Source organism: Cupriavidus sp. 10L43_2 (assembly GCF_056395265.1).
In genome coordinates this window covers 170,908-283,800 of the sequence record NZ_JBFTJE010000001.1, presented here as the reverse complement: position 1 = coordinate 283,800, position 112,893 = coordinate 170,908, and the positions used below count along the sequence as shown (strand labels likewise).

103 protein-coding genes (2 of these 103 cut by a window edge) are annotated in these 112,893 nt (G+C 66.2%); 60 read left to right on the top strand and 43 right to left on the bottom strand.

What is annotated here, in order from left to right:
• Positions 1-1,091: the 5' portion of a mannose-1-phosphate guanylyltransferase/mannose-6-phosphate isomerase gene (locus AC1DEL_RS01225; RefSeq protein ID WP_477125084.1), read on the bottom strand. The gene continues 439 nt to the left of window position 1, outside the view; only the first 1,091 of its 1,530 coding nucleotides appear in the window; its start codon is at positions 1,089-1,091; the stop codon falls past the left edge of the window.
• A gap of 533 nt (positions 1,092-1,624) precedes the next feature.
• Here AC1DEL_RS01225 and AC1DEL_RS01220 point away from each other — a divergent pair.
• The 8 genes from AC1DEL_RS01220 to AC1DEL_RS01185 all read left to right on the top strand — a co-directional run bounded on the left by AC1DEL_RS01220 (position 1,625) and on the right by AC1DEL_RS01185 (position 7,634).
• Positions 1,625-2,680, top strand: a complete 1,056-nt coding sequence (locus tag AC1DEL_RS01220) for a GlxA family transcriptional regulator (RefSeq protein WP_477125085.1) — start codon at positions 1,625-1,627, stop codon at positions 2,678-2,680.
• Positions 2,681-2,701: 21 nt separating this feature from the next.
• Positions 2,702-3,502 (top strand): 2OG-Fe(II) oxygenase, encoded by an 801-nt coding sequence (locus AC1DEL_RS01215; protein WP_092293862.1) that lies wholly within the window; start codon positions 2,702-2,704, stop codon positions 3,500-3,502.
• A 17-nt stretch (positions 3,503-3,519) separates the two neighbouring features.
• Complete coding sequence (gene rfbB / locus AC1DEL_RS01210; RefSeq protein ID WP_477125086.1) at positions 3,520-4,593, top strand: dTDP-glucose 4,6-dehydratase; 1,074 nt, start codon at positions 3,520-3,522, stop codon at positions 4,591-4,593.
• On the top strand, positions 4,583-5,518 hold the full coding sequence (rfbD, locus tag AC1DEL_RS01205; RefSeq protein WP_477110502.1) for a dTDP-4-dehydrorhamnose reductase: 936 nt from the start codon (positions 4,583-4,585) through the stop codon (positions 5,516-5,518). The genes rfbB and rfbD overlap by 11 nt, the downstream gene beginning before the upstream one ends.
• A gap of 46 nt (positions 5,519-5,564) precedes the next feature.
• Entirely contained in the window at positions 5,565-6,116 is a 552-nt protein-coding gene (gene rfbC, locus AC1DEL_RS01200; protein WP_092293868.1) for a dTDP-4-dehydrorhamnose 3,5-epimerase, read from the top strand.
• 90 nt (positions 6,117-6,206) lie between these two features.
• Positions 6,207-6,695, top strand: coding sequence for a VOC family protein (locus AC1DEL_RS01195; protein ID WP_092293882.1), 489 nt, complete (start codon positions 6,207-6,209; stop codon positions 6,693-6,695).
• 42 nt (positions 6,696-6,737) lie between these two features.
• On the top strand, positions 6,738-7,187 hold the full coding sequence (locus AC1DEL_RS01190) for a helix-turn-helix transcriptional regulator (protein ID WP_092293884.1): 450 nt from the start codon (positions 6,738-6,740) through the stop codon (positions 7,185-7,187).
• A gap of 36 nt (positions 7,188-7,223) precedes the next feature.
• Entirely contained in the window at positions 7,224-7,634 is a 411-nt protein-coding gene (locus AC1DEL_RS01185) for a VOC family protein (RefSeq protein WP_092293886.1), read from the top strand.
• Positions 7,635-7,656: 22 nt separating this feature from the next.
• Here the strand turns inward: AC1DEL_RS01185 and AC1DEL_RS01180 are convergent, their stop codons facing one another.
• Together AC1DEL_RS01180 and AC1DEL_RS01175 are read right to left on the bottom strand one after the other, a co-directional pair.
• Complete coding sequence (locus tag AC1DEL_RS01180; RefSeq protein WP_454758092.1) at positions 7,657-8,109, bottom strand: DUF2501 domain-containing protein; 453 nt, start codon at positions 8,107-8,109, stop codon at positions 7,657-7,659.
• 96 nt (positions 8,110-8,205) lie between these two features.
• Positions 8,206-9,135 (bottom strand): LysR family transcriptional regulator, encoded by a 930-nt coding sequence (locus AC1DEL_RS01175; protein ID WP_092293890.1) that lies wholly within the window; start codon positions 9,133-9,135, stop codon positions 8,206-8,208.
• Between the two features lie 141 nt (positions 9,136-9,276).
• On the opposite strand from AC1DEL_RS01175, the gene AC1DEL_RS01170 reads away from it, so the two are divergent.
• Entirely contained in the window at positions 9,277-10,566 is a 1,290-nt protein-coding gene (locus AC1DEL_RS01170) for an MFS transporter (protein ID WP_092293893.1), read from the top strand.
• A gap of 20 nt (positions 10,567-10,586) precedes the next feature.
• Positions 10,587-11,336, top strand: coding sequence for a creatininase family protein (locus tag AC1DEL_RS01165; RefSeq protein WP_092293895.1), 750 nt, complete (start codon positions 10,587-10,589; stop codon positions 11,334-11,336).
• A gap of 47 nt (positions 11,337-11,383) precedes the next feature.
• On the opposite strand, the gene AC1DEL_RS01160 is transcribed toward AC1DEL_RS01165, so the two are convergent.
• From AC1DEL_RS01160 to AC1DEL_RS01135, 6 genes are all read right to left on the bottom strand, one after another.
• On the bottom strand, positions 11,384-13,843 hold the full coding sequence (locus AC1DEL_RS01160) for a penicillin acylase family protein (protein WP_092293897.1): 2,460 nt from the start codon (positions 13,841-13,843) through the stop codon (positions 11,384-11,386).
• A 111-nt stretch (positions 13,844-13,954) separates the two neighbouring features.
• Positions 13,955-15,550, bottom strand: a complete 1,596-nt coding sequence (locus AC1DEL_RS01155; protein WP_477105169.1) for a sulfite reductase subunit alpha — start codon at positions 15,548-15,550, stop codon at positions 13,955-13,957.
• Positions 15,547-16,569: an FAD:protein FMN transferase gene (locus AC1DEL_RS01150; RefSeq protein ID WP_477125087.1), complete on the bottom strand. Its 1,023-nt coding sequence runs from the start codon at positions 16,567-16,569 to the stop codon at positions 15,547-15,549. Before AC1DEL_RS01150 ends, AC1DEL_RS01155 begins: the two co-directional genes overlap by 4 nt.
• A 9-nt stretch (positions 16,570-16,578) precedes the next feature.
• Positions 16,579-17,412, bottom strand: a complete 834-nt coding sequence (locus AC1DEL_RS01145; RefSeq protein WP_092293905.1) for a DUF4198 domain-containing protein — start codon at positions 17,410-17,412, stop codon at positions 16,579-16,581.
• A 53-nt stretch (positions 17,413-17,465) separates the two neighbouring features.
• Positions 17,466-17,987 (bottom strand): DUF2271 domain-containing protein, encoded by a 522-nt coding sequence (locus AC1DEL_RS01140; protein ID WP_092293907.1) that lies wholly within the window; start codon positions 17,985-17,987, stop codon positions 17,466-17,468.
• A 34-nt stretch (positions 17,988-18,021) separates the two neighbouring features.
• The gene (locus tag AC1DEL_RS01135) at positions 18,022-18,675 is read right to left on the bottom strand and encodes a PepSY-associated TM helix domain-containing protein (RefSeq protein WP_092293909.1); all 654 of its coding nucleotides are present in this window, start codon (positions 18,673-18,675) and stop codon (positions 18,022-18,024) included.
• 291 nt (positions 18,676-18,966) lie between these two features.
• Here AC1DEL_RS01135 and AC1DEL_RS01130 point away from each other — a divergent pair, with 291 nt between their 5' ends.
• Both AC1DEL_RS01130 and AC1DEL_RS01125 read left to right on the top strand, forming a co-directional pair.
• On the top strand, positions 18,967-20,526 hold the full coding sequence (locus AC1DEL_RS01130; protein WP_092293911.1) for a methyl-accepting chemotaxis protein: 1,560 nt from the start codon (positions 18,967-18,969) through the stop codon (positions 20,524-20,526).
• 125 nt (positions 20,527-20,651) lie between these two features.
• Positions 20,652-21,464 carry a helix-turn-helix transcriptional regulator gene (locus tag AC1DEL_RS01125; RefSeq protein WP_477125088.1) on the top strand — a complete coding sequence of 271 codons (813 nt, stop codon included), beginning with the start codon at positions 20,652-20,654 and terminating at the stop codon, positions 21,462-21,464.
• A 19-nt stretch (positions 21,465-21,483) separates the two neighbouring features.
• Here the strand turns inward: AC1DEL_RS01125 and AC1DEL_RS01120 are convergent, their stop codons facing one another.
• From AC1DEL_RS01120 to AC1DEL_RS01100, 5 genes are all read right to left on the bottom strand, one after another.
• Entirely contained in the window at positions 21,484-21,969 is a 486-nt protein-coding gene (locus AC1DEL_RS01120; protein ID WP_092293914.1) for a RidA family protein, read from the bottom strand.
• A complete protein-coding gene (locus AC1DEL_RS01115) occupies positions 21,966-22,832 on the bottom strand; it encodes a PhzF family phenazine biosynthesis protein (protein ID WP_441591263.1) in 867 nt (288 codons plus the stop codon). Before AC1DEL_RS01115 ends, AC1DEL_RS01120 begins: the two co-directional genes overlap by 4 nt.
• Positions 22,825-23,808, bottom strand: a complete 984-nt coding sequence (locus AC1DEL_RS01110; RefSeq protein ID WP_477105171.1) for a Bug family tripartite tricarboxylate transporter substrate binding protein — start codon at positions 23,806-23,808, stop codon at positions 22,825-22,827. Before AC1DEL_RS01110 ends, AC1DEL_RS01115 begins: the two co-directional genes overlap by 8 nt.
• Before the next feature lie 125 nt (positions 23,809-23,933).
• Positions 23,934-24,578, bottom strand: a complete 645-nt coding sequence (locus tag AC1DEL_RS01105; protein ID WP_441644542.1) for a response regulator transcription factor — start codon at positions 24,576-24,578, stop codon at positions 23,934-23,936.
• 22 nt (positions 24,579-24,600) lie between these two features.
• Positions 24,601-27,948, bottom strand: coding sequence for a hybrid sensor histidine kinase/response regulator (locus AC1DEL_RS01100; protein WP_477125089.1), 3,348 nt, complete (start codon positions 27,946-27,948; stop codon positions 24,601-24,603).
• A 167-nt stretch (positions 27,949-28,115) separates the two neighbouring features.
• On the opposite strand from AC1DEL_RS01100, the gene urtA reads away from it, so the two are divergent.
• From urtA to AC1DEL_RS01065, 7 genes are read left to right on the top strand one after another with little or no spacing between them, the layout of a single operon-like run.
• Complete coding sequence (gene urtA, locus AC1DEL_RS01095) at positions 28,116-29,396, top strand: urea ABC transporter substrate-binding protein (RefSeq protein WP_441591260.1); 1,281 nt, start codon at positions 28,116-28,118, stop codon at positions 29,394-29,396.
• A 34-nt stretch (positions 29,397-29,430) separates the two neighbouring features.
• Entirely contained in the window at positions 29,431-30,345 is a 915-nt protein-coding gene (urtB, locus tag AC1DEL_RS01090) for an urea ABC transporter permease subunit UrtB (RefSeq protein ID WP_477125090.1), read from the top strand.
• Between the two features lie 19 nt (positions 30,346-30,364).
• Positions 30,365-31,492: an urea ABC transporter permease subunit UrtC gene (gene urtC, locus AC1DEL_RS01085; RefSeq protein ID WP_441591258.1), complete on the top strand. Its 1,128-nt coding sequence runs from the start codon at positions 30,365-30,367 to the stop codon at positions 31,490-31,492.
• A 12-nt stretch (positions 31,493-31,504) separates the two neighbouring features.
• A complete protein-coding gene (urtD, locus tag AC1DEL_RS01080) occupies positions 31,505-32,248 on the top strand; it encodes an urea ABC transporter ATP-binding protein UrtD (RefSeq protein ID WP_092293928.1) in 744 nt (247 codons plus the stop codon).
• A 30-nt stretch (positions 32,249-32,278) separates the two neighbouring features.
• Positions 32,279-32,968, top strand: a complete 690-nt coding sequence (gene urtE / locus AC1DEL_RS01075; protein WP_092293930.1) for an urea ABC transporter ATP-binding subunit UrtE — start codon at positions 32,279-32,281, stop codon at positions 32,966-32,968.
• A gap of 52 nt (positions 32,969-33,020) precedes the next feature.
• A complete protein-coding gene (fmdA, locus tag AC1DEL_RS01070) occupies positions 33,021-34,253 on the top strand; it encodes a formamidase (protein ID WP_092293932.1) in 1,233 nt (410 codons plus the stop codon).
• Between the two features lie 37 nt (positions 34,254-34,290).
• The gene (locus tag AC1DEL_RS01065) at positions 34,291-34,605 is read left to right on the top strand and encodes a zinc ribbon domain-containing protein (protein ID WP_092293934.1); all 315 of its coding nucleotides are present in this window, start codon (positions 34,291-34,293) and stop codon (positions 34,603-34,605) included.
• 81 nt (positions 34,606-34,686) lie between these two features.
• On the opposite strand, the gene AC1DEL_RS01060 is transcribed toward AC1DEL_RS01065, so the two are convergent.
• On the bottom strand, positions 34,687-35,283 hold the full coding sequence (locus AC1DEL_RS01060; RefSeq protein WP_092293936.1) for a helix-turn-helix domain-containing protein: 597 nt from the start codon (positions 35,281-35,283) through the stop codon (positions 34,687-34,689).
• A 146-nt stretch (positions 35,284-35,429) separates the two neighbouring features.
• On the opposite strand from AC1DEL_RS01060, the gene AC1DEL_RS01055 reads away from it, so the two are divergent.
• The 4 genes from AC1DEL_RS01055 to AC1DEL_RS01040 all read left to right on the top strand — a co-directional run bounded on the left by AC1DEL_RS01055 (position 35,430) and on the right by AC1DEL_RS01040 (position 38,429).
• Positions 35,430-36,428, top strand: coding sequence for a Bug family tripartite tricarboxylate transporter substrate binding protein (locus tag AC1DEL_RS01055; RefSeq protein WP_092293938.1), 999 nt, complete (start codon positions 35,430-35,432; stop codon positions 36,426-36,428).
• Positions 36,429-36,480: 52 nt separating this feature from the next.
• Complete coding sequence (locus AC1DEL_RS01050) at positions 36,481-37,257, top strand: aldolase (protein WP_092293940.1); 777 nt, start codon at positions 36,481-36,483, stop codon at positions 37,255-37,257.
• A gap of 216 nt (positions 37,258-37,473) precedes the next feature.
• On the top strand, positions 37,474-37,815 hold the full coding sequence (locus AC1DEL_RS01045) for a YciI family protein (protein WP_092293942.1): 342 nt from the start codon (positions 37,474-37,476) through the stop codon (positions 37,813-37,815).
• A 77-nt stretch (positions 37,816-37,892) separates the two neighbouring features.
• Positions 37,893-38,429 (top strand): dihydrofolate reductase family protein, encoded by a 537-nt coding sequence (locus tag AC1DEL_RS01040; protein ID WP_477125091.1) that lies wholly within the window; start codon positions 37,893-37,895, stop codon positions 38,427-38,429.
• A gap of 21 nt (positions 38,430-38,450) precedes the next feature.
• Here the strand turns inward: AC1DEL_RS01040 and AC1DEL_RS01035 are convergent, their stop codons facing one another.
• The 4 genes from AC1DEL_RS01035 to AC1DEL_RS01020 all read right to left on the bottom strand — a co-directional run bounded on the left by AC1DEL_RS01035 (position 38,451) and on the right by AC1DEL_RS01020 (position 42,890).
• Positions 38,451-39,257: a fatty acid hydroxylase family protein gene (locus tag AC1DEL_RS01035; RefSeq protein WP_477125092.1), complete on the bottom strand. Its 807-nt coding sequence runs from the start codon at positions 39,255-39,257 to the stop codon at positions 38,451-38,453.
• A gap of 129 nt (positions 39,258-39,386) precedes the next feature.
• Positions 39,387-40,766 (bottom strand): MFS transporter, encoded by a 1,380-nt coding sequence (locus AC1DEL_RS01030; protein WP_092293948.1) that lies wholly within the window; start codon positions 40,764-40,766, stop codon positions 39,387-39,389.
• Between the two features lie 139 nt (positions 40,767-40,905).
• Positions 40,906-42,177, bottom strand: a complete 1,272-nt coding sequence (locus AC1DEL_RS01025) for an iron-containing alcohol dehydrogenase (RefSeq protein WP_477125093.1) — start codon at positions 42,175-42,177, stop codon at positions 40,906-40,908.
• Positions 42,174-42,890 (bottom strand): alpha/beta fold hydrolase, encoded by a 717-nt coding sequence (locus AC1DEL_RS01020; protein WP_255370785.1) that lies wholly within the window; start codon positions 42,888-42,890, stop codon positions 42,174-42,176. Before AC1DEL_RS01020 ends, AC1DEL_RS01025 begins: the two co-directional genes overlap by 4 nt.
• 181 nt (positions 42,891-43,071) lie before the next feature.
• Here AC1DEL_RS01020 and AC1DEL_RS01015 point away from each other — a divergent pair, with 181 nt between their 5' ends.
• The gene (locus AC1DEL_RS01015) at positions 43,072-43,785 is read left to right on the top strand and encodes a GntR family transcriptional regulator (protein WP_092294381.1); all 714 of its coding nucleotides are present in this window, start codon (positions 43,072-43,074) and stop codon (positions 43,783-43,785) included.
• Between the two features lie 24 nt (positions 43,786-43,809).
• Here the strand turns inward: AC1DEL_RS01015 and AC1DEL_RS01010 are convergent, their stop codons facing one another.
• Both AC1DEL_RS01010 and AC1DEL_RS01005 read right to left on the bottom strand, forming a co-directional pair.
• Positions 43,810-45,369, bottom strand: a complete 1,560-nt coding sequence (locus tag AC1DEL_RS01010; RefSeq protein ID WP_477107409.1) for a M20/M25/M40 family metallo-hydrolase — start codon at positions 45,367-45,369, stop codon at positions 43,810-43,812.
• A gap of 68 nt (positions 45,370-45,437) precedes the next feature.
• Complete coding sequence (locus AC1DEL_RS01005; RefSeq protein WP_477125094.1) at positions 45,438-46,460, bottom strand: 2-oxoadipate dioxygenase/decarboxylase family protein; 1,023 nt, start codon at positions 46,458-46,460, stop codon at positions 45,438-45,440.
• A gap of 150 nt (positions 46,461-46,610) precedes the next feature.
• Between AC1DEL_RS01005 and AC1DEL_RS01000 the strand changes: the two genes are divergently transcribed.
• Positions 46,611-47,519, top strand: a complete 909-nt coding sequence (locus AC1DEL_RS01000; RefSeq protein WP_477125095.1) for a LysR substrate-binding domain-containing protein — start codon at positions 46,611-46,613, stop codon at positions 47,517-47,519.
• Between the two features lie 30 nt (positions 47,520-47,549).
• Here the strand turns inward: AC1DEL_RS01000 and AC1DEL_RS00995 are convergent, their stop codons facing one another.
• Genes AC1DEL_RS00995 through AC1DEL_RS00980 form a run of 4 tightly spaced genes read right to left on the bottom strand, consistent with a single transcriptional unit; the run spans position 47,550 to position 52,218 of the window.
• A complete protein-coding gene (locus AC1DEL_RS00995; RefSeq protein WP_441644922.1) occupies positions 47,550-48,425 on the bottom strand; it encodes a YkgJ family cysteine cluster protein in 876 nt (291 codons plus the stop codon).
• Positions 48,419-49,201 carry a MetQ/NlpA family ABC transporter substrate-binding protein gene (locus AC1DEL_RS00990; RefSeq protein ID WP_092293961.1) on the bottom strand — a complete coding sequence of 261 codons (783 nt, stop codon included), beginning with the start codon at positions 49,199-49,201 and terminating at the stop codon, positions 48,419-48,421. The genes AC1DEL_RS00995 and AC1DEL_RS00990 overlap by 7 nt, the downstream gene beginning before the upstream one ends.
• Complete coding sequence (locus AC1DEL_RS00985) at positions 49,194-50,219, bottom strand: formylglycine-generating enzyme family protein (protein ID WP_441591246.1); 1,026 nt, start codon at positions 50,217-50,219, stop codon at positions 49,194-49,196. Before AC1DEL_RS00985 ends, AC1DEL_RS00990 begins: the two co-directional genes overlap by 8 nt.
• 13 nt (positions 50,220-50,232) lie before the next feature.
• Positions 50,233-52,218, bottom strand: coding sequence for an arylsulfatase (locus tag AC1DEL_RS00980; RefSeq protein WP_477107405.1), 1,986 nt, complete (start codon positions 52,216-52,218; stop codon positions 50,233-50,235).
• Between the two features lie 362 nt (positions 52,219-52,580).
• Between AC1DEL_RS00980 and AC1DEL_RS00975 the strand changes: the two genes are divergently transcribed.
• The 4 genes from AC1DEL_RS00975 to AC1DEL_RS00960 all read left to right on the top strand — a co-directional run bounded on the left by AC1DEL_RS00975 (position 52,581) and on the right by AC1DEL_RS00960 (position 57,596).
• Positions 52,581-53,483, top strand: a complete 903-nt coding sequence (locus tag AC1DEL_RS00975; RefSeq protein WP_092293967.1) for an amidohydrolase family protein — start codon at positions 52,581-52,583, stop codon at positions 53,481-53,483.
• A 20-nt stretch (positions 53,484-53,503) separates the two neighbouring features.
• The gene (locus tag AC1DEL_RS00970) at positions 53,504-54,418 is read left to right on the top strand and encodes an amidohydrolase family protein (RefSeq protein WP_092293969.1); all 915 of its coding nucleotides are present in this window, start codon (positions 53,504-53,506) and stop codon (positions 54,416-54,418) included.
• A gap of 129 nt (positions 54,419-54,547) precedes the next feature.
• Positions 54,548-55,969, top strand: coding sequence for a UbiD family decarboxylase (locus tag AC1DEL_RS00965; protein WP_477125096.1), 1,422 nt, complete (start codon positions 54,548-54,550; stop codon positions 55,967-55,969).
• 235 nt (positions 55,970-56,204) lie between these two features.
• The gene (locus tag AC1DEL_RS00960) at positions 56,205-57,596 is read left to right on the top strand and encodes a nucleobase:cation symporter-2 family protein (protein WP_092293972.1); all 1,392 of its coding nucleotides are present in this window, start codon (positions 56,205-56,207) and stop codon (positions 57,594-57,596) included.
• Between the two features lie 15 nt (positions 57,597-57,611).
• On the opposite strand, the gene AC1DEL_RS00955 is transcribed toward AC1DEL_RS00960, so the two are convergent.
• The gene (locus AC1DEL_RS00955) at positions 57,612-58,529 is read right to left on the bottom strand and encodes a LysR family transcriptional regulator (RefSeq protein WP_092293974.1); all 918 of its coding nucleotides are present in this window, start codon (positions 58,527-58,529) and stop codon (positions 57,612-57,614) included.
• Positions 58,530-58,673: 144 nt separating this feature from the next.
• On the opposite strand from AC1DEL_RS00955, the gene AC1DEL_RS00950 reads away from it, so the two are divergent.
• The 6 genes from AC1DEL_RS00950 (at position 58,674) to AC1DEL_RS00925 (ending at position 65,569) form a co-directional block, all read left to right on the top strand.
• On the top strand, positions 58,674-59,543 hold the full coding sequence (locus tag AC1DEL_RS00950) for an FAD binding domain-containing protein (protein WP_477107402.1): 870 nt from the start codon (positions 58,674-58,676) through the stop codon (positions 59,541-59,543).
• Positions 59,543-60,034: a (2Fe-2S)-binding protein gene (locus AC1DEL_RS00945; protein WP_092293978.1), complete on the top strand. Its 492-nt coding sequence runs from the start codon at positions 59,543-59,545 to the stop codon at positions 60,032-60,034. The genes AC1DEL_RS00950 and AC1DEL_RS00945 overlap by 1 nt, the downstream gene beginning before the upstream one ends.
• A complete protein-coding gene (locus AC1DEL_RS00940) occupies positions 60,031-62,313 on the top strand; it encodes a xanthine dehydrogenase family protein molybdopterin-binding subunit (RefSeq protein ID WP_477105177.1) in 2,283 nt (760 codons plus the stop codon). Before AC1DEL_RS00945 ends, AC1DEL_RS00940 begins: the two co-directional genes overlap by 4 nt.
• A complete protein-coding gene (locus AC1DEL_RS00935; protein WP_092293982.1) occupies positions 62,310-62,936 on the top strand; it encodes a UbiX family flavin prenyltransferase in 627 nt (208 codons plus the stop codon). Before AC1DEL_RS00940 ends, AC1DEL_RS00935 begins: the two co-directional genes overlap by 4 nt.
• The gene (locus tag AC1DEL_RS00930; RefSeq protein ID WP_477125097.1) at positions 62,933-64,012 is read left to right on the top strand and encodes a CobW family GTP-binding protein; all 1,080 of its coding nucleotides are present in this window, start codon (positions 62,933-62,935) and stop codon (positions 64,010-64,012) included. The genes AC1DEL_RS00935 and AC1DEL_RS00930 overlap by 4 nt, the downstream gene beginning before the upstream one ends.
• 312 nt (positions 64,013-64,324) lie before the next feature.
• Positions 64,325-65,569 carry a glucosidase family protein gene (locus AC1DEL_RS00925; RefSeq protein ID WP_143093878.1) on the top strand — a complete coding sequence of 415 codons (1,245 nt, stop codon included), beginning with the start codon at positions 64,325-64,327 and terminating at the stop codon, positions 65,567-65,569.
• A gap of 73 nt (positions 65,570-65,642) precedes the next feature.
• Here AC1DEL_RS00925 and AC1DEL_RS00920 read toward each other — a convergent pair whose 3' ends face one another.
• The 8 genes from AC1DEL_RS00920 to wecB form a co-directional block, all read right to left on the bottom strand.
• Positions 65,643-66,443: a hypothetical protein gene (locus AC1DEL_RS00920; RefSeq protein WP_092293988.1), complete on the bottom strand. Its 801-nt coding sequence runs from the start codon at positions 66,441-66,443 to the stop codon at positions 65,643-65,645.
• Positions 66,444-66,445: 2 nt separating this feature from the next.
• Entirely contained in the window at positions 66,446-67,285 is an 840-nt protein-coding gene (locus tag AC1DEL_RS00915; RefSeq protein ID WP_092293990.1) for a YaiO family outer membrane beta-barrel protein, read from the bottom strand.
• Positions 67,286-67,436: 151 nt separating this feature from the next.
• Positions 67,437-68,441 carry a hypothetical protein gene (locus tag AC1DEL_RS00910; protein ID WP_477159052.1) on the bottom strand — a complete coding sequence of 335 codons (1,005 nt, stop codon included), beginning with the start codon at positions 68,439-68,441 and terminating at the stop codon, positions 67,437-67,439.
• Entirely contained in the window at positions 68,438-69,535 is a 1,098-nt protein-coding gene (locus AC1DEL_RS00905) for a bactofilin family protein (protein WP_441591240.1), read from the bottom strand. The genes AC1DEL_RS00910 and AC1DEL_RS00905 overlap by 4 nt, the downstream gene beginning before the upstream one ends.
• 2 nt (positions 69,536-69,537) lie before the next feature.
• Positions 69,538-71,115, bottom strand: coding sequence for a glycosyltransferase family 2 protein (locus tag AC1DEL_RS00900; RefSeq protein WP_477125098.1), 1,578 nt, complete (start codon positions 71,113-71,115; stop codon positions 69,538-69,540).
• 64 nt (positions 71,116-71,179) lie between these two features.
• Complete coding sequence (locus AC1DEL_RS00895) at positions 71,180-72,958, bottom strand: polysaccharide deacetylase family protein (protein ID WP_477125099.1); 1,779 nt, start codon at positions 72,956-72,958, stop codon at positions 71,180-71,182.
• Between the two features lie 145 nt (positions 72,959-73,103).
• Positions 73,104-73,439, bottom strand: a complete 336-nt coding sequence (locus AC1DEL_RS00890) for a hypothetical protein (protein ID WP_092293998.1) — start codon at positions 73,437-73,439, stop codon at positions 73,104-73,106.
• A gap of 79 nt (positions 73,440-73,518) precedes the next feature.
• A complete protein-coding gene (gene wecB, locus AC1DEL_RS00885) occupies positions 73,519-74,703 on the bottom strand; it encodes a non-hydrolyzing UDP-N-acetylglucosamine 2-epimerase (RefSeq protein ID WP_092294000.1) in 1,185 nt (394 codons plus the stop codon).
• Between the two features lie 811 nt (positions 74,704-75,514).
• Between wecB and AC1DEL_RS00880 the strand changes: the two genes are divergently transcribed.
• The 10 genes from AC1DEL_RS00880 (at position 75,515) to metC (ending at position 84,521) form a co-directional block, all read left to right on the top strand.
• On the top strand, positions 75,515-76,504 hold the full coding sequence (locus tag AC1DEL_RS00880) for a Bug family tripartite tricarboxylate transporter substrate binding protein (RefSeq protein WP_477105180.1): 990 nt from the start codon (positions 75,515-75,517) through the stop codon (positions 76,502-76,504).
• Between the two features lie 12 nt (positions 76,505-76,516).
• Positions 76,517-77,797 carry an LLM class flavin-dependent oxidoreductase gene (locus tag AC1DEL_RS00875; RefSeq protein WP_441591237.1) on the top strand — a complete coding sequence of 427 codons (1,281 nt, stop codon included), beginning with the start codon at positions 76,517-76,519 and terminating at the stop codon, positions 77,795-77,797.
• A 159-nt stretch (positions 77,798-77,956) separates the two neighbouring features.
• Positions 77,957-78,952, top strand: a complete 996-nt coding sequence (locus AC1DEL_RS00870) for a tripartite tricarboxylate transporter substrate binding protein (RefSeq protein ID WP_477125100.1) — start codon at positions 77,957-77,959, stop codon at positions 78,950-78,952.
• A 101-nt stretch (positions 78,953-79,053) separates the two neighbouring features.
• Positions 79,054-79,878, top strand: a complete 825-nt coding sequence (locus tag AC1DEL_RS00865; protein ID WP_092294008.1) for a transporter substrate-binding domain-containing protein — start codon at positions 79,054-79,056, stop codon at positions 79,876-79,878.
• A gap of 11 nt (positions 79,879-79,889) precedes the next feature.
• Positions 79,890-80,768 (top strand): transporter substrate-binding domain-containing protein, encoded by an 879-nt coding sequence (locus AC1DEL_RS00860; RefSeq protein ID WP_477125101.1) that lies wholly within the window; start codon positions 79,890-79,892, stop codon positions 80,766-80,768.
• Positions 80,765-80,923: a hypothetical protein gene (locus AC1DEL_RS00855; RefSeq protein ID WP_477125102.1), complete on the top strand. Its 159-nt coding sequence runs from the start codon at positions 80,765-80,767 to the stop codon at positions 80,921-80,923. Before AC1DEL_RS00860 ends, AC1DEL_RS00855 begins: the two co-directional genes overlap by 4 nt.
• Positions 80,920-81,666 carry an amino acid ABC transporter permease gene (locus AC1DEL_RS00850; protein WP_477125103.1) on the top strand — a complete coding sequence of 249 codons (747 nt, stop codon included), beginning with the start codon at positions 80,920-80,922 and terminating at the stop codon, positions 81,664-81,666. Before AC1DEL_RS00855 ends, AC1DEL_RS00850 begins: the two co-directional genes overlap by 4 nt.
• Entirely contained in the window at positions 81,656-82,468 is an 813-nt protein-coding gene (locus tag AC1DEL_RS00845; protein WP_441591235.1) for an amino acid ABC transporter permease, read from the top strand. Before AC1DEL_RS00850 ends, AC1DEL_RS00845 begins: the two co-directional genes overlap by 11 nt.
• Entirely contained in the window at positions 82,455-83,309 is an 855-nt protein-coding gene (locus AC1DEL_RS00840; protein WP_441591234.1) for an amino acid ABC transporter ATP-binding protein, read from the top strand. Before AC1DEL_RS00845 ends, AC1DEL_RS00840 begins: the two co-directional genes overlap by 14 nt.
• A 12-nt stretch (positions 83,310-83,321) precedes the next feature.
• Positions 83,322-84,521, top strand: a complete 1,200-nt coding sequence (gene metC, locus AC1DEL_RS00835; RefSeq protein WP_454758114.1) for a cystathionine beta-lyase — start codon at positions 83,322-83,324, stop codon at positions 84,519-84,521.
• Positions 84,522-84,623: 102 nt separating this feature from the next.
• Here the strand turns inward: metC and AC1DEL_RS00830 are convergent, their stop codons facing one another.
• On the bottom strand, positions 84,624-86,861 hold the full coding sequence (locus AC1DEL_RS00830) for a rhodanese-like domain-containing protein (protein ID WP_477105182.1): 2,238 nt from the start codon (positions 86,859-86,861) through the stop codon (positions 84,624-84,626).
• Positions 86,862-87,185: 324 nt separating this feature from the next.
• On the opposite strand from AC1DEL_RS00830, the gene AC1DEL_RS00825 reads away from it, so the two are divergent.
• The 11 genes from AC1DEL_RS00825 (at position 87,186) to AC1DEL_RS00775 (ending at position 97,588) form a co-directional block, all read left to right on the top strand.
• A complete protein-coding gene (locus AC1DEL_RS00825; RefSeq protein WP_092294021.1) occupies positions 87,186-87,911 on the top strand; it encodes a GntR family transcriptional regulator in 726 nt (241 codons plus the stop codon).
• Positions 87,908-88,648, top strand: coding sequence for an ABC transporter ATP-binding protein (locus tag AC1DEL_RS00820; protein WP_092294023.1), 741 nt, complete (start codon positions 87,908-87,910; stop codon positions 88,646-88,648). The genes AC1DEL_RS00825 and AC1DEL_RS00820 overlap by 4 nt, the downstream gene beginning before the upstream one ends.
• An 11-nt stretch (positions 88,649-88,659) precedes the next feature.
• Positions 88,660-89,469: an ABC transporter permease gene (locus AC1DEL_RS00815; RefSeq protein WP_255370787.1), complete on the top strand. Its 810-nt coding sequence runs from the start codon at positions 88,660-88,662 to the stop codon at positions 89,467-89,469.
• A 9-nt stretch (positions 89,470-89,478) separates the two neighbouring features.
• Entirely contained in the window at positions 89,479-90,504 is a 1,026-nt protein-coding gene (locus AC1DEL_RS00810; protein ID WP_092294027.1) for an ABC transporter substrate-binding protein, read from the top strand.
• Positions 90,505-90,576: 72 nt separating this feature from the next.
• Positions 90,577-91,584, top strand: coding sequence for a zinc-binding dehydrogenase (locus tag AC1DEL_RS00805; RefSeq protein ID WP_177219907.1), 1,008 nt, complete (start codon positions 90,577-90,579; stop codon positions 91,582-91,584).
• A gap of 56 nt (positions 91,585-91,640) precedes the next feature.
• The gene (locus AC1DEL_RS00800; protein WP_092294031.1) at positions 91,641-92,063 is read left to right on the top strand and encodes a PaaI family thioesterase; all 423 of its coding nucleotides are present in this window, start codon (positions 91,641-91,643) and stop codon (positions 92,061-92,063) included.
• A 6-nt stretch (positions 92,064-92,069) separates the two neighbouring features.
• Positions 92,070-93,596 (top strand): class I adenylate-forming enzyme family protein, encoded by a 1,527-nt coding sequence (locus AC1DEL_RS00795; protein ID WP_092294033.1) that lies wholly within the window; start codon positions 92,070-92,072, stop codon positions 93,594-93,596.
• Positions 93,597-93,626: 30 nt separating this feature from the next.
• On the top strand, positions 93,627-94,718 hold the full coding sequence (locus tag AC1DEL_RS00790; protein ID WP_255370788.1) for an ABC transporter substrate-binding protein: 1,092 nt from the start codon (positions 93,627-93,629) through the stop codon (positions 94,716-94,718).
• Positions 94,715-96,058, top strand: a complete 1,344-nt coding sequence (locus AC1DEL_RS00785) for an acyl-CoA thioester hydrolase/BAAT C-terminal domain-containing protein (RefSeq protein ID WP_477125104.1) — start codon at positions 94,715-94,717, stop codon at positions 96,056-96,058. Before AC1DEL_RS00790 ends, AC1DEL_RS00785 begins: the two co-directional genes overlap by 4 nt.
• Positions 96,055-96,813, top strand: a complete 759-nt coding sequence (locus AC1DEL_RS00780) for an ABC transporter ATP-binding protein (RefSeq protein ID WP_441644904.1) — start codon at positions 96,055-96,057, stop codon at positions 96,811-96,813. The genes AC1DEL_RS00785 and AC1DEL_RS00780 overlap by 4 nt, the downstream gene beginning before the upstream one ends.
• The gene (locus AC1DEL_RS00775; RefSeq protein WP_441591230.1) at positions 96,803-97,588 is read left to right on the top strand and encodes an ABC transporter permease; all 786 of its coding nucleotides are present in this window, start codon (positions 96,803-96,805) and stop codon (positions 97,586-97,588) included. The genes AC1DEL_RS00780 and AC1DEL_RS00775 overlap by 11 nt, the downstream gene beginning before the upstream one ends.
• A 189-nt stretch (positions 97,589-97,777) precedes the next feature.
• Here the strand turns inward: AC1DEL_RS00775 and AC1DEL_RS00770 are convergent, their stop codons facing one another.
• Positions 97,778-101,653, bottom strand: a complete 3,876-nt coding sequence (locus AC1DEL_RS00770; RefSeq protein WP_477125105.1) for an autotransporter domain-containing protein — start codon at positions 101,651-101,653, stop codon at positions 97,778-97,780.
• Positions 101,654-102,144: 491 nt separating this feature from the next.
• Between AC1DEL_RS00770 and AC1DEL_RS00765 the strand changes: the two genes are divergently transcribed.
• Entirely contained in the window at positions 102,145-102,804 is a 660-nt protein-coding gene (locus AC1DEL_RS00765) for a carbonic anhydrase (RefSeq protein WP_092294045.1), read from the top strand.
• A gap of 625 nt (positions 102,805-103,429) precedes the next feature.
• Here AC1DEL_RS00765 and AC1DEL_RS00760 read toward each other — a convergent pair.
• Entirely contained in the window at positions 103,430-103,774 is a 345-nt protein-coding gene (locus AC1DEL_RS00760) for a hypothetical protein (protein WP_477125106.1), read from the bottom strand.
• Between the two features lie 132 nt (positions 103,775-103,906).
• Positions 103,907-104,473 carry a TetR/AcrR family transcriptional regulator gene (locus AC1DEL_RS00755; protein WP_477125107.1) on the bottom strand — a complete coding sequence of 189 codons (567 nt, stop codon included), beginning with the start codon at positions 104,471-104,473 and terminating at the stop codon, positions 103,907-103,909.
• 118 nt (positions 104,474-104,591) lie between these two features.
• Here AC1DEL_RS00755 and AC1DEL_RS00750 point away from each other — a divergent pair, with 118 nt between their 5' ends.
• The gene (locus tag AC1DEL_RS00750) at positions 104,592-105,236 is read left to right on the top strand and encodes a glutathione S-transferase (RefSeq protein ID WP_477113126.1); all 645 of its coding nucleotides are present in this window, start codon (positions 104,592-104,594) and stop codon (positions 105,234-105,236) included.
• A gap of 191 nt (positions 105,237-105,427) precedes the next feature.
• On the opposite strand, the gene AC1DEL_RS00745 is transcribed toward AC1DEL_RS00750, so the two are convergent.
• Positions 105,428-106,372, bottom strand: a complete 945-nt coding sequence (locus AC1DEL_RS00745) for a LysR family transcriptional regulator (protein WP_441644899.1) — start codon at positions 106,370-106,372, stop codon at positions 105,428-105,430.
• 119 nt (positions 106,373-106,491) lie between these two features.
• On the opposite strand from AC1DEL_RS00745, the gene AC1DEL_RS00740 reads away from it, so the two are divergent.
• Both AC1DEL_RS00740 and ggt read left to right on the top strand, forming a co-directional pair.
• Positions 106,492-107,475 carry a tripartite tricarboxylate transporter substrate binding protein gene (locus AC1DEL_RS00740; RefSeq protein ID WP_477125108.1) on the top strand — a complete coding sequence of 328 codons (984 nt, stop codon included), beginning with the start codon at positions 106,492-106,494 and terminating at the stop codon, positions 107,473-107,475.
• A gap of 2 nt (positions 107,476-107,477) precedes the next feature.
• Positions 107,478-109,103, top strand: a complete 1,626-nt coding sequence (ggt, locus tag AC1DEL_RS00735) for a gamma-glutamyltransferase (protein ID WP_441591225.1) — start codon at positions 107,478-107,480, stop codon at positions 109,101-109,103.
• Positions 109,104-109,118: 15 nt separating this feature from the next.
• On the opposite strand, the gene AC1DEL_RS00730 is transcribed toward ggt, so the two are convergent.
• The 4 genes from AC1DEL_RS00730 to AC1DEL_RS00715 all read right to left on the bottom strand — a co-directional run.
• On the bottom strand, positions 109,119-110,309 hold the full coding sequence (locus tag AC1DEL_RS00730; protein ID WP_477125109.1) for a M24 family metallopeptidase: 1,191 nt from the start codon (positions 110,307-110,309) through the stop codon (positions 109,119-109,121).
• An 8-nt stretch (positions 110,310-110,317) separates the two neighbouring features.
• Positions 110,318-111,286 carry a Bug family tripartite tricarboxylate transporter substrate binding protein gene (locus tag AC1DEL_RS00725; protein ID WP_092294058.1) on the bottom strand — a complete coding sequence of 323 codons (969 nt, stop codon included), beginning with the start codon at positions 111,284-111,286 and terminating at the stop codon, positions 110,318-110,320.
• Between the two features lie 146 nt (positions 111,287-111,432).
• Entirely contained in the window at positions 111,433-112,044 is a 612-nt protein-coding gene (locus AC1DEL_RS00720; RefSeq protein ID WP_092294060.1) for a TetR/AcrR family transcriptional regulator, read from the bottom strand.
• A gap of 109 nt (positions 112,045-112,153) precedes the next feature.
• On the bottom strand, positions 112,154-112,893 hold the 3' portion of the coding sequence (locus AC1DEL_RS00715) for a tripartite tricarboxylate transporter substrate-binding protein (protein ID WP_092294062.1). It continues 259 nt past the right edge of the window; only the last 740 of its 999 coding nucleotides appear in the window; the start codon falls outside the window, past its right edge; the stop codon is at positions 112,154-112,156.

The window sequence follows — 112,893 nt, the reverse complement described above, 5'->3', positions numbered from 1 at the left end:
GCGGTCTCCACCACGATCACGTTGGTGGTGCCCACGCACGCGACCAAGCGGCCCTCGGAATGGGCGTAGCAGGAGGTGGCGCCCTCGAACAGCACGCGGCCCCGGGCGGCGTTGCCTTCGCCATCCTTGTCGATGGCGTCCCACACGGCGTCCCAGGAGCCGAGGTCGGACCAGCCGGCGTCCAGCGGCACGACCACGCCCGGCACGCCATCGGCGCGCGCGAGTTGCTCCATCACCGCGTAGTCGATGGAGTCCGACGGCACCGCCGCGAACGCCGCTGCATGGGGATGGAACACCGCGCCGTCGCTGCGGCCGGTGGCGAAGGCGTCCGCGCAGGCCGCGTGCATGGCCGGCTGGAGCTGTTGCAGCGTGCGCAGCCAGGTGCTGGCGCGCACCACGAAGATGCCGCTGTTCCACCAGTACTCGCCCGAGGCCACGTACTGCGCCGCCAGTTCGGCGGCGGGCTTTTCCACGAAGGCGTCGATCCGGCGCGCGGCATCGTCGAGCGACGCGCCCAGTCGGATGTAGCCAAACCCGGTATCGGCGCGCGTCGGCGGCACGCCGAGCGTGACCATCGCGCCCTGCTCGGCAAACCCCGCTGCGCGCAGCACGGCCTGCTGGAAGGCGGCGTTGTCCGCGATCACATGGTCGGCCGGCATGGCCACGAGAATGCAGTCGTCGCCCTCCGCGCAGGCAAGCAGCGCGGCCAGGGTCAGGGCCGGAGCGGTGTTGCGCCCGGTCGGCTCCACCACGATGCGCGCCACCACGCCGGCTTCGGTCAGCTGCTGGGCGGTCATGAAGCGGTGCGCTTCGCCACAGACGATGATCGGCGCCATCTCACCCATCGCACCGCCCCCCTCCACCAGCCCGGCCAGCCGGCGCGCAGTGGTCTGGAGCAGCGTGTCACCGCCAAGGACGTCGATCAGTTGCTTGGGAAAGTGCTTGCGCGAGAGGGGCCAGAGCCGGGTGCCCGAGCCGCCGGCGAGCACCACTGCGGCGAGCCGCGTGCGTACGGCGGGCGCCGCTATCGCGATATCCGCGGTGTCCGTGATGAGGTCCGTGGATTCGATCGTGGTGTCCGTAGTACGCATGTCTGCTCCTGTCCGGGGGGCTGCAACTGGCGAAAGGCCGTTTGTTGCAGCGAAGCATAGATGCCCGAAAAAGCAGATTTGACCGCGCGGCGGAAAATGCAGAATCTTTGTCCGAATAATGAAGGCGTAACACTTTTGAAAGTAATTAAGCCTCCACTTTGATCAGACAAAACACTGGCCGAATATCAAAATGATGAATCGGCACGGCATATTTACAATATCCCGCACCAATATGCGGCGATGCATGTATTTAGTTCATCGCAATGCCCTAAGCCCGTGCACACAAGGGATTGCGGCTATTCGGCGACAGCGCTTCGTGCGTTTCCGCGCATTCAAATGAAAATAGTGATTCACCTTGGAAACATCGGATGGCGGCGGCGCCGCTTATTCTCCTTTATGCGACGGCGTACACGTCATGTTCCGCCAACATCGCGCAGTTATCGGCCAGCCGGATTTTCCCGCCAGGTTATATTCGTTATGATGCAACGCAGCAGATGCGGTTTTCTTATTCGACATCAGGGGAGCAAGTGGCTATGGAATACCTTGTCGAGTCGCCAACGCCGATGCGCACCATCGGCCCGATCCCGATGACCGGCCAGCGCGAGATCCTGCGCATCGGCCTGATGCTGTTCGATGGCTGCTCCCTGCTGACCGCCGGCATCATTGCCGAGGCGTTCCGCATGGCGAACGAAATCGCCCTGCAGCGCACCGGCCGACCCGCCTACCAGTTGTCCCTGCTGTCCCACCGGGGCGGCATCGTCGCCTGCTCATCCTCGGTGCGGGTCTGGACGCAGGGGCTGGACGTGCTGGGCCAGCGTGGCTTCAACGCCATCTTCATCGGCTGCAGCGAGCGCGAGCCGTCCGGCGAGCGCGATGCCCGCCTGATGAACGCCATGATCGAGGTGAGCGCCTCCGTACTGGAGCGCAGCCCACGGAGCGGCCAGCGCACCCAGCCCGCCCAGCCCCGCGTATCGCGCGCCATTCCCCAGAAGATTGTCGAGGTGGACGAGGTAGCCGGGATCAGCCACGTCACGTCGTCCGTGTTCTGGTGCCGCGATGGCGCCGTCTCCGCGCCGGACGTGATGCCCTCGGCCGCCGACATGGCGCTGGCACAGATCGAGTTCGACCTCGGTTTCGTGATGGCGACCGAAGTGGCCCGCCGCCTGGCCCCGCAGCGCGACACCCCCCTGGCCCGCCAGGAAACCCCCGAACCCGACGACGTCCCCGACATCGCCGCCTCCTCCGAAGCGCTGGAGAAAGTGCGCGCCTCGGCCCGCTGGATCACCGCGCACTACGCGGAAGAGATCTCCGTGGCCGACGCCGCCCGCATCGCCGCCATGAGCGAGCGCAACTACCTGCGCCGCTTCAAGTGCGCGCTGGGCATGACCCCCTCCGAATACCTGATCCGCGCCCGGCTGGAGATGATCTGCCGGCTGCTCAAGGAAACCGACCTGCCGGTGGACAAGATCGCCCGCCGCTGCGGCATGGGCAACGGCGACCGCCTGGCCAAGATCTTCCGAAAGCGCTTCGAGCTGTCCCCCACCGCGTACCGCAATCTCGACAAGACCGCGCTGCCAGACGCAGCCTAGCCACAGGAGGAGGCAAGAGTCATGCACCAAGATCTGCTGGATGTTGCAAAGCTGGACTGGATCTCGCGCGAGCTTTCTGAGTCGTACAGTGCCGCCGCGCCGTTTCCGCATGTCTGTATCGATAACTTCCTGGACGACGGCATCTACCGCGAGGCCAGCGCCGCCTTCCCCAGCGCCGACGAGAAGGTGTGGTTCACCTTCCGCTCCGCCGCCGAGAACCTGAAGCTCCAGATCCAGGACTTCTACGCGATTCCGCCCGCGCTGCGGTCCCTGATCGTCGAGTTCAACAGTCCCGGCTTCATCCGCTTCCTGGAGCAGCTTTCGGGCATCCAGGGGCTGGTGCCGGACCCCCACCTGCACGGCGGCGGGCTGCACCAGACGCTGCCGGGCGGCCGCCTCGGGCTCCATATCGACTACAACTACCACCTCGAATGGAAGCTGGACCGGCGCCTCAACGTGCTGCTGTACCTGAATGACGAGTGGGACGACAACTGGGCCGGCCATCTCCAGCTATGGGACGAGGAAGTCCAGCACTGCGTGCAGAACATCTCGCCCATCGGCAACCGGCTGGTGGTCTTCAGCACCAACGAGTGCTCGTGGCACGGCCACCCGGTGCCGCTGGCCTGCCCGCCCGGGGTCACGCGGCGCTCGATCGCGCTCTATTACTACACCAACGGCCGCCCGGACCAGGCCTCCGAGGAACACACCACGCGCTTCCACGCCCGGCCGGGCGAGCGCTTCACCATCACCGCGCGAGACATCCTGCATGGCATGACGCCCCCGTACGCCAAGGCGCTGGCCAAGCGGATCGTCGGGCGATAGCAGACAGGCGAACTACGATGGCAACCCTCCTCGTTACCGGCGGCGCCGGCTTCATCGGCAGCAACTTCGTGCTCGACTGGCTGCGCCGGCATGGCGCCGACCGCATCGTCAACGTCGACAAGCTGACCTACGCGGGCAACCGGCGCAGCCTGGCCGCCGTTGACGTCGAGGGGGGCCAGTCCCGCCACGTCTTCTCCCAGACCGATATCTGCGACCGGGCCGCGCTGGACGCGCTGCTGGCCACCCACCGGCCCCAGGCCGTGGTGCACTTCGCGGCGGAGAGCCACGTGGACCGCTCCATCGCCGACCCGGGCGCCTTCATCCAGACCAATGTGGTCGGCACCTTCACGCTGCTGGAAGCCGCCCGGGCCTATTGGGGACGGATGAATGCGGCCGATGCCGACCACTTCCGCTTCCTGCACGTCTCCACCGACGAGGTATTCGGCTCGCTGGGCGCCGACGACCCGCCGTTCTCGGAGACCACGGCCTACCAGCCCAATAGCCCCTACTCGGCCTCCAAGGCGGCGTCGGACCACCTCGTCCGGTCCTACCACCACACCTACGGGCTGCCGGTGCTGACCACGAACTGCTCGAACAACTACGGCCCCTACCACTTCCCCGAGAAGCTGATCCCGCTGATGATCACCAACGCGCTGTCCGGCAAGGCGCTGCCGGTCTACGGCGACGGCCTCAACGTGCGCGACTGGCTCTACGTGGGTGACCACTGCACCGCCATCCGCACGGTGCTGGCGCGCGGCAAGGTCGGCGAGACCTACAACATCGGCGGCTGGAACGAGAAGACCAACCTGGACGTGGTGCACACGCTCTGCGACCTGCTCGACGCGCTGCGCCCGAAGGCGAGCGGCTCCTACCGCCAGCAGATCAGCTTTATCGGCGACCGCCCCGGCCACGACCGCCGCTACGCCATCGACGCCCGCAAGCTGGAGCGCGAACTGGGCTGGCGGCCCGCCGAGACCTTCGAAACCGGCCTGCGCAAGACCGTGCAGTGGTATCTGGACAACCCCGGCTGGGTCAAGGACGTGACCTCGGGCGAGTACCGCAACTGGATGGCGAGGCAATATGCCGCCTGACGCCCCCAATGATCGGGAGATCCCCACCCTGCTGGTCACCGGCAGCAACGGCCAGGTCGGCTTCGAGCTGCGCCGCAGCCTGGCGCCGCTGGGCCGCGTGGTGGCGCTGGACCGCGCCGGCTGCGACCTGTCGGACCTCGACCAACTCCGGCGCGTGGTGCGCGAAGTCCGCCCCGACGTGATCGTCAACGCTGCCGCCTACACCGCCGTGGACCGGGCGGAGGCGGAGACCGAGCGCGACACCGCCTTCCTGATCAACGGCAAGGCCGTCGGCGTGCTGGCGGAAGCGGCCCGCGCGCACGGCAGCCTGCTGGTGCACTACTCGACCGACTATGTGTTCGATGGGGCAAAAGCCGGTGCTTACTATATAGAGAGCGACCCGACCGGCCCGCTGTCGGTCTACGGCCGGAGCAAGCTCGCCGGGGAGCAGGCCATCGCTGCCGTGGACGCGCCGGCGCTGATCCTGCGGACCTGCTGGGTGGCCGGTGCGCATGGCGCCAATTTCGCCCGCACCATGCTGCGGCTCGGCGCCGAGCGCGACAGCCTGCGCGTGGTGGCGGACCAGTTCGGCGCCCCGACCACCGCCGCGCTCGTCGCCGATGTCACCGCGCAGGTCGTGGCCCGCCACTGGCTGGCCGGCAACCGTGCGGCGTTCCCGGCCGGCATCTACCATCTGGCCGCCGCCGGGGAAACCAGCTGGCACGGCTACGCCACGGAAGTGATCCGCTACGCCGCCGCGCATGGCTTCCCGCTGAAGGCGGACCCGGCACGCATCGCCCCCATTCCCGCCACCGACTATCCGCTGCCGGCGCCGCGCCCGGCAAATTCGCGCCTCGATACCAGCAAGCTGCGCCGCACGTTCGGCATCCACCTGCCCGACTGGCAGGAGGGGCTGCACCTGCTGCTGGACCAACTGCGCCCGTAAGCCTTTCCGCCTGTGAGCCTTTCCGCCTGTCAGCCTGGAGCCCCCCATGACCATGAACGTGACCCGAACCGATATTCCCGACGTGCTGGTCATCGAACCAAAAGTGTTCGGCGACGATCGCGGTTTCTTCTACGAGAGCTTCAACGGCCCCGAGTTCGAGGCCCTGACCGGGGTGAAGACCAACTTCGTCCAGGACAACCATTCGCGCTCGGCACGCAACGTCCTGCGGGGGCTGCACTACCAGGTGCGCCATCCGCAGGGCAAGCTGGTACGCGTGGTGATGGGGGAGGTATTCGATGTGGCGGTGGACCTGCGCCGCAGCTCGCCCACCTTCGGCAAGTGGGTGGGCGTGACGCTCTCGGCCACCAACAAGCGCCAGCTCTGGGTGCCCGAAGGCTTCGCGCACGGCTTCGTGGTCACCTCGGACTATGCCGAGTTCCTCTACAAGACCACGGACACCTGGTACCCCGAGCACGAGCGCTCCCTGCTCTGGCGCGACAGCACGCTCCACATCGACTGGCCGCTCCAGGGCGAGCCACTGCTCGCGGCGAAGGACGCGGGCGGCAAGGCGCTGCGGGAGGCGGAGGTTTTTGCCTGAGGGGGATGCGGTCATACAATGGAGCGAGGCCAACGGCGCCCGTGCTGCGGCGCGCACCGAGGTGTTGGTCGAACCCCAAAGGAGACCCGCATGAGCAGTAAGAACACCATTTGCCTGTGGTACAACCGCGACGCGCTCGATGCCGCCAATTTCTATGCCAAGACCTTCCCCGACAGCGCGGTGGGCGCCGTCCACCGCTCGCCGGGCGACTATCCGGACGGCAAGGAGGGCGATGTGCTCACCGTCGAGTTCACCGTCGCCGGCATTCCCTGCGTCGGCCTGAACGGCGGCCCGCACTTCCAGCACAACGAGTCCTTCTCCTTCCAGATCGCCACGGACGACCAGGCCGAAACCGACCGCCTGTGGAACGCCATCGTCGGCAATGGCGGGCAGGAGAGCGCCTGTGGCTGGTGCAAGGACAAATGGGGCCTGTCGTGGCAGATCTCGCCGCGCGTGCTGGTCGAGGCCGTCACCAGCCCGGACAAGGCGCTGGCCAAACGGGCGTTTAACGCGATGATGACGATGAAGAAGATCGACATCGCCAAGATCGAGGCGGCCATCCGCGGGGACGGCAAGTGATGCCGGGTTGAATCCCCCCGGCGGGCATGGCAGCATGGCCCGATGCCCGTCGCCGCCAATATTCCCTCCGATACCACTCTCCGGGACCTCGCCCGCCTGCGCCGCGTACGCGACCGCATCGACCGCGAGTATGCCCAGCCGCTGGACGTCGAGGCGCTCGCGCAGGGTGTCCACATGTCGGCGGGCCACCTCAGCCGCCAGTTCCGGCTGGCCTATGGCGAATCCGTCTATGCCTACCTGATGACGCGGCGCATCGAACGCGCGATGGCGCTGCTGCGCCGGGGCGACCTCAGCGTCACCGAGGTCTGCTTCGAGGTGGGATGTTCATCGCTGGGCACCTTCAGCACCCGGTTCACCGAACTGGTCGGGGTCTCGCCGAGCCGCTACCGGCGCGAGGCCGCCGGCGAGACCGAGGGCATGCCGCCCTGCGTCGCCCGGCAGGTCACGCGACCGATCAGGAATCGAGAAGCGCCGAAAAAGCAGCCGGCCTAGACTGCCTGGACCCCAACACGGAAACGGAAACCCCTCATGGACCTCAGCATTCACTCGGCCTTCCTGCCCCACACCGACCCGGAAACCTCGCTGGCCTTCTACCGGGACGCGCTCGACTTCGAAATCCGCAAGGACGTCGCCTTCGGCGGCAACCGCTGGATCACGGTCGGCCCGAAGGGCAAACCCGAGACCTCCATCGTCCTGTTTCCGCCCAACGCCACGCCGGGCGTCACCGACGACGAAAAGCGCACCATCGCCGAAATGATGGCCAAGGGCACCTACGCCATGCTGCTGCTTGGCGCGACGGACCTCGACGCCGCCTTCCAGCGCCTGCAGGACTGGGACGCCGAGATCGTCCAGGAGCCGACCGACCAGCCCTACGGCGTGCGCGACCTGGGCGTGCGCGACCCGGCCGGCAACATGATCCGCATCCAGCAACTGAAGTAAGACCGGGCGGGCCCGCTCCGCCTCACAGCATCGACTTGCCCTGCGCGAGGATCTTGTCGCAGACCTGCTTCTTGACCTCGGCCTTCATGGCGGCCGTGTTGCTGAGGTCGAGTTGCCGGCCGTTGCTGGTGGAAAGCACGCCGCGCGAGCCGTCGCTGTAGCCGGCGTCCTTGGTGCCGCCCGGCACGGAGCCCAGCAGCTTGTCCTTCACCGCCGAAGTTGCCGAGTCGGCGTTGAGGTAGTTGTTCTTCATGCAATATTCGATCACCCCGGCGGCGTTGCCGGCGCTGCCGGCGGTGAGCGATGACATCGACATCCCGCTGATGTCGCCGATCGCCCCGGTGGGGGCCGACTTCATCATGTCGCCGAGCTGCGCGTGGGCCACGCCCGAGAGGGCGGAGAGCGCGACGCAGCACGCGGGAAGGGTCAGCCACGCGGCGCGGCGCAGCGTAGCGGGGACGGAAAATTTGGCCATGCGAGACTCCTTGTCCGGTCATGCCGGGAGTGGCCTCACCACTATATGCCGCCGGCCGCCGGATCCGATCTGAACGTTTTTGAGATCCCGTGTGGCTTATGCGTCATGCGACGCATGTCCCCGGAACATCGACATCCCATCCGTGATCTGCGCCAGTAGCGCCAGCGCCGCGCCCGGCAGCGGCCGGCCGGCCTTGACCAGCACCCGGGCCTGCGTGCCCCGGAACAGCGGATGGTCGATGGGCACCACGGCCAGTTGCCCGGCCGCGATCTCCCGGTAGGCCGCGAACTCGCCGATCAGCGTCATGAAGTTCTCGTACGCCACGATCTGCTTGAGCGCCGGCAGCGAGTTGGTGGTCAGCGTGGCGTGGATCGAGATGTTCTCGGCGAACTCCAGCATCTTGGCCGCATGGCCGATGCCGAACGACGGCGGCATCAGCGCCAGCGGGTAGGCCTGCATGTCGGCGATGCTCGCCGGGCCGCCACGCAGCGCCAGCGGGTGATCGCGCCGCACCAGCAGCACCACCGGCTGGGCCACGCTGGCGCGGTATTCCACGCGCGGGTGCGGCGGTGGGTTGTAGGCCAGGCCGATATGGGCGCGGCTCTCGGCCACCTCGTTCAGCACGTCGTCCACGGGCAGGCTGACCATGTGGATCTCGAGCTTCGGATAGCGCGCGCAGAACGGCGCCAGCACCTCGTTGACCAGCGCATCGGCAAACCCCTCGCTGATGACCAGCCGCACCTCGCCCTGCTGGAGCCCCTGCAAGGCGTGGAGCTGATCCTCCAGCTTCTCCTGGTGCGAGCGATAGCCGCGCCAGAACTCGAGCAGATGCGCCGCCGCCTCCGTGGGCCGCAGCCCGCGCGGCTGGCGCTCGAACAGCGTCGACCCCAGTTCGTCCTCCAGCAGCCGGATCTGCCGGGTGATAACCGACGGTGACGTGTTGAGGTGCTCCGCCGCACCCCGGATCGTCCCGTGCGCCATCACCTCCCGGAAGTACCGCAACCGCTGCTGATTGATCTCGCGCATCTCGCCGTATCCCTTGCGTTGCCTGAGGGGCAACGATACGTGAACTTTGTTGCTGTTGGTAGGTGGGCGCGCCGCTGCCACTATCGAGAGACCCCACGCAGGGCACCCGTAGAGAGAACAGAGACAGACTGGAGACAAGCAATGCTAGCCATCCCCCAAGAAAGTGCAGTCGACGACACGTCCGCGCTGTACAGCAAGATCAACTGGCGATTGCTGCCCTTTCTGCTGATCTGCTACCTGTTCGCCTACCTGGACCGCGTCAATATCGGCTTCGCCAAGCTCCAGATGCAGAGCGACCTGGGCTTCTCGGACGCGGCCTACGGCGTGGGCGCGGGCATCTTCTTCATCGGCTACGTGCTGTTCGAGATCCCGAGCAACCTGATGCTGCCGCGCATTGGCGCGCGCAAGACCTTCAGCCGCATCCTGGTGCTGTGGGGCATTACCTCGGCCTGCATGCTGTTCGTGCGCGATGTGCCGATGTTCTACGCCATGCGCTTCCTGCTCGGCATCTTCGAAGCAGGCTTCGCACCGGGGATGATCTATTACCTGTCGTGCTGGTACGGGCCGCAGCGCATGGCGCGGGCCATCGCCATCGTCTTCCTGGCCGGGCCGATCGGCGGCATTCTCGGCGCGCCGGCCTCGGCGTGGCTGATGACCTCGCTCGCCGGCGCCGGCAACCTCGCCGGCTGGCAATGGATGTTCCTGGTGGAGGGCCTGCCCTGCGTGGTGCTGGGCCTGCTGGCGCTGAAGCTGGTGCCGAACAAGCCGTCCGAGGCCACCTGGCTGACCGATCAGGAGCGCCGCATGCTGGAGGCCGATCTCGGCCATGTCGGCGCCGCCCACAGCCACTCGTTCCGGGCCGTGGCGCGCGACAAGCGCATCTATGTGCTGGCCTTCGCCTACTTCTGCATCATCGCGGCGATCTACGCCATCAGCTTCTGGCTGCCCACCCTGATCAAGGCGCAGGGCGTGACGGACACCGTGCAGCTCGGCTGGTACGCGGCGGTGCCCTATATCGGCGCGGCCTTCGGGATGTATTACATGGGCCGGCGCTCGGACCGCAAGAACGAGCGGCGCTTCCACTGCGCGGTGCCCGCGCTGGCCGGCGGCGTGCTGCTGGCGGCCTCGACGCTGGCGGATGGCCACCTGTTCCTGACGCTGGCGCTGCTGACGCTGGGCACCACGGCGCTGTGGATGACCTACACGGTCTTCTGGGCGATTCCGCCCGCCTATCTCAAGGGGCCGGCGGCCGCGGGCGGCATCGCGCTGATCAACACCATCGGGCTGTCCGGCGGCTTTTGGGGTCCGGCCATCATCGGCTGGGCGAAGACCGCCACCGGCAACCTGCACCTCGGCGTGCTGGTCATGGCTTCGCTGCCTGTCCTTGCCGCCCTGATCGTCATCACCAACAAGCTGCCGGCCCACCGGTAGCCACCCATAAGAGGATTCCCATGCAACTGCACATGTCCACCTGGGCCGAAATCGAATCGTTCCTCCAGCGCAGCCGCACGATCGTCGTGCCGATCGGCTCCAACGAGCAGCACGGCCCGACCGGCCTGCTGGGCACCGACTGGCTGTGTCCCGAGATCATCGCGCGGGAGGCGGAGAAATCGGCCGACATCCTGATCGCCCCGACCTTCAATATCGGCATGGCCCAGCATCACCTGGCCTTTGCGGGCACGATCTCGCTGCGCCCGTCGACGTTCATCGCCGCGATTGGCGACTGGGTACGCTCCCTCGCCCTGCACGGTTTCGAGAAGATCCTGTTCCTGAACGGGCACGGCGGGAATGTGGCCTCGATCGAGGCGGCGTTCTCGGAGCTGTACGCGGAAGCCAGCTTCGCGCGGCGCCCGGCCGGCTTCGCGCTGAAACTCGCCAACTGGTGGGATCTGGAAGGCGTGGGCGAACTGGCGCGCGACCAGTTCCCGACCGGGCATGGCGCGCACGCCACGCCCTCCGAGATCGCCATCACGCAATGGGCCTTCCCGGAGTCGGTGAAGACGGCGGACTACGCGCCGCCCATCGCCCCGTCCGGCCCGATCCGCGATGCGCTGGACTTCCGCGCCCGCTTCCCTGACGGCCGGCTGGGCTCCAACCCGGGGCTGGCCACGCGCGAACGGGGCCGCGCGCTGGTCGAACTCGCAGCGCAGAGCCTGGCACGCGAGCTGGCGGCATTCAGCCAGGAACGGCCGCCGGCCTGAGGTTGTCGTCAGGTTGGCCCGAGGTTGCCCCTCGGGCAGCCCGCCGCTCAGCGCGGCACCAGTTCCACGCGCTCGGTGGTCGCCTTTTCCACCGCCTTGCGCGTGTAGACCAGCGGGAAGTATTCCCCCTTGGCCCACAGCGGCGCCAGATCGCGGTAGTGGGGGCTGGCCGGATTGCCCGACTGCCCCGGCGTGTTCACCGCGCGCGAGGCGTCCCAGTTGCCCACGTCCAGCACCATCCGGAACGAGGCCCCGGCGGTCAGCTGGAAGTCATTGTTGCGATAGCTGGTGTTCATCGGCGTGAACGACGATCCACCGATCGGCCCCGCGTTCACGTCGTACTGCTGGCGCTGGGCGGGGTCGAGAAGGGCGTTGAGCGGATGGTTGAACACGGCGGTGTGCAGCTTGCCCCACTGCCACGCCGCCGGGTCCGGCCCGAGCGCCTTCTCCACCTCGGCCATGGCCGATTTCAGTGTGGCGAACATGATCTCGTTGCGGCGCTCGACGGTCATCCAGGTGTCGGGCTGCTCCATCACCGCGATCACCCGGGTGGCATCGCCCGCGCCCACCAGCTTGGCCGCCTCCGGCGAGAGCGCCCCGCGCACGATGGCCGTGCGCAGGTGCTTGCTGAACCAGACCTCGAACAGCGCCGCCGCCGCGCTGTTGGCGCGTTCGTTGCCGTCCCAGTTGCGCAGCAGGTCCAGCCCGCGCTGGACCTGCGCGTCCGGGCTGTTGAGCGGCTTGAGCAGCGCCACCACGCGCTGGGCCGGCAGGGACACCGTGTCGTTCTGCCACGCCATCGAGTCCGCCACCGAACTGCGCGACTTGGCCCCCACCACCGCCTTGAGCCGCTGGGCGCGCGAACTGTCGCTCCACTCATAGCCCACACCGATCTTCGCGGCCGGATGGTTGGCCGGGATGTTGTTCTCGTTGGCGGTGACCACGTAGCCCGGCGTCGGGTTATACGCCCACGGCAGTTCGTCCATGTTGCGATAGCCGGCCCACTCGTAGCGGCCATCGCCGGGCACCGGCGTCAGGCCGTCCCAGTTGGGCCGGTTCACGGTCAACCCGCCCGGAATCCAGCCGATATTGCCCGAGGTGTCCGCGTAGACCTGATTCTCGCCCGGCGCACCCCAGCGGTTCATCGCCGCACGGAACTGGTCCCAGTTGCGCGCGCGCATGTAGTCCATCGACCCGAAATACGGCGCCATGCCGTAGTCCAGCCACGCGGCGCGCAGCACCCAGGCGCGCTGGGTCTTGGCGTCGGCGTAGAGCACCGGGCCGTGGCGCGTGTAGTCGATGGTCACCGTGCGCGGCGTGGCCTCCCCGCGCACCGCGATCTGCTCGGTGACGGTTTCCATCGGCTCCCAGCGGCCCTTGTAGCGATACTCGCGCGCCTGGCCCGGGTTGGTCTCGTAGACGTAGAGGTCTTCCTGGTCCATGTAGAACCGGGTCAGGCCGAAGGCGATGGTGCCGTTATGGCCGATCGAGATGCCCGGCAGGAACGGCTCGCCGGCGCCGATCACGGACAGGCCCGGCGCGTTCAGGTGGCTGATGTAGCGCAGGCTCGGGGCGCCGTGCGCGCGGTGCGGGTCATTGGCGAGGATCGGCCGGCCCGTGGTGGTGCGGCTGCCGGCGATGACCCAGTTGTTCGAGCCCAGGCTGCGCCCGGTGTCACTCGACGCATCGACCATCGCATAGAGCTGGTCGACCGGCACGTTCCCGGCCCCTGCGGCCGCAGCCTTGCTGGCGCCCGGTGTCCACCACTCCTTCGGAAAGCGCGGCGCGGCCGTGGCCAGCGCGTAGGCCTGTTTCAGCTCGGCCACCGGCAGCGCGCAGGGGTCCAGCCCCTCGGGCAGCTTCGGCTCGACCGGCGGATCGAGTTCGCGGCGCACCCAGTCGGCGCGCACCCCGTTGGCCTTGCCCTCGCAGAACACCGCCGCGCGGTCGATCTCGCCCGTGAAATTGAGCGTCAGGCCGTGGTGGCGAATCCGCACGATGTCTTCGGCACGCCACAGCGCCGGCTTGTAGTTCAGCACGCGGAACTCGGGCGGCAGCAGTGCCGGGTTGGCTTCCGTCTGCGCCACGTAGGCGTTCACGCCGGCCACGAAGGCCTCGGCCACGCGCTTGGCGTCGGAGCCGTAGGCCAGCCACTCCCGGTACATATCGCCCCGGAACAGCACCGCGCGCGCCATGCGGTCGCCTTCGACATAGGCCGGCCCGAAGTCCTTGGCCATCTCGCCCAGCCCGCGTTTGCGCCAGAGGTCGATCTGCCAGAGGCGGTCGCGCGCGGCCATGAAGCCCTGCGCGTAGAAGGCGTCGTAGAGCGTGCCGGCGTAGATATGGGGCACGCCCCATTTGTCGATCAGGATGCTGGCCGGCTTCTCCAGCCCCGGCACCGCGAAGCGGTCGGGGCCGGCGGCGAGGGCGGCGGTGGTCGTGGAGAGCGTGGCAAGACAAGCGAGCGCGACGGCAGCGCGCCGCAGCGGACGGGAATGGTGAAGCATTGTGTCTCCTCTTCGGGGCCTGTTAAATCAGGACCCATGAGGATAGACGAATGTGGCGCCGATGTGGCCGATACGGCGATCGTGCGCTGCCGCAATACAGGCGTTTCAGGGTCAGTAAACGTCCCGACGGTAGCGCCCGTCCTCGATCATCGCCTGCAGCGCGTCTTCGCCGACGATCTCGACGAGCGCCGCGTGCACGCCACCCGCCATGCCCTGCAGGCTGCCGCAGACATAGATCGCCGCGCCCTCGGCCAGCCACGCGCGGAGGGCGTCGGCCTGCGCCGTCACGGCGTCCTGCACGTAGTGCGGCACGCCGCCATCGCGCGACCACGCGCGGTCGATGCGCTGCAACACACCTTGTTCCTGCCACGCGCGCAGTTCTGCCCCGTGGAAGTCGTCATGGGCGGCGGAGCGCTCGCCAAACAGCAGCCAGTTGCGCCGATGCCCGGCCGCCGCGCGGGCCTTCAGCAGCGCGCGCAGGCCGGCGAGGCCCGTGCCGTTGCCGATCAGGATCAGCGGGCGGTCATCGGCAGGCGGATGGAACGTGCGATTGGCGCGCACGCGCAGCGCGATATGCGCGCCCTCGGGGGCATGGACGGTCAGCCAGCCGGACGCCAGCCCCAACCGGCCATCGTCATGACGGGTCTCGCGTACGAGCAGTTCGAGCCGGCCATCGGCGGGCAGCGAGGCAATCGAGTATTCGCGGTGCGGCAGGGCCGGCAGGGCGTCGATCAGCGCCTGCGGGGCCAGGCCGGCCATGGTGTCGAGATGGGCGTCGGGCAGCGGCAGGCGCGTGGCCAGCGCCTCGGTCAGCGTCATCGGGCGGCTGTCGCAGCGCACCGGGGTGGCGCCATCGAGGGAGAGACGGACCAGCAGCTTCGCCACGACGTCCGGTGGCTGGCAGGGGCCGACTTCGGCGATATCGCCGGCCGTCCACGCCAGGTCGCTCGGATCTTCCGGCACCAGCGCGAGGTGCCAGGCCGGCGCACCGTGACTGCCGGGGTTGAGCAGGCGGCGCTCCACCAGTTGCCAGCGGCCATAGCGCGGGCGCTCCCAGTCGGCAATCTCCGCGCCGCCGCCGAGCGCCGACAGATGGTTTTGCCAGTGGCGCAGCGCGCCGGGGTCACCGTTGTCGACCTCGACCATGTCGAATAGCGGCTGGGCGTGATGGCGCTGCAACCAGCCGGACAGCGTGTGCCCGAAGGCGCAGAAGCGCGCGTAGCTGCTATCGCCCAGCGCGAGAATGCCGAAGCGGAGCTGCCGCAGCGACTCCGGCGCGGCGCCGGACACCAGCTTGCGCGTGAAGCCGGAGGCGGTATCGGGCGCATCGCCCTCGCCCGTCGTGCTGACCAGGAACAGCGCCTGCCCGCACGCGGCCAGCCGCGCACCGTCCAGTTCGGCGAAGGACAGCAGTTGCACCGGCACGCCGGCGCCTCGCAGCGCGCGGGCGGTCTGCGTCGCCAGTTGCTCGGCGAAGCCGGTCTGGCTGGCGTAGGCGATCAGCGTGGGGCGCCCGGCGCCGTTGTCATCCGGCACAAGCGCTGCCCGCGCGGCGCGGCGGCGGCGATGCTGGGCGAGGATGGCGGCGCAGAAGCCCGCATAGGCCGCCACCACGCCGGCCGCCATCGTCATCCGGCTGGGAGACAGCACGGCCAGCGCAACGCCGGCGAGGCAAACAACCCAGGGCCACAGGCGAGCGACGGTCATGACAGCATGGCGGCGAATGCCGGCGAGGTGAGTTCATCGAAGCCGCGCGGCGTGCGAACGAGGAAGCGCGCCGCCAGCGCATGGCGCTGCGCGAAGTCCATGCCCGCCTGGGGCCCAAGCACGGTCAGCGCCGTGGACAAGGCATCGGCCAGCATGCAGTCCCGGTGGATCACCGTCACCGAAGCCAGCGCGTGTGCCGCCGGGTAGCCGGTGCGCGGGTCGATGGTGTGGGCAAAGCGTCGGCCGTCCTGCTCGAAGTAGCGGCGATAGTCGCCGGACGTGGCGATGGACAGCCCGAGCAGCGCCACCAGCGTGCGGGCGGCGCCGTGGGCGTTCGCCTCGGGCGATTCCAGTTCCACCCACCACGGCATGCCGTCGGGCTTGAGGCCCTGACCGCGCAGTTCGCCGCCGATCTCGACCAGATGATCGGTGACGCCGCGGGCGTCCAGATGGCGGGACACCGCATCGACAGCAAACCCCTTGGCGATGGCGCAAAAGTCCAGCGCGAGCCCGCCCGGCTGGCGCGCCCGGCGGTTCGGCACATCAACCTCGATGCGCTGCCAGCCGCAGGGCTGGCGCACGCGCGCCACGTCGGCCGGTGTGGGCGCGGTCTGGCGCGCATGCGCCAGACCTGCGGGGCCGAAGCCCCACAGGTCCACCAGCGGACCGGCGCTCGGATCGTAGGCGCCGCCGCTGTCGCGCGCCACCTGCAGCGCGGCCTGGAGCACCGCGAAGCAATCCTCGGGCAGCGTGACCCAGGCATCGGCGGCAGCGCGGTTGAAGCGGCTCAGGTCCGAGGTCTCGGACCAGTTGCTCATCTGGGCGATGACGTTGGCCAGGACCGCCTCGATCGCCGCCTCGATGCCATCCCCGATGCTTGCATCCTCCCCGCCCGCCTGCACCGCCGACACCGACCACGTGGTACCCATGGTCTGGCCGGCCCACTGCCGCACGCGCCCGCCCGCCGCCGGGGTGGGCGGCGGCGCGGAGAGCGAGGTGGGAATCAGCACGCGCGGCATCGATCGGTCTTACTGGGGCAGCACTTCCACGGTCACCGCGTAGGCCGCGCGGCGGGCCTTGGCCTGCTTGACCGAGGTCTTGTCGTCGCGGACATCGGCTTCCATCCAGTACATGCCCGGGGCCGGCCACTTGATGCTGAACTTGCCGTCCGCGTCGGTGGTGACGCTCAGGTCGTTGAGCTTGTCGCGATAGCGGATGCCGCCCGGCACGATCTCCACCTTCAGGTTGCTGGCGGGCTTGCCGTCCAGCAGCAGGCGGAAGCTGGCCGTATCGCCCGCCACGAGGTCGTTCGGGTGGGTGATCGGGGCCAGCTCCAGGCCGCGGCCCGTGGTCGACAGCGCCTGCTTGGACGGCTTGCCGGCGGTCACGAAGGCTTCCACGCGGCCGGCGTTCTCGGTCACCTGCAGGTCCTGCGCGTTGGCCGGCACGTTGCTGGCCAGCGCCTCGGCGGTGCCGCGCCAGCGCTTGGTCTGGCCGCCTTCCTTCCACGAGGCGAACACACCCTGGTTGATCACGGCCACGCGGTAGGTGCCCGGCTGCGTCAGGTGCAGGTCGAAGGTGCTGCGGTACTTGCCGGTGGAGGCGTTCTCGGCCTTCACGGCGGCGCCATCCGGGCCGGTGACGACGAGGTTATCGAGCCGCATCGGCACGTGTTCGAAGTAGAACAGGTCGTTGGAGACGGCGGCGTCCACAGTCACCCAGGCGTCGTTGCCGGACAGCACGGTGGCCGACGGCAGCAGCCACTGGCGGTGGGCGTGGGCGGCCAGCGGGGCCAGGGCGGCTAGCGCCAGCACGGCGGCGCGCATGGCAAGGCGTTGCGGGAAGCGGGCAGGCTTGTTCATCGTCAGGCTCCAGTCAATCCAGTGATTCGGGGTGAGAACGGATGGGGTGCGGGTCAGGGCTTCAGTTCGACGGTGACGCCGCCGAGTTCGTGTTCGCCCTTGGCACGGGCCGTCTGCGCGGATTGCGGCGGCCACGTGAACGGCACGCGCACCAGTTCGCGGCCCCCGACTTCGCGCGCGGCCTCCACCACCAGTTGGTAGTCGCCGGCGGGCAGCTTGCCGAGCGGCGACTTGCCGGCGGAGAACGACACCGCCTGCTCGCCCGGCGCACGCGTGGCGCCGGAGATGCCATCGGCCGGCATCTGCATGTCCCGGCCCGCCTTGCGCCACCACTGGCGCATGTCCTTGAGCCACTTGGTGCCTTCGCCGTCCTTGTTCTTGCCGTCGTACCAGACCGCCAGCGTGGAAACGGGGCTCTGATCGGCGCGCTCCACCCACATCGCCACGTAGGGGCGGTGGTACTCGGCCACGGTGAGGCGGGGAATATCCACCTTGACGTTCAGGTCGGCGGCCATGGCGGGCGCAAGCGGGGCGGCGGCCAGGCCGGTCATGGTCACGGTAAGGAGTCGGCGCATCGGAACTACCTTTTCTGGTTGGATGGAATGCAAATCAGTGAATGAACACGATGGCGAGCAGCAGCGGCACCACCAGCCCCGCCCCCACCAGCGGCCAGGTGGCCATGCGGCCACCGGCGTGCAGCTTCAGCAGGAACAGCCCGGTGAGGCTGAAGACGAGGCACGCGAAGGCGAACACATCGAGGAACAGGCTCCACGCATGGCCCGTGTTGCGGCCCTTGTGCAGATCGTTGAAATAGGAGATCCAGCCGCGCGAGGTGGCTTCGAACTGCACCTCGCCGCTGTCCAGCGCCACGCTGACCCAGGCGTCGCCGCCGGGGCGTGGCAGGGCCACGTAGAGTTCATCGGCGGACCATTCGGCCTCGCGGCCTTCGGCATCCACATGGAGGGATTCCGACAGCCATTGGGCCAGCACGGGCGGCACGGGCGCTTTTTCGTTCTTCTGGGCGGCGCCGGCCGGGGCCGCGCGTCGGAGGGCGGCCAGCACGTCACGCGGTGCGGTTTCGCTGCGGGTGACCACGCTGGGCCGGGCCTCGATCTGGCCGGCATGGTTCAGCGTGAAGCCGGTGATGGCGAACAGCATCATCCCGATCAGGCAGATCGCGGAACTGATCCAGTGCCATTGATGAAGATGCTTGAGCCAAAAGGCGCGGCGCTGCTGGCCGGAGGCCGGCGGGTTGTCTGTCATGCGGGTGAGAAAGGGGGCGCGCGGGGCGCGCGCGGGGGGCGCGGCGGCATGTCGATTAGCCGCAACACCTAGATGGTAATGGTTCTCATTTGTTGAGGCAATCTGACATGACGTAGTCGACACGCTGTCATGGTTACGGTGCGTTACACCCCGTGCGCCTCTTGCATCACCTTACCCTATCAGTGTTTCCCCCCGATCAAGATCCTTGATGACCGCGCCGTTATGGCACCCATAGAGGGCGACAAATCGATCGCCCCGAGCGGGTTCAGACAAGGAAAAGGAGGAAAACGAATGCTGCAAAATCTCAGCCTGAGAAAAAAGCTCATGCTGCCGCTGGTGCTGAGCTGGATCTGCCTGCTGGCCATCACCCTCTGGAATGCCTGGGAAATGCGCGCGCTGCGGTTCGAGGACCGCAAGCTGTCACTCGAACATGTCACCGATGTCGCCAACTCCATCGTCACCGAATACGAAGCGATGGCGCGGGCCGGCAAGCTGCCTGTGGAAGAAGCCCAGAAGCAGGCGCTGGACCGCGTGCGCGCGCTGCGCTTTGGCGCGGACGGCTATTTCACCGTGATGCGTTCGGATCACGTGGTGCTCATGCATGCCATCAAGAAGGAGCTGGATGGCAAGAACATGGGCGACATGAAGGACCCCAACGGGGTCTACCTGTTCCGCGAGATCGCCGCGCTGGGCAAGAACCCGGGCCACGGCTTCGTCGAATACCTCTGGCCCAAGCCGGGCGCCGAGGCCCCCCAGCCCAAGCTGAGCTACGTGCTGAACTTCAAGCCGTGGGACTGGGACTTCATCGCCGGGCTGTACCTCGATGACATCCACGCCGAATTCCGCCGGTCGCTCTGGGAAGCGCTGGGCTGGCTGCTGGGCGTGGGCGCGCTGATGAGCGTGGTGATGGTGCGGGTCTCCATCAGCCTGCAGAAGCAGCTGGGCGGTGAGCCCGCGCTGACGTCGCAGATCGCGGCGCGCATCGCTGAGGGCGACCTCGCCTCGCATGTGCAAACCAAGCCCAACGACCGCGAAAGCGTGCTCTACAACATGCAGCAGATGCAGGCGCGCCTGACCGGGGCCATCGGACAAATCCGAGGCTCGGCCGATTCGATCGCCGGCGCGGCACGCCAGATCGCGGCGGGCAACGTGGATCTGTCGCGCCGCAGCGAGGAGCAGGCCGCCTCGCTCGAGGAAACCGCCGCAAGCATGGAGGAGCTGACGAGCACGGTCCGCCAGAGCGCGGATAACGCGCGGCAGGCGTCGCGGCTGGCCGAAGGCGCCTCGGACATCGCCGTGCGCGGGGGCCAGATCGTGCACCAGGTGGTGGGCACGATGGGCGAGATCAAGGCGGCGTCCGGCAAGGTGGTGGACATCATCGGCGTGATCGAGGGCATCGCCTTCCAGACCAACATCCTGGCGCTGAACGCGGCAGTGGAAGCCGCCCGCGCGGGCGAACAGGGTCGCGGCTTCGCCGTGGTGGCCGGCGAGGTGCGCAGCCTGGCCCAGCGCTCGGCCACGGCGGCCAAGGAGATCAAGGCCCTGATCGACAACTCGGCCCAGCGCGTGGAAGACGGCTCGGTGCTGGTGGAAGGCGCCGGCCGCGCCATGGAAGAGATCGTCGAAGCGGTGAAGCGCGTGACCGACCTGATGGGCGAAATGCGCGCCGCCACCGAAGAACAGACGGGCGGCATCGAGCAGGTGAACCAGGCGGTGTCGCAAATGGACCAGATGGCGCAGCAGAACGCGGCGCTGGTGGAGGAAGCCACGGCCGCAGCGGCGTCGCTGGAAGATCAGGCAGACGCCCTGCACCGGGCCGTGGGGCAGTTCAGGTTGGCAGGGGCAATCTGAAGCAGGTGTTTCGACAAGGGTGTTGAAGCCCGCAGGCCGGTCTGGCTGCGGGCTTTTTTTGTGGGTTGTCGTGGAATCGCCGGAACGCCCGGTTCTGGTGAACGGGGAGAGACCGGGAACAGCGTATGATCGACGGCATGCTGCTGATGGCTGCCGAAGCGCCCCCGATGACCAACGATCCTCACCTGTCTCCCAAGCTGCATCTGACTGCGAAGCATGGATTCGCGCTGCATGACAGCCGCCAGCCCGTTTTTCACCGGGGATGGCATATCCACGACTGCGGCATGCTGCTGTGGCCGCGCATGGGGAGACTCAAGACGACATGGAACGATGTGTCCGGCGAGCCGGACTCGCCGCATGCCGTTTCGCTGGTGCGCGGCACCGCAGTGCTGCTGCCGGCGTCGATCTCGCATCTGACGGCATCCGAGCGCGGGCGCCAACAGCATGGGGAGCTATACCTGCCGCCCGACCGCCTGCCCGCCGGTCGACCGTTTGGCGCCATGCATCTGGACGCCGCGACCATCGCAATGCTCGAGGCGCTGCTGGCGCCGGGGATCTCGGCGACGAGCGCTTCCTGGCTAGTGCGCGCCATCGTGGAGCAACTGATGAGCAGCCGGCCGCTGGCGATACCCGAAGAGCCGGCATCCGTGGCACTGCGCATGGTCCGGCGCTTCCATCAGGCGCTCGAACGCGACCTGCCCTTGCCTTCGATCGATACCGTGGCCAGCGAACTGGGCGTCTCGATCCGGCATTTGCAGCGCGCTTGCCAGATCGAGTTCGGCGTGACGCCCGTGGCACTCAGGCGTCGCATCCTGGCTACGCATGCACGCGCCCTGATCGCGCAAGGTCAATCCGTCGCCAGCGTCAGCCTGGACCTCGGCTTTTCATCCAGCGGACATCTGCACCGCTTGCTGCGCGAGGCCGCCGATCCGTCATAGGCGCGGCGGACTGGCGACCTCATCCCGCCATCACGACAGCATCGATCTCGATCTCCGTCCACGCCCCATCCGGCAGGCTCGACACACCCAGCGCGCTGCGAGCGGGCAGGGGCTGATCGGGGAATGCCGTACGCAGGACGGCCGAGGCCGCATCGAGCACGGCCGGATGATGGGTGAAGTCTGACGCCGCGCGGATGAAGCCGCGCAGGCGGACGATCTGGATGACGCGTGACAACTCGCCGTCGCAAGCCACCCGAAGCGCCGCCAGCGCGTTCAGCATCGATACTTCGGCAGCACGGCGGGCGGGTTCCACATCGGCTTCGCTCTGGCATTGGCCTGCCATGGCCACGCCTTGCTGCCGGCATACCTGCCCGGCGATCGACACCCAACGCGATGGCCCCACCTCCACCGCGCGATACGGCGCATAGCTACCACGCGGACTGGACACCGCGGGCATGGCAAATCCTGCGGCAGCAAGCAAGGCTTCGGGAGAACTGACCGTCATGCGTGGCTCCATGCCACGCCGCCACTGAGCCAGCAGCCGTCGGGCTCGCCTGAGTCCCCATGGCGTGGAGCCACGAGGATTTCCGAAGGGCTGCCCATGGCATCGCCCTGCCGGACTGCGATGGACGACACCGTTCGACCCTGGCCACGCAGTGGGTCCGCCTGGTTCAGATACCCCCACAACGCCGCGGCAGCGATGCCGGTGGCGGCGTCTTCGGGATAGCCCGACGACTTCGGAAACTGCCGCGCATGGACGACGGGCTGCCCGTCCGCTTTAGGCGCCCCGAACGCATAGGGATAGAGGCCAGTCGAGCCGATCGACGCGCATAGCGGCTCCATGGTCGAGAAATCCGGCTGCAAGCCGTCGAGCATCGCCACGGATGGCAGGCAGACAAGCGTCTTCACGCGGCTGGTCGCGGCATTGATGGCCGCATAGCTGCCGGCAGGCAGGCCGAGCTGCATGGCCACGCGGTCCGACGCCCCGGCATCCAGCACCTCGGTACGCACTGCCGGCTGCGAAATCCAGACGCGCTGCGATGCGTCGTCCCAATACGCCAGCACGATGCCACTCAGCGTTTCGATGCGCGCCGTCGGCGTGGTCCAACGCCCCCACTGGCGCAGCGCCCACAGCGTGCCCACCGTGGCATGGCCACACATCTCCATCTCGTGCTGCGGCACGAAGAAGCGAAAGCGCCAATCGCAGCCGATCTCGCTCGGCAATACGAATGCCGACTCGTGTCCATGCGTTGCGGCAACGCTTTGCATTGCCGGCGCGCTCATGCCACGCGCGTCGGCGACCAACGGCACCGGATTGCCGCCTTGCCCATCGCGCACGAACACCCGGATCAGATTGACGTCACTCACCTATGGCTCCCACGGACTTGGCAATCTTGCCCCAGTATGGGATGTCCTGCTGGACGGCAGCCTGCAGCGCGGACGGCGTCCCGGGGCGCGCGGTCACGCCTTTGCCGGCAAGATCGTCGGCGACCGCCTTGTCGGCGAGCACCTTGTTCAACGCGGCATTGAAGCGATCGACGATCGCAGCGGGCGTCCCCTTCGGAAAGGCGATGCCGTACCACAGCTGCTGCTCGAAGCCGGGCACACCCTGGCTGGCGAACGTCGGCACGTCCGGCAACAGCGGCGTGGAGGCCGTCACAGCAATGGCGGCAACCTTCCCAGCCTTGATGTAGGGCGCCAATCCGACCGGGTTGTCGAACATGATCTGCACCTGACCGCCAATCAGATCGGTGTAGGCCGGTGCCGCGCCACGATACGGGACGTGGACCATCGGCACACCAACGAACTTCTGGAACTGTTCGCCCATCAGGTGCGACACGGTGCCAACGCCTACCGACGCAAAGCTGTGCTGCGACTTGTCCGCCTTCAACCGGGCGACGAGCGTCCGGGCATCGGCCACGCGCATGGCGTTGTGGACGGCCAGCACATAAGGCGATGTGCCGATGAAGCCCGCATAGGCGAAGTCCTTCGCCGGGTTGTAGGCCAGCTTCGGATAGAGCGCGACGCTTACCGCATGCGTGCTCGTCGTGACCACGCCCACCGTGTAGCCATCGGCGGCGGCCCGCGCCACGAAGCCCGAACCGATCGTGCCGCCAGCCCCGCTGCGATTGTCGATCACGACAGGCTGCCCGAGTTCGCGCTGCAGCAGCGGCTGGATCGAGCGAACCACGAGGTCGGTACCGCCACCAGCCGGGAATGGCACCACCATGGTGATGGGCTTCGCCGGCCAGGTTTCCGCATGGGCGGCGACGGAACACGCTGCGACAGCGCCCGCCAGCAGGGCGCACCGGGCCCTGCGCGTTGATATGGACAGGATGGACATGTGCACTCCCCTCGTTGGAATGCATGCAGTCTAGAAACGCGTCGACCCGCCCTCAAACCGGAATGCGACGTTCAGCGATCCGAAATGCGCTCGCGGCAGATCCAGCGTCCAAAGCGCCCGACAGATCAATCGGCCGGTGCCGGTACATGCCCCCTGGCGCGTGCTGCGCTGGCTGCCACGGCGGCAGTGCGCGTTTCCACGCCGAGCTTCTCGAAGATGTGCTCCAGGTGCTTGTTGACGGTTCGCGGGCTCATGCCGAGGATGTCGGCGATATCGCGGTTGGTCTTGCCACGGGCTACCCACGACATGACTTCGGCCTCACGCCGCGTGAGTGCCGCCGTGGACGCGAGCATGTCGGCGCCGCCTTCCGCTTCGCCATGGCTGCGCAGGATGGCCTCGCGCAGCGCGCGCGCCTGCCGCGCCTTGCCGACATGGGACCGCACGCGGGCCACCACCTCGGCGATGGCCACGGGCTTGGTGACGTAGTCGCACGCGCCTACCTCGAAGCCCCGTACGATGTGCACCGTATCGCCCAGGCCGGTCATGAAGATGACCGGGAGGTCGGCGTGGCGGTCCATCAACGCGGCACAGGTGGAAAAACCGTCCATCCCGGGCATATCCACGTCCAGCAGCACCGCATCCGGGGAAAAGTGGGCCAGCGCGCCGAGCGCAGCGTTGCCGCTGGCAGCGGTGTGCACCAGCATGGCTTCGCCGCCCAGCGCGCGGGTCAGGAAGCTGCGCGCGTCGGCGTTGTCGTCCACCACGAGCACACGTGTTTCGGATGCAGAAGATTCAGGTTCGGGATGCACGGAGCGCCTCGCCAAGTCGATCATTCAATGCAGCGCCATCGGTACGCGCCAGCGTCAGCATCTTGCGCGCCCACGCACCGATGCCGCCGCCGCTGGCGGCAAGTTCCGCCAGTTGCGCCTCCAGCGCGCGCAGCCGGCCGGTGGCGCCCAGTTGCAGCATCTCGCGCAGCAGCTCGGCGTGGGGCGGCGCCTCGGGCTCGGCGGGCTGGGCGGGCAGCGTCAGCGCGTGCCGGACCATGTCGATCAGCTCCGATTCGCGCACCGGCTTGCTGACGAAGCCGAGGTAGCCATGCTGAAGCCTGGCCTCCTCGGTGTTCTCGTGAGCGTTGGCGGAGACGATGACCACTTGCGGCGCGCCCCGCTCCGCGCGGATCTCACGGCACAGGTCCCAACCCGATGCATCCGGCAGGTTCAGGTCCAGCAGCACCAGATGCGGATGCCACGCCCGCAGTTGCGGGAGCACAGCGGCGCCCTCCCCCACTTCCTGCACCGCCAGCCCCAACGGTGACAGGAAGCCGCGCAGCACCGCCCGGTGCGACTGCCGGTCATCGACGATCAACACCCTTGCATTCGCCGGCAGCGGCGCCTCCGGGACCCTCCGTGGCCGTGTTACCGGTACGGACAGTGCGGGTAGATAGAGCCGCACCGAGAACTCGCTGCCCATGCCCGGTGCACTGCGCACCCTGACCTCGCCGCCCATCAGGTCCACCAGCAGCCGCACGATGGCGAGTCCCAGTCCGATGCCCTCTCGGTCGTCATGGGCCGTGGCGCGCTCGAACGGATCGAAGATGCGCACCTGGTCTTCCGGCGCGATGCCGGGGCCCGTGTCGCTGACCGTGATCGTCGCCAGTTCACGCTGATGGCGTACCGCCAGCGTGACCGCGCCGTGCTCCGTGAATTTGATGGCATTGCTGACCAGGTTGATGACAATCTGCCGCAATCGCTTGGAATCGCCATGCACATGGGCCGGCAAGGCGCCGGATACGCGATAGTGAAACGTCAGCCCGCGTGCCGCGGCCAGCGGGCGGAACATGCGTACCAGGTCGTCGAACACGCCCTCCAGCGCCACGGCGTCGTGCTCGAGCCGCAGTTTGCCGGCCTCGATCCGTGACAGCTCCAGCAGGCCATCGACCAGGCTGGACAGGTGTTCGCCGGCGCGGCCGATGGTCTGCACATCCTCGCGGCATGCCGCCGGCAACGCCGGTGCCCGCAGCAGCAGCTGCGAGTATCCCAGGATGGAGTTGAGCCCCGCGCGCATCTCATGGCTCATGCCGGTGATGAACCGGCTCTTGGCGGCATTGGCCTGCTCCGCGACTTCCTTGGCATGCTGAAGCGCCGCATCGGTACGGCGGTGCGCATCGATCTCCTTTTGCAGCAGCCCGTTCTGGCGTTCCGATTCTTCCTGGGCGACGGTCCGGCTTTCGTTGGCCAGCACCAGCCACCAGGAAGCGACCGCGGCAAACAGCACCAGCCCGGCACCAATCTTGAGAAACAGGTCGGTGCGCGGCGCGGCGCTGTGCACCAATGGGCCCGATAGCTGCTCCTGCGTATAGAGCAGCCACAGCAACGTGCCGAACGCGAACACCATCCCAGCCAACACAAGACTGAACTGACCGATGCGGCGTGCCATGACCAGCGGCGTGCCGGCGGGCAGCACGCGCGTGAGCGCGAAGGCGATCTGCTCCTGCGCGCTGGCCCCCGGCTTGCACCGGTCGCCGCAGCGCGCATCCAGCGTGCAGCACAGCGAGCAAATCGGGCCGCGATAGGCCGGGCACGCGGCCACGTCCTCCTGCTCGAACGGGTTACGGCAGATCGCGCAACGGATGACCGCGTGCCGCGCGCCGAAGTGGACCGGTGCCCGCGCGATGAAATAGCGGCTCTGCGTGAGGTAGGCAATCGCCGGCGGCAACAGGACCGCCAGCGCGAGACCCACCCCTACCGAGGCGGGACGCAGCGTGTCGCCGAACACGCCGAGATGCACCAGCATCGACAACGCCGAGGCCAGCACCATGGCGCCGAAGCCTGCCGGATTGATGTCGAACAGGTAGGCGCGGCGGAATTCGATATCGCGCGGCGACAGTCGAAGCGGCTTGCTGATGACAAGGTCGCCAAAGATGGCGCCGACCCACGCCACCGCCAGGTGGGCGTAGAGCGCCAGCACTTGCTCCAATGCCTCGAACACGCCCATCGCCATCAGCATGACCGCGATCAGCACGTTGAACGCGAGCCATACCACGCGGCCCGGATGGCTGTGCGTGAGCCGTGCGAACACGTTCGACCACGCCAGCGAGCCCGCGTAGGCATTGGTAATGTTGATCTTGGTCTGGGAGACCAGCACCAGCAGTCCTGTCAGGAGCACGGCCACCCAGCCGGGCCAACCGTTGCCGAGCCCGAGTGCGAAGCCTGCCAGGTACATCTGCGTCGGTTCCAGCGCGTGGGCGATCGGCAATTCCGCCTGCAGTACGACGAAGGCGAGAAACGCTCCGCCAACCATCTTGGCCGCACCAAGGATGATCCAGCCCGGTCCGGCCGCAATCAACGCCCCCCACCATCGCACGCGGTTGTCCCGCGTGAGCGGCGGCATGAAGCGCAGGAAGTCCACCTGTTCGCCGATCTGCGCGATCAGCGCGGCGGCCACCGTGGCGGCGGCGCCGAACGCTTCCCATGAGAAACCGTCGCCATCGGCCAGGCGCCCGTTGAGCGAGAGAAACTCGGTATAGCGCTGCGGCTCGCGCCACAGGATCAGCCCATAGGGCAGGATCAGCAGCACGAGCCACAGCGGCTGGGTCCAGAGCTGGATACGCGACAGCAGCGTCACGCCATGGGTGACCAGCGGGATGACCACGATGGCGGACAGCAGGTAGCCGATGGACCGCGGCAGACCGAACAGCAGCTCGAATGCCTGCGCCATGATGGCCGCCTCGAGCGCGAAAAAGATAAAGGTGAAGCTGGCGTAGATCAGCGAGGTGACGGTGGAGCCGAGGTAGCCGAACCCCGCACCCCGTGCCAGCAGGTCCATGTCCACGCCATGACGCGCGGCGTAGTAGGAGATCGGCAGGCCGGTCAGGAAGATGACAAGGCTGACCACGCCGATGGCCCACATCGCGTTGGTGAAGCCATAGCTGAGCGTGATGGCGGCACCGATGGCTTCCAGCGCGAGGAACGCGACTGCACCAAAAGCGGTATTTCCGACCCGAAACGCGCTCCATTTTCGGAACGACCTTGGTGCAAACCGCAGCGCGTAGTCCTCAAGGGTCTCGTCGGCCACCCAGCGGTTGTAGTCGCGCCGGATCTTGCTGATGCGCTGGACGGGCTGGGGGACGCTCGACATGGAGAGGGGTGCATGGTCGCACTGGCAATGGGTCGTGCGCTGCGGATGCAAGAGATGTGCCGTGCGCCGGTGGCCGGCCCGACTACGTTGAATGACGTATGGCTGGGCGTCCCCACCCGCAGCATGATCGCTCCGCAGCATTCCTCTTCCCCAACGGAGCGTCGATCATGCGTGACAACGAAAGCGATAACGAACAGAACGGGTCCCCGCCTTCCCAATCCCGCCGCCGGCTGATGCAGGGCCTTGCCGCCCTGCCCGCGCTGCCGCTGGCCGGCATGGCCGCGCAGGCCCACGGTGCCAATCTGCCTACCGGCACCGTGAATACCACCCGGCTCGCCGTCACCGATACCGAGGTCACCGTCGGCCAGCTGCATTCGGCCACCGGCACCATGGCGATCTCGGAAACCGGGTCGATCCAGGCCGAACAGCTCGCCATCGACCAGATCAACGCCGCTGGCGGCATCCTCGGCCGCAAGATCAAGGTCATCAAGGAAGACGGTGCCTCGGACTGGCCGACCTTCGCCGAGAAGTCCCGCAAGCTGCTGGTCAACGACCGTGTGGCGGCCGTGTTCGGCTGCTGGACCTCCGCCTCGCGGAAGGCCGTGCTGCCCGTCTTCGAGAAAGAGAATGGCCTGCTCTACTACCCGACGTTCTACGAGGGCCTCGAGCAGTCCAAGAACGTGATCTATACCGGACAGGAAGCGACCCAGCAGATCATCTGGGGCCTCGACTGGGCCGCCAAGCAGAAGAACGCCAAGAGCTTCTTCCTGATTGGCTCCGACTACATCTGGCCGCGGACATCCAACAAGATCGCGCGCAAACACATCGAAAACTTCCTCAAGCTCAAGGTCGTGGGCGAGGAGTACTACCCGCTCGGCCACACCAATTTCAACTCGCTGATCAACAAGATCAAGGTCGCCAAGCCCGACTGCATCTACGCGATCGTCGTGGGCGGCTCGAACGTTGCCTTCTACAAGCAGCTCAAGGCGGCCGGAATTACCGCCGACAAGCAGTTCCTGCTGACCATCTCGGTCACCGAGGACGAAGTGCTCGGCATCGGCGGCGAGAACATCGCCGGCTACTACGCGGCCATGAAGTACTTCCAGTCGCTCGACAACCCCAACAACAAGCAGTTTGTCGATGCATTCAAGAGCAAGTTCGGCAGCAAGGCCGTGATCGGCGATGTCACGCAGGCCGCCTACCTGGGCCCCTGGCTGTGGAAAGCCGCGGTGGAGAAGGCCGGCAGCTTCGATATCGACAAGGTCGTCGCGGCCTCGCCGGGCATCGAATTGAAGTCCGCCCCCGAGGGTTACGTCAAGGTGGATACGAATCATCACCTGTGGAGCAAGACGCGCGTCGGGCTGGCGCAACTCGATGGCCAGTTCAAGGTGGTGGCCGAGTCGCCGCAGCTGATTCCGCCCAATCCGTTCCCGAAGGGCTATCAGTAAGCCCGCCGCCCCATCGATCCACGGAGTAAGAGTCATGAACGTGTCGGACATGCTGAACATCGGCCTGATGCAGGGCTTTGCAGGGCTGAGCCTGTTCTCGGTGCTGCTCCTGATGGCGCTCGGGCTGGCCATCATCTTCGGCCAGATGGGCGTCATCAACATGGCGCACGGCGAGTTCATGACCATCGGCGCCTATGTCATCTTCCTGGCCTCCACCACGGTGGAGCGCCTGGTGCCGACGTGGATGCCCTACTACTTTCCCATCGCCATCTGCGCCGCGTTCGCCATCGCGTTCGGCGCGGGTTGGCTGGCCGAATGGGCGCTGATCCGGCATCTCTACAAGCGGCCCCTGGATACGCTGCTCGCCACCTGGGGCCTGTCGCTCGGCATGCAGCAGGCGTTCCGCTCCACCTTCGGCCCCAAGGAAGTCAGCCCCACGCTGCCCGACTGGCTGATGGGTTCATGGTCACCCGCACCCGGGCTCGACATCCCCCTCAACGGTCTGTTCGTGATGGCGCTCACGCTCTGTGTAGCGGGGCTTGTCTGGCTCGCGCTGTACCGGTCGCGCTGGGGGCTGCGCGTACGCGCCACCACGCTGAACCGGCCGATGGCGAATGCAGCCGGCATCAATACCCGGCGCACCGACCGCCTGACGTTTGCCATCGGCTGCGGCATCGCGGGCGTGGCCGGCGCGGCATTCACGACGATCGGCTCCACGGGCCCCACCAGCGGCGCGCTGTACATCGTCGATTCGTTCCTTGTGGTCACGTTCGGCGGGGCAGCGAGCCTCGCCGGCACGGTGGCGTCGGCGTTCGGCATCGCGCAGATGCAGTCCATCACCGAGTTCTTCATGACCGGGTCGATGGCACGGGTGCTGACCCTGCTGCTGATCGTGACCATCCTGATGATTCGTCCGCAGGGCCTGTTCGCCCCGGCGGTACGGCGCTGACATGCCAGGAGCACAAACGATGTCCAACTCTTCCCGACTGCAACGGCTGCGCGGCATAGGCGGCGCATGGGCCGGCTACGCGCTGCTGGCGCTCGTGCTGGTGGTGATCATGCCGCTTGCGCTGGATGTGTTCCGCCTGAACCTGATCGGCAAATACCTGAGCTACGCCTTCGTGGCCGTGGGGCTGGTGATGCTGTGGGGCTACGGCGGCGTCCTGAGCCTGGGCCAGGGCGTGTTTTTCGGCCTCGGCGGCTATGCCATGGCGATGTTCCTCAAGCTGGAGGCATCGGATGCCAAAAGTACCGCCATCCAGTCCACGCCGGGCATTCCCGACTTCATGGACTGGAACCAGCTCACGGCGCTGCCATGGTGGTGGGAGCCGTTCCGCCATCTGCCGGTCGCGCTGATCGGGGTGGTGGTGGTGCCGGCCCTGCTGGCATTCGTCATCAGCGTGGCGATGTTCCGGCGGCGCGTGGGTGGCGTCTACTTCGCCATCATCACGCAGGCGGTGGCGCTCATTCTGTCAGTGCTGATCATCGGGCAACAGGGCTATACCGGCGGCGTGAACGGCATCACCGACCTCAAGACGCTGCTCGGCTGGGATATCCGCACCGACAGCGCTCGGCTGATTCTCTACTTCGTCACCGTGGCGCTGCTGTTCGGGGCCATCGCACTGTGCCGTTGGATCCAGCGCAGCAAGCTCGGCGTGCTGCTGCTGGCGATGCGCGACAAGGAAGACCGCGTGCGGTTCTCGGGCTACGACGTGTCGATGTTCAAGGTGTTCGTGTTTTGCCTGGCGGCCGCGCTGGCGGCCATCGGCGGCGCCATGTTCACCTTGCAAGTCGGGTTCATGTCGCCGTCGTTCGTCGGCATCGTACCGTCCATCGAGATGGTGATCTTCGCCGCGGTGGGCGGCCGCATGAGCCTGGTGGGTGCGGTGTGGGGCACGCTGCTGGTGAATGCCGGCAAGACCTACTTCTCGGAGAGCTTTCCGGATCTGTGGCTGTTCCTGATGGCGGCGCTGTTCATCGGCGTGGTGGTGGCGTTTCCCGACGGGCTGGCAGGGCTCTACGCCAAGTACATCGGCCGTCGCCGCCGCACCACCGAGCCGCCCAAGCCGGAAACCCTGCCGGCCAAGACGGCCTGACCGGAAGACATCATGAGCAATACCGACTTCATGCTGGCGGTTGAGGACTTGACCGTGTCGTTCGACGGCTTCAAGGCCATCGACAACCTCACGCTATACGTGGACCGCGACGAGCTCCGCGTGATCATCGGCCCGAACGGCGCCGGCAAGACCACGCTGCTCGACTTGATCTGCGGCAAGACGCGCGCCGGCGGCGGCAGCGTCAAGTTTCGCAATCGCGAGATGACGGGCCTGCCCGAATACCAGATCGTACGCGCCGGGGTCGGGCGCAAGTTTCAGACGCCCTCGATCTACGAGAACCTCACGGTGTTCCAGAACCTGGCCGTCTCGTTCCCCCGCGGCCGCAGCGTGCTGGGCGCACTGACCTTTCGCACCACCGAGGCGGAACGCCAGCGCGTGGCCGAGGTGGCTGCGGAGATCGCGCTCGACGATGTCCTGGAGCGCGAGGCGGCCCAGCTCTCGCACGGCCAGAAACAATGGCTGGAGATCGGCATGTTGCTGATGCAGGACCCGAAGCTGCTGATGCTCGACGAACCGATCGCAGGCATGAGCGTACGCGAGCGCGAATTGACCGCCGACCTGCTCAAGCGCATCAGCAAGGGCCGCGCGGTGATCGTGATCGAGCACGACATGGACTTCGTGCAGCGTATTGCCGACAAGGTCACCGTGATGCACCAGGGCCGCATCCTGGCCGAAGGCTCGATGGCCCAGGTGCAGAACGACCCCCGCGTGATCGACGTCTACCTCGGCCACTGACGCGGCCAACTCGCCAAAGGAGAATCCCGCATGCTTTCCGTGGACAACGTGGTGGTGAACTATGGCCAGAGTGAGGCGCTGCATGGTGTGTCTTTCTCCGCAGCGCAAGGCGAAACCGTGGCCATCATGGGCCGCAACGGCATGGGCAAGACCACGCTGTTCAAGGCGATGATCGGCATGCTCCCGGTACGCTCGGGCCAGGTTACCGTGGATGGCCGCGACGTGGCGCACGATGAAAGCTATCGTCGCGTGCGCGCCGGCCTCGGCTATGTGCCGCAGGGCCGCATGATCTTCTCGCACCTGACCGTGGAGGAGAACATCCTCACCGGCATGGAGCAAAGCCGCGTGCGGCGGATTCCGGACGAGATCTTCGCGATGTTCCCGGTGCTGTTCGACATGCGGCGCCGCAAGGGCGGCAACCTGTCCGGTGGCCAGCAACAGCAGCTGGCCATCGCCCGCGCGCTGGTGAGCAACCCGAAGGTGCTGCTGCTGGATGAGCCCACCGAGGGCATTCAGCCTTCGATCATCAAGGACATCGCGCGCGCGCTGAACGAGATTCGGCGCACGCGCGACATCACTATCGTGTTCTCCGAACAGGTGCTGAGCTTCGCGATGGACGTGGCCGATCGGCTGCTGGTCATCGAAGGCGGCCGCTTCGTGCACGAGACCCAGCGCCACAGCACGGATGTGGCGCACATCCGGCAACTGCTGTCGGTCTGAACGCAATCCCGCATCTTCACCGCATCTTCCCCGCTACCAGGAGGCAAACGTCATGACGGATACCCTGATCAAGGTCGATCTGGCCGAATCGCCGTACGAGAACCCCAACGTCCACAACCGCTGGCATCCGGATATCCCGATGGCCTGCTGGGTCAAGCCCGGCGAGGATTTCATCCTGGAGACCTACGACTGGACCGGCGGCTTCATCAAGAACAACGACTCGGCCGACGATGTGCGTGACATCGATCTCTCCATCGTCCATTTCCTGACCGGCCCGGTGGGCGTGGAAGGCGCGGAGCCGGGCGACCTCCTCGTGGTGGATCTGCTCGACATCGGCGCGAAGCCTGACAGCCAGTGGGGCTTCAACGGATTCTTCTCGAAGCAGAACGGCGGCGGCTTCCTGACCGATCATTTCCCGCAGGCGCAGAAGTCGATCTGGGATTTCCACGGCCTGTACACCTCGTCGCGGCATATCCCCGGTGTGAACTTCGCCGGGCTGATCCATCCGGGGCTGATTGGCTGCCTGCCGGACCCGGCCATGCTCGAGACATGGAACAAGCGGGAGATGGACTTTATCGCCACGCAACCGGACCGCGTGCCACCGCTGGCGAATCCGCCCTTCGCGGCGACGGCGCACATGGGCAAGCTGCAGGGCGATGCGCGCGACCAGGCCGCCGCCACGGGGGCACGCACGGTGCCACCGCGTGAGCATGGCGGCAACTGCGACATCAAGGACCTCTCACGCGGCGCCAAGGTGTATTTCCCGGTGTATGTGGATGGCGCCGGGCTTTCCGTGGGCGACCTGCATTTCTCGCAGGGCGACGGCGAAATCACGTTCTGCGGCGCGATCGAGATGGCGGGCTGGGTACATATGCGCGTGTCGCTGATCAAGGGCGGCATGGCCAAGTACGGCATCCGCAATCCGATCTTCAAGCCGAGCCCCATCACGCCGAACTACAACGACTACCTGATCTTTGAAGGGATCTCTGTCGACGAAGCGGGCAAGCAGCACTATCTGGACGTACAGGTCGCCTACCGGCAGGCGTGCCTGAATGCGATCGAGTACATGACCAAGTTCGGATACTCGCGGGCGCAGGCGTACTCCATCCTCGGAACCGCCCCGGTGCAGGGGCATATCAGTGGCGTGGTGGACATTCCCAATGCCTGCGCCACACTGTGGTTGCCCACCCAGATCTTCGACTTCGACATCCGACCCAGCGCCAGCGGGCCGACGCGGATGATCGCGGGGGACGTGGATCTGCCACTGTCGCCAGACGTGGTCTAAGCCGGCACCATGTTGCAATCCACCCAGCGGAGCGGCGATGCCTACCTATGACTACCGGTGTAAGGACTGCGGCGAGTTTGCATTGATCCGGCCGATGGCCCGGCGCGATGCGCCTGCCATGTGCCCCGCCTGCGGCATGGGTGCGGAACGGGCACTCGTGGCCGCGCCGGCGCTCGCCAGCATGGCGGCGTCGGCGCGGGCCGCCCATGCGGTCAACGAACGCAGCGCGGCTGCGCCGAAGGAATCATCGCGGCATGGATCCGGTTGCGGGTGCTGCGCGCAGCCGAAGCTCGCCGGCCGGCCCGACGTGGCCAAGAGCACCAGCGGCAGGCCGTGGATGATCTCGCACTGAGCAGCACAGGGACTGACCCCAGCGCGGCCAACGTGCTGGGGCGTCCAGTGCCGTTGAGGCACGGTCTCCCCGTGCCCAATATCAAATCTTCCTGCGATCGCTGACCACGACTAGCGCTTGCGCCTGGACTTTGCCCACCGAGCGCGATCTGTGAGGAATCGAGGCATTGAAGTAGAGCGAGTCACCGGCACTCATGCGCACGGTGCGGCCATCGAACAACACCTCCATTTGCCCTGATACCACGAAGATCAGCTCCTCTCCAGCGTGGCTGGCCATCGGTTGATCCTCAGCCAATGTGAAGGGCGGCAGCATGATAAACGGCTGCATGGCCTTGTCCGGTCGCTCCGCCGCAATGGCTTCATAGGTATAGCCATGTCGCTCGGTAGACGGACTGAACGGAATGCGGTCGCCGGCCTTTACGTGAAGGATCTCGTTGGCGCGCGATGACCTGGAGATGAGCTGATCGACGGTCACTGACAACGCTTCAGCCAGCTTGAGCACGGTGCCGATGGTCGGCGACGACAACCCCCGTTCCAGCTTGGACAGGTAGCTCTTCGTCAGCGATGCGCGCTGCGCCAGTTCTTCAAGCGTCAAGCTATTCAGCTTGCGTAGCTCAGCCAGGCGCTCAGCAATGCCCGGCGTCGCGGGCTCTGCGCTCACTTCTTGCTTTTTCGTCATCCCGGGGATCGAAGTTCCAAAGCGCCTGCACAGGCGCTTCCACAGACCGCAATTGTAAGGGTCGAACGTTTTCACGACAACGCAGTTGCACACATGACACTTTAGTGTCATTCTAGACACGCTTGTTTCCGACATCCCCAAGGAGAATGCAAGTGAGTCCCAGCCGCCCCCGCTGTCGTGACCTGACGTTCGTGGTCACCCTTTCCGCTGCCGTACTGTTGAGTGCACCCCTTGCCGGTCACGCGGCAGAGTTTCCCGACAAGCCCATTACCCTGGTCGTCCCGTTTGGCGCGGGAGGCATTACAGACCTCGTGGCCCGCGCCACAGGTAAGGCCCTTTCCGAGCAACTCGGTCAATCCATCGTTGTGGAAAACCGTCCGGGCGCGGGCGGGAACATTGCGGCGGACTTTGTCCGGCGCGCACGGCCGGACGGCTACACCTTGATGTTCACCACGGTCGGCATCCTGGCCGTCAATCCTCACACGGACATCAAAGTCAACTTCGACAGCGCGAAGGACTTCACCTACATCTCCCTGGTGGGCTCAACACCGCATCTGGTCGTGGTGGGTGCCGATGTCCCGGCAAATACGCTCGCCGATCTCATCAAGCTTGCCCAGCGCAAACCAGATTCCGTGAGCGTTGGAACCGCTGGCGTCGGTAGCTCGCCTTATCAAGGGATGCGCGTGCTTCAGGACGCGGCAAGAATCGAGTTTCTCCATGTGCCATTCAAGAGCGGCGCCGAGTCCGTCACCAATGTCGTATCGGGACAGGTGAACATGACTTTTGAGGCGACACCTCAAGTCATGCCGTTCGTCACCTCGGGCAAGCTTCGCGCGCTCGCCGTAGCGAATCCGCGCCGGCTGTCCACTGCACCCCAGGTTCCTTCGACTACCGAACTGGGGTTCCCGACGCTGGTGTCAGGCTCGGTGGCTGGGCTGATCGGACCAGCGGGACTCGACCCCGCCATCGTGAAGAAGCTCAATGCGGCGGTAGGCACCGTCACGGCAAATCCGAAGTTCAAGGCCACGCTGGTCGCTCAAGGGACCGAGCCAATGGCCTCGACGCCTGAACAATTCCGAAAGCTGATCGAAGAAGAGAATCAGCGATGGTCGGCGCTGCTCGGCGCGGCCGACAAGACAAAGTAAAAGCCGCTTCTTACTCACCATACTCTCCAGCACATCCCAGAAAGGACACACCATGGCTGACACAATGCAAATGAGCAAAAGCGAGATCGTCGCCGCTTCGCTCAAGACGATGCAGACGGAACTCCGGGCTGACAAGATGCCCCTGCGCGAGGCCGTCGCGGAAACCTGCCGAGTCCTGTTCGCGTTCGGTCACGATTCCGGGCTCGCGGGCCAGATCACCGCGCGGGCCGAGGCGCCCGGCACGTACTACACGCAGCGCCTGGGTCTTGGCTTCGATGAAATCACCGCGGACAACCTGTTGCTCGTCAATGAGGATCTCGAAGTGCTTTCCGGAAACGGCATGCCGAACCCTGCCAACCGCTTCCATTCCTGGCTGTATCGCGCGCGTCCGGACCTGAACTGCATCGTTCATTCCCACGCGCCGCATGCCTCTGCGCTTGCCATGCTCGAGGTTCCCCTGACCATCTCCCATATGGACACCTGCGTCCTCTACGACCAGACGGCATTCCTCGGGAAATGGCCCGGCATCCCGGTTGGCAATGAAGAAGGCGAGATCATCTCCAGGGCACTCGGCGACAAGAAGGCGATCCTGTTGTCACACCACGGCCTTCTGGTTGCTGGTGCGTCGGTGGAAGAAGCTTGCGTGTTGGGCGTGATGTTCGAACGTGCTGCGCGCCTGCAGCTCCTGGCGATGGCGGCGGGGGAGATTCAGCCGATTCCGCCGGAACTGGGTCGTGAAGCGCAACGCTGGGTGAGTACCCAGAAGCGGTTCGAAGCGACGTTCGCCTACTATTCCCGCCGCGCCCGTCGCGAACTGCCGGCGGATTGAAGCGGAGGCGCGGCCGTTCAACGTTTCGTCGGATCGTCGGCGGTTTCCGGGGCGGCTGGAGAAACGCCACCGTCACGCCATCCGGACCCCGTGCGCAAACGGTGGCTGTGCTTTTGCATTCCATCGATCAAGGGCAAAGACAGTCGTATATCGTGAGTAACGGCGCAGGCAAGAGGTGCATACTCTGCCGTACATCGTCAAACGAGGGACCGAACAATGGCGAAATACCTGATCTCCTTTCCTGCAAGGGCGATGGCAGTCCCCGCCGAGGATTTGGCCGCCGTGGGCGAAGCTGCGCGCGAGGTCATACGCGAGGCGAAGGCCGCAGGCGTGTACGTGTTCGGTGGTGGTATCAACGATAATGTCGCACCACTCATGGTCGCTTCAGACGGCGCGGTCACAAACGAGACCTATCCCCAGACAGAGGAGTTCGACGGCGGCTTCTGTGTCCTGGAGCTTCCATCGCGCGAAGCCGCCATCCAGTGGGCCGCTAAGATCGCCAAAGCTTGCCGCTGCTCGCAGGAACTCCGCGAGTTTGGGTATGACCCGGAGAGCTGACGGGCAAGGCCCGTACCCACGGGGATCGCCAGGGCAGTCAACCTCCATCGATTCCTGATAAAACAATAGAGTGATTGATGATTACAGGACACGTCTTTATTGCCACCAGCCTTGATGGCTTTATCGCCCGTCCCGATGGCGATATCGGTTGGCTTCTGGAGCGGGACGACCCCACGGAAGACCATGGCTACGCGAGCTTCATCGCCGACAAGGATGCGATCGTGATGGGCCGGGGGAGCTATGAAAAGGTCCTCACCATGGGGGAATGGGCTTACGACAGACCGGTGCTGGTGCTATCCCGTCAGTTGGCCGGCACGCCGGTGCCGGAAGCGTTGCAGGGGAAGGTGCGCTTCTCGAACTGCACGCCCTCGGACGCGATGGCGCAACTCGCGAGCGAAGGCGTGCGCCGCGTCTATGTCGACGGCGGCCAGGTGGTCCAGTCGTTCCTGCGCGACAGTTTGATCGCTGACATGGTGGTGACTACGGTCCCGGTGCTGATCGGGACCGGCATACCGTTGTTCGGCGCCCTGCCGCAAGACGTAAGTCTGGCGCTCGATTCAAGCCGGCACTTTCCATCCGGCCTGGTGCAGTCGACCTACCGCGTATTGCGCTGATTACCGGGAGCGGCCCGGCAGTCAAACCGCCATCGCGCGGCGCTCCTCGTCGTCCAGCAGCGGGCCGTCGAGCGTCACCCGCGAATGGTCTGTGCGGAATTTCTGGATGACCGGCTTCAGTTCTTCCTTGACGTGCGCCTCGCTGTAGCCGTTGAACAGGTGCCCGATCAGGCCGCGGCGCAGGTCCGAGGTGCCCATGATGTAGTCCGCGATCGGGAACGTCAGGTTCATGTTGTACTTCATCATGATGCCCATGTTGTGATGGGCGGTATGGTGGCGCCGGATGGTGTTAACGAACGGCATGTTGCGCACGAACCAGTTGTCATGCACATGGCAGCAGTAGTGGAACGTCTCGTAGATCAGGTACTGCGCCACCATCGTGATGAAGACGAAGTAGCCGGCGTTGGCGTTGAAGATCAGGGACGCCAGATAGCCCAGCCCGCCGCCACCCACGCCGAGCGTCGCCAGTACGCGCCACGGGAAAAACACGATGCGGAACTCGCGCGTGGTATCGATCGTGGCTTCCTGGTCGGTGAAGTACTGGTGATGCTGACGCGTGTGGCGCTCGTAGATGGCGCGCAGCGCGAACACGTCGATCCGGCGGTGCATGACGTAGCGGTGCATGAACCATTCGACGAAATTCCCGGCCAGGAACACCGGCAGGATCAATGCCCATTCCCATGTGACGCCGTGCAGGTGCTGGATGGCCCAGTACAGCGCGGCGATGCCCACGCCGTAGATCACGGTGATGTGCAGCAACCCGTTGTAAAGCGGGCTGATGTCGGCCTTGTACTGCTCCCTGAACTGGCGTTGGCGTTCAGTCATCATGATTGCATTTCCGGTAAAGTCCGCCGCACTAACATATCAGTTGGATATAAAAAGGCGGCGATCCAAAAAATGCCCCTGTCGCACAGGGGCGCTGTCAGGGCGCGGCTCGCGGGCCGCGCGGCGAAATCGTTATTGAGAGACTTCCTCCAGTGCCCTGCCGCGTGTTTCGACGCCCAGCATCAGCACCATCGCGGCTGCCACGGCGAAGGACAGCGCTCCCAGCGTGAACACCCCGCCCTGCCCGGTCACCGGCAGCAGCACGCCAACCAGGTAGGGGCCCGCCAGCGAACCGATTCGGCCGATCGACGAGGCGAAGCCCGAGCCGGTGGCGCGAGAGCGCGTGGGATAGAGTTCCGGGGTGTAGGCGTAGAGCACTGACCACATGCCGAACAGGAAGAACTGCATGCACAGCCCGGCGGCAATGAGCTGCTCCACCGGCACCTTGTGCACCGCCGCCTGGCCATAGGCATACGCGGCGACGGCGCTGCCGAGCAGCATCAGCGCGCAGGTTGGCTTGCGGCCCCATTTCTCGAGCAGCCATGCCGAGAACATGAACCCGGGAATGCCCGCCAGCGAGATGTAGACCGTGTAGAGCACGGACTTCGTCACCGCATAGCCGGCCTGCTGGAGCAACGCCCCGAGCCAGGTGGTCAGCCCGTAATAGCCGAGCAGCGCGAAGAACCAGACCGACCAGAGCATGATCGTGCGGCGCGCGTAGGGGCCTGACCAGAGTTCCATGAAGCGCGCCTTCCGGTTTGTCGGCTGGGGGCTCCGGTAGGTCGCCGCGACCGGCGGCAGGGCGCGGCCCCAGGCACGTTCCACACGCTGTTCGATGCCTGCCATCACGGCGTCGGCTTCGCGCTTGCGGCCCACATCTTCGAGCCAGCGCGGCGATTCGGGCACCATCCGACGCACCACGAATACAAATACGGCCGGCACGGCCAGTGCGATGAAGATCCCGCGCCAGCCGATCATCGGCAGCAGGAAGTACGTCATCGCGCCGGCGGCGATGAAGCCGATCGGCCAGAACCCTTCCAGGATGGCAACGTACTTGCCCCGGCTCTTGGCCGGCACGATTTCGGACACCATCGACAGGCCGATCGGGAACTCCATGCCCATGCCGAAGCCAAGCAGGACGCGGTAGAGCATCAACGTCGTCACGTTGTCCGCCAGCCCGCACATCAGGCTGCCCACGCCCCAGAAGATCATGCTGACCTGGAACACGGGCTTGCGGCCGAAGCGATCCGCCAGCAGGCCGGCGATGGCCGCGCCCAGGAACATGCCCAGGAAGCTTGAGCTGGCGAGCATGCCGGCCTGCGCGGCGGTCAGGCCGAACTCGGCCTTGATCGAACCGAGCACGAACGTCATGAGGCCGAGGTCCATCGAATCGAAAAACCACGCGGTGGCGATGATGCCGAACAACGAGCGCTGGTAGCCCGTCATTGGCAATCGTTCCAGCCGCGCCGCTACGCCGGCCTCCAGCCTGAGGGCGCCTGCTGACATATCCATGGTTGTCTCCTGTGTAGGTGAATCGCGCTCTTTGCCGGCGCGCTTTCGTAATATATTAGTTGGACATCGCTGATGTTCAAGTTATGGTTTACGGCATGCCGTGCGAAGCGGCAACGTTCGGTCCATCGGAAATGTCGTGCTATGCCGCGCGGCGCGGGGCCATGTGCGGGGCTTCGGCAGAGAGATCGCCGTGCCAGGCATGCTGGACGATGGCGGCATAGCGCGCCGGCACGTCCGGCACGGGAAACGCCTTGGCGAGGCGCGTCACGCCAAGGGCGTCCTTCACCAGCGCCGCCAGGTCGTCTTGCGCGATGCCGCACTGCTGCAGGGTTGTGGGGATGCCCAGATCACGGACCAGATCGCGCACCAGGACGGGGAGGCGCGCCACGGCCGAATCGGGGTCGGTGTCTTCGATCCCAAACAGGCGGGCCACGGCAAGCATCTCGTCACTGCGCACGTCGCGCAGGGCGTCGAGCACGTAAGGCAGCATCACTGCATTGGTCGTGCCGTGCGAGCGATGCGTCAGCCCGGCGACGGCATAGGCAATGCCATGCACCGCGTTCAGGCCGGCACTGCCATATGACAACGCGGCATAGAGGCTCGCATGGCTCATGCCGATGCGCGCTTCGGTGTCGTCGCCGCGCTGGTAGCTGCGCAACAGATACCGGCTGCACAGCCGGATCGATTCATGCGCGAACAACATCGTCAGGGCATTGCGGCCGCTGTAGCCGGGGTCAGCGTCCCCGCCCCGGTCGAAACGGGCGGAGTCGAGCGTCAGGTATGACTCGACCGCGTGCGTCAGCGCATCGATGCCCGCATCGGCCGTGACGCGCGGCGGGCAGGTGTAGGTGAACTCGGGATCGATCAATGCCACGGCGGGCCTCAGCCGGTTGTCCATGACGGCAACTTTGGTGGCGTTCTCCGGATCGACGAGGATCGCCCCGGGCGTGGCCTCGGAGCCCGTTCCGGCGGTGGTGGGCAGCGCAATCATCGGCAGGATGGGGGTGGCGCTGTCGATCATGCCAATGAAATCCCGCACCGGGTTGCCGGCGGGGAGCGTCAGGCACAGCGCCTTGGCCAGATCGATATTGCTGCCGCCGCCGATGGCGATGACGTGATCGACAGGCACGCCGTCGAGCTGCGCGCGGAGGGCTGCCGTAGCGGTGTCGCAGAGCGTGGTCGTGGGATCCGGCAGCCCGCCGTCATAGATCAGCAGTTCCACGCCGTGCGCGCGTGCGGCAGCGACGAGTTCATCGACCCATGGCGTGGCAGAGGTGAAGAACGTATCCGTGACCAGCAGGCCACGGCGATAGCCGAGCCGCTGCAGCAGCGCCGGCAACTGCGCACGGCTGCCGGCGCCCATGATCAGGCGCGCTGGTGCGCAGAAATAGATCAGGTCCTCCACTCTCATGCTGTCTCCTGTGGGTATGTTCTGTGTCCCTGCGCTGCCGGCGGCATGGGCCATTGCTGGCGCAGATACGCGGCGATGGCGTCGGTCCGCTCGGTCAGCACGCTGTGGCCGGCGCCCTGCAGGACGAGCAACTCGGCGCGTGGGATCCCGTCGGCCAGCATCGCGCCGTGACTGAGCGGGCAGTCGGCGTCCTCGCTGCCATGGATGACAAGCGCCGGGCACGCGATGTGGGCCAACTCGCCACGCTGATCCGTCCGCCGGATGGCGTTCCAGGTCCACGCCACGGTGCGATGGTCGGCTGCCTCGCGCAGCCCGAGCCGTTGCTCGCGTGCCGCGATGGCTGCCAGCAGCGCATCCGGTGACGATGGGGTGAACCACGCCACTGCGTCGAGGTGCGGCGTGCCCGAGACCAGCAGCAGTTCGGTGGGCAACGGCCAGGCGGTCATCGTGCGCGCCTGTGCCAGATACGCCAGCGCCACCGAGACCCCCATGCTCCATCCAGCCAGCACGAACGGCCCGTCGACATGGGTGTCAATCGCCCGGCTCAACACGCGGGCGTAGGCGTCCAGCGAGCAGTCGCGCTCGCTGATGGGCGAACTTGCCCGCCCTCGCCCGGGCAGGTTCGGCAGGATGAACGTGCACTGATCGGCCAACTGGTGTGCCAGCGACAGCCAGGCGCCCCGCGTGCCCTGAATACCATGTACGGCGACCACGGTAATCGGCCCCTTCCCCACGACAACGACATCCTCGTTCGCCATGCCGCCTCCGGTACACATCTAATATATTAGTAGGATAGTAGCAGAAAGCCGACGGGAAGCAAGGGCGAAATCCACCGTGTACAGAAGATGCGTACGACTCATATACAATGGGTTTTCCGTGCATCCTACCTCGGCCATGACCTCAAAACCCGCCACGCGCGCCCGTTCCGCGCCAGTACAAGAGCCTGAAGAGACCCCAGGCCAGCGCGGCAAGCTGACCGACATGGCATACGAGCAGGTGGAAGAAGCGATCGTGACGATGAAGCTGGCGCCGGGCAGCTCGGTGTCGGAGTTGCAGCTCAGCGAAATGACGGGAATCGGCCGCACGCCTATCCGGGAGGCGATCCAGCGCCTGGCGCGCGAACACCTGATCATGGTGCTGCCGCAGCGCGGCCTGCTGATCGCGCCAATGGACGTGGCCAAGCAGCTTCGCCTGCTGGAGGCGCGCCGCGAAGTGGAACGACTGATCTGCCGCTGCGCCGCACGCCGCGCCACGGCCGAGCAGCGCGATCACTTCAAGCGCCTGGCGAAGGAATTCGAGCAGTCAACCCGTAGTGGCGACGACGTCGCCTTTGTGCGCGCGGACCGGGAGTTCAACGAAYTATGTCTGGTTGCCGCCCGTAACGAGTTTGCCGAAGGGTCGATGCGGCTGATGCACGGTTTGTCGCGCCGCTTCTGGTATCTCCACTACAAGGAGGCGGCGGACCTGCCAACGATGTCGAAGCTGCACGCCACCGTGGCCTCGGCGATTGCACGCGGCGATGTCGATGGTGCCGGCGAGGCGCTCGATGCGCTGCTGGACAACATCGAGGAATTTACGCGCGCGACGGTGCTGGGGGACCATCGATAGCGCCCCCCGTAGCGAAAGCCTGACTCAGAACGGTGCCGTCATCAGCCCGTAGAGCGTCCGCACGCCGTTGACATAATTCCCGAGACGAAGATTCTCGTTCGCGGCATGCTGGTTGTTATCGGCGTTGACGAGCGGGACGATCACGAACGGCACTTTCAGTACATTCACGATTTCCGCCGTCGGCACGGTGCCACCCATCATGCGGATGCGGACGGGCTCCGGGCTCGTGCCGAAGGTGCCGGTGATGCCCTGGTACGCCCATTTCGCGACCGGAGAGTCCATCGGCGAGCCCGCCGCATCCGCCCCTTCGCTCTGGTAGGAGAAGCTCGCCAGCTTGTCGTAGCGCGCGCGTTCCTCGTCGGTCGGCGTGCCCTTCACAAGGTGGTAGCCCTGCTTGACGATGTACTGCTCGATCAGCTTGCCGAGGTACGCGGCATCGGAGTCCGGCGTGGTACGCAGATCCAGTTCGGCCTCGGCCTTGTCCGGCACGATATTGGCGACCTTGTCACCGACCGCGGCGGCGGCCATGCCGCGCACATTCAGCGAGGGGTATTGCAGCGCCTCCTGATAATTGGCGCCGACTTTCTCCGCTTGGGCGATGCCAATACGGGTCTTCAGCGCCTTCTCGTCGTCAGGCACGGCAGCCATGATCTTGCGCTCGGCATCGCCGAGACGGACCTTGGCGTAATAGCCCGGAATGGTGACGCGACCGCTCTCGTCCTTCATCGAACCCAGCAGGCTCGCGAGCCGAAGCGCCGGGTTCGGCGCGTAGTTGCCGTAGTGACCGCTGTGCAATGGCGCCTTCGGACCGAACACGGTGATCTTCGCCTTCGCTGCCCCGCGGTTGCCGAAGATCAGTGTGGGGCGATTGGTAGCGTGCATGGGCCCGTCGTGGATGATCATGCCGTCGCAGGCGAGCAGGTCGCGATGGGCCTGCATCACCTTGCCGATGGAGGGCGAACCCTTCTCTTCTTCGCTGTCCAGGATCACCTTGATATTGACCGCGGGTTGGGTGCCGGCCGCCTTCATCGCATCGATGGCCGCCAGCAGCATCATGATCGGCCCCTTGTCGTCGGACGAGGAACGGCCGAAGACGCGCCACTCCGGGTCCACCGCCCCCGAGAACAGGTTGGCGACGTCGATCTCCTCCCAATCGCCATTGGCGCCCTTCTTCTTCAGCACAGGATTCCACGGACTCTTCTGGGCCCATTGGGAAGGGATGACCGGCTGGCCGTCCAGGTGCATATAGAACAGGACGGTCTTGCGCGACGCCTGCTTGCCCGGATACTCGGCAAACAACATCGGCTTGCCGTCATTGTCCAGCGGCTGGGTCGTGAAGCCACGCTTGCGGAATGCCTGCTCGAGCCAGGCCACGTTGCGCCGGATATCTTCGGGCGCCACCGAATCATTGGGGATGTTCAGCAGATCCAGATACTCGCGGTAGCTCGCCTGCGCTTGCTGCTGCGCGGCTTCGGGTGCCAGGGTGGCCGCGTGTGCTGTGAGATTGGACAGGCTGGACAGGCTGATGGCAGCCGCGCAGAGAGTGAGGCGGAGGGTCAGGCAGGGGGCGAAGGCGTTTCTCATCTTGTCCTTTTGGATTTTTTTGAGGAGGGGTACCGTACTGCTTGGCTTGGATTCTACGCCGTAGCCCCCTAGGCCGCCGCCGTCATCTTGAAGATGCCCTGCGCGTTCCCGGCGTCAAACCCGAGGTCCACCTTGCGGCGGGCCTCGGCTTCCTCCTCGAAGCTGTCCCGCGTGATGAACTCATAGAACGAGCCCGGCACCTGGCGCGTCACCGTCTCGCCGTCAGCGCCCACGAACTCGCGCGTCACCGGGTCGGCGCGGAAGGCGGTTTGCTTGACGCGGCCGCTGCCGGAGACCTCGACCTTTTCCTTCATCGGACGGCCCAGGGCCTTCTGGGCGTCGGCCAGGGCGAAGACGTCGGCCACGCGGTCGGTGGCGTGGTTGAAGGCGTTGCCTTCGGTGGAGATCCACGCCATTTCGGCCGATTCCTGGAGCAGGGTCTCGTAGTCTTCCAGACGCGGCGCCGGGTGCTGGCGGGCGAAGCAGCGGGCTAGCAGGCCGACCAGTTCGGCACCATCCGCCACGGCCAGCCGGCCGTCGCGTTCGAGTTGCCATAGCAGCGTCTGGGCGCGCGGGGTCAGCGGATCGATGGAGGCTTCGGTCACGCGGGTCACGGCGGCGCGGAAGGCGTCGCCGTAGCGCTCGCGCTCCGGGTGGAACTCGCTCAGGAAGAACTGGGCGATCTGCTCGGGGGCGTCGGCATGGGCGTACGAGCGGCCGGTCATGCCGATGCGGTCCAGCGGATAGGTACCGTTCAGCACGTAGCCGAGCGGGCGCAGGATGCGCGTGAAGGCGGCCTCGCCCTCGGGCAGCGCGCCGCTCGCCCACTTCACCGTGCGCAGCGCGCCGTGGTCGAAGGTGACCTTGCCGCCGGCCCGGGCCACGTCGTCCGTGTAGGCGCGGCCGGTGGGCACGCGGTCCAGGATGTCGCCGAACAGCACGACGTTGAGCGCCTGGGCGATCTCGGCGCGCGTGGCGCGGCCCTCGATATCGGCCGGCAGCCCTTCGGGCATGGTGACCAGGGTCAGCAGGTGGGCGGCGCGGGCCGCGCCCAGGTTGGCATTGAGCAGCTTGGCGATGTTCGAATTCATGGGGACGTGGTCACGGTGGGGTTGCGCCGCAGCATAGCGGCAGCGCCGGGCGGGTCACAAGCGACGAATGCTCACAACGTTGTGCGCCGCGCGCACGATGTCCGCGTCGCTATACTCTCCCCCTGCCGCCCCACCCTGCCCCCGCCCGCCATGAGAAAGGACATCCCCAACCTGAACGCGCTGCTCGCGTTCGAGGCCGCCGCCCGGCTGGGCAGCTTCACCCGTGCCGCCGACGAACTCGCGCTCACCCAGAGCGCCGTCGGCCGGCAGGTGGCGCTGCTCGAGCAGCGGCTCGGCGTGGCGCTGTTCACCCGGGTGCGGCGCCGGCTGGAGTTGACCGAAACCGGGCGAGAGTACGCGGCGCGCGTGCGGCGCCATCTGGACCATATCGAACGGGACACCCAGGAGATCAGCGCCGGCCGCACCCAGGGCTACACGCTGGAGTTGGCCGTGGTGCCGACCTTCGCCACGCAATGGCTGATTCCCCGCCTGCCGGATTTCGCCCGGCTGCACCCCGAGATCACGGTCAACCTGAGCGCCCGCTCCCAGCCCTTCTCGTTCCAGGATTGCGCCTACGACGCGGCGATCTACTTCGGCGACCAGTTCTGGCCGGGCACGCGCGGCGGGGTGATTTTCCGGGAAGGCGGCATGGTGCCGGTGTGCAGCCCCGCCTTTCGGGCGGTCCATGCGCTGGCCGATGCCGAGGGCTTCGCCCACTGCCGCCATCTGCACCTGAGCACGCGCCCGCAGGCGTGGCGCGACTGGTACGCGGTGCAGGGCTGGGACTACAGCGTTGCGGCGGCGCGCGGGCCGCGCTATGAGCTGTTTACGATGATGACGGCCGCCGCGGCGGCCGGGCTGGGCATCGGGCTGGCGCCGCGCCTGCTGATCGAGCGCGAACTGGAGACCGGCCAGCTGGTGATTCCGGTGGAACGGGTGCTCGACGTGAGCCAGGGCTACTACTTCGCCTATCCGGAGGACGGCCCCCACGCGCCCGCGCTGGATGCCTTCCGCGACTGGGTGCTGGGCCTCTCGCCGGACGCGGCGCGCGAGCCCTGAACCGTCCTGACCGCCCGGACCCGGCTGCGGCTAACCCAGCCGGCTGGCCAGCGCTGCCAGTGCGGTGTCGAAGCCGCGCAGCAGGGCCGTGGTCGGCTTGTCGGCAGGCTGGCGCCGGGCAAGGGCCCGGGCCACGCTGGCGGCGATGCCGGCGCGCTGGGCCCCTATATATATTAGGCAGCGCGCCCGGGCATCCGCCCCATTGGCGGCCAGCACGGCCAGTACGGGGGCCAGCGACAGCGTGCGCTGGCCGTCCGGCGGGATCGCGGCGAGGTCGCCGCGCGGACCCAGCAATTCCGGCAGCAACAGGCGAAACACCGCGTCGCCCCAGTCGCGCTTGTCATCGGCCTCGGCGTCGCGGCGGCGGGCCAGCGCGGCGCGATAGCCGGCATCCACCACCTCACGCGCCTGCACCAGCGGGCGGGACGCCCCCACAGTGATGCAATCAGCACCCAAATACTGCGCGCCACCGGGCTGCTTGGCGGCCAGTGCCACCTGTTGCAGGCCGTCGGGCACCCAGGCGTCGAGCGGGACCATCGCGCAGGTGGCGGGCCGGTCGGCGTGGATCGCGCAGCGGTTGTCGTCGGCCAGCGCCGGGCAGCGGCCAGCCGAGGGATAGTCGATGGCCTGCGTCATCAGGACCAGATATTCCCCGCCGGGCAGCGCATGGCCCTGCCGGCGGGCGATGGCGTGGAACTGCGCGACGTCTTCCTCCCCCACCTCCACCACCCGTCCCGCCACGGCATGGCGCGTGCCGGCCACCGGCGGGCGGATGCGCCGCAGCGCCAGCGCGCCGATAAAGCGGTCGGCATGGCGGAACAGCTCCGGCAGGCTCATCAGCGGCGGCGAGTTGCAACATTTGCCGCAGGCCGTGCAGTCAAACGACAGCGTGGCGCCCTCTACCATGGCCGGCGCACGGAATCGTTGAATCGGGCCAGGATGAAGGTCTTGACAGCCGGGGCGTGGAGCGCGGCCACCGTGGCCCCGGCCCACCCCGCCCCACAGTCCGCAGCGCGCACGGCCAGCACATTGGCCCAGGGCACGCGGGCGTCTTCCATGCCGATGGCGTCGCGCGCCGGGGCGAGGTTGGCGCTGGCCGCCGTCGCATAGGGCATGGCCACCAGCGCGCTCGTGCGCAGCGCGCCGGGCAGCCGCGCGGCCGGCAGCGTGTGCCAGCGCAGCTTGCGCGGGTTATCGACGATGTCTTTCGGGCGCGGCGTGAGCCCCGCCGCCGAATCGAGCCGCACCAGCCCATAGCGTTGCAGCAGCAGCAAGGCCCGCCCCTGCCCGGCGCGGTCCGCCGGCAGCGCCACCACGCCGCCCACCGGCACCTCGCGCAGCGCGGCGAGTTGCTGCGCGTACAGGCCCATCGGATAAGTCACCGTGTAGCCGGCGGCGCAGACCTGCGGGTTGGCGGCCACCACCTGGGCGTCCTGCGCCACGGAGCCGTCGATCTGGCCGGCGGCCAGCGCGGCGGCGGCCTTGCCGGCATCGGCAAACGCCACGGCTTCGAGCCGCACGCCTTGAGCGAGGCCGGCGGGCGCCGCTGCCTCGATCAGCGCGCGGTCGGTGTCCGTCGCCACGCCAAGGCGCACCACGCGCGGGGCATCGTCCGCCCGGGCGGTGACGGCGATCATCGCCAGCAATATGGAGAGGGCGAATCGCCCCAAGCGGTCAGCCATCGCGCAGCACCGTACGGAACCCGATGTGCGAGGTCGGCAGGTCACGCTCGGCGGGTTCCCGGGCCGAGGCGCGGTAGCGGACGCAGAAATCCGGCGCGCACAGGAACGAGCCGCCCTTGATCACGGCGGTGCGGGCGTCGCGCCGCTGGCGCGAGGTGGCCGCCGCCACCGCCGCCGTGTCGCCGTTGGCGTGCGACTGGCGCGGGCCGGTGTACGGGTCGGCGGTCCATTCCCAGGCATTGGCGATCATGTCGTGCAGCCCCCACGCGTTGGCCGCGTAGCAGCCGACCGGCGCCAGCCCGTCGAAACCATCCTGCGAGGTGTTGAGCACCGGGAACACGCCTTGCCAGTAGTTGGCGGTGGGCGTGCCGTCCGGGGTCTTCGGCGCGGTTTCCAGGCCGGCGCCGTCCTGCCCGGCCTTGGCGGCGAACTCCCATTCGTCCTCGGTGGGCAGGTCGCGGCCGAGCCATTGCGCGTAGGCGCGCGCATCGGCCTGCGTGACCAGCGTCACCGGCTGGTTGTCCTTGCCGGCGACGTCGGTGGCCGGCCCGCCCGGATGCCGCCAGTCCGCGCCGCGCACCATCGACCACCACGCGTACGGGCGCTGCTGGAGTTCGGCATCGCTCGGCTTGTGGAAGATCACGGCCTCGCCGGCACGCTCGGCGTCCGTGACGTAGCCGGTGGCCTGCACGAAGGCGGCGAACTGGGCGTTGGTGACTTCGGTGCGATCGATCCAGTAGGCGCCCACGCGCGCCGTGCCGGCGGGGCGCTCGTCCGGGTAGCCGAGCGTGGTGCCGGGTACGAAGCTGCCGCCGCGCACGTGGACCATGCCGGCGGTGCGCTCCCGGCGCCAGCCGTCCGGCAGGCCGGCGTATGTCTGGCACTGGCGCGCGCTGCCGAGCGGCGAGGCGGTAGTCCCGGTGATGGCCGGCACCGCGCGCACGCCGACCGTGACGGCCAGCCCCGCAGCGAAGGCCAAGCCGGCGACCGCCGCCAGCGGCCGGGATGCAATACGCATGGTCGCCGCCGCCTCAGTAGATCATGCCCGGCACCTTCGGCAATACCGCGCCGACCGCCTTCGCATAATCGTTCCACTTGGCCTTGAGGTCCGCCAGCACGTCCGGACGCTGGGCGGCGAGGTCGTTGGTCTCGCCACGGTCCGCGCGGATGTCGTAGAGCGTCCACTCGCCATGGGCCGGGCCGAACGGCGGCTCGATCCACGTGGCCTTCCAGTTGTCGCTATAGACATAGGTGCGGCCGTACAGCTCCTCGGCGAAGGTGGTACGTGCCGGTGCCGTGGCCTTGCCCTGCAGCGTGGCCACCAGCGACAGCCCGCTGATCGGGTAGACATTGCGCCCGTCGTACACGACCTTGCCGGCGTTGCGGTTCACGCCCTTGGCGTCGTACAGCGGCGCGGCCGGCGTGCTGGGCGCGGCGATGCCGGCGAGCTCAAGGAAGGTGGGCGCCAGGTCCACCACGTGGGTGAAGGCGTTGAGTTGCGGCGACTGCGCCGCAGGCACCGCGCCCGGCAGCTTGACGATGGTCGGCACCGAATGCCCGCCCTCGGCCGGGAACGACTTCCAGAGCCGGAACGGCGTGGCGCTGACTTCCGCCCAGCGCTGGCCGTAGTCGAGATTGCTGCTGCCCGTGTAGGCGGTGGTGCCCAGCGTCGGGTAGACCGCCGCCGCCGCGTTCTTGGCGTCGTAGTTCTGGTCGTAGTTGCCGCTGAACTCGTAGTAGCTGGCTTCCGGGCCGTTGTCGGACTGGAACACGATCAGCGTGTTCTCGTACTCGCCGATGTCCTTGAGGTGGGCCACCAGCCGGCCGACGTTGTCGTCGAGGTTTTCGACCATCGCCGCGAAGATCTCCATGTAGCGGGCCTGGGCGCGCTTCTCGTCGGCGGTGAGGCTATCCCACTTCTTGTTGGCGTTCATCACGCGGGTGTCCACCCCGCCCTGCGCCGCGCTGTTCGTCGACGTCACGTAGTTGGCCTGCGCCGTGCCCCAGTTGGCGGTGCGCGGGGTGACGGCCACCGTCTCGTCCCGGCCCGGGTTCGGCGTGAAGTCCGCCGGAATCAGCCCGAGCGCCTTCTGGCGCGCCAGCCGCGCCGCACGGATCGGCTCGTAGCCAGCATCGTAGACGCCCTTGTACCGGTCGATATAGGCCGCCGGGGCCTGCAGCGGCGAGTGCGGCGCCTGGTAGGTCAGGTAGGCGAAGAACGGCTTGCCGTCCGCGTTCTTGCCGGTGCTGGAATCGATGTACTTGATGATCGTGGACGTGTAGAAGTCCGAAGAGAAGAAGTTGGTGGTGTTCGGCGTGACGTAGTGGTCGTCCTCCACATAGGCCGTGCTGCCGTTGCGGCCGTAGTGGTCGCCGCCGCCGCCCAGCAGCGCGTAGCTCTTCTCGAAGCCCCACGAGACCGGCGTCTGCCCCGGCGAGCTGGCGCCCACCGCCGCGCCCTGGTTGGTGGCGTTGGGCAGACCGCTGCCCAGGTGCCACTTGCCGGCCATATAGGTGTGGTAGCCGCCGTCCTTGAGCAGCTGGGCGATGGAGAGCGCGCGGTCGTTCAGGTAGCCCTCGTAGCCGGGCACCGGCTTGCCGTTTTCGTCGATGTAGTTGACATCGCTGGTGGCCATGGTGCCCTCGCCCACCAGGTGGTGGTCGGTGCCGGAGATGATCATCGAGCGCGTGACCGCGCAGACCGCCGCCGTGTGGTGGTTGGCCAGGATGCGGCCCTGCTTCACCAGCGCGTCGAGGTTGGGCGTGCGGATCTCGCTGCCGAAGGCGCCGAGGTCCGAATAGCCGAGGTCATCGGCCATGATGAAAATGATGTTCGGCTTCTTCTGGACCGTGGGCGGCGGCGTGGTGGCCACCGGGGTCTGGGCGGCGCTGTCGCCGTCGCTGCCGCAGCCAGCCGCCAGGGTGGCCAGGGCCAGCGCGGCCAGGCAGGCGGCCGATCGGCGGAACTGCGGGAACCGGCTGACGGGGGTTCGGGGAGCTGCTGTTCTTGTTGTCATGCGCGTCGCTCGTTTTTGACGGGAAGGAGCGCCATCCTAAGAAAGCGTTCCCCGCGCCCGAACGAATTGTTTCGCATAAGCTTCATCGGCCCGGCCGATATATGGATCTGCGTTCCAGATCAATGCCGCCGCGGCGCCGGCTATCCTGTATAACGAACGCGTGGGTATAAGCGGTCGATTGGACACCAGCGGCGCAACGCCGCCCCGTTCAACTGGAGATTGCTCACTGACGGAGTCGTTCGTCAGTGGCGCCATGCATCCAGCCGCACCCGCCCCTGACACGACTCCCGCAAGCGGCATGACCAGCGTCCCCGAACGCCGGCATGCACGTCTTCCACCTGAGTCATCGTTAGGGGATCTCAATGATCATCGACACCAGTTGCTATCCGACGAACCTGGTCGACCTGGCCTGGCGGCATGACGGCGACCCGTTCACGGGCGAACGCCTGATCCGCATGATGGACGGTCCGTTCACCATCAACGGCAAGCCGCGCCGCATCGACAAGGCCTTCATCCAGCCTCCCCAGGGCAACACCATCTACACGTACACCGACGGCGAGCGCAGCGGCGCGGAGTCCATCGACATGTACATGGGCTACACGCGCGAGATGGTGGAGAAGTACCCGGAGCGCTTCATCGGCTGCTACGTCTACAACCCGCGCTGCGGCGTGGAGAACGGCGTGAACGCGATGGAGCACTACGTGAAGCGGCTCGGCTTCAAGATGGTCCAGTTCCAGGCCAACATGCACGCCTACCGGCCCGACCGCGCGCTGGACTGGCTGCGCCCGGCGCTGCAGAAGTGCGCCGAGCTGGGCGTGCTGGTCAAGCTGCACACCGGCGACGGCCCGTACAGCATTCCCACCGAGTGGGTGCCGATGATGAAGGAGTTCCCGACCGTGAACTTCATCATGGCCCACTTTGGCGTGCAGACCGGCGGGGTGTACTGCTTCGAGCCGTTCCAGATGGCCATGGACATGCCGAACGTGTATTGCGAGTCCGGCTGGTGCCTGCAGTCGCGCATCGTCGAGTTCGCCAAGGTGCTGCCGAAGCACAAGATCCTTTTCGGCTCCGATACCCCGCCCAACGAGCCCGGCATGTGGCTGCGCCTGCTGGAGGTGCTCTGCTTCGAGCCGCCGCAGGGCCTGAACCTGGACGAGGACACGCTCGAGGACTACCTCGGCAACAACGTCGCCCGCATGATCGGCCTGGAACCCACGCCCGTGCCGCGCACGCTCGAGGAAGCCCGCGCCCGCCTGGCCGCCTGATTCCGCACCCGGAGCCACACATGATTATCGATACCCACCTGCACCCGACCAACCTCGTCGACGAAGCCTGGCGCCACACCGGCGAGCCCTTCACCGGCGAGCGCCTGCTCAAGATGATGGACGGCCCCTACATGATCAACGGCAAGCCGCGCCGCATCGACATGGGCTTTATCCAGCCGCCGCCGGGCAACACCGGCTACCGCGACGGCAACCGCCGCGGCCGCGAAGGCATCCGCGACTACATGGCCTACGTGGCCAGCCTGTGCCAGAAGTACCCGGACCGCTTCATCGGCAACTTCACCTTCAACCCGCGCTGGGGCCCGGAGGAAGGCGCGCAGGAGCTGGAGTTCCACATCAAGGAATACGGCTTCAAGATGCTGAAGCTGCACGCCAACATGCACGGCTACCGGCCGGACCGCGCGCTGGACTGGCTGCGCCCGGCGATGAAGGTCTGCGCCAAGTACAACATCGTGGTGCTGATCCATACCGGCGATGGCCCGTACACGATTCCGACGATGTTCTACCCGGTGATCCGCGAGTTCCCCATGGTCAATTTCATCATCGGGCACTTCGGCATCCAGACCGGCGGCAACTACTCGTTCGAGGCGTTCTGGATGGCGATGGACACGCCGAACGTGTATTGCGAGTCCGGCTGGTGCTTCCAGTCGCGCATTGTCGAGTTCGCCCGGCAGCTGCCGCGCAACAAGATCGTGTTCGGCACGGATACGCCGCCCAACGAGCCCGGCATGTGGCTGCGCGAGCTGGAAATGCTGTGCGGGCCCGCCCCGCAGGGCATGGACCTGGACGAGGACGGGCTGGAGGGCTACATGGGCAACAACATCGCCCGGCTGGTCGGCATCGAGCCGACCGCGCCGCCCAAGACCCAGGAGGAAGCACAGGCGCGGCTCAAGGACACTTACGCCAGCACGCGCTGACGTCGCCCTGACCCTCGCTCGATCCTGACATCCGTCTGGTCACGCGCGGGCCGCCCTCCCCGGCCCCGCCCGCGCGCGGCAACGGACTCCCGATGGTTGTACCAGCCTGTACCCAAGCGGAGCCATGCCATGACTGCCTCAACGACATCATCCTCGCCATCTTCGGCGGGGTTCGATGACACATCCCAAGACTTCCACACCTTCCTGGCCGCGTACCGCGCGGCGTATCCCGACGACGTCCTGACCGTGCGCGAGTCTGTGGCCGCCGACCAGGACCCGACCGCGCTGGTCTGGGCACTGGCCGCGCAGAACCGCCATCCGGCCATCGTGTTCGAGAACGTGGCGGGCCTCGCCACGCCGCTGGTCACCAACCTGTTCGCCTCGCGCGAGCGCGTGGGGCGCATGCTCGGCGGGGTCACGCCGGCCGGCATCCATGCCGAGTACCAGGCGCGCAGCCGCCGCATGCAGCCGCCGCGCGTGCTGCCGAGCGGCGCGGTGACGGACATCGTGCAGGAGCAGGTCGATCTGTCGACGATTCCCGCGATCCGGCACTTCGCCACGGACCGGGGTCCGTACATCACCAATGCCATCCTGATTGCCGAAGACCCCGATACCGGCATCGGCAACGCCAGCTATCACCGGTCGATGCTGCACTCGCCCACGGAGATCGCCACCAGCCTGCATTCGCGCGGGCACCTGTGGCGCATGCTCCAGCGCGCCACGGAGGCTGGCAGGCCGCTGCCGGTGGCGATGGTGGTCGGCGCCCATCCGCTGTTCATGCTGGCCGGTGCGGCGCGCCTGCCCTATGGCGTGGACGAGCGCCACGTGGCCGGCGGGCTGTTCGGTGCGCCGCTTGAGGTGGTACGGACGCCGCGTTATGGCATCGCCGTGCCCGCGCATGCCGAGATCGTGCTGGAGGGGGTGATCGACCCGTCGGCGCGCGTCGAGGAAGGGCCGTTCGGCGAGTTCACCGGCTATTCGTCCGATCGCTCCACCAATAACCTGCTGCGCGTGGAGACGGTGATGCGCCGCCGCGATGCCTGGCTGGTCGATGTGGTCGGCGGCAATTCGGCCGAGCACCTGAACCTCGGACGCATTCCGCGCGAGTCGGAGATGGTGGAGAAGCTGCGCGAGCGCTTTCCCGGTGTCACGGCGGTGCACTACCCGAGTTCCGGCACGCACTTCCACGCCTACGTGGCGCTGCGCCAGTCGCGCCCCGGCGAGGCGCGGCAGGTCATGCTCGGCCTGCTCGGCTGGGACCCGTACCTGAAGACCGTGGTCGCCGTGGACGAGGATGTGGACATCACGCGCGACGAGGAGGTGCTGTGGGCCATCGCCACGCACCTGCAGCCGCATCTGGATGTAGTGGTGGTGGACGGCCTGCCCGGCAGCGCGCTCGACCCCTCGGCGTCCGGCGTGGGCACCACCTCGCGCATGGGGCTGGACGCCACGCGCGGCCCGGCCTTCGACGGCATCCGTGCCCGCATCGACCCCGCCGCCATGGCTCGCGCCACGGCACTGCTGGCGCGGCTCGATACGGGAAAACACTGACCCGCCGCCGTACCCCCCACCAGCCCCTAGATAGCGCGCCGTAGGGGCAGATTGATCGGCTTTGCCGATCGATTCATCCGTGGCGCCTGTTTACCCACTGACCGGTGGCTGGCATGCTGCCCCGATAACGACAACGCAGGTGGCGGAAGACGTGGCACAGACCACGGGGGGCGGCTACAGCGACTCCCTTCCGACCCATCATGCGGCGACCGGCCTGGAAGACCAAGGAGACAGCATGACCCCCCACCACGCCCCCCACGGGAAACCGCCCGTGCATCCGGTCGATGAAGTCCTGCCCCCGCTGCGCCTGGCCGCGCTCGGGCTGCAACACGTGCTCGTGATGTACGCGGGCGCCATTGCCGTGCCGCTGATCATCGGCGGCGCGCTGAAGCTGCCCAAGGACCAGATTGCCTTCCTGATTGCCGCCGACCTGTTCTGCTGCGGGCTGGTGACGATGATCCAGAGCATCGGCATCTGGAAGATCGGCATCCGCCTGCCGGTGATGATGGGCGTCACTTTCACCGCCATCGCGCCGATCATCGCCACCGGCTCCAACCCCGCGCTCGGGCTGCCTGCCGTGTTCGGCGCGGTGATGGTGGCGGGCGTGTTCACCTACGTGGCGGCGCCCTACGTCAGCCGGCTGATCCGCTGGTTCCCGCCCGTGGTCACCGGCACCGTGGTGCTTATCATCGGCATCTCGCTGATGCGGGTGGGCATCAACTGGGCAGCGGGCGGCAACCCGACGATTGCCAGCCCGACCGGCCCGGTGCCGAATCCGGCCTACGGCCTGCCCGCCAACCTCGGCATCGCGGCGGCGGTGCTGCTGACCGTACTGGTCATGATCGCCTTCTTCAAGGGCTTCCTGTGCAATATCGCGGTGCTGATTGGCATCACGGTGGGCTTTGTCATCGCGCTGTCGATGGGCAAGGTCAGCTTCGCGGGCGTGCACACGGCGCACTGGGTGGAGCTGATCACGCCGTTCCACTTCGGCTGGCCGACTTTCGACGCCATGACCTCGGTCACGCTGTGCGTGGTGATGGTGGTGATCATGATCGAGGGCGTGGGGCAGTTCCTGGCGCTCGGGGAGATCGTGGAGCGGCCCGTCACGCCGGACGACCTGGCACGGGGGCTGCGCGCCGATGGCGTGGGCGCGCTGGTCGGGGCGGTGTTCAACACCTTCACCTATACCTCCTACGCCCAGAACGTGGGGCTGGTGCAGGTGACCGGCGTGCGTAGCCGCTGGGTGTGCGCCACGGCGGGCGGCATGCTGATCGTGCTGGGCTGCCTGCCGAAGCTGGCGTTCTTCGCGGCGTCGATCCCGCAGTACGTGCTGGGCGGGGCGGCGCTGGTGATGTTCGGCATGGTGGCGGCCACCGGCGTGCGCATCCTCGGCCATGTGGATTTTGTCGAGAACAAGAAGAACGCCTATATCGTGGCGGTCAGCATCGCCATGGGGATGATCCCGCTGGTGGCGGACAAGTTCTTCGTGCAGCTGCCGGAACTGGTGGCCAAGTTCTGCCAGAACGGCATCCTGCTCGGCACGCTCTGCGCGGTGCTGCTGAACCTGCTGTTCAACGCCCGGGGGATTGCCGGGGCGCCGGAGATGATGGCGAAGAAGATCGCCTGATCGGACTTACGCGCCCTACTCGCCCAGTTCCTTCTTGTGCTTCATCAGCAGGTCGCGGAAGGACTGGGCGGGCGGCGAAAGCGAGCGGTCCGCATGCACCAGCAGGGAGATGTCACGGTGGATGGCCGGGTCGCGCGGCGCCACCGTGACCAGCCCCAGCGCTGACGTCAGGCGCGTCACCGCCGTGCTCATCACGGCGATGCCGAGCCCCGCATCGACCATGCCGACCATCGTCAGCGGCAGGAAGACTTCGTGCACGCGGGACAGCGTGATCCCGCGCGCCGCCAGTGCCGCATCGAGGCAATCGCGGATCGGGTTGCCTCGGTGCGGGCCGATCACCGGGAGCTTCGCCACATCCTCCCAGGTCAGTTCCCGGCGCCGCGCCAGCGGGTGATGCGGCGGCATGACGATCACGAAGGCATCCGACGAGAGACGGTGCGCGGTGAGGTCCGGCTGGCCCTCCGGAATCGTGCCGATACCGAAATCGACCTCGCCCGAGCTGACCATGCGCGGCACCTCGTGCTCGGACACATCGTGCAACTCCACCTTCACGCCCGGATGCCCAACGCAGAACTCGCGGATAAAGCGCGGCAGCATCAGCGCCGCCTGGATCGACGACGCCGCAATCGACACCCGCCCCCGGCCCAGCGAGCGCAGTTCGTTGGAGTTTTCCAGCACGCTGTCGATGTCAGCCACGGCCTTCTTGACCATCGGCAGCAATTCGGCGCCGGCCTGGGTGATCTGCATGAGCCGCGTGTGGCGGTCGAACAGCTTGAGGCCGAGGTTGCCTTCCAGTTCGTGGATCAGGGCGCTGACTGACGACTGCGAGAGGTTGAGCTTCTCCGCCGCGCGCGTGAAATGCAGTTCCTCGGCAACGGCGATAAAGGCGCGCAGTTGCCGCAGCGAAACGTTCATGTTGCTGAGGTTGGCCATGTCTCCCCCGTGCTTTCTGTTGAAGCGTGGTGTGGTGGTCGATTCAGAGCGTAACACGATCAATAAATCCGGTTATGGGCATTTACCGATGATCGTGCGCCAACCATCATGGTTTCACCGACACGCCGCCCCACAGGAGCCACGATGAGAGCGTTTGAATATCTCGAACCTGCCACGCTTGCCGAAGCGTCCGCGCTGCTGCACCGCTGCGGCGGGCGCGCCAGCGTGCTGGCGGGCGGCACCGACCTGCTCGTGCAGATCAAGGAGTCGCACCGCCAGCCCGCGCAGGTCATCAACATCAAGAAGATCCCGGGGATGGACGTGCTGACGTTCGATGCCGTGGAGGGCCTGCGCATCGGTGCGCTGGTCACCACGCGGGAGGTCGAGACCTCGGACATCGCCCGGCGCCACTACGCCAGCCTGGCCCGCGCCGTGACCGACTTCGCCTCGATCCAGGTGCGCAACCGCGCCACGGTGGTGGGCAATGTCTGCCGCGCGTCGCCATCGGCCGACACGCTCGCGCCGCTGATTGCCGACCGTGCGCAGGTGCACCTCTACGGCCTGTCCGGCTCGCGCTCGATGCCGGTGGAATCCTTTGTCACCGGCGCCGGCAAGACCGCGCTGGCCGCCGACGAACTGGTCTCGCGCCTGACCGTGCCGGCGCCCCGGCCCCACACCGGCAAGGCCTACCTCAAGCATGGTCGGCGCGTGCAGATGGAGCTGGCCACGGTGGGCGTGGCGGTGTCGATCACGGTGGAGCGCGGGCAGTGCCTCGACGTCGGTATCGTGCTGGCGGCGGTGGGCCCCACGCCGATCCGCGCCGTCCACGCCGAAGCCATGCTGCGCGACCGCCCCGTCTCGGCCGGGCTGGTCCTCCAGGCCGCGCACGCGGCCATGGAAGACGCCCGCCCGATCAGCGACGTGCGCGCCAGCGCCGATTACCGCCGCGAGATGGTGGGCGTACTGACGCGCCGTGCCATCGAACTGGCCCTTCAGGAAACGGAGACCCACTGATGCGCCAACTCATCGCACTCACCATCAACGGCGAGCCCCGCGAACTCGCGGTGGAGCCRCACAGCACGCTGCTCGACGCCCTGCGTTATGACGCCGGTCTCACCGGCACCAAGAAGGGCTGCGACGTGGGCGAATGCGGCTCCTGCACGGTCCTGATGGACGGCAAGCCGACCAACGCCTGCCTGGTGCTGGCGCCCGAGGCGCACGGCTGCACGCTGGTCACGATCGAGGGCATCCAGCCCGACCCCGACACCGTGCACCCGGTGCAGGACCAGTTCATGCGCTGCGGCGCGGCCCAGTGCGGCTTTTGCACGCCGGGCTTCGTGGTCATGGCCAAGGCGCTGCTGGAGGAGAACCCCCAGCCCACGCGCGAGGAAATCCGCTTCGCCATCGCCGGCAACATCTGCCGCTGCACCGGCTACACCAAGATCATCGAGGCCATCGAACAGACGGCCGAGGCCCTGCGCCACGCACCGGAGGCCACGCGATGACCCACGCCGTGATCGGACACAGCGTCAAGCGCACGGACCTGCTCGACAAGGTCACCGGCAACGCGAAGTACGTCGCCGATATGCCGCTCGCCGGCCTGCTCCACGCCAAGATGAAGCGCAGCAACATCGCCCATGCGCGCATCCGCCGCATCGACGCCTCGGCCGCGCTGGCGCTGCCCGGCGTGAAGGCCGTGCTGACGCACGAGAACGTGCCGCGCGTGCTGCATGCCGGCTCGCCGCACCCGCGCTCGGCCTCGGTCACCTGCGACCAGTACATCCTCGACGACAAGGTGCGCTACTGGGGCGAAGGCGTGGCCGTCGTGGCCGCCATCAGCGAGGAGATTGCTGCGCGCGCCGTCGAGCTGATCGAGGTCGAGTACGAGCCGCTGCCCGCCGTGTTCACCGTGGACGATGCCGCCGCGCCCGGCGCACCGCTGATCCACGACCGCGAGCCTGGCGGCAACCTCGTGCTGCCGCCGGTGCGGATCGAGCGTGGCGATGTGGACAAGGGTTTCGCCGCGGCCGACTTCATCCTCGAAGGCGTCTACGAGGGCGGCCGCCCCACCCCGGCCTACATGGAACCGAACGTGCTGACTTGCAAATGGGACGGCAACGGCAACCTGACCGTGTGGATCTCCACGCAGACCGCCTTCATGGTGCGCGGGATCATGGCCGAGGTGCTGGGCCTGCCGCTGCACAAGGTGCGCGTGCTGGTGGATCACATGGGCGGCGGCTTCGGCGCCAAGCAGGACCTGTTCCAGAGCGAGTTCCTGTGCGCGCTGCTGGCCCGCGAGACGCGCCGCCCGGTGCGCATGGAATACACACGCGAGGAGACCTTCCTCGGCGGCCGGACGCGCCACCCGGCGCGGGTCTGGCTGCGCCAGGGCTTCCGCAACGACGGCACGATCACCGCGCGCGAGGCCAAGGTGGTGTTCAACTCGGGCGCCTATGGCTCGCACGGGCCCGGCGTGACCAACGTCGGCACCGCGGCGATGGTCTCGCTCTACCGCTGCGAGAACGTGCGACTGGAGGGGCGCTGCGTCTACACCAACAGCCCCATCGCCGGCGCGTTCCGGGGCTACGGCGTGGTGCAGACCTACTACGCGCTCGATATCCAGATGGATGAGGCCGCCGCCCACCTCGGCCTGGACCCTGCGGAACTGAAGCTGCGCAACGCGGTGCGCGAGGGCGATATCGCACCGTCCAACCATCCGCTGATCGGCCACGGGCTGGAAGCCTGCATCCGCAAGGGCATCGAGGCCACCGGCTGGGCGCAGCGGCGCGCGGAGACGCGCCAGCAGCAGGGCGTGATCCGACGCGGCTGGGGCGTGGGCTGCGAGATGCACGGCAGCAGCGCCTACCCCGGCATCAAGGAGCAGGGCAACGCCATCATCAAGATGAACGAGGATGGCACCGTGGTGCTGCTGACCGGCGCCGCCGGGCTCGGCACCGGCGCGCACACTGCGCTGGCGCAGATCGTGGCGGAGGAGTTGTGCATCCCCTTCGATTGCGTGAGCGTGGTCCATGGCGATACGGACGTGGTGCCGTGGGACATCGGCGCATTCGCCAGCCACACCACCTATATGGTCGGGCGCGCGGCGCAGATGGCCGCTGGCGAGATCAAGACGCAGTTGTTGGCCCGTGCTGCCGCACAGATGGAGACCACGCCGGAGCAGCTCGACATCGCCAACGGCGTGATTGCCGTACGCGACCGCCCCGGCCCCACGCTGACCGTGCGCGAGGCGGTCATGCCGCGCAAGGGCCTGCCCGCTGCGCAGTTCGTCGGCACCGCTACCTATCACCCGACGAAGTCGTACTCGTTCGCCGCGCATTTCGTGGAAGTGGAGGTCGATACCGAGACCGGCTTCATCACCGTGGCGCAGGTGGTGCCCGTTCACGACATCGGCAAGGTCATCCACCCAGTGGCGGCGGCGGGCCAGATCGAGGGCGGCATCCAGCAGGGCATCGGCCATACGCTGTACGAGGACTACCAGATCGACATGCAGACCGGGCGCTCGCTCAATGCCAACTTCGTGGACTACAAGATGCCGCTGGCGATGGACATGCCGCCGATCCACACGATCCTGCTGGAAGCCGCGCCGGACCCGGGCGGGCCGTTCGGTGCCAAGGGAGTGGGCGAGGACCCGATCGTCGCCATCGGCCCGGCCATCGCCAACGCGGTGTACGACGCCATCGGGGTACGCTTCCGCCACTATCCGATCCGGCCCGAGCAGGTGCTGCAAGCCCTGGCTGCCAAAGCTGGGGAGGCCCGGCCATGAGCGCCCCGCGCCGGCTCGTCGTGGCCATCACCGGGGCCAGCGGCGCGGCCTACGGCGTGCGGCTGCTCCAGGCGCTTGGCACGGCGGAGGGCTGGGAGACGCATCTGGTCTGCTCGCCGTCCGGGCTGCTGACGATCCATCACGAACTCGGCATGCAGCGGCCCGAGGTGGAGCGGCTGGCGGATGTGGTGCACAACGTGCGCGATATCGGCGCGACCGTGGCGAGCGGCTCATTCCGCTGCGACGGCATGGTGGTGGCGCCCTGCTCGATGCGCACGCTGGCCGCCATCGCCACCGGTGTGGCGGACAACCTCGTCACCCGCGCGGCGGACGTGATGCTCAAGGAGCGCCGCCGGCTGGTGCTGCTGGCGCGCGAGACGCCGCTGCACCTCGTCCACCTGCGCAACATGACCACGGTGACCGAGATGGGCGCCATCGTCATGCCGCCCGTGCCGGCGTTCTACGCCCATCCGCAGAGCGTGGACGACATCGTCGGCCATACCGTGGGCCGTGTGCTGGATCTGTTCGGCGTGGAGCACGCGGGGCTGGTCTCGCGCTGGCGCGGCATGCGCGCCACGCTCGCCGCCGTGCATTCCGACTTTCCCACCCAGGAGACATCATGACCTTCCCGCAAGCCACGCCCGTGCCCGTGACCATCCTTACCGGCTTTCTCGGCGCCGGCAAGACCACGCTGCTCAACCACATCCTCACGCAGAAGCACGGCCACCGCATCGCGGTGATCGAGAACGAGTTCGGGGAGGTGGATGTCGATTCGGACCTGGTGATGACCTCCGACGAGGAGATCTACCAGATGACCAACGGCTGCATCTGCTGCGTGGTGGACGTGCGGACCGACCTCGTGCGGATTCTCCAGAAGCTGCTGGCCCAGCCGGAGCGCTTCGACCATATCCTCGTGGAAACCAGCGGGCTGGCCGACCCCACGCCGGTGGCGGCAACCTTCTTCATGGACAACGACGTGGCGAAGCAGGTGACGCTCGACGGCATCCTGACGCTGGTGGACGCGGTGCACATCGAGTCGCACCTGGATGACCCACAGCTGTCCGGCTTCGACAACCAGGCGGTCGACCAGATCGTGGCGGCGGACCGCCTCATCCTGAACAAGTCCGATCTGGTTAGCGCCGAGCAGCTCGACGCGCTGGCGGCGCGACTCCATCACCTGAACGAGGGCGCACAGATCCTGCGCTCGAACCACGCCCAGGTGGATCTGTCGCGCATCCTCGGCATCGGCGGCTTCACGCCCGGCGTGGCCACGCTGCCGGCGGACGACCTGCACGCGGGGCACGACCATGACCACGATCACGATCATGTGTGCGACGAGACCTGCGAGCACGGCCACGCTGACGACGACGCCCACGCCCATCGCCATGATCCGTCGGTGACGTCCGTCTCGCTGCTGTTCGAAACCCCGTTCGACCGCCAGCGCCTGGAACACGCGCTCAAGGCCCTGCTGGCCGCGCAGGGCGACGATGTCTTCCGCATGAAGGGCATCGTCGCCGTGCAGGACGACGACCGCCGCCACGTGCTGCAAGCCGTGCACCGGCTGATGGACTTCCATCCGGCCGACCCGTGGGACGCGCGCCCACGCGAGAGCAAGTTCGTCTTCATCGGCCGCAACCTCGACCGCGCACGGCTCCAGACGCTGCTGCGCGTCTGTCAGCCCGCGCAGCTGGCGGCCTGATTGGTAGTTTGATATCGCTCTGGGACCCGTCTGCCGGACAGTCGGGTGTTTGCCGGTGCAGCGCGGCTTACGCCGCCTGCACCGTTTTTTTGGGGGCATCAGGCGCCATCGCCCTGCGGTAATATCCTGCGCTGCCTTTTCAGCCTGGCGACGAGCAATGCACGCGTGGTAAGCGTCGCTTTGCGCGCTCGATCCAAGGTGTTTTCTTAGGCAAGTGATCAACCATTCTCCTGTGCTGTTTAGCGCAGGGTGACCTCGACTGCCCCCGCGCTTTTCTCCGCTTGTAACAGTTGGCAACAGCGAAGCGCTCCCTTGGCGTTTGACGCCTTGGGGCAGCGTCCCTATGCACGCACACCCATCGTGCGCTCGGCGAACCCCGATTTACATCAATCAAGCAATCCAAGTATGGAAGTGAAATCTCTACACCCTTTGCATGACCTTCCCGCCAAGGGAACGGTTCTGTTGACCGCTCTTGTGCTGACCGTAGCCGGTTGTGGCGGCGATGGTGACCCTGCAGAATCGACTGCCGCGGCCCCCACCCGTCAGGTCGCGCAGGTGAATTCGGGCTTCGATATCCTCGCCAATCTGGATGCCTTGAAAATTACCACGGGCCCCTTTGCCGGCGCCTATCAGGTTGGCGTTGGCAGCAACTGGCTCAATTGGTATTTTGCGAATATCGGCCTGTTCGCCTTCATCAAGGACCGTCCCAATGAAGTTCGGACTTACATGGACTTGTATATCCGGAACGTCAGCCCTGCGAACTACACCATCAACGACGTCAAGTTTGGTGGCGATCTGAATTCCCCGATCCAGTGTCCCGCCGACTCCAACGATTCGTATGCGTCGACATTCCTGTCGCTGGCATCCGAGTACATGAGAGTCACTGGCGACATCGAATGGTTTCGGCGCAACCTGCCAGCTCTCAAGTCCATCGCGTATGCGAATCTGGCTGCCCCGCAAAAGCCGAACGGCCTGATCTCGGTCTTCCGGCAAGACTACGCGCCGCCGACCCATCCGACCTATTGCGCCAGCTTTACGCCGTCAAGCATCGCCTACACGGAAGACAATACGGAAAATTATCGGGGGCTGGTCGATTTTTCCAACGCACTCAAAGCGCTGGGCGATGCGGATGCAAGTTACTACAACCGGGTTGCCGCATCGGTTGCCGCGGGAATTCAGGGCCGATCCGATGGCTCGATCTTTTATGTCGCGGATGCCGAGAACACGCCCAATCCAAATTTCTATCCCGGTACGGTCACGCAGGTGTTTCCGCAGCTCTATGAAGTCCCCTTGTCCGCCGATGCGGTGTCCACACAGCGCCGATATGACAATGGCTACGCCTACCTGAGTGCGCACGCGCCGACCTGGTCCACCCAGATCGATCCGAGCGCAGGCTATCCGTGGATGCTCTTGGGCTACGTCGCGGCGAAACGAGGCGACACGGCGCGCGCGCAGCAGCAGATGGCACTGCTGCGAGCCAATAGCGGAAAGGCGATCATCAACGAGATTGGCTTCTACAAGCGCATTCTCGATGCGGGCGTCAAAGAGACCGGCTAACTTCCTGCGCCGTCGAGGGCCGACGCAGCGCTAAAGGGGCGGGCTGATGCCCGCTTCCACAACGCACTACGCGCTACCGTTCGACCCTCTCCCAACTCATCGCCCACCCATACAACGCAATACATCCGAACACCAGCATCGTGGGACCGAACACAAACGACAGCAGCGGCATCAACAACAATGAACAGGACACCATCAGGTAAACGTGCAACGTCAGCTGCATCGGCACCGCGATGATAATGAACACCAGCGTGAGCAACGTCAGGAATATCTTCTTCGGCCAGGAGAAGTCGAAGATGTAATAGACAAGCGCATGTCCCCATGGCAACAGGAACAGCAAGCTGGCGCAGGTCTTCAGGCCGTTGTCCACATAGCGGCTGGCCGTATACGGAAAGCTATGCGGCGCCACCGCGAAGAACAGGAGCGCCGTGCCCTGGATGAACACCGCGAACAGCAGGAAGTATCGCAACGGCAGATACAGGTCCCGTATCCGAAAGGCCATCAGGCAGACCGCGAGCGTCGCGATCAGCGTCATGCCCCATGTCACCGTGTCCGGCGCCGGTGCAACGACAGTGGTGTAAGGCAGGTTGAAGTCGAACCATGCCACCCGGGTCAACTGTTCGAGGACGACACCATCGATGCCGAGCTTGTCGATCCAGAAGCGCAGCACGCCCGCCCACAGCCAGCTGATATCGTCGCGCAGCATCCACTCGGCCAGGTTGAATCCCGCCGGTACGAGCATGATTCCCGCGATGGTGGGAAGGGATAACGTCAGGTGGTCCAGAGAGCGATGCCTGGCCAGGCACAGGGTGGTCAGGCCAAGCGCGTCGCTCTGGTCGCGGGTGGCGGCAGTATGTCCGTGAGGGTGCGTCATGGCTAGAACTCCGCGAAGACCCCGATTTCCGCCTGCTTGCGCGTATAGGACGGGTTGTCGTAGTAGATGGCGCGCAGGTTGATGCCATAGCGCTTGGTGATCCATTTACGCCAGGTCAGCGAGACCTCATGGCTCTTGAAGTCGCTCAGCAGGGCCTGCTCGCCGGTCAGTTGGTAGGCTTCGCTGCCGCCGTCGTACTTCAATGTGATGAACTGATCCTTGTCGCGGCCGTAGGCAATGGCGACAATGCCGCGATTGGAGCGGACATTGCCCGGGTCGCTGCGGTTCAGCCGTGCGCCCAACTGGAGGATCCAGGGCGCGTCGAAGTAATAGGTCAGGCCAAGCAGCAGGGTCTTGTCGGTATAGACATCCTTGGCGCGGTAGTAGGTAAAGCCAACGCTCGCCACCAGGTTCTTCTTCTCGAGCAGTTTGCGGAACAGCAACCCATCGGCCCGGAACTCGGGCAGGAAGAAGCCGCCCGCGCTGGTGCCGGCGCTGATGAAGCCATACCAGTTCTCGTCGAAGGTGCGCGTGTAGCCCAGGCCGAAGAACGTGCCCTGATCGCCAAAATGGCTCTGGTGGCTGATTTCGCCAGTGACGTAGTCCTTCGGGGTGAAATTGACCCCGCCTCGCACGTACTGGTCGTTCCAGTTGGCATTGTCGCCGGAGAGGTTGGCGTGGCCGAGGCCGCCTTCGATGAAACCGGTGAGCAGCGGCGCGAATGTTCTTGGCGGCGTGGCTTCCGCCTGGGCGCGGACATCGGTGGCGGCGAGCAGTGCCAGCATGCCCAGCAGGGGCAAGGCACGGGTGCCGTTGGTTCTGGTATCGGAGTGCTTTGCCATGCGTATCCTCTCGATCGTGAATCGATGTCGCACGGAAGGCCCTGCCAGGAGCCTCCGGCCCGCAAGCTGCCGATGCACCATACACCGCTTCGCCATGGGCGGTCGATGCGAACTGGCCCGAAGGGCAGGTTATGGTCGCGGGTGATGCAAATCAGCGACACCGCATGCCAGCCGGAGGCGGTGCCACCACCTGTTCCGCAGTGAGGCGTGACGCGAATGCCAGGTACAGCGCCTCCTCCAGGACATTCCAGTGCGTGCCATGCCGGAACTGGATGGAGCGCATGCGCCAGCACGCAATCGCTTCCTTGTCTCCCATCTTGTCGGCCACCAGGGCCACCAGTCCCCACGGAAAGTCGGCCTCGGACATCTGCAGCCAGACCATGCGGTTCTCCTTCATCCACAACGCGTAGGCCGCCGCATGGGGCCGGCTGGCGGGCCGGATATCGGCCAGGATGGGGAAGATCTGCGCCACGGCGTCCGGGTAGAACTCCGACTCGGTGCGTGGCTGGGTGCTGACGAGGTAGCCCAGGTTGGGGCGCCAGAACACCCGCAGGATGTCCTTGTCGAGCTGTTCGGCCTTGCGCATCCAGCCGGCGGCGCCTGCGGCATCGCCGCGGCGCCGGTGATAGTCGCCGACAGCCTTGAAGGCACTCGACACTTCCACGTTGTCCATCAGCAGGGCCACCGGAAGCTTGGCCGAGATCAGGTAGACGCCGGAAGCCGGGGCGCGCAGGGTGTCCAGGTGCCGGCTCGCCTTGTCGAAACTGGCCTGCCACGCCGGCGGCATGCCCTTGGGCGGCGCCGCGCGTACCAGCAATTCCATCCAGACCGCCATCAACGCGTCGTCGGCGTCAGCCTCCTGGCACGAGACGAAGCGCTGGCCTTTCACGCAGTAACGGTCGAAGCGTCCGTCCGCGTGCTGGCGCGGAAGCAGCCAGCCGATCCAGCGGATGGCCGCGGTTCGCGTGGTCATGCCGGCGTCCTGSGCMGCCAGCAGYGCCTTYGMSGCAAAGTACGGATCGATCGAGTCCCCGTTGAAATAGGTCGTGATCGCCCCGTCGGGCCGCTGGTAGTCGGCCATCACCAGCTCGGCGGCGCGCGCCGGCGCGGTGAGGCTGGTAGCAATCAGGAGGAGCAGCGTGAGCAATGTCTTCATGGTATGCCGGGGCATGGTGGAGTGGCCGCATGGCCATCCGACAAGACCCTTCCTCCCTCCGGGGCGCATGCCGCGCCATAAACCACTGTTCCGGCGCACACGCGAAGCACCGGCGCCACCAGGGTGGTGCATTTGTCCGCTGTGCCGATCGTACAGCGCGCGCCGACATCGATCTCGCGCTCGGCGGCCACGGGTCCGGCGATGACGCATTCGCGCGCCACCGAGATGGCGCCCGCGGCAATCAGGGCCCCGTCGATGCGCACCCGCGTACCCAGCCAGATGCCACCGCTTGCCTTGACGCTGCCAATGATGCGCGCCCCGGTGCCGATCCACAAGTCGCCATGCACGACAAGGTCGCCGCGATACAAGGTGCTGGCGGGAAATGTCAGATCATGCGTGACCAGCCAGCGGCCATCCCTGGCTTCGGGCGGCACGATGACGGCATGGGCCCAGTCTCCCCCGGCCGGTGCGGCGGCATCCATGTCGAATGGCACGCCAGCGTGGCGTGGGCCGAACCAGATCACCGCGGCGCTGACCGAGGTGAACTCGCATTCGTCTTCCAGGCGGATGCCGTACAGCGCCGAAGCTGGCCCGAGCAAGCGCCCCTTCGCCTCCACGTGGATACTGCGCGCATGCGCCCAGCGCTGCAGCTCGCTGCCGCTGCGCATCAGGATCTCGCCTTCGGACAGCAGTACCTGCGTGCGATTGCGCCGGCCCGTGGAAATACTGCGGCGGCCGTAGATAGGCCGGGAAAACGTGTGGAGATCCGGAAGCACCAGCGATCCGCCGGTGACGATGGCGCGCTCGCACACGCCATCGAATGCCTCCGCCGCCTTCGGCATGAACTTGCCAGTGACATGGACTACGGGGCCCAGGTCGTCGAGTGGGTGTGCCACGGCGTGCAGGCCGTTGCCATCGCCATGCCGCGCGGCGAGCGCGCGGAATCCCGCCGCCACCGCCGCGACGTCCAGCGTATGTTCGCCATCGATGGCCAGCGGGTGGGTATCGCGGCGGCGCCGCCACTCGATCACGGACGGCAACAGCGGCAGCGCAAAGACCAGCATGGTGAGCGTGCCGAGCAGCAGGGGCCACATGGTCAGCTCCTCTGCCGGTAGCGCGCCGTCTTGTCCCACCGCATTTCGCGGCGCAGCAGGTAGTCGAAGACCACCTGGCTGAAGATGGCGCGCGACACGGCCAGCATGCTGACCAGGAAGCCGAAGTAGTTCAGTGGCAGCAGGCGGATGCGTTCACGTGTGCCGTCCAGGTAGACGGCAGCCGCGATCTCGAAGAACGCCGCAAAATTCCCGAGCGTCCCATACGACATCAGCGCGAACAGGATCACGGCTTCACCGAACAGCGAAAGACCGCCGGCATAGAACAGCAGGATGGCCATCAGCCAGCCGAGCAGCATCAGCGGCGCCATCATGTAGATGCCGAGCAACGCCACGCCGTCGATCTTTTCGAACAGACCGTGGTGCCGGCAGGTGGTCATCTTCAGCCCGTGTCGAAACAACGCCTGATTGTGGCCCTTGGTCCAGCGCATGATCTGTCGTATGCGCACCGGCCAGGTCTCTGGCACCTCCTCATAGCATTCCGACCAGTTCTGGTAGACCGTCTTCCAGTTGGCCAGCAGCAGCCGGTAGGTCACGTCCGTGTCTTCGGCCAGCACATCGTCGTGCCAGCCGCCCACGCTGCGCAGTGCCCGCATCCTGACGCCGCCGACGGTACCGCCATACTGCGGCACCAGGCTCAGGTTCATGCGCGCCTGCTGGTCCACCTGGTAGCCGCCAGAGCGTTCCAGGTCCAGCAACCGCGTCAGCAGGTTGCTGCCCAGGTTCAGCGGCACCACGCGGCCCATGGTTGCGCCAACCTCGGGATCGAAGAACGGGGCCACCAGTTGCTTGAGCAGATTTACCGGCGGCAGGTAGTCCGCATCGAACACGATGATGATGTCGCTGGCGACGGCCTCGCTGGCATCCTTCAGGGCGGCGGCCTTGCCGGGCTTGCCACTCGTGCGGTGGAACGGCGTGACACGGCCCGGGTATTGCCGGACGAAGTCGTCGATGATTTCGCGCGTGCGGTCGCTGGAGCGGTCATTGACGGGCATGATGGTGAGCCGGTCGACGGGATAGTCCGCGTGCAGCAGGCACTTCAGCGACCCGGCGATCACCGCCTCCTCGTTATGTGCCGCGACCAGCACGGTCAGCGTGGGCCAGTCCGCGATGTCGATGTCCAGGTACGGGTGGCGCTGCTCCCCGAACAGCCGGTTCAGCGTGAACAGGTAGTGACGAACGGCATAGAAGAGCACCAACCCCACGATCAGCATCAGCACGACCGTCATGGGCCGCGCGATCGCCCGGGTTTCCTCGCGCAGGGGCGGCTTCAGCGCCGCGACGTTGGAGCGGGGGCGGGGGCGCAGCGCTGGCTCAGGCGCGCCATCGCTTTCCAGCGTGTCCAGCATCGGCATCGCAACTTCCATCGCGCCGGCACCGGGTCCGGCAGCGGCGAGCGTCACGGTTCCTGGCGACGGCCTGGTGGCGGTTTTCGGAGGGACGGACCCGCGGGCGAACGATTCGCCCCTCACAGGTGCTTCCGTGGCCTTCGTCTCGGGCGCGGACATGCTGAAGACCAGCAGTGCGTTCATCGAGAGAAACAGGCGATACACCAGGCGCATGCTCAATGCCCTCCCGTGTCGTTTTCCGTGGGGCTTGCCATGCTGCCGCAGCCAACCCCGCGCATCAGTGCTTGCCGGCGACGAATGCCAGCGAGTTGCCCCCCGTAGCGGTGACGATCCAGTTGGCGGCATCCCACGTCACCGTGGCGAGTCCCTGCGTCACCACCGGCTGGCTATAGCCGGAGCGCGGCAGGACCCAGGCCATGTCGGTCAGGTCGGTCGGGTGGCTGGCCTGGAACGACCATGCGTTGCCGGTATCGGTGGCCTGCCAGGTGGTCTGCTCGCGACGCTGGCCGAACTGCGCCAGGGTATCCATCGTGTACCAGTTGAACTGCCCGCTGGCCTTCAGGTTGGCGGCTTTGTTGAACAGGGCATTGAGCACCGTCGGGTAGTCGGCGGCGCCCCGCGGATGCATGTAGATCAGCCGGCCGGTGCGATTCTTCACCACGAAGTCGATCAGTTGCCGGTACCAGGTGGTGATGGTGGCAGCCGGAACGTTGAACTCATCGAACTCTTCGAACGTGGCATAGGGCCCGAACGGCATCACCGGGAAGGCACGGATGGTGTTGTTCGACAGCACGCCATTGCGATAACTCCGCGTCGGTGCCATGCCCGTATGGCCGAGGAAGTAATAACTGCTGTTGCCGTTGGCCTCCAGCCAATTGACGGACCACTGCGGTGTATTGCCTTCCGGCGCGGCGTATTCGACGACCGGTATCGCGGTGGCACTCTCCACGCTTTGCTTGTTCATCACCAGGTACTGCTCGAAGGTGGCCTGGTTGGTCTCGCTGGCGTTGGCGCCCCAGAAATCATGAATCCAGCCCCCATGACTGCCAATCCGGTGCCCCTTGGACAGCAGGTACGCCACCAGCTGTTGGGCCGTGATGTTGCCGGACAGGTTGACGCCTTTGGCGTCACCGCCGGTGATCTGGTCCGGACCCGCCGTGATGGAAATGGAGAAGGGGCCGTTGTTGAAGGTACCCCGGCTCTTGAGAACGTTCGCGGGTGCAACCTGGTCACCCGCGCAGAAGTGCCAGTTCAGCACCAGGCCGCCACGTGCCTGAGGCTGGGCCGAGAGGCGCGCCATCTTCATCAGGTTGCTGCCGAAGTAACGCAGGAAGCCGTGCATCAGCATGCCGTCCGTCTGGCCCTTCAGGTACGAAAGTGGCAAGTTGACGAACAGCACCCGCCCCGATCCGACATTGCGCAACCCCGCCACGAGACCGAAGTTCGGCGAGGTCACCAGGGCGGTGCCCGTATAGGTGCCCTGGGTGACGAAACTCGGATAGATCAGGAAGCCGTAGACATAGCCCGAGATGCCTTCCACGGGATCGGTGCCCGCCGCATCCCACACCATGGATTTTCCCGGCGGCACCTGCAGGGTCCTGAGGGTGGTCCCCAATGCGGTGATGGGTCCCACGCCGATCATGTTACCGAGCAACTGGTCGTAGAGCACGTAGTCAACGCCGGCCAGGCTGCTGAGCCGGCTTTTGGGCGATGCATAGAACCCCGTGGTGGTCAGCGCGCCGAAGTCGTACACCAGCATCAGTTGCCCGCCCTGGTTCGCATACGTATCGAGCGCCGCGATCAGCGCATCGCTCGCATTCACATGGACCTGGTCTGGCAGGATCACGCCGGAGAACTGGGCGGGGGTAATCCCCTGCTGGAATTGCGTGTCGTTGATGACGGTGATCTTCAGTCCCTCTTCCTGTGCGGCGTCCAGCCACGCCGAGACGCGCGGATCGGGAAGGCTGAGGCCATCGGGCACCAGCAGTGCGATCTGATTGGTGGCGGCATGCGTCATGGCCGGCAAGACAGCGGCCAACGCGAGCGCAAGGAGCATTAACGCGCTCGTGCGCCGCAGGAAAGATTGGAGTTGGTTGAACACGGTCATCTCCCAACGCGATGAATATCGGTTTGCCTCCCGGTACAAGCCAGGCGGCCGCGACGCGTACATACGCGTATGCGTGCGTGTGCCTGAAGGGCCGTCAGTCCGGCTCGGCCGCCGGCGCCGGTGCAAGCGTGTACTGGCCCGAACGCACTTTTGGCCCGGCTTTGACCTTCTTCGGCTGTTTAGCCTTGATCTTGTCTTTTTGCGCCTTGTCCTTGCCCTTGCCTTCGGATTCGTAGGCGAAGTCGAGCTGGACGCCATGGTCGTAGCCTGCCAGCCCTCCGGGGTCCGCCGGACTCGCGGGCAGGTAGAGCGGCGCGCCAGCCGTCGCCGTCGTCGCTTCGCCGGTCAATGCGGCAAAGGTGGTGGCGGGTGCCGTGGCACCCGCGACAGCCACAGCTGTTGCTGCTGCTGCAATACGTGAGAGGTTCATGGCTTCGCTCCTCTTGACCAACTACCAGCCCGGCGGGCGGTTGCGCTGAACCGCCGATGTCGCCAGGACAGGTCCTGTACTACAGGCTGACGGCGTCGGCATCGGCCGACTCGTCGCCGCATTCCCCATATGCACCGGGGTGCTCGCCCTCCAGCGCCTGTACGATGCGTTCGCTGGCGCGGCCGTCGCCGAACGGGTTGTGGGCACGCGCCATGCGCGCGTAGGCCTCCGCATCGTTCAGTAACTGTTCTGCCGCCACGATGAGCCTTGCCGGATCGGTACCCACCAGCCGCGCTGTGCCGGCGGCCACGGCTTCCGGCCGCTCGGTGGTTTCCCGCGTGACCAGTACCGGCTTGCCCAGCGCCGGCGCTTCCTCCTGGATGCCGCCCGAATCGGTGATGATCAGGTGGGCGCGCGACATCAGGAACACGAAGGGCAGGTAGTCCTGGGGCTCGATCAGGTGGATGTCCGGATGCCCGCTCAGGATCGCCTGCACCGGTTCTCGCACGCGCGGGTTGAGATGCACCGGGTAGACGATCTGGATATCCGGATTGCGGTCCGCCAACGCGCGCAGCGCGGTGAACAGGCGCTCGAATGGCGTACCGAAGTTCTCGCGACGATGCCCCGTTACCAGCACGAGCCTGCGCGACGCATCCAGGAAGGGATAGCGCGCGCTAAGTTGGCAACGCATCTGCACATCGGCATCCAGTCGGGCCTTGACCCGCAGCAGGGCGTCAATGCCGGTGTTGCCAGTCAGGCTGATGCCGCAGGGATCGACACCTTCGCGCAACAACGCTTCCCGGGCCTGCCGCGTCGGCGCGAAATGCCAGGACGCCATCACGTCGGTCACGCGCCGGTTCATCTCTTCAGGCCAGGGGGCGCCGAGATTGCCGGTGCGCAGTCCCGCTTCGACGTGTCCGACGGCCACGTTGCGATAGAACGCCGCGAGCGTTGCGGCCAGGGTGGTCGTGGTATCGCCATGCACAAGCATGGCATCCGGCAGGAACCGGTCCAGCACGGAGTGCACGCCGGAAAGCACACGCGTGGTGATGTCCGACAGGCTCTGACCATGGCTGATGACGTTCAGGTCGAAGTCCGGAACGATGTCGAAGAGCCGCAGTACCTGGTCGAGCATTTGCCGGTGCTGGCCCGTTACGCATACCCGGAGATCGAAATTCGCGGATTCCCTGAGCCGATGGATGAGCGGTGCCATCTTGATGGCCTCGGGGCGGGTACCGAATACAGCCAGCACTGTCTTGGGCATGTCGGTCTCTCCTGCAAAAGGGGGTCATGCCGCCGGGGCGTTGGCGATGCTGCCGATCGCCTTTGTCCCCACACTTCCCGCGCGCAGGGCGCTGCGGATTATTACCAGCCAAACATAATCATGGCGCACTTATGTCCCGTGAAGCTACATCACGACAGAGGGGAGCGATGCCTGTGCCACCCTCTCGTAGCACGTTGAATCCACAGAGAATTCGGACAAGTCAGCGAACGCATACATCGCCTCGGGTGTGGAAACGGTTGCAGGAGCGATACGGGGGGCGAACCGTGCATCGGGATCTCGATGCCGACGCGGTATCCGATGCTGCACCGGCACCCCCCACAACGCCTGAGAAGTCTGTTGCACGGGGCGTGAATTCCATGGGGTGGTGAGATGTCGGCTTTCGGCGTCGTCCGGCAGATGTGTTGCGGGCTCCTCGACCGGAGGGTCGCAACACAATGTGGGCGGTGGAAAGCCGGGGGCACACGTGGAGCGAAATGGGCCTTGTGGACTACAGCAAAGGGATGACGAATGTCGAGCTGCCCTCACCCGGGAGCGCTGAGATCCCTCTTACGACTTAGCCCCCGGGAGTACCGACCGGGAGGGGGCATTGGTTACAAGAATGAACATCGTGCAGATCAGAGTTACCTATTTCCCGAAGTGGTCGCATCACCCGTGGCCCCGGGTGCAAGCCGCTTATCACCTGAGCGGCTAACGACATGACGAATCGGCAGTTCCGGCGCCACGCGTATCGACCTACGATGGTCGGTCTGCTTCATGCGCCCAAGCCCATCTTTTTCCGTTCCCGATCGTCATGCACTTTCCCGCTCTACCTGCGCCCCTGCGCGCCGCGCTTGCGGTACTCGCCGTGCTCCACGCCGCCACCGTGACCGCATCTGCACAACAGCCCTTCCCGTCGAAGCCGATCAACTACGTGGTGCCCTATACACCCGGAGGCACCAATGACAACGTCGCACGGATCATTGCCAGGCGGCTGGCCGAGAAGGCTGGACAACCGGTGGTGATCGAATACAAGGCCGGCGCAGGCGGCACGCTCGGGGCCGGCTTCGTGGCGGCGTCTCCGGCGGACGGATACACACTGCTCAATACGTCGATCGGCAACCTGGCCATCGCTCCGCAGTTAATGACCGTAAAGTTCGACCCGTTTTACGACCTCGTGCCCGTTGCCTATATCGGCAACTCGCTGGCGACGGTGGCTATCAACCCAGCGCTGCCGATCCGAACACTGCCGGAGTTGATTGCCTACGCGCGCGCGAATCCCGGCAAGCTCACGTTCGCCAGTTCGGGCAATGGCACCCCGGGGCACCTGGCTGGCGAACTGCTCAAGCGGCTCGCCAACATCGATATCCGGCACGTGCCCTACAAGGGCAGTGCGCCGGCCGTGGCCGATGTGGTGGCGGGCCACGTGGACCTGGTTTTCGATCCGCTCAGCACGCAGTTCATCAAGCAGGGTAAGCTGCGCGCGCTCGCCTACTTCGGTGGTGCGCGTTCGCCAGACCTGCCCAACGTGCCCAGCATCCGCGATGCGGGTATCAAGGGCTGGGAAGACTCGCTGGCCGGTGCATTCTTCATCACCGCGCCGCGCAACGTGCCGCCCGAGGTGCTGGCCAGGCTGCGTCAGTGGATCGGCGAGATCCTGGCAGAGCCCGACACCGTTGCCGCGCTGGGCCGCGTCCAGGTGGATGTGCAGACGCTGACGGCGGAGCAGACGTCGCAGCGCATCCGCCAGGTACACGAGATTGCCGCGCGTGTGGTCAAGGACAGCACAGTGCAGGGAAACTGAGCAGAGACAATCATGAAACTTGGATTGTTCCTGCTCGCGGCCGGGCATCATGCGGCCGGTTGGCGATACCCAGGCGCCGAGTCTGGTACCGAGAACATCGACCTGGTCGTGCGTATGACACAGGCGGCCGAGCGCGCGAAGTTCGACATGGTGTTCTTCGGCGACCGGCTGCTGACTTCCGCCGACGCCCATCCTTCGATGATCACGCGCCCCGATCCGCTGGCCATGCTCGCTGCGCTGTCGATGGTGACCACACATGTCGGGCTGGCTGCCACCGCGTCGACGACATACAGCGAACCGTTCAACCTGGCGCGAACGCTGGCGACCATAGACAAGTTGTCGCGCGGCCGCGCCGCGTGGAACATCGTGACCACATTCGCGGACGGCTCGGTGAACTTCAGCCGCAGCCGTCACCCCGATCACGCCGAACGCTATGCCATTGCCGAAGAGTTCGTCTCGGTGATAAAGGGGCTTTGGCGCTCGTGGGATCCGGACCCGTACGTTCAGGACAAGGCTGGTGGCATCTATATCGACGTGGACAAGATGCACCCGCTGAACCACGAAGGCCGTCACTTCTCGGTCGCCGGCCCACTCAACGTCACGAACAGTGAACAGGGACAGCCCGTGCTGATCCAGGCAGGTTCGTCGGGCCCGGGCCAGGCATTGGCCGCGCGTCATGCGGAAGTGGTTTTCACCGCGCAACAGGACCTCGAATCGGCGACCGAGTTTGCAAACGGCCTGCGCCGGCAGGTGGCTGAAGCGGGACGCGATCCGCGTCATTGCCTGATCATGCCCGGCCTGATGCCGATCATCGGCGCGACCGAGGCAGAGGCACACGACAAGCTCGCGCAACTGCAGTCCTTCACCGACCAGTCGAATGCGTTGGCCATCCTGGCCGAGCAACTCGCCGTCGACGTGTCTGGCTTCGCGCTCGACGCGCCGCTGCCGCCATTGCCCGCGCAGGTCGTCGTGCATAGCCGCAGCGCGTTGCTCATCAGGCTGGCGCGTGACCGCGGGCTAACGCTGCGCCAGCTCTATCATCTGGTGGCCAGTGCGCGCGGCCACCAGATCGTGGTTGGCACCGCCGCACAGGTGGCCGACCACATGATCGAATGGGTGCGTGCCGGCGCCGCCGATGGCTTCAACATCATGCCCGCCTATTTCCCCGGTGGATTTGAAGACTTCACGCGCGAGGTGGTGCCGATCCTGCAAGCTCGCGGAGCGTTCCGACGCGACTATGAGGGCCGCACGTTGCGGGACCATCTTCAATTGCCACTTCCGCAGGGTCGTTGACGCCACGTTGAGCGTGCAAGTCGGGCGCGCATATCCAAGTACGAAAAGATTTGTTCGTATTGGATGCATCCCTCCATAAGCTGATTGGTCCGCGACATTGCTTGACTGCATGCCGACATCGTGTCGGCAGGCGTGTCCGGACTCATACTGGCTTTCATCATGCTGCGCCGCAGACTGCTCGACACATTGAAATCCGCACTGGTGGCCTTTGCCTGCTCCGCCTGCGCAACCGCCGCCATCGCCGACACGCCGGCCGACAGCTTTCCGGCCAGGACCGTCCGCATCATCGTACCGGTGTCGGCTGGCGGCAGCGCCGACAAGCTGGCCCGTACATTGGCGCAGAAGCTCAGCGAGCGGTGGCACCAGAGCGTGGTGGTCGAAAACGTGTCCGGCGCCAGCGGCACAATTGGCGCGGCCCAGGTGGCCCGCGCCACGCCGGACGGCTACACGTTGCTGCTGGGCGGCGAAGGCGTAACGCTAAATGCTTCGCTGTTCAAGCGGCTGCCCTACGACACGCGGCACGCATTCCGTGGCGTGACCAAGGCTGTCGTCAGCCCGCAGATCCTGGTCGTCCGTCCCGACCTGGGCGTGAGAACCTTCGGCGAGTACCTGGCGCTGACGCGGCGCAAGCCCGGCGAACTCGCGCTGGGATTGCCCGGCAATGGTGGGATCGCCCACGTCGCGCATGAAATGCTGTCGCGCCAGCTCGGCATCGAGGTCAACTACATCCCATACCCCGGCGGCGGCCCTGCCACGCTTGATCTGCTCGGTGGCCATATCGACGCCACACTGATCACGCTGGCCGCCGTCACCGACTACGTGCGCAACGGACGCCTGACCGCGCTCGCCGTCACCACGCCCTACCGTTCGAAGGCGCTCCCGCAAGTGCCCACGATGGCCGAATCCGGTGCACCGGGCTTCGCGGTGGAAAGCTGGCAGGGCCTGCTCGCCCCGGCCGGCACGCCAACCGAGGTTGTCGAGCGCATCAACCGCGATGCCACGGCCGTGCTGACCCAGCCGTCCACCAGGCAGCAGCTTGAAGAGGCCGGCTTTGTTGTGGTGGCCTCTTCGGCGCGGGCGCTCGACGACACGCTATCGAAGGATTTTCCCCGATACGCGGCGGTCATCGTGTCTGCCGGGATCACGCTGAACTAGCTGCTGCGCACCGCCGCCGCGCCCCTTCATGGGAATCTCCCTTGCTGTGCAGCGGTGCCTTTTCCAGGCGCCGGCTGACCAGCTTCCACTACCCAAGCCTCATGACAACCGACCACACCCTGCGCGCCATCGCCGCACTCGCGTTCACCCTCCTCGCCACGCAGCCGGCGCACGCTGATGCCACGCTCGACAAGATCAAGCAACGCGGCAAAGTTGCCATCGGCGTGCTGGTCAACGGGGGCCCTTTCGGATCGATCGATCCTGCGACCCAGCAACTGATCGGCTGGAATCCCGAACTTGCCCGCGACCTCGCCCGGCGGCTAGGCGTGGAAGCTGAACTCGTACAGGTCAATCCGTCGAACCGCGTGCAGTTCCTGCAGGCAGGCAAGGTAGACCTGCTGATCGCCTCGATGGAGTACAACGCCGATCGCGGTGAGCTGCTGTCCTATGCGCCCACGCCGTTCTATCGCGTGGGCGGCACCGCCGCGGCGCTCAAGACCAGCGGCATCCATCAATGGGATGACCTTCGCGGCAAGACCGTCTGCGCATCGCAGGGCAGCAGCTTCGTGAAGCCGCTGCAGGAGCAATACGGCGCCCAGGTACGCGGTTTCAAAACCGCATCCGAATCGCTGCTGGCCTTGCGTGGCGGCCAATGCGTGGCGGCGGTCCATGACGCCACGCTGATCCATCCGCTGCTGCGTACCAATGCCGAGTGGGCCGGCTACGCAGCGCCGATTCCGACCGAGATCCTGCCCGCGCCATCGGTGGTCTGGGCGCGCAAGGGGGAGGCGGATACCGTCGCCGCAGTAGACAAGGTCGTGCAGGAATGGCACCGCACGGGCTGGCTGATCGGCACGGAGAAGCGGCTTGGCATTACGCCGCCGCAGCCACTGCTGCCCGAGTTGCAAGCCAGGTACAAGGGTTGAGGGGGCGCCCGATGGACAAGCGTCTCGTATCGAGCGCCCTGCTGCTGGCTGGGGTCGCGCTGGCGCATACCGCATGGGCTGACGCCACGCTCGACAGGATTCGGCAGCGCGGCAAGCTGTCGGTGGGCATCGATGGCGCCAGCCCGCCATTCGGCCTCCTCGACACTGCGACCGGCAAGACCGGCGGCTACCAGACGGAACTGGCGGCAGACCTGGCCCGGCGCCTTGGCGTGCAACTTGAGACCGTACCGGTAACCGCATCCACGCGCGTGCAGTTCCTGCAGGCCGGCAAGGTCGACCTGCTCGTGGCCAACATCCAGTGGACGCAGGAACGCAGCGAGATTCTGAGCTTCGCGCCCACGCCCTACGACCTGGTCGGCGGCGGCGCGATGGTGTCCAGGCAAAGCGGCATCAAACGCTGGGAGGATCTGCGCGGGAAGGTGGCCTGCGTATCTCAGGGCAGCAACTTCGCGAAGCCGCTGGCCGAACAGTACGGCGCCGTCGTCAAGGGCCTGCGCGGCATTCCGGAATCCCTGCTGGCGCTCAAGGGGGGCACGTGCGCGGCGTCAGTGCATATCCAGCCAGCGCTGTACCAGACGCTGACCGGCCCCAACAAGGCCGAGTGGACCGCCTTCGCGCTGGCCACCGAAGATCAGTTGATCCCTTCCCCAACCGTCGTGTGGACGCGGCGCGGCGAACAGGACACCGTGGCGTTTGTCGACACGGCCATCCGCGACTGGCATCGCACCGGCTTCCTGCTCAGCCAGGCCCGCAAGTTCGGCGTGCCGGACGGTGCCTATATCAGGGCCGCCCACGACCATGCCCGCCAGGGCAAGTTCGACGTGGCGCCGCAGGATTTCACGGTCTTCACGGAAAGCCGGAAACCATGACCACGCCGTCCATTACGTCGTCCCAGCGTGCCCGTCGCGTCCGGCTGTCGCCGATTGCGGCCGCCGGGCAGCGCCATGTGCTGGAAGCGGCATTGCGGCGCATCGCGCAGGCCGTGGGCACGCTGCGCCCCGCGCCAGCGGAGGCGCGCCCATGATTGACGCCTGGATCGTCTCCGTCATCGCCGCCCTCAAACCGTTGGGCCTGAACTATGCGTTCGTGCTGGACACCACCGAGCGCACCGCGTTTCTCCACGGATTGGTCGTCACGCTGCAACTCTGCGCACTGACGATTCCGTGCAGCCTGGTAGCTGGCGCGGTCCTGGCCGCGCTACTCACGTCCGGCAAGGCGGCCCTGGCCACGCCAGCGCGTGCGTTCGTCGAACTGACGCGTAACACGCCCACGCTGGTACAGCTCTATTGCGGCTTCCTCGTGCTGAACATGCTGATTACCCAGCATCTGCACAACTTGGGCAGCAGCAATCCGCTGACGCCGTTCTTCTGGGTCGTCGCCGTCGTCTCGCTGCACAAGGCCGTGTTTCACGCCGAGGCGCTCCGCGCCGGCATCGAAGCCGTGCCGGGGGCCACACTGGAAGCCGCGCGCTCGCTGGGGCTCTCCCGCCGGCAACTGCTGCTGCAGGTCGAATTGCCGCTGGCCGTCCGATTCGCGCTGCCCTCGCTGGTCAACAACCTCGTCGACCTGGTCAAGATGACTGCCGTCGCGTCGGCCATCGCCGTCGGCGACGTCACGTACGAGTCCATCATGATCTGGACCCAGCGCGACAATGTGCTGGAGCTGCTGCTGTTGATCCTGGCATGCTTCGGATTGCTGACCTGGCTGGTCAGCCGAACAGGACGCTGGCTGGAACTACGCTTGAGGATGCCCGGCTATGGCCAGTAATCCGCTCGCCCTGCGCTGGCGCGTGGCGCCCAACCCCGTCAGGAGCGCCCTCCTCAGTCCCTGGGCGCTCGCCGCCGTGTGCGTGCTGGCCGTGGTCGGATTCTGGACCGCCACCGGTAGCACCCCGGCTGTATTCCGCAATCTCTGGACCTGGTCACCCGCGCTGCTGCGCGGCATGGGGGCCAATATCGAGATCAGCATCCTTGCGATGGCGCTCGGCACACTGGCCGGCCTGGTCATCGGGGCGCTGTCCCTGTCCACCTATCCTTGGGTACGCCACATGGCGCGTCTGTGGGTACAGGCGTTCCGCAACGCGCCCATCCTGGTGCTCGTGTACTTCACCACCTACGTGTTCCCGTTCGAGCTTCACATCGCCCATTGGACCGTGCCGTTCCCGGACTGGATCAAGGTCGTGCTGGGTCTCGCACTCCCCGCCAGTGCCAATGTGGCCGAGATTTTCCGCGGCGCGATCCAGTCGATTCCAAGTGCTCAGTGGGAGGCCGCCCAGTCGCTGGCGTTCCGTCGCAGCCAGATTTTCCGGCTCATCGTACTGCCGCAGTGCCTGCGACGCATGCTACCGCCGTGGATGAACCTGTACGCGAGCATCACCATGAGCACGTCGTTGGCCTCCCTGGTTGGCGTGCACGACGTGGTCGATACCGCCCAAGTGGCCAGCAATACCGTGGCCCGCACCGATTTCACGGTGCTGGTCTACTTCACGCTGCTGGGCCTTTTCTTTGCTTACTGCTATCCGATCGCGCGCGCCACGCGTGCGCTGGAGCGTCGTCATGACCGCCACTGATTCCTTCCTGCGCAGCCGGCAGTCGCCGGCGCCGGCCGCACCGCTTGTCGCGCTGCACGATGTCCACCTGACCTTCGGCGACAACAGCGTGCTCAAGGGTATCGACGTCGAGGTACGACGCGGCGAGGCCGTGACCATCATCGGGCCGTCCGGTTCGGGAAAGAGCACGATCCTGCGCTGCATCACTGGCCTGCTGCGGCCGCAGCAGGGGCAGATTCGCGTTGGCGATACCGCGGTGGAGACCCTGTGCACCGAAGACGAGCTGATTGCGCTGCGCAAGCGCGTGGGCTTTGTCTTCCAGCAATACAACCTGTTTCCGCACCTGACCGTGCTGGAGAATCTGGTGATCGCGCCCACTCGCGTGAATGGCCGCACCCGCCACGAGGCCGAGCAGGAAGCCCATGCGCTGCTGGGCAAGGTGCGGCTGTCGGACAAGGCACACGCCTATCCGGGCGAGCTGTCGGGCGGTCAGCAGCAACGGGTGGCGATTGCCCGGGCGCTAGCCATGCGCCCGGAGCTGATGCTCTTCGACGAGGTGACGTCTGCGCTCGATCCCGAAACCGTTGGCGAAGTGCTGACCGTTATCCGTGAACTGGTGGAAGACGGCATGACCTGCGTGCTGGTGACGCACGAAATGCGTTTCGCGGCCGAAATCAGCGACCACATCTATTTCACCGAGGCTGGTCGCATCGTCGAGCACGGTCCGCCCGAGCAGATCTTCGGCGCTCCCCGCCACGAACGCACGCGCGCATTCCTGCGCCGGGCGCTGGGCGCCATCCCGCGCCTGCCCGCCGGATTCAATGCCGCGTTCGCCCCGGCATCCGCAACCATCCAAGGCTGACAAGGACGATCGATGAGCCAGAATTCCGCAGACGGCATCCACACGCGGCTACTGCATGCCGGCGCACCGCGCCTGCGCAACGGCGTCGGCCCCGTCAACGTCCCTGTGGTGCGTACCAGCACGGTGCGCTTCGAGGATATCGAGACGCTGGCCGACCGTCAGCACCGCCGCTCACACGGCGAGCGCATTGCCACCTACGGTCGCCACGGACTCGACACGCATGAGGCGCTGGAAGACGCGCTGTGCACGCTCGAAGGCGGGCATCGTGCATTCCTCACGCCGTCCGGATTGTCGGCGATTACGCTGGTGCTGCTGGCGCTGCTCGGTCCGGGCGATCATGCGCTGGTTTCCGACACGGTCTACGCACCACTGCGTCGGGTTGACCAGACACTGCTGCAGCGGCTGGGCGTGCAGATTCAGTACTTCTCGCCCGCACACGACAACCTTGATGCATTGATCCGCACCAATACGCGGCTCGTGTACGTGGAGTCGCCGGGTTCCTTGCTGTTCGATGTCCTGGATCTGCCTGCCCTGACCGCCATTGCCCGCGCGAGGGGCGTTCCCGTGGCCATCGACAACACGTGGAGCGGCGGCTGGTTCCTGCAGCCGCTGCGGCTGGGGGCCAATATCTCGATCCAGGCTGCAACCAAGTACATCGCTGGCCATTCCGACGTGATGCAAGGGGCAGTCGTGGTCGACGGCCAGGCAGTGGCGGACCGCATCGCCAACGCGCACGAAGCGCTGGGCCTGACGATTGGTGCCGATGACGCCTACCTGGCATTGCGCGGACTGCGCACGCTGCCCGTACGGCTCGCGCAGCACCAGCGTAACGCCACCGAGGTAGCGCAATGGCTACAGCGGCAGCCGCAGGTCGCCCGGACCTTCTATCCTGCGCTGCCCGAAGACCCCGGCCACGCGCTCTGGAGGCGCGATTTCACCGGCGCCAGTGGGCTGGTGTCGTTCGCTCTGCTGGGGACAGACCATGCCGCCGCCGGCCGTCTGGTCAATGCCTTCCGGCTGTTTTCGATCGGCGCTTCGTGGGGCGGCTACGAGAGCCTGGCACTGGTGGCGCCGGCCGAACGGCTCAACGCATCCCGAACTTGGCAGGAACATGGCAACAACGCCCCGGTCATCCGTCTGCATGTCGGCCTGGAAGATCCGCGCGACCTGATCGCGGATCTTCAGCAAGCTTTCCAACGCACCATCGCCTGAGGAAAGCATGCGCGACATCGACCCATTCGCCCGAGACACGCGGCGGCGGCCAAGGCGGCTCTGCCAGGTGTATGCGCACGCCGTCTGGCGTGGCAGTTCGATTCAACTCGCCGTCTCGGCCGCCGCGATCAGGCGGATGCCGATGTCGCCCTCGCGCCCCAGTTGTTCCACGAGATTGACCTCCCAGTCGAGATACGCCTGGAAGCCGGCATTCCGTTGCGCGACATCGGAATGCTGATACGGGCTGAACCAGTAGTCGTCGTCGCCGGTCAGCACCCGCTCGCCACCCGTTCCCACGGGTAGCCCTGCAGCCACCCACGCCTGCGTACCGCCGCTTAGGTAGCGGGTATCACGGCCAGTACGCGCCACCAGTTCCGCGGCTACCGCGCGCGCGAGCACGCCATCCGACGAAGTGATCAGGATGACGTGATCTGCCGGAATGTCGGCAATCAGCGCTTCCAGCCGGTCTGGCACAGCGAAATACGCGCCCTCTGCATGGCGCTTCTCGTAAGCGGATCGTCGCTCCACATCGAACAACCTTGCCCTGCCGGACGCCAGCCGTTGCGACGCCTGCTGCGCCGACACCGGCGCGGCAGGCGGTTGCGATATCAGCACGCGCACCGGCTCCGGGCCGGTCACGAGACCCGCATGGGCCTGAGGAGCGTAGACGAAGACCTCGTAGCCGCCTAGCTGCGCCAGCCACGCGGCCGTCGTCAGCGCGCGCACGCCGTCGAAGTCCGCCAGAACAATGCGCGCACGGCGCGTGGCCAGGTACTCGTCGGTCGCCTGCACCAGTTGCCCGCCTGGGGCCCAGCGCCAGCCGGGCAGATGGCCCCCCTCATACTCGCTGCGCGTTCGCACATCGAATCGGTACAGCGTACGCGTCTGCGACACTGCCTCCAGTCGTTCCAGGCCGGCGGCGTCGATCCTCTGTACACCCGCGCGCGCGGCCACATGCTCGGCGCGAGCACGGGCGCCATCGAGCGTTGTGGCGGATGGCTCCGGCAGCGGCGTCACGCGCCCCTTCGCCAGCATCCGGCCAGACAGCAACCAGGCCATCGTACCGTCCTTGAGCGACGCCACCGGGTTGGGAATGCCCGCATCGATCAGCGTTTGCGCGCCCACAATGCTGCGCGTGCGGCCCGCGCAATTGACCACCACAAGCGTGTCGGGGTTCGGCGCAAGTTCGCCAATTCGGTAGACCAGCTCCGCACCAGGCAGGCTATGCGCGAACGGGAGGCTGAAATCGGCAAACTCCTCGGTGGTGCGGCTGTCGACCACGACGATGTCGTCGCCTTCTTCGATACGGCTGTGCAGCTCGTCGACGTCGATCCAGGGCGTATGCTTCTCGTGCTCGATGACCTCGCCGAACGCCTTGCTGGGAACGTTGCTGCCCGTGAACAGCTCATTCCCGGTCGCAGCCCAGGCGGCGACGCCACCTTCGAGCACGGACACATTGCCCCAGCCCAGGCGTACCAGCTTTGCGGCCGCCTGGTGTGCGAGCGCGTCGGCATTGCCGCCGCCGTCGAGCAGTACGATGCGCGTGTCGCGTCTTGGCACCAGGCGATCGATCAGCAGTTCCAGGCGCCACAATGGTGCGGACGCCGCCAGCAGCGGATGGCCCTTCGTATGGACGCCAGTCTCGCGAACATCGAGCAGCGCGATCTCCTGCCCATCGGCCAGCGCCTCCTTCAGCGCTGCGGCCCCGATCACGGGCGCGGCCAGCCGGCGCGGCGGGCCAAAGTGGCGGTACGTGCCGCCGGCCTTGCTTTCGAACACCACGCGGCCTGCCAGACGATCCAGCGCCAGCCCGTAGAAGTGCAAATGCAGCCCTTTCTCCTCACCGATCAGTTCGATTGTGTGTACGTCGTCCGGCAGCAACGTCACGGAGGTGCCAACCACGACATCGAATTCGTCGATCTCGTGCAGTGTGTCGCGCGCCGGGTCATCGGTCCCCTCACGCGCGTAGAAGTTGTTCCGTTCGCGGCCACTGATGCCGGCAATGATCGCCCATGTGGTGTGATCGTGCGGCGGTTGCGCCTTGCCTGGCAGCCCGGCTGACACATACAGCGCGAACCTGCCGTCGATATCCTCGGCCAGGCGGTAGACCTGTGCCGGGTTGCTGGCGGACACCGGAAAATGCTCACCTGGAAACAGTTCGCGTTCCTGGCCGAGTGCCTCCAACGCCCGCGCAACCGGTTCGAGCCCAGCCTTGTCGGTCACAGCAGTGCTTCCGAGCAGGCGGCGCGCTTCGGCGATGAATCCGGCTACGGCCCGGTGACGGCGGCTGGCGATGTCGGTTCCTGCTGCAGCAGGGAAAGATGTCTGAGATGCGGTCATGTCGAAGGGCCAAAGGGTCGGATGGGGACAAGCTACCGACTCTAGGGCCTGCCGCGTGCGCAAGGAACGAACAAACACGCACAAGGTTATGCGTGATTGGCAATAGGCCGCGGCGTGATGAGCATCGGCCAGAAGACCCATGTGGCCCGTGCCACGATGTCAGCCTGAGCATCCCACAAGCCTGAACTGCCCAGTCATAGCGGCCCCTTCATATGCTTCTGTAAATCTGTTCGTTTGCTTCCCCACAGCCCGGCCCTAAGCTACGCCCATGTATTGCAAGGCGGACATGAATGCCGCCAGACGACCGCCAAGGAGCAACGAACAATGAGCGTGCAGGCTGGAATTGCAGAGGAGACGCAGGACGCCAGCCTGGGCCTGGCCGCCTACGCGGCACTGCGCCGCGACATCCTGTCCTGCAAGCTGGTGCCAGGCACGCTGGTCACCGAAGGCGAGCTGATGACGAGCTACGGCTTCGGCAAGAACAGTTGTCGCATTGCGCTCACGCGGCTAGCCCACGACCGCCTGATCTTTGCCCGGCCACGTCGCGGCTACCAGGTGGCGCCCATCACGCTCAAGGATGTGGAGGAAGTCTTCGCCCTACGTGTACAGCTGGAACCGATGGCGGCCCGGCTCGCCATCGGCCGCGTCGATACGGGGCTGCTGCACGGGCTCGAGGCGGCTTGCCGCGATGAGTACGCGATTCCGGCACCACGCCGCATCGACAAGTTCATGGACGCCAACAAGCAATTCCACCTTGCCATCGTCCAGGCTACTGGCAACGAGCGGCTGACGCGCACGCTGTCGTCGCTGATGGACGAGATGTCGCGGCTCGTCGCGCTCGGCTTCAATGTCCAGCGCGTGCGTCCGGAGATCCGCCATGACCACAGTTCGCTGATCAAGGCGTTCGAGGATCACGACGAGAAGGCCGCCGAAACGATTGCGCGCCGTCACATCGAGGCATTCCGCACTCAGACCATGGAAAAGGTCTACGCCAGCTTGTCGCAGGCCGGCACATCCCTCCCCCTGCGTGTTGTGGGAAATTTCGCATGAATCCGCCCATTCTGTCTGCGCTGGGGATCGTTAAGCGCTTTGGCGCCATCACGATTCTGGACCGTATCGACGTGGCCGTGCGCCGCGGGGAGGTACTTGCACTGGTGGGTCCGTCTGGCTGTGGCAAGAGCACGCTGCTGAACATCCTGTCTGGGCTTTTGACCCCAGACGCCGGCCAGCTCGCGGTGGACGGCGTGCCCGCGACGCAGGTTTCTGACTGGCGCCGTATCGGCTACATGTTCCAGGAAGATCGGCTGCTGCCGTGGCGCAGCGTGCGCGACAACGTCGCGTTCGGCCTCGAAGCCAGCAGCCTGTCGCGGGCCGGCCGTCGCCGTCGGGCAGACGAGATGCTCGAACTCGTCGGCCTGCACGCCCGGGGCGATGCCTGGCCGCACGAGCTGTCGGGTGGCATGCGCAGCCGCGTAGCGCTGGCCCGCAGCCTGGCCGTGCAGCCCGAAGTCCTGCTGATGGATGAGCCGTTCTCCAAGCTCGATCCTCAGACCCGCAGCCAAATGCATGAGGAACTGCTGCGCATCCAGGCGTGCAACCGCATGACCGTCGTCTTCGTCACGCACGATATGGAAGAAGCCGTGGTGCTGGCCGATCGCGTGATCCGGCTTGCAGCGCGGCCCGGCCGCGTAGCCGACGTGGTCAACCTGGAAGAACTGCTCCGGCCACGTGTCCCCACCGAGCCGGTCGTGGCAGAACAGGTGCGCGTACTGCGCGCCGCTGCATGAGGAAAGGCATCGTGACAGCGGCCGCTTCCCGTCATCTCGCCACGCTGGTGCTGCAACGCCTGCTACTGGTGGCCCTGCTGCTGGGGCTGTGGTGGTGGGGCGCTACGCGCGTGCCGTCGTTCGTGCTGCCCGGCCCGGAGAAAGTCGGCTTGGCCCTGATTTCGCTGTGGCACAGCGACACCTTCGCCGCCGACGTGGCCGCCACGTGCCGACGCGTACTGTCCGGTTTCGTGCTGGCCACCTTCGTTGGCAGCGGCCTGGGACTGACGCTGGGCGCAAGCCGCGTCCTGGCCCGCTTCTTTGAACCGGTACTGACGGTCTTCAACACCGTGTCGTCGGCCATCTGGGCCATCTTCGCCATCATCTGGTTCGGCATTTCCGATGCTACGACGGTTTTTGTCGTGTTCATGACCGCCATGCCACTGATCCTGACCAATGTCTGGGAAGGCACCAAGACCGTCGATCTCCACTATGTCGACCTGGCACGCAGCTTCCGCATGTCTCGGCTCCAGGTGCTGCGCAAGATCTACGTGCCGACAATCCTGCCGCATTTCTTCGCCGGCGCGCGACTGGCGTTCGGGTTCGGCTGGCGCGTATCGCTTGTGGCCGAGACGATCGGGTCGTCCAGCGGCATCGGCTATCGGCTGCGGCAAGCCGCCGACCTCGTGCAGACGGACCAGGTATTCGCGTGGACCGTCCTGCTCGTCGGCCTGATGCTGCTGCTCGAAGGCGGCTTGCTGAAGCCCGCGGAACGCTGGTTGTTCCGCTGGAAGGCAGCGGCGCGGCAATCGTCTATCCCCTCCGTTTCCTTCCAAGCCTGAGACTTCATCGTGCGCAAACTACTGTCAGCGGCCGCCGCCGCGTTCTCCGCCTATTCCGCATTCATCGCGCTCTCCTACGCCGCGATCACCCCTGCGACGGCCAGTGCCGCCGAGCCGGCGCACACCGTCAAGATCGGCTATTGGACCAGCGGCGTCAGCCTCGGCTATGGGTCGGTTCTCGAAACCAAGGATTTCCTGGCCAAGCGTGGCGTGCGCGCCGAGTTCGTTCACTTTCCCGACGTCAACGCGCCGCTGCGGGCGCTGGCTTCCGGATCGATCGACCTTGCGTTCGGCGCACCCGTAGCCGGGGTGTTCGGTACCGCCGCATCGGGCGTGCCCATCCGCATCTTTGCCGCGACGCAGCCAGCCGATGTGCAGTTCGTCGTGCCAAAGGATTCACCGATTCAGTCGATCCGTGAGCTAAAGGGAAAGAAGGTGGGCATGTCGCCCGCCGGCTCCTCGGTCGCGGTGATTGCCGGGGCCGTGCTCGCCGGGAACTATCAGATCAGGAGCGGCGACTTCGCGCTGGTCGGTGGCAACGAATCGCGCCTTGCGCAGTTCCTGGTCCAGAAGCAGGTGGATGCGGCGGCGCTGCGCTCGGTCACCGTGGAGCAACTCGGCGACGAACTGCCGGTACGCAAGCTGGGCACGTTCGCCACCGAATGGAAGACGCTGACACAGTCCGATGCCGTGCCCTACATCGGCGTGGGCGCTGCGCGCGCCGATCTGGTCGACAACCATCCGGAAGTGGTGGCACGCGTGATTGCTGCCTTGCGCGACACGCTGGCCTGGGGCAACGCAAATCGCGACGAAGTCGTTCAGATCCTGCAGAGGAAGGCCAACCTTCCGGCGGACGATGCCAAGGTCTATGTCAGCCACTGGAACGATATGAACCGCGTGACCTTCGAGCCCGCGGACATCGCCACGCTGCGCCGCCAGCACGCCGTGTTCGTCGAATCCGGCCTCGTCAAGGGCGAACTGAAGGACGATCTGTTTGCCCTCAAGCCCTATGCGCAGGCCAAGGCGCTCAAGTAAGCCCGCCTGACTGATTCCACCTTTTCCATTCCGCCTTCCCATCCCCCAAAGGAATCCATCGTGACTCAATCCATGCAAGCGCTGGTGCTCGACGCACACGGCACCGTCGAAGAACGGCTGCGCGTCGTCGCCGACAAATCCGTACCCAAGGCCGACGAAGGCCACGTCGTGATCAGCGTAGGGGCGTCGTCCTTCAACTATCACGACGTCTTCACCGTCCACGGCATGCCCGGCATCAAGGTGCCATTTCCTGTGGTGATCGGCCTGGATCTTGCCGGCACGATCACCGAACTGGGCGCCGGCGTGACCGGGTGGAAAGTCGGCGACCGCGTACTGGTGAACCCGCTCAAGCCTGGCGTGGGCCTGATGGGCGAGATGACCGATGGCGGCATGGCACAGTTCGCGCGCGTGGATGCACGTCAGTTGATCGCCCTTCCCGACAACGTCACGTTCGCGCAGGCCGCCGCACTGCCGGTGGCCTACGGCACGGCACATCGGATGCTTGTTACCCACCAGACCGTCAAGGCCGGCGACAAGGTGCTGGTACTAGGCGCCAGCGGAGGCGTGGGAACGGCCACGGTACTGCTGGCAAAGATGCTGGGCGCTGAAGTCATCGCTGCGGCGGGATCCGACGACAAGGGTGCGCGACTCAAGGCACTGGGCGCTGACCACATCATCAACTATCGCGAGGTCGATTTCGGCAAGTGGGTCATCGAGCGCTACGGCAAGCCGCAGCGGCGTACCTTCGATGGCGGTGTCGATGTCATCGTCAATTTCACCGGAGGCGATACGTGGCTGCCCTCGATCAAGAGCCTCAAGCGCGGCGGCACGCTGCTCGTCTGCGGGGCCACAGCCGGCCATGACCCGAAGGAAGACCTGCGCTACGTCTGGAGCTTCGAGCTGAACATCAAGGGGTCGAACAGCTTCTACGACGACAACCTCAAGGCCCTGCTGGCACTGGTTGCCGACGGCAAGCTCGATCCGGTGATCGACAGCGTGCTCCCGCTGGACCAGGCCGCCAAAGGGCTGGCACTGATCCGCGACCGCGCCGTGCTGGGCAAGGTCGTGGTGACGCCTTAAGGCATCGACGCAAGCCGCTTTCGCACACGCCTCCCCACCGACATCGATACGAGAACATGACACAGACCACCACCCTCCCCTCCGCCGCAGAGGTACAGGCACGATTGCTCCGCGGCCCTTATCACCAATGGCTCGGCCTGCAGGTCGAATCCGTCTCCGAAGGCGAGATCACGTTGACCGCGAAGTTCCGCGACGAATGGATCGTCAACCCTGACGGCGGCTACATTCATGGCGGCATCCTGGCCGCGCTGGTCGACCTTGGCGCTGACTGGGCGCTGGTTTCGCACACCGGCAAGGGGGTGCCGACGGTGGACCTGCGCGTGGACTACCATCGCCCGGCGCGCGGCGATCTGAAGGTCGTGGGCACGGTCATCAAGACCGGGCGCCTGGTGAGCGCAGCCGAGGCCAATGTCTACGACGCCGAAGGCCGTCTGGTGGCCAGCGGCCGGGGCGTTTACGCCACGCCTGCGCAGGCTTGACGCATCATGGCAGCTGAAGCGCACGCGGCACAGGGCCGCAATCTCGGGAGCGTGATTGCCCGCGACGCCGATCCCGCCACGCTGGCCATCGTCGGCGTCGGCGCGAACGGGGAGGCAACCCAACATACGTACGGCGCCATCGATGCCGCCGCGGACGCCATTGCGCGCGGCCTGCTCCGGCGGGGCCTGGTGCAGGGCGACCGCGTCGCGCTGCTTGGCGTGAACTCAGTCGACTACGTCGTGTCACTACTCGGCATCATGCGCGCCGGATTGATCGCGGTGCCGGTGAATTTCAAGCTGCCACAGGCACTGGTCGACTATATCGTCGACGACAGTGGCGCAAAGCTTGTGCTGTGCGACAAGGCGAAACACGCGCAGGTGCCCGCCGGCGCGCCCGTCATCGCGTTCGGCTCATCCGAATACGCGGCCCTGAGTGCGCCGAGCGGCGATACATCGCCTTTCACGCCGTACGCGCCCGCCGATGAAGACCTGGCGCTGCTGCTCTATACCTCCGGCTCCACGGGGCGGCCCAAGGGTGTGCGCCTGAGCCACGCCAGCCACCTCTGGGTGGTGCGGGCACGCCAGGCCAGCACACCGCTGACCAACGAGCGCGTGCTGATTGCCGCGCCGCTGTACCACATGAATGCGCTGGCGCTGATCCTGCTGGCGTTGGCCTGCCACGCGCCATTGGTGCTGCTGGACCAGTTCCAGGCCGCTGCCTATATCGATGCGATCGGACGCCACCAATGCACCTGGCTGACCGCTGTGCCGCCGATGATCGCGATGATGCTGCGCGAGCATGAATTGCTGGCCCGCACCGATCTGAGCAGCGTGCGGGCAGTACGCATGGGATCTGCGCCGGTCAGTCCCGCGCTGAAGGCACAGATTCATCAGTTGCTGCCCAATGCGCGCGTCATCAACGCCTATGGCACCACCGAGGGCGGCCCCGTGGTCTTCGGCCCACATCCCGATGGGCTGCCTACGCCAGCGCAATCAGTCGGCTATCCGCATCCCGCCGTGGCGATGCGGCTCATCGACGAGCGGGGTCAGGCGGCCGATGAAGGCGTGCTGGAGTTGCGTAGCCCCGGACTGATGCTTGGCTACCACCAGCGTGCGGAATTGCGGCCCTTCACCGATGACGGCTATTACATCACCGGCGACGTGTTCCGCCGCGATGCCGATGGCTTCTACACCTTCGTGGGCCGGCGCGACGACATGTTCGTCAGCGGCGGCGAGAACCTTTACCCAGGCGAGATCGAGAAGGCGCTGGAGAGGCACGAAGCTGTGCAGCAGGCCAGCGTAGTCCCGGTTCCCGATGAGATCAAGGGCACCAAGCCGGTGGCATTCGTGGTGCTGCGTCCAGGCATCGCGCCGCCCACCGAGCACGCGCTGCGCCAATGGTCGCTGACACAGCTGGCCGCCTATCAGCACCCGCGGCAGATCTGGTATGTCGATGCGCTGCCGCTGGCCGCCACGCAGAAGATCGACCGGCGCGCACTGGCCGACGAAGCCGTGCGCCTACTGGTTCCATAACACCCCCCCGATTGCAATCCGCAGGAGTCCATGATGTTGTTCTGCAAGCCGGCGCGCGCCGGCGCCATCCTCGCCGCGCTCGGCACCACCGCTCTCTTCGCCACCTCGGCCCAGGCGCTCGATGAAGTCACGGTGGCGCTGGCCATTCCCCCGGCTGTCCACGACGGTGCGCCGTATGCCGCCGCCGAAGCGCTGGGCCTGTTCAAGGAGGCCAACCTTAGCGTCAAGACGATCGTCTTCCAGGGTGCTGGCGCCCTGCTGCCCCAGGTGGCGGGCAAGCGCGTGACGTTCGGCTATCCAACATCGGAACCGGTCATCGCGAGCTATTTCTCGGGCAAGGACCCGCTGCCACTGCGCTATTTCTATAACGGGGTCCCAGGCAATACGATGGAGTTTGCCGTGCTGGCCGATTCGCCGATCCGCACCCTGGCCGACCTCAAGGGCAAGCAGATCGGCGTGGGCGCGCTGACATGGGGCACGATTCCGGGCGGCCGCGCGGCGCTGCGCATCGCAGGCCTGGAGCCGGGCAAGAACGTCGAGTACGTGGCAGTGGGCGCGCTCGGAGCGGGGTTCCAGGCGCTGCGCACCCATCGCGTTGATGCGCTGAACTTCAACAGCAGCTGGGACGACATGCTCGAGTTCTCCGGCACCAGGATCCGGCGCATCGCGTATCCGGCGGTGTTCCAGGAGACGGCCGGGAACGGCTTCATCGCGCACGTCGATACCCTGCGCGACCAGCCCGACCTGGTGCGCCGCTTCGGCCGCGCCTACACCCAGGCCCAGATCGTTTGCGAGGCGAATCCCGCATTCTGCGTCAAAGCGTTCTGGCAGCAGCATCCGGAGACCAGACCGGCCGGCGACGAAGCCAGGCAGCTCGCCGAGGCGTCCGAACTGCTGACACGCCGGCTGAAGCGCGTGCTTTACACGCCGTCGGGTACGCTTCGCGTGCCGGGCCAGTACGATCTGCCGGCCATCCAGCGCGGCATCGATGCCATGGCCAAGGCCGGCGAATATCCCAGCGCCGACGTGCCGGTACAGAAGATCTTCTCGAACGAGTTTGTCCAGGCGTTCAGCGACTTCGATCGCGCCGCGCTGGTACGTCGCGCAAAGGCAGCCCAATGACCCGGCATCTGCACGCGCGAATCGATATCGCGCCGGCTGACGCGCTGGTGGATGTGCCGCGCGAGATCACGCTGCGAGGTTTCAACGGCGACGAATGCGTGGCCCTGGCCGCCACCTTGAACCATCCTGACGGCAGCCAGTGGGAAAGCCAGGCCGTGCTGACTGCCGATGCCGACGGCACGGTCTCGGTCAGCGCCACGGCTCCAGTCAGCGGCGACTGGATCGTTGCCGACGCCACCGCGCCGGTCTGGGCGATGCGGCGGCTGCGCGCCCCCACGCGCCCGGCATGGAGCGAAGGCACCGCACCGCTAGAGATCGCGCTGACAGCCACGGGCCAATATGGCGCACAGGCGCGCGCGCAATACACCTTGCGGTTCCTGGCGCCCGGCGTCACGCATCGGCCGGTACGCGAAGCGGGGCTTAGTGGCACGCTCTACACCCCGGCGAGCCCCGGCCCGCATCCGGCGGTACTGGTGCTTGCCGGTTCGGGCGGCGGGATGCACGAACAACGCGCCGCGCTGTACGCCTCGCACGGCTACGCGGCGCTGGCGCTCGGCTATTTCAAGGCACCGGGCAGGCCAGATCATATCGACGACACACCGCTCGAATACTTCGAAACCGCGCTACGCTGGATGCACGATCGCCTGGCGCCCCGGCACGGATTCGTTGCGATTTCAGGCGTGTCGCGCGGCGGTGAACTCGCGCTGCTGCTGGCGTCCTGCTTCCCTGCGCTGGTCTCGGCCGTCGTCGCGTACGTACCCAGCGCTGTGGTGCATGGCACGCTGCGCGCGGGCCATCCTGACAAGCCACGCGATGCCACCGCGTGGACATGGCGCGGCGCGCCGCTGCCCAATGTCTGGCGCGACAACCCCGACGCCGACTGGCACGCGTTCGATCATCCGCCCGCACCCGGCCAACCGGTACGTCAGGCAGCCGCTTTCCATACACCGCTGCGCAACGCCGGGGCCATGGCACGCGCCCGCATCCCCGTGGAAAACATCCTGGGACCCGTTCTGCTGATATCGGGCACCGATGACGGTTTCTGGCCATCCACGCTCTACAGTGAGCAGGTGGCCGATGTACTGGGCCAGCGCAAGAACGGGGCGCCCGTAGAGCACGTGCGCGGCGAAGGCGCCGGACACGCAATCGGGCTACCGCAGTTGCCCGCAACGCTGATCGCAAAGCCGCACCCGGTGGCCGGCCTGCTGCTCGATGGCGGTGGCACCGCGATGGCTAACGCCAGGGCGAGCGCCATCTCTTGGGCACGGGTGGTCAATTTCCTCGCCGATGCCGAGCAGCGGTCGGCAAGCGGTCATGCTGTGGGAGCGCCCGCGTCATGAGCGCCGCACTCTCGATATGCGGCGTGGGTCTGACCTATCCGACGCGTTCCGGCCAGACCGAGGCCCTGGCCGACGTCGATGTGGAGATCGGTGAAGGCGAGTTCGTCGCCTTGCTCGGCCCCTCGGGATGCGGAAAATCCACGCTGCTGCGCCTTGCCGCCGGCCTGCTTTCACCGACGCGCGGACACATCGCACTGAATGGGCGGCCCGTCGAGGGGCCCAGCCGCAGCACCGGCGTGGTGTTTCAGAAGCCGAGCCTTCTGCCCTGGAAGAGCGTACGCGAAAACGTGCTGCTGTCAGCACGCACGCAGGGACTGGACCCTGCCCGCGCAAAGGCCCGTGCGGATCAACTGCTCGACCTTGTCGGCCTGACCGCCTTCTCCGAAAACTATCCGTTCGAGCTGTCGGGCGGCATGCAGCAACGCGTCGGCATCGCGCGCATGTTGCTACCTGACCCCGCACTGCTATTGATGGACGAGCCTTTTGCCGCGCTGGACGCGCTGTCCCGGGAGACCCTGACCTTCGCGCTGCAGGACATCTGGAGCGTCCAGCGCAAGTCGGTGTTATTCATCACCCACAGCATTCCCGAGGCCGTGTTCCTGGCCGACCGAATCCTGGTCATGTCGCCCCGCCCTGGCCGCATCGTGGAGTCACTGCCAAATCCGCTGGCGCGCCCGCGCAGTCTCGACACGTTCGACAATCCGGAGTTCACCACGCTCACCCAGCATCTGCGGAGACATTTCAATGCCCACTGACACCGTGGCCCGGCGGCTGCCCGCACTGGTCTATCCCGCCATCAGCATCGGCCTGCTGCTGCTCGCCTGGGATCAGGCCGTACGATGGCTTCGGATTCCCGACTACCTGCTGCCACCGCCAGAGGCGGTGTTTCGTTCGCTCGCAGATGGCTTTTTCACGGGCACACTGTGGCCGCATATCGGCGCCACGCTGCTCAATACGGTGGCCGGCTTTGCGGTGGGCAGCGTGCTGGCCGTGGTACTCGGCGCGTTGCTGGCGGAATCCGAGACTTTCGAACGCTTTGTCTACCCTCTGCTGGTGGGCCTGCAAGCCACCCCGAAGGTAGCGCTGGGACCCATCCTGCTGGTCTGGTTCGGTTTTGGCGCAGCATCGAAGATTGTGCTGGTGGCCCTGGTCTGCTTCTTTCCGCTGTTCGTCAACACGGTCAACGGCATCCGGCGCACCGATCCCGAACTGCTCGAAGCGTGCCGCGCCTTCAGCGCTTCGCGCGGTTTCCTGCTCTGGCACGTAAAGCTGCCGGCAACGCTGGGCGACATCTTCTCCGGCTTGCAGATCGGCGTATCGCTGGCATTGATCGGCGCCGTGGTGGGCGAATTCCTCTCCGCGCAGCGAGGGCTGGGTTTCCTGATTGCGTCATCGTCGGTCAGCATGAACTCGGCCACGATGTTCGCGGGCGTATTGCTGCTTGCGCTGACAGGGCTCATTGGCGTGGAGGGGGTTCGGGCCGTCCACCGGCGCGTCGTCTTCTGGCATCCGACGGTACGGGGCCGATAGCAGCGGCGAGAAATCTAGACCAACAGACCGCGTGCGTCCGAGATCGGCCGTGGATTCAACCGGTCGACGGATCGTTGTCTCACTCCAGCCGACACCTGCGCCAGAGTGCAATGCGCCGCGCAAGGGAAATACAATCGGTGCTCTAAGGGATTTTAGGCAATCAGCTGGTGATCCACCGAAGCACGATGTTTAAAACCTCCACCGCAATCCCACCGTCCCGGTATGGTCCTGGTTGCCGCCGCCAAACTGCCCGGTATAGCGCAGGCCGAGCGTGGCCATGGGCGAGATGGCGAAATCGGCGCGCAGTTCGGCCAGGGCCGCGTTCTGGGCGATCGGGGCGCCCGTCACCGTGAACGGCTGGCTGCCGTCGAACGCCAGCGTTGTGGCCGGGCGTACGTCGCCGAACGCGTGGCGCCAGCCCGCCCCGACGTAGAACGCCGCGTCGGTACCGCCAAACTGGACGCGCGCGCTGGTGCGCAGGCCGAGCGTGGTGGTGGTCAGCGTGTTGCTGTCGCCCGGGCTGTGCAGGGCCGTCGAGCCGCCCGTCTCCGCGAAGCTGCGCGTGCGTGTGTCGCTCCAGGCCACGCCGGCATACGGCTCGAGCTGGGTTGCCGCCGATAGCGGCATGGCGAAGCCGGCTTCCGTGAAGACCTGCGCCGTGCTGGCGTGATAGCTGGCCGTCAGGGACTGGACCGTGCTGCCCCCGAGGCTGGCCTGCCGGTCGGTGTCGGCGTCGTGCCAGCTATAGGCGGTGCCGAACAGCCATTTGAGCTTGCCGCCGCCGAGCGCGAAGGCGCGGCCGCCATATAGCGTGGCGCTGAAGGAATCGGTGATGGCGCGCGAGGACCGTTCGCTCACGCGCAGCGTGCTGTTGGCGTAGCCGAACGCCCCGCCGATGCGCCAGTCTTGCCCCACCGCCCCGTCGCCGCCCAGATAGAAGCCGCCAGTCTGCTGGCGCGCGCGCGCCGCATCGGCACTCCCATGGAAATTCTGCCAGTTGCCAAGCACCTCCACCCACAGCGGCTGGGCGGCGGAAATGGGCAGCGCTGCGGCCGGCAGGGGGCCGCCTAGCTGGGCGATGGGCGCGCCGGGCAGCATGCCGGCGGACAGGCTGTCGTTCAAATGCGCCAGCGGCAGCGCCCGTGCGCCACCGGCCAGGGTCATCAGACCCGTGGCCACGCTGGCGTGGGCCTCCCCGGAGAGACTGTCGAAGACGGCCGGCGGCGCGCCCTCGGGCAACGTCACCACGGCTTCGTGCACCGGGTTGCTGTCCGACAGGGTCTCCAGTGCGTTGGCCACGGCACGCTGGTTGCCGGTGACCGCGGCGTCGGCAAAGCGCATCGGGCGCGGGGCGGCTCCGCCAATCCCGCCACCTGCGCCGCCACCCGTGCCCGGATCGACCGGCGAGACGGGCGATACAGGGTCCGTCACGTCCTTGCGCGCGAGTGCCAGGGTGACCTCGTTGGGGCCATATGTCAGCGTCGGGTCAAGGAACGCGTAGTTCGAACTTACCGACGCAAAGCGGCCCTGCACCGTCCCGGCCGTCAGGATGCTGTAGCGGCGCGTGGACGCGAAGTTGCCGTCGGGGCCGACATGGACCACCGCACCGCCGAGTGTGGCCGTACCGCTCACCGCCACGCGGTCGCTGGCCGGCGAGGCCGGGTCGGCTTCCACGCGATAGGTCGAACCGGCGGCCAGCGTCAGGTCGCCGATGACGGTCAGCGTGCCGATGGAATTGCCCGGTGCCAGCGTGCCGCCCGATGCAATCACGGTACTGCCCACACTGCCGGCGCCGCTCAGCGTGGCGCCGTTATTCACCATGACCGCACCGGTCACGCTACCGCTCACTGCCAGCGTGCCGGCGCTGACCTGCGTCGCACCGGTATAGGTATTCGTGCCGCTCAGCGTCAGCGTGCCGGTGCCGATCTTGATCAGACCGCCGCCGGTGCCGCCACCGGCCCCGCCATCCTCGATCGTGCCGCTCACGGTCGTGGAGGTGTTGTTGCTGCCCACGGTCAAGACGTTCTGGCCGAGCTGGAAGCGCCCCGCCCCCGCGATGGCGCCGGCGGTGATCCGGTGGTCGAAGGCCGGACCGGATGTGCCCGAGAAATCGACCCAGCCGCCCGCATCCGCCACCAGCGAGGCGTTGCCGGCGGTACTCCAGCCCCAGAACTCGGTATAGCTGCCACTGCGGGTGGTGACCTGGCTGTTTCCGCCGGTGCTGCCCTCCTGGAAGGACATCACGCCCCCGTTGTTGACGATCGTGGCATTGGCCGCCGTGCTGCTGCCGAGCAGGTACGTGAACCCGCCGAGGTTCGTCACCTGGGCATCGCCAAGCGTGCCGGCGCCGTACAGGTTGATGTAGCCGGATCGATTGACCACCTGCCGGCCGCCCAGGTCGAAGCCGCCGTTCAGGCGCAGCGTTGCGCCGCCAGCGACACTGACTGCACCACTGCCCAGCGCGCCGTTGACGTTGGCGATCAGCGTGCCGGCGCTGACCTGCGTGCCGCCGGCATAGGCGTTCACGGCGTTCAGTTCCAGCGTGGCGTTGCCGGTCTTGGTCAGGCCGCCGGGGCCGTCGATGACACCGTTGTGCGTCAGCGTGCCATTCGTGACCTCGAAGGTGCCGCCGCCGGCACCGAGCGTGGTGGCGCGCCCGGTGGTCATGGCTGCGGTGGTGCGCAGCGTGCCGCCGTTCAGCCCGAGCGTGCCAGCTGCCGCCCCAAGGTGGGCGTCGGACGAAATCGCCAGCGTGCCGCCCAGGATTTGCCAGCTCGTGATATCCGTGTTGCTACCGGCGAGGGTCCAGACCGACGCGCCGATTTTCTCGAAATGCTCGAAGCCACGATAAAGGCCGGCGTTGCCGATGCCGCCGGTCAGCGTGGCAGCGCCCGTGTCGCCAGCCAGCGCCAACGTGTCGTCAGTGCCGTAGGCCTCGATGCTCCCCACGAAGCTGTTGGTCCAGAACTCGAAACGGTTCGTGCCGCCCGTGAACTGGACCGCCGCCGCGCCGGGGCCGCTTGCTACGATGGTCCCCTTGTTGACGATGGTCAGGTTGCTGCCGCGCACGCCCACGCCGGACGCACCCGTAGTGCCGTTCGCGGCCGGCGAACCATCGAAGTTCATGCCACCCTGGCCACCCGCGCCCCCCGCGCCCCCCCTGATCGTGCCCTCGTTCAGCAGCGTGGAGCCGCTGGCCAGTTCCATGCCGCTGCCGCCCATGCCGCCCTTGCCGCCCACGCTGCCGTAGAAATCGTAGACGCCGTCGCCGCCGTTGCCCCCGGTCCCGCCATTGCCACCCGCCACCACGGCATTTGCTTCGATATGTACCGTGGCCGCGCTGGTCAGCAACATGCCGACACTGCCGTCGCCGCCGTTGCCCGCGCCTTGGAGGCCCGCGATCGGCTTCGACCCGCCGCCGTTCCCGCCATTGCCGCCCCGGCCGCCGGACACCCCGCCGCCCGCCTTCACCACGATCTCGGTACCGCCCGCGTGGATCAGGCCGTACCCACCTTCGCCACCACCGCCGCCGCCCCCCTGATACGCTACCGGCAAATAGCCGTCATCGCCACCGTTGCCACCCTTGCCACCACTGCCGCCGAACACGCCGGTGGAGATGGTGGTCGGCACGGCACCCATCACCATGCCATCCGCGCCACCCCCGCCGCCACCGCCGCCGCCACCTGCGTACGAGGCATTGTCGAAGTTACCGTTGCCACCGTCGCCACCACCCTGGCCCGGCGCGGTACCCGCTGCGCCCGCCAGCCCCCGCGGCATCGCCTGGGACGCGTTGATGCCGCCCGCCCCACCGGCCGCGTTGCGCGCGCCGCCCCCGCCGCCGGTGCCGTCGCCATCGGGCACGGTCAGCCCACTCTGGCCAGCCTGGCCCGAAGCGACGCCGCCCAACCCGCCCGGCAGGTTAAAGCTGTAGCCCCCGGCGCCACCATTGCCGCCAGCGGCCTGCGCCGGCGACCCGGAAAGGGACATCATGAGGATGGCAACAGCGCCGGCAATGGCGCGCAGGCACGGCTGTTCACCGGCGGTGAGGCTCGAATGTCTTGTCATGCGGATTTGCGGCCGGCCAGGCCGGCGACCCTTTTCCCTGCGCGGCGACCAGCGGCTTGCCGCCTATGCGTGCGCTTTCATTGTTTTAATGTGCAGGCGGGCGCCCGTGCGAACATCAGTGGCATCGGCAAAAAGCCGAAACGGTGCACGAGATGGCCCCCTCGGGGCGGGATTTTCGCAATTCTGCGAATAGAAAGATACGCCTGAGTACCGCAGATATGCCTCAAAACAACAGCCCATATGTTTTAAGCCGCGCTTCGAGGTTAACGTTCATGCGTCCCGCACGCCCGATGCGCATTCACGGCTAGATGCGCAAAGGTGCCTCCCGCGTGGATCGCCAGGCGGACAGCGAGGCTGGCCGCGACACTTCTTTCGAGTCCCCGGTCCGTCGCCCTTCGGCTAGTCCCCAATCCCAGTTCATAATAACGACCGCGGCGCGACGAATGGAACGGCGTGTGCCTGCATCTCTTATTTCGACGTGGAGAACGCAAATGCGTGACATCATCGACGGCTTCCTGCGTTTTCAGCGAGAGGTCTATCCGCAACGCGTTGAGCTCTTCAAGCAACTCGCGACGACGCAACATCCAAAGGCGCTGTTCGTCACCTGCTCGGACAGCCGCGTCGTGCCTGAACTCCTTACGCAACGTGAACCGGGCGAATTGTTCGTGATTCGCAATGCCGGCAACATCGTGCCTTCGTACGGTCCAGAACCCGGCGGGGTCTCGGCCACCGTCGAGTATGCGGTCGCGGTGCTGGGCGTAAAAGACATCGTGATATGCGGCCACTCCGACTGCGGCGCGATGGGCGCCATTTCGCGGTGCACGTGTCTTGACCATCTCCCGGCGGTTGCGAGCTGGCTGCGCCATGCGGATGCCGCCAAAGCCATCAACGCGGTGCACCATTTCGACACGCCCCGCGCCAAGCTCGACGGGCTCGTGCGCGAAAACGTGATCGCGCAACTTGCGAATCTGCGCACGCATCCCTCTGTGGCACTAGCCCTCGAGCAAGGACGACTGAATCTGCACGGCTGGGTGTACGACATCGAGGCAGGTAGCATCGACGCACTGGACGGCACGACCCGACGCTTCGTGCCGTTGGCCGAGTCGCCGACGACAGTTGCGGTGACTTCCCATCACCACAGAAGCGTATGACTGCGCCCTCCCTTCGCGCCAGTAGGAAGGTGCCAGGAATAATTGGGACCTGAAGTGAAGAGCGCGCAGGGCATCCGCTCGTACCCGCCGAAATGCGTGTCGACTTCTGACTGATCTACCACGGTAACCTCCACTCCCACCCTTTCCTGCGGAAGCCCCAGGAGGATCGCTAGTGCGGGTTCAAGATGAAATGCCGCCTCTTTATCTCTCGCGAACGTCGTACCGACCCGGATCAGATAGCTTTCCCCGTTCGTAGCGCAGGCGTGTACGGTGGCGGCCGAGTGTTAGCCATTCGACACGAAACTCCAGGATGTCCTCGACATTCGGTTCACACCGGCGAGACGCGTGAGCGTCCGCCGGCGTGTGCCGTCAGTCGGCGTTGACGGTGATGCCGCGCGACTTGGCCAGGAGGCTATTTCCCAAACCGTCAACGCCAATCGAAAATTGCGCAGCGATGGAGGGGAGAATTGTAGATATTGCCGGCGGCCCATAGGTCGCGGCACGCTCGTTCTTCGTTCACCATCCAGCGTGTGTGTGCCTCCGCCGTTGCCAAGCTGCCCAAGCCATTCCCACTAGAAACGCCAGTGCCGGGGCGAAGATAGGCACAGCCGCACGAAGGACCACTCTACTTACCGTCATGGCCTGCTCTCTCGGTCGATTCATTGATCACGGTTGGGTGATGCTTCCAAAGCAGGGCCTCCACGCCTTCCAACTGCAACAGGTCCACGCCGGTGACGATCAATCTCGCGCAATCGCCAACTGAGTCCTCGTGGGCCTCCGGGCTCTGAGCGCCTACGATTTCCACAATCAGGCTGCGAAGTGCGGGTAAAACTCCCTGCTCGCCCTCCTCGCCCACCGATTTCTGTGAAAGCTGGACGCTAACGGCGAGGCCGGGATAAGTGTCTCGCAAAGCCTGACAGGCACTGGCTGCTGAAGATTGATTAGAAAAGCTCGCCGTGATCGTGGACATTTCATCCTCCGTGTCCTGCGCATCGAAATTAGCGATTCCTGCAACCACCATGCCAAGTCGCGCGCCTTCATCGTGTTCGCCTCCGACCGTGGATGGTCAAGCCTAACCCGCGCCGGCGGGCGGTTCAGGCGACTAGGGAATGAGGCCGGCCTGGCGACAGCCCATAACCGCGTTATCGAACAGGCCGATGTCCCGGCGCCCACGCGCCACCAGTTGCGCGCCTTCGATGGCGGCAAACATCGCCAATGCGCGTTGGCGGCGCTTCTGCACGCCCGCAAGTGGATCGTCCATTTCCACCACTCGCATGAGCCACGCGATATTGACATCGGTAAAACGGCCCACTTCCGAGCGCACGGCCTCAGGCAGGGCTTCCTGTTCCGCTGCCATGATTCCACAGAGGCACATACGGTTGCCGTTCAGCAGCGCGGCCCGAAAGATCGCCACATAAGCGTCGAGCAGTACCGTCGGATCCTCGGATGTCTTGAGCAACTGTTCCAGCATCTCCGCGCCTGAATCCGTGTACTCGCGCGCCAAGGCTGCGCCGAGATCTCCCTTGGTGGGGTAATGGTGATGGACGGCGGGTCCTTTTATGCCCAGCCGAGCCGCAATGTCGCGGAAACTGAGCGCGTTATAGCCCTGCGCTTGGACCAGTCCTCGGGCTATTTCTAAGATGCGTTGTTTGGTGTTTGTCGAAGCCATGCCGCATTGTACTAAATGACTTAGCGCTAAGTAAGCTTGACGTGGTGCGAATGAGCCTTTAGGATCTGCCTACTTATCAATAGGTAAGCCACCCAAGAACGCGCACTACAGGCACAAAATGAAAATCTTCGACATCCCAGGCTTTCCTAATCCGCTGCGCATCCGCATCGTTCTCGCTGAAAAATCGCTGGCCGACCGCGTGACTTTCGTGAAGATCGATCTTCCCGCCGCCGAGCACAAGCAGCCAGCCTTCCTGGCCATCAATCCGACAGGCACCGTTCCGGTGCTGCAGTTGGACGATGGCACGTACATTTCAGAATGCACGGCCATCACGGAATACCTCGACAATCTCGATGGCAAGCCGGTGCTGACCGGCCGCACGCCAAAGGAGAAGGGCGTCATCCATATGATGCAGAAGCGCGCTGAGTCTGAACTGATCGATGCGGTAGGCATCTATTTCCATCACGCGACGCCCGGGCTAGGCGCCGGGTTGCAGCCCTACAAGAGTCCGGACTGGACCGGACGGGTGGAATGGGGCAATCGCCAGCGCGAGAAGGCCGAGGCCGGTATGCGCTACTTCAACGCGGTGCTGTCCAAGCAAGCGTATGTGGCGGGTGACGCGTTCTCGATGGCCGATATCACTGTGTGGGCGGGGCTTCTGTTCGCGGGCTTTGCCGAGATTCCGGTGCCGGCCGAATGCGTTCATCTGATGGCATGGCGGGCCAGGATGGATGCGCGACCATCGGTCAGCCATCCGGCCTGACCGCGTCTCCCTCCGGTTAAGTCGCGCCGGCGTTACTTCGGCGCGCCCGGCTGCGGGGGTCCACCCGGCGCCGTTGTGTCGTCGCTCTTAAAGGTGTATTGAAATTGGTCACCGGGACGTGAACCATGAATTCGCCGATGCGCTGACTGCCGCCCCGATTCGGCAGACGGGCTGATCGTCCACACGCTTTCCTACTCCCCCCGCATCGTCCTCTTCGCTTCGCGCCGCAGGATCGAGACGAATTTCACCAGCGTTTCATCCTGGCCGCCACGTCGCCACACCACGCCGACTGGGCCGAACGAGCCCACGTCGGTCAGGGGCAGGCGGCGTACCAGCGAGCGGGCCACGAGGTGCCGGGCCATGGCGCCCGAGCAGACGCCCAGATAATCGCTGGCATGGAGAATGGATTCGAGAACCATGACCGATCCTGTCTCCAATGCCGGCACGATTCCCGCACCGCCCCGCTCCAGCAGCGTGTTTTCCAGCCGCACGCGCATCAGCGTATCGCGCGGCGGCATGGCCCATGGATAGGCGTACAGGTCCGTCCAGTCGATCTGGGTGGCGTCCGAGAGCGGATGGTCGGGTCCGACCACGATCGCAATATCGTCTTCGAACAGCACTTCGTGCTCAAGCGTCGGCCCATAGGCGCGTGCATCGATCGAGCCCACGATCAGGTCGAATTCGCGCTCTTCGAGCTGGCTCAGCAGCCTGTTAAAGACACCCTCCGACACCTGGAAGGCCACGTTGCCTTCGTCTTTCTGGAACGCGAGGATGGCACGCGGCAGCAGATGGGCGATCCCCGCCGTCACACTCCCAATGTGCAGCCGCGACACCTCGCCTCGTTCGAGCGAAACGAGTTCGTCATTCGTCCGGCTGACTTCGCCGAGCACGCGCAGCGCCAGCTTGCGCACGGCTTCGCCCGCTGGCGTCAGCCGCATCTGCTTGCCCCGTAGCACGAGCCGGGCGCCGACCAGTTCCTCCATCTCGCTGAGCCAGTGCGAGACGGCCGACTGGGTCATGTGGAGCCGGTCGGCGGCCAGCGTCAGCGTCCCCGCCTCGATCAGTACCAGGAACGACTCCAGATGGCGCATGCGCAACCGCCGGGCCCACGCTACGGCGTCTTGCGGTGACTGCATGAGCATTTCCTCATAGTAGGTTCGTAAGTTTTCATTGGCGACGACCGGGAAGTCGCGGCAATAATGCGATAGCAGCGGCCGCACTGCAACCACGACACGACTGAAGATAAGGATACGACATGAGGAAAATCTCCACTCGGGGGACGATGCTGGCTGCCGCGCTGGCGCTGGGCGCCACGGGGCCGGCCTGGGCCTGCGGGGAGGCCGGTAACACCAGCCCGATCCGCCTGGTGGTCTCGCAGCAGGCCGGTGGTGGCACCGACACGCTGGCACGCATGTGGGCCGAAACCGCGCGGCGGGAACTGGGCACGACGGTCGTCGTCGAGAACAAGGCTGGCGCTGGCGGCGTCATCGCGGCGAAGTACGTGCTCGGCCAACCTGCCGACGGCTGCACGCTCTTCCTGGCCGGCGTGTCCCAGATGGTGCTCAATAAGTTCGCCTACGCGCCGCTCGCCTACAAGCCTGAAGTCGACTTCGCGCCGGTTGCAGTGCTGACGACCACGCCTTTCGTGCTGGTCGCCAATCCGCAATCCGGTATCCGCACCCTGCAGGACCTTGAGGCGATGGCGAAGGCCAAGCCCGACGCGATCAACTTCGCATCGTCGGGCAAGGGCAATTCCACGCACGTCATCGTGGAGTTGTTCCAGAAGAACCAGAAGCTCCGCATGACCCATGTGCCCTACAAGGGCGAGCCCGATGCCATCGTCGGGACGGTCAGCGGACAGACCCAGGTCATGGCGCCCACCGTCGCCACCGCCACGCCGCAGATTCAGGCCGGCAAGCTGGTTCCCTTGGTGCTGTTCTCGCCGAAACGCGTCCCCGAACTGCCTAACGTGCCCACCGCATCCGAGCTGGGCCTGACGGGGTTCGACGACCTCGGCTGGATGGGGATTGCTGCCAAGGCTGGCACACCGCCTGAAACGATCCGCCGCCTGCACGCCGCCTCGCAAAAATTCCTGACCGACAGCGCCGTGCTTCAGAAGATGAAGACGATGCAGGTGATCCCGATGCCGGGATCGTCGAACCTGCTGATGCAACTGACCGAACGCGACACCGCCCGGCTGCAGAGCGCGATGTCCGACGTCGATTTCAAGGCGAACTGACCATGAGCACGCGTGGAATGGTGGTGTGCCCGCAGCCGGAAGCTGCGGAATCGGGCGCGGAGATCCTGAAAGCCGGTGGTAACGCCATCGACGCCGCAGTGGCGTGCGCGCTCGCCCAGACCGTGGTCGATCCGCTGATGTGCGGTATCGCCGGATTCGGCACCGCAGCGGTCTACCTGCCCGGCAGCAACGTGCATGAGTATTTCGACTTCCACGCGACCGCGCCGGGCAATGCCCGACCGGACATGTGGGCCGACCTGCTCGAAGGCGAAGCCCGCGACGGCTTCGGCTTCTTCATCAAGGACCGCCTCAACGACATCGGCTATCAGTCCGTCGCCACCCCGGGCACGCTGCGCGGACTCGAGGCGATGCACGCCGCGCACGGCCGCCTGCCGTGGGCCGAAGTAGTCGCCCCGGCCGTCGACTGGGCGCGGCACGGCTACTTCGTCCGCCCCGGCATGTATGCCTTCTGGAACGACGACGCCACCTTGGGCCGCGCCAGCAACCGGGAGCGGCTGGCCTTCAGCGCATCGGGCCGTACGCTCTACTGCAAGGCGGATGGCAGTCCCAAATCCGTTGGCACGCCCATCGTCAATCCCGACATGGCCAACGTGCTGGAGCGGATCGGTCGCGTCGGTGCCGACGATTTCTATCGTGGTGAAATTGCTGCTGCGATCGTCGAAGACATGCAGCGCCATGACGGCCTGATTTCGAAAGCGGATCTCGATGACTATCAGGTGGTCCGACAAAAGCCGCTGTTCGGTCGATACCGCGACCGCGTCGTGGCGACGAACCAGCCCCCCGGCGGGGGCGCCATGTTGCTGGAGATGCTGCACGCGCTCGAACAGTTCGACCTGGCGGCCATTCCGCACAACTCGCCCGAGTACATCACGATTCTGTGCGAGATCATGAAGCAGGCCACCGTCGACAAGGACCGCCATATCGGCGACCCCGCCTATGTCGACGTCCCGCTCGACTATCTTCTGTCGGCCGAGCGGGCGGCGGCAACGGCCGACGCGGTGCGTAGCGGGCAGCGTGTCGAAGTGACGCGCGTCAATCCGGGCCATGCGGTGCCGCGCGACACCACGCATCTCTCGGTGGTCGATGGCGACGGCAACTGCGTGTCGCTGACGCATTCGCTCGCCATGCCGGCCGGGGCGATCACACCCGGACTGGGGTTCATGTACAACGGCTGCATGGGCGTGTTCGATCCCCGGCCCGGTCGGGCTGGGAGCATCGCGCCGGGCAAGCGCCGCTTCACGTCGTCTTGCCCGACCATCGTGTTCCGGGATGGCAAGCCGGAGATCGTGCTCGGCGCGCCCGGGGGCACCCAGATCGCCATGGGCGTGCTGCAAGCCATCCTGAACGTGGTGGATCGCGGCATGACGATGCAGGAGGCCGTGTCGGCGCCCCGGTTCTCGTCGACCAGCAACGCCATCGACATCTGCAATCGGGTACCGCGGGCAGTGGCTCGGCAACTGGAGCAACGCGGCTACGAAGTCATCCGAAATCCCTACAACTACACCATCGGCTGGGTGCACGCTGTGCGACTCAGCGACGGCCGCCTGGAAGGCGGCGCCGACCCCGGACGCGATGGCGTCGCCTACTCGGTGGAATCGTTGATGTAGGGCAGATGCGGCGCGCTACCCAACCGTGGCGTACGCCAACGTCTTCGGCGTCTGGACGATCACCTCAGGCGCATCGCCAACAATGACGGTGTCGTCCAGACGAAAGCCGCCGAGACCGTAGACGTACAGGCCCGGCTCGGCCGAATAGACCTCCCCGGCCAGCAGTGCCCGCGTGTTGAATGCCATGTCTTCGGGGTACTCATGCAGCATGAGGCCCACCGCGTGGCCGGTCCTGTGGAAGACGAATTCCCCGCATCCCGCGGCTTCGATCACGGCCTGCGCGGCGGCATCCATATCGCAGACGCGCCGGCCGACCACGGCGGCGGCCACCGCAGCGTCCGTCGCCTGCGCGGCTACACGATAGAACTTCGCCTGCTCGTCGCTCGGCTGGCCGCAGAACCACGTACGTTCATTCTCGACGTAGAGCCCGTTCAGCCTCGGGAGTACGAGGTTGACGATGGTGTCGCCCTTCGCAATGCGCGCGCCGCAAGAGGCGCCATCGCCGTGCGGGGAAGCGGATGCAGCGCCGGTGAGGGTCCAGCACTTCAGGATCTCGAAGTCCTCGCCGGGGAACCGCCTCGCCGCTTCTTCCACCATCAGCGCCCCCATGGCGTGGTCCAGCTCCTGAACCAGACGGCCGGGGCGAATGTTCTCCCGGTACCGATCCTGGACCCAGTCGGTCAGGCCGGCCAACGCCCGCATGTTCTGGAGTTCCTCTTCGTGCTTGACCCACCGGAGACTGCGCATCTCGGCAAGCGCCGGTCGCAACGTCATCTCGGGAAGGTGGCGCTGCGCCCCGGCCAGAATGGGATGCGGCACGTCCACAGCGATGCGCGACATCGCCAACCCCTTCTGGCTCAACAAGCCTGCTACCACCTCCGGCAGTTGCGACGGCAAGGCAAGACGGTTGGTCACACGCGGGTGCTCGGCATAGTAGGTCACGTCCGACAGCCAGACCGTGCCCTTCTCCGTGGCGAAGCGCATGTGGTTGGTGGAGAGCTCGTTCATTACCGCGAACGTGTCCCCGTTGCGCGGCACGACAACGAACACCGGCCGCTCCCATGGCCAGACATCGAGCTGGAAATTCGTTGCGTACTGGAAGAAGTCAGGCGTGCCGAACACCAGGGCATCCACGCGCAAGCGGTCCATCAGGCGTCGCATGGCCGACAGCCGGTATTCGTGTACAGCGTTGGTCAGATGAGGCATGTCGTGGCCTAGAGAGAGATGTTGAGACGGCGAATGGTGGGGCCCCACGCGTCGGCATCGCGCTTCATATAGCGCTCGACTTCCGAAGGCGGGCCCTTGATGGCATCCAGAAACTGGAATCCCAGCTTTTCCTTGAACTGCGGATCGTCAAGAACATGGTTGATATCCGCGTTGATCTGCTGGACCACCCCCGGCGGCGTGCCGGCCCGCGCCACGATCGCGTACCAGCCTGGCACCTCGACGTCGTAGCCCAGCTCCTTGAACGTAGGCACCGTCGGCAGCGCAGTCAGGCGCCGCTCACCGGTGACCGCCAAGGGCAGCAGTTTCTTGCCCACGATGAACGGCTGCACACCCGCCACGACGTTCATCATCACGGGCGTTTGTCCATTCATCAGGCTGGTCGATCCCCCCGTCCCGTTGAAGGGCACGTGCTGCATCTTGATGCCGGTGCGCTCCGCCACCAGTTCCATGGCGAGGTGCGTGGAGTTGCCGATGCCCCCGGACGCAAAGCTGATCTCGCCGGGCCGTGCCTTGGCCATGCGCACGAAATCCTGGAACGTTTGCACGTGCAGGGATGGAGCCGCGACGAAGACGAACGGCGAGTTGGCGAGCATGGCCACGCCAGTCAGGTCCTTGGTCGGCGAGTACGGCAGCTTCGGATAGAGGAAGGGATTGAAGGCCAGGTTGGACACGCCGGCAAAGAACAGCGTGTGGCCATCGGCCGGCTGCCCCAGTACGTACGAGATGGCCAGCGTGCCGTTGGCGCCTGGCTTGTTCTCCACGACAACCGGCTGCTTCCACGCCTGCCCGAGCTTCTCGGCCAGTGCGCGTGCCAACACATCGTTGCCCGTTCCACCCGCCTGCGGCACTACCAACCGGATGGGCTTGGTCGGAAAACCTTGCGCGCCGGCGGTGGCCGACAGCGCCAGTGACGCAACCGCCGCAGCAGTCCATCCCCATAACTTTTGCACGTTCATCTCGCACCCTGAAATCATCTGTTTCGTCGCTACCGCTAGCGACGATGACCGAAATGTACCATGTGGTACACGATGGGACGAAATTGGGGTTTACGCGAGCGCGCAACGACGGTGTCGGGTGAGAGTGCTTCGGGGGTCGGTCGGGGCTACGCGCCCTTCTTCGACTTTCCAGGCGAGGTCATCTTGCTGGCGAAGTACTTGAGCGCGGCCGTGGTGCCCTTGCGGTCGCCCGTCGTGATCAGGTCCAGCAGCAGGCCGCGAATCGTCGCCACTTCGACGCGTGCGAACAGCCGCGCTTCCTCCGCGCTGATGTGCATGGCTTGCTGCAAGCGCTCGGCAATCACGGCGGTCCAGCTACCAATGACATCGTCAAGAAAGCCGCTGAAGCGTTCACGATCCCGGATAGCTCTTCCGTAGATTTCGAACAGCAACTGCATGATGGGCAGATAGCTCGACGCGGAGTAGCGCTCCCATGCCGCCACCAGGGTCGCTTCCGCATCCAGTCCATCCACGTGCAATTGCTCACGTGCCTGCTGCTCGGCATGCCGCACGCGGAACAGCAGTGCCTGCCAGAAGCCGTCAGCGGAGCCAAAGTAGTAGATGAGCATCCGGTGGCTGGTTCCCAGTGCATCCGCCACACTGCGCAACGACAGATCCCCAAGACCGTTCTCGAGAACATGCACGGTTGCCGCATCGAGCAATTGAATGGCCTGCTCGCTAGCGGAGCGGTCGGGCGGCGAGGCTTTGGTTTTTGGCATCCTTGGCTTCGGAGTCAGGAATAGGGCGCGGGGTGCAAAATGTACCATGCAGTACAAGACGGCAACGCTCTCTTCATTCGTCGGCCTGGCCGCAGCGCCACGCTGATCGCTATCCAGCCTCGCCTTTCATCCCGATCTTCGTCACCAGCGCCCCGTAGCGTGAGGTTTCCGCTGCAACCAGCTCCGCGAACTGTGCAGTCGAGGCGCTCTTGCGAATCTCCCCGCCATTGGCCTTCATCGTGGCGTCCAGCTTGCCGCTGGCTTGCAAGGCGGCTACCGCCTCGAACAGCCGCCTGGCGATCGGGGCAGGGAGGCCCGCTGGCGCGAACAGTCCACTCCAGTTGTCGAGCACGAAGCCGGGCGGTAGCGATTCCGCCAGCGTCGACACTTCCGGAAAATGTATGGAACGCGCCGCCGCGGACACCGCCAGCGCGCGCACCTGTCCCTGCCGGATCATCGGCGCGGCCGTGCTGAGCACAGGCATGCCGAACTGCGTCTGCCCGCTGATCATCGCGGTGAGGATTTCGTTGGCGCCCTTGTACGGGATGTGCACCGCTTCCGTGTGCGTGTCATGCAGCAGCGTTTCCACCGCCAGATGCGACACACTGCCTTTGCCGCCCGAACCATAGTTCAGCGCGCCGGGTCTCTTGCGCATCGCGTCGATCAGTTCGCGGGCCGACTTGTAGGGCGACGAAGCCGGCACGGCAAGCACCACGGGCCCGCCCGACAGCGCCGAGATCGCCGTGAAATCGCGCGACGGATCGTAGGGCGGTTCGCGATACAGGTGCACATTGATCACGTGCTGGTTGGCCAGCACGCCCAGCGTGTAGCCATCGGGAGCCGCCCGCT

Excerpts from the sequence above, each read along its gene's own strand:
- AC1DEL_RS01220 (WP_477125085.1), top strand. The coding sequence starts at position 1,625 with ATGGAATACCTTGTCGAGTCGCCAACGCCGATGCGCACCATCGGCCCG.
- AC1DEL_RS01215 (WP_092293862.1), top strand. The coding sequence starts at position 2,702 with ATGCACCAAGATCTGCTGGATGTTGCAAAGCTGGACTGGATCTCGCGC.
- rfbB (WP_477125086.1), top strand. The coding sequence starts at position 3,520 with ATGGCAACCCTCCTCGTTACCGGCGGCGCCGGCTTCATCGGCAGCAAC.
- rfbD (WP_477110502.1), top strand. The coding sequence starts at position 4,583 with ATGCCGCCTGACGCCCCCAATGATCGGGAGATCCCCACCCTGCTGGTC.
- rfbC (WP_092293868.1), top strand. The coding sequence starts at position 5,565 with ATGACCATGAACGTGACCCGAACCGATATTCCCGACGTGCTGGTCATC.
- AC1DEL_RS01195 (WP_092293882.1), top strand. The coding sequence starts at position 6,207 with ATGAGCAGTAAGAACACCATTTGCCTGTGGTACAACCGCGACGCGCTC.
- AC1DEL_RS01190 (WP_092293884.1), top strand. The coding sequence starts at position 6,738 with ATGCCCGTCGCCGCCAATATTCCCTCCGATACCACTCTCCGGGACCTC.
- AC1DEL_RS01185 (WP_092293886.1), top strand. The coding sequence starts at position 7,224 with ATGGACCTCAGCATTCACTCGGCCTTCCTGCCCCACACCGACCCGGAA.
- AC1DEL_RS01180 (WP_454758092.1), bottom strand. The coding sequence starts at position 8,109 with ATGGCCAAATTTTCCGTCCCCGCTACGCTGCGCCGCGCCGCGTGGCTG.
- AC1DEL_RS01175 (WP_092293890.1), bottom strand. The coding sequence starts at position 9,135 with ATGCGCGAGATCAATCAGCAGCGGTTGCGGTACTTCCGGGAGGTGATG.
- AC1DEL_RS01170 (WP_092293893.1), top strand. The coding sequence starts at position 9,277 with ATGCTAGCCATCCCCCAAGAAAGTGCAGTCGACGACACGTCCGCGCTG.
- AC1DEL_RS01165 (WP_092293895.1), top strand. The coding sequence starts at position 10,587 with ATGCAACTGCACATGTCCACCTGGGCCGAAATCGAATCGTTCCTCCAG.
- AC1DEL_RS01160 (WP_092293897.1), bottom strand. The coding sequence starts at position 13,843 with ATGCTTCACCATTCCCGTCCGCTGCGGCGCGCTGCCGTCGCGCTCGCT.
- AC1DEL_RS01155 (WP_477105169.1), bottom strand. The coding sequence starts at position 15,550 with ATGACCGTCGCTCGCCTGTGGCCCTGGGTTGTTTGCCTCGCCGGCGTT.
- AC1DEL_RS01150 (WP_477125087.1), bottom strand. The coding sequence starts at position 16,569 with ATGCCGCGCGTGCTGATTCCCACCTCGCTCTCCGCGCCGCCGCCCACC.
- AC1DEL_RS01145 (WP_092293905.1), bottom strand. The coding sequence starts at position 17,412 with ATGAACAAGCCTGCCCGCTTCCCGCAACGCCTTGCCATGCGCGCCGCC.
- AC1DEL_RS01140 (WP_092293907.1), bottom strand. The coding sequence starts at position 17,987 with ATGCGCCGACTCCTTACCGTGACCATGACCGGCCTGGCCGCCGCCCCG.
- AC1DEL_RS01135 (WP_092293909.1), bottom strand. The coding sequence starts at position 18,675 with ATGACAGACAACCCGCCGGCCTCCGGCCAGCAGCGCCGCGCCTTTTGG.
- AC1DEL_RS01130 (WP_092293911.1), top strand. The coding sequence starts at position 18,967 with ATGCTGCAAAATCTCAGCCTGAGAAAAAAGCTCATGCTGCCGCTGGTG.
- AC1DEL_RS01125 (WP_477125088.1), top strand. The coding sequence starts at position 20,652 with ATGATCGACGGCATGCTGCTGATGGCTGCCGAAGCGCCCCCGATGACC.
- AC1DEL_RS01120 (WP_092293914.1), bottom strand. The coding sequence starts at position 21,969 with ATGACGGTCAGTTCTCCCGAAGCCTTGCTTGCTGCCGCAGGATTTGCC.
- AC1DEL_RS01110 (WP_477105171.1), bottom strand. The coding sequence starts at position 23,808 with ATGTCCATCCTGTCCATATCAACGCGCAGGGCCCGGTGCGCCCTGCTG.
- AC1DEL_RS01100 (WP_477125089.1), bottom strand. The coding sequence starts at position 27,948 with ATGTCGAGCGTCCCCCAGCCCGTCCAGCGCATCAGCAAGATCCGGCGC.
- urtA (WP_441591260.1), top strand. The coding sequence starts at position 28,116 with ATGCGTGACAACGAAAGCGATAACGAACAGAACGGGTCCCCGCCTTCC.
- urtB (WP_477125090.1), top strand. The coding sequence starts at position 29,431 with ATGAACGTGTCGGACATGCTGAACATCGGCCTGATGCAGGGCTTTGCA.
- urtC (WP_441591258.1), top strand. The coding sequence starts at position 30,365 with ATGTCCAACTCTTCCCGACTGCAACGGCTGCGCGGCATAGGCGGCGCA.
- urtD (WP_092293928.1), top strand. The coding sequence starts at position 31,505 with ATGAGCAATACCGACTTCATGCTGGCGGTTGAGGACTTGACCGTGTCG.
- urtE (WP_092293930.1), top strand. The coding sequence starts at position 32,279 with ATGCTTTCCGTGGACAACGTGGTGGTGAACTATGGCCAGAGTGAGGCG.
- fmdA (WP_092293932.1), top strand. The coding sequence starts at position 33,021 with ATGACGGATACCCTGATCAAGGTCGATCTGGCCGAATCGCCGTACGAG.
- AC1DEL_RS01065 (WP_092293934.1), top strand. The coding sequence starts at position 34,291 with ATGCCTACCTATGACTACCGGTGTAAGGACTGCGGCGAGTTTGCATTG.
- AC1DEL_RS01060 (WP_092293936.1), bottom strand. The coding sequence starts at position 35,283 with ATGACGAAAAAGCAAGAAGTGAGCGCAGAGCCCGCGACGCCGGGCATT.
- AC1DEL_RS01055 (WP_092293938.1), top strand. The coding sequence starts at position 35,430 with ATGCAAGTGAGTCCCAGCCGCCCCCGCTGTCGTGACCTGACGTTCGTG.
- AC1DEL_RS01050 (WP_092293940.1), top strand. The coding sequence starts at position 36,481 with ATGGCTGACACAATGCAAATGAGCAAAAGCGAGATCGTCGCCGCTTCG.
- AC1DEL_RS01045 (WP_092293942.1), top strand. The coding sequence starts at position 37,474 with ATGGCGAAATACCTGATCTCCTTTCCTGCAAGGGCGATGGCAGTCCCC.
- AC1DEL_RS01040 (WP_477125091.1), top strand. The coding sequence starts at position 37,893 with ATGATTACAGGACACGTCTTTATTGCCACCAGCCTTGATGGCTTTATC.
- AC1DEL_RS01035 (WP_477125092.1), bottom strand. The coding sequence starts at position 39,257 with ATGATGACTGAACGCCAACGCCAGTTCAGGGAGCAGTACAAGGCCGAC.
- AC1DEL_RS01030 (WP_092293948.1), bottom strand. The coding sequence starts at position 40,766 with ATGGATATGTCAGCAGGCGCCCTCAGGCTGGAGGCCGGCGTAGCGGCG.
- AC1DEL_RS01025 (WP_477125093.1), bottom strand. The coding sequence starts at position 42,177 with ATGAGAGTGGAGGACCTGATCTATTTCTGCGCACCAGCGCGCCTGATC.
- AC1DEL_RS01010 (WP_477107409.1), bottom strand. The coding sequence starts at position 45,369 with ATGAGAAACGCCTTCGCCCCCTGCCTGACCCTCCGCCTCACTCTCTGC.
- AC1DEL_RS01005 (WP_477125094.1), bottom strand. The coding sequence starts at position 46,460 with ATGAATTCGAACATCGCCAAGCTGCTCAATGCCAACCTGGGCGCGGCC.
- AC1DEL_RS01000 (WP_477125095.1), top strand. The coding sequence starts at position 46,611 with ATGAGAAAGGACATCCCCAACCTGAACGCGCTGCTCGCGTTCGAGGCC.
- AC1DEL_RS00995 (WP_441644922.1), bottom strand. The coding sequence starts at position 48,425 with ATGGTAGAGGGCGCCACGCTGTCGTTTGACTGCACGGCCTGCGGCAAA.
- AC1DEL_RS00990 (WP_092293961.1), bottom strand. The coding sequence starts at position 49,201 with ATGGCTGACCGCTTGGGGCGATTCGCCCTCTCCATATTGCTGGCGATG.
- AC1DEL_RS00985 (WP_441591246.1), bottom strand. The coding sequence starts at position 50,219 with ATGCGTATTGCATCCCGGCCGCTGGCGGCGGTCGCCGGCTTGGCCTTC.
- AC1DEL_RS00980 (WP_477107405.1), bottom strand. The coding sequence starts at position 52,218 with ATGACAACAAGAACAGCAGCTCCCCGAACCCCCGTCAGCCGGTTCCCG.
- AC1DEL_RS00975 (WP_092293967.1), top strand. The coding sequence starts at position 52,581 with ATGATCATCGACACCAGTTGCTATCCGACGAACCTGGTCGACCTGGCC.
- AC1DEL_RS00970 (WP_092293969.1), top strand. The coding sequence starts at position 53,504 with ATGATTATCGATACCCACCTGCACCCGACCAACCTCGTCGACGAAGCC.
- AC1DEL_RS00965 (WP_477125096.1), top strand. The coding sequence starts at position 54,548 with ATGACTGCCTCAACGACATCATCCTCGCCATCTTCGGCGGGGTTCGAT.
- AC1DEL_RS00960 (WP_092293972.1), top strand. The coding sequence starts at position 56,205 with ATGACCCCCCACCACGCCCCCCACGGGAAACCGCCCGTGCATCCGGTC.
- AC1DEL_RS00955 (WP_092293974.1), bottom strand. The coding sequence starts at position 58,529 with ATGGCCAACCTCAGCAACATGAACGTTTCGCTGCGGCAACTGCGCGCC.
- AC1DEL_RS00950 (WP_477107402.1), top strand. The coding sequence starts at position 58,674 with ATGAGAGCGTTTGAATATCTCGAACCTGCCACGCTTGCCGAAGCGTCC.
- AC1DEL_RS00940 (WP_477105177.1), top strand. The coding sequence starts at position 60,031 with ATGACCCACGCCGTGATCGGACACAGCGTCAAGCGCACGGACCTGCTC.
- AC1DEL_RS00935 (WP_092293982.1), top strand. The coding sequence starts at position 62,310 with ATGAGCGCCCCGCGCCGGCTCGTCGTGGCCATCACCGGGGCCAGCGGC.
- AC1DEL_RS00930 (WP_477125097.1), top strand. The coding sequence starts at position 62,933 with ATGACCTTCCCGCAAGCCACGCCCGTGCCCGTGACCATCCTTACCGGC.
- AC1DEL_RS00920 (WP_092293988.1), bottom strand. The coding sequence starts at position 66,443 with ATGACGCACCCTCACGGACATACTGCCGCCACCCGCGACCAGAGCGAC.
- AC1DEL_RS00915 (WP_092293990.1), bottom strand. The coding sequence starts at position 67,285 with ATGGCAAAGCACTCCGATACCAGAACCAACGGCACCCGTGCCTTGCCC.
- AC1DEL_RS00905 (WP_441591240.1), bottom strand. The coding sequence starts at position 69,535 with ATGTGGCCCCTGCTGCTCGGCACGCTCACCATGCTGGTCTTTGCGCTG.
- AC1DEL_RS00900 (WP_477125098.1), bottom strand. The coding sequence starts at position 71,115 with ATGCGCCTGGTGTATCGCCTGTTTCTCTCGATGAACGCACTGCTGGTC.
- AC1DEL_RS00895 (WP_477125099.1), bottom strand. The coding sequence starts at position 72,958 with ATGCTCCTTGCGCTCGCGTTGGCCGCTGTCTTGCCGGCCATGACGCAT.
- AC1DEL_RS00890 (WP_092293998.1), bottom strand. The coding sequence starts at position 73,439 with ATGAACCTCTCACGTATTGCAGCAGCAGCAACAGCTGTGGCTGTCGCG.
- wecB (WP_092294000.1), bottom strand. The coding sequence starts at position 74,703 with ATGCCCAAGACAGTGCTGGCTGTATTCGGTACCCGCCCCGAGGCCATC.
- AC1DEL_RS00880 (WP_477105180.1), top strand. The coding sequence starts at position 75,515 with ATGCACTTTCCCGCTCTACCTGCGCCCCTGCGCGCCGCGCTTGCGGTA.
- AC1DEL_RS00875 (WP_441591237.1), top strand. The coding sequence starts at position 76,517 with ATGAAACTTGGATTGTTCCTGCTCGCGGCCGGGCATCATGCGGCCGGT.
- AC1DEL_RS00870 (WP_477125100.1), top strand. The coding sequence starts at position 77,957 with ATGCTGCGCCGCAGACTGCTCGACACATTGAAATCCGCACTGGTGGCC.
- AC1DEL_RS00865 (WP_092294008.1), top strand. The coding sequence starts at position 79,054 with ATGACAACCGACCACACCCTGCGCGCCATCGCCGCACTCGCGTTCACC.
- AC1DEL_RS00860 (WP_477125101.1), top strand. The coding sequence starts at position 79,890 with ATGGACAAGCGTCTCGTATCGAGCGCCCTGCTGCTGGCTGGGGTCGCG.
- AC1DEL_RS00855 (WP_477125102.1), top strand. The coding sequence starts at position 80,765 with ATGACCACGCCGTCCATTACGTCGTCCCAGCGTGCCCGTCGCGTCCGG.
- AC1DEL_RS00850 (WP_477125103.1), top strand. The coding sequence starts at position 80,920 with ATGATTGACGCCTGGATCGTCTCCGTCATCGCCGCCCTCAAACCGTTG.
- AC1DEL_RS00845 (WP_441591235.1), top strand. The coding sequence starts at position 81,656 with ATGGCCAGTAATCCGCTCGCCCTGCGCTGGCGCGTGGCGCCCAACCCC.
- AC1DEL_RS00840 (WP_441591234.1), top strand. The coding sequence starts at position 82,455 with ATGACCGCCACTGATTCCTTCCTGCGCAGCCGGCAGTCGCCGGCGCCG.
- metC (WP_454758114.1), top strand. The coding sequence starts at position 83,322 with ATGAGCCAGAATTCCGCAGACGGCATCCACACGCGGCTACTGCATGCC.
- AC1DEL_RS00830 (WP_477105182.1), bottom strand. The coding sequence starts at position 86,861 with ATGACCGCATCTCAGACATCTTTCCCTGCTGCAGCAGGAACCGACATC.
- AC1DEL_RS00825 (WP_092294021.1), top strand. The coding sequence starts at position 87,186 with ATGAGCGTGCAGGCTGGAATTGCAGAGGAGACGCAGGACGCCAGCCTG.
- AC1DEL_RS00820 (WP_092294023.1), top strand. The coding sequence starts at position 87,908 with ATGAATCCGCCCATTCTGTCTGCGCTGGGGATCGTTAAGCGCTTTGGC.
- AC1DEL_RS00805 (WP_177219907.1), top strand. The coding sequence starts at position 90,577 with ATGCAAGCGCTGGTGCTCGACGCACACGGCACCGTCGAAGAACGGCTG.
- AC1DEL_RS00800 (WP_092294031.1), top strand. The coding sequence starts at position 91,641 with ATGACACAGACCACCACCCTCCCCTCCGCCGCAGAGGTACAGGCACGA.
- AC1DEL_RS00795 (WP_092294033.1), top strand. The coding sequence starts at position 92,070 with ATGGCAGCTGAAGCGCACGCGGCACAGGGCCGCAATCTCGGGAGCGTG.
- AC1DEL_RS00790 (WP_255370788.1), top strand. The coding sequence starts at position 93,627 with ATGATGTTGTTCTGCAAGCCGGCGCGCGCCGGCGCCATCCTCGCCGCG.
- AC1DEL_RS00785 (WP_477125104.1), top strand. The coding sequence starts at position 94,715 with ATGACCCGGCATCTGCACGCGCGAATCGATATCGCGCCGGCTGACGCG.
- AC1DEL_RS00780 (WP_441644904.1), top strand. The coding sequence starts at position 96,055 with ATGAGCGCCGCACTCTCGATATGCGGCGTGGGTCTGACCTATCCGACG.
- AC1DEL_RS00775 (WP_441591230.1), top strand. The coding sequence starts at position 96,803 with ATGCCCACTGACACCGTGGCCCGGCGGCTGCCCGCACTGGTCTATCCC.
- AC1DEL_RS00770 (WP_477125105.1), bottom strand. The coding sequence starts at position 101,653 with ATGACAAGACATTCGAGCCTCACCGCCGGTGAACAGCCGTGCCTGCGC.
- AC1DEL_RS00765 (WP_092294045.1), top strand. The coding sequence starts at position 102,145 with ATGCGTGACATCATCGACGGCTTCCTGCGTTTTCAGCGAGAGGTCTAT.
- AC1DEL_RS00760 (WP_477125106.1), bottom strand. The coding sequence starts at position 103,774 with ATGTCCACGATCACGGCGAGCTTTTCTAATCAATCTTCAGCAGCCAGT.
- AC1DEL_RS00755 (WP_477125107.1), bottom strand. The coding sequence starts at position 104,473 with ATGGCTTCGACAAACACCAAACAACGCATCTTAGAAATAGCCCGAGGA.
- AC1DEL_RS00750 (WP_477113126.1), top strand. The coding sequence starts at position 104,592 with ATGAAAATCTTCGACATCCCAGGCTTTCCTAATCCGCTGCGCATCCGC.
- AC1DEL_RS00745 (WP_441644899.1), bottom strand. The coding sequence starts at position 106,372 with ATGCAGTCACCGCAAGACGCCGTAGCGTGGGCCCGGCGGTTGCGCATG.
- AC1DEL_RS00740 (WP_477125108.1), top strand. The coding sequence starts at position 106,492 with ATGAGGAAAATCTCCACTCGGGGGACGATGCTGGCTGCCGCGCTGGCG.
- ggt (WP_441591225.1), top strand. The coding sequence starts at position 107,478 with ATGAGCACGCGTGGAATGGTGGTGTGCCCGCAGCCGGAAGCTGCGGAA.
- AC1DEL_RS00730 (WP_477125109.1), bottom strand. The coding sequence starts at position 110,309 with ATGCCTCATCTGACCAACGCTGTACACGAATACCGGCTGTCGGCCATG.
- AC1DEL_RS00725 (WP_092294058.1), bottom strand. The coding sequence starts at position 111,286 with ATGAACGTGCAAAAGTTATGGGGATGGACTGCTGCGGCGGTTGCGTCA.
- AC1DEL_RS00720 (WP_092294060.1), bottom strand. The coding sequence starts at position 112,044 with ATGCCAAAAACCAAAGCCTCGCCGCCCGACCGCTCCGCTAGCGAGCAG.